The sequence below is a fragment of the Novosphingobium aquiterrae genome, assembly GCF_042434435.1.
Classification (GTDB): domain Bacteria; phylum Pseudomonadota; class Alphaproteobacteria; order Sphingomonadales; family Sphingomonadaceae; genus Novosphingobium; species Novosphingobium aquiterrae.
Window position 1 is genome coordinate 444,984 of sequence record NZ_JBHLTL010000001.1, and the last position, 115,343, is coordinate 560,326.

At 61.6% G+C, this 115,343-nt stretch carries 87 protein-coding genes, 1 tRNA gene and 4 pseudogenes (2 of these 92 cut by a window edge); 45 read left to right on the forward strand and 47 right to left on the reverse strand.

Translation table 11 applies throughout. From position 1 onward, the window contains the following. Positions 1–3,316: the 3' portion of a type VI secretion system tube protein Hcp gene (locus tag ACFFF7_RS02170; protein WP_379479719.1), read on the forward strand. 1,775 nt of this gene lie to the left of the window's left edge; the window shows 3,316 of its 5,091 coding nt (coding positions 1,776–5,091); its start codon lies beyond the left edge, outside the window; the stop codon is at positions 3,314–3,316. Positions 3,317–3,501: 185 nt separating this feature from the next. On the opposite strand, the gene ACFFF7_RS02175 is transcribed toward ACFFF7_RS02170, so the two are convergent. Next, positions 3,502–4,149: a LuxR C-terminal-related transcriptional regulator gene (locus ACFFF7_RS02175; RefSeq protein ID WP_379479720.1), complete on the reverse strand. Its 648-nt coding sequence runs from the start codon at positions 4,147–4,149 to the stop codon at positions 3,502–3,504. 231 nt (positions 4,150–4,380) lie between these two features. Beyond that, positions 4,381–4,977 (reverse strand): polysaccharide biosynthesis/export family protein, encoded by a 597-nt coding sequence (locus ACFFF7_RS02180; RefSeq protein ID WP_379479721.1) that lies wholly within the window; start codon positions 4,975–4,977, stop codon positions 4,381–4,383. A gap of 267 nt (positions 4,978–5,244) precedes the next feature. Here ACFFF7_RS02180 and ACFFF7_RS02185 point away from each other — a divergent pair, with 267 nt between their 5' ends. The 4 genes from ACFFF7_RS02185 (at position 5,245) to ACFFF7_RS02200 (ending at position 10,957) form a co-directional block, all read left to right on the forward strand. Next, positions 5,245–6,000, forward strand: a complete 756-nt coding sequence (locus ACFFF7_RS02185; protein ID WP_379479722.1) for a sugar transferase — start codon at positions 5,245–5,247, stop codon at positions 5,998–6,000. A 1-nt stretch (position 6,001) separates the two neighbouring features. Beyond that, the gene (locus ACFFF7_RS02190) at positions 6,002–7,633 is read left to right on the forward strand and encodes an outer membrane beta-barrel protein (RefSeq protein WP_379479723.1); all 1,632 of its coding nucleotides are present in this window, start codon (positions 6,002–6,004) and stop codon (positions 7,631–7,633) included. Between the two features lie 82 nt (positions 7,634–7,715). After that, positions 7,716–9,824: a GumC family protein gene (locus ACFFF7_RS02195; RefSeq protein WP_379479724.1), complete on the forward strand. Its 2,109-nt coding sequence runs from the start codon at positions 7,716–7,718 to the stop codon at positions 9,822–9,824. Next, positions 9,821–10,957: a glycosyltransferase gene (locus tag ACFFF7_RS02200; protein WP_379479725.1), complete on the forward strand. Its 1,137-nt coding sequence runs from the start codon at positions 9,821–9,823 to the stop codon at positions 10,955–10,957. The genes ACFFF7_RS02195 and ACFFF7_RS02200 overlap by 4 nt, the downstream gene beginning before the upstream one ends. Before the next feature lie 16 nt (positions 10,958–10,973). On the opposite strand, the gene ACFFF7_RS02205 is transcribed toward ACFFF7_RS02200, so the two are convergent. From ACFFF7_RS02205 to ACFFF7_RS02220, 4 genes are all read right to left on the reverse strand, one after another. Beyond that, the gene (locus ACFFF7_RS02205; protein ID WP_379479726.1) at positions 10,974–12,050 is read right to left on the reverse strand and encodes a glycosyltransferase family 4 protein; all 1,077 of its coding nucleotides are present in this window, start codon (positions 12,048–12,050) and stop codon (positions 10,974–10,976) included. 32 nt (positions 12,051–12,082) lie between these two features. Then, positions 12,083–12,967 (reverse strand): glycosyltransferase family 2 protein, encoded by an 885-nt coding sequence (locus ACFFF7_RS02210; RefSeq protein WP_379479727.1) that lies wholly within the window; start codon positions 12,965–12,967, stop codon positions 12,083–12,085. Between the two features lie 147 nt (positions 12,968–13,114). Continuing rightward, positions 13,115–13,399, reverse strand: a complete 285-nt coding sequence (locus tag ACFFF7_RS02215) for a hypothetical protein (RefSeq protein ID WP_379479728.1) — start codon at positions 13,397–13,399, stop codon at positions 13,115–13,117. Positions 13,400–13,640: 241 nt separating this feature from the next. Continuing rightward, positions 13,641–14,978: a cell wall hydrolase gene (locus ACFFF7_RS02220; protein ID WP_379479729.1), complete on the reverse strand. Its 1,338-nt coding sequence runs from the start codon at positions 14,976–14,978 to the stop codon at positions 13,641–13,643. A gap of 212 nt (positions 14,979–15,190) precedes the next feature. Between ACFFF7_RS02220 and ACFFF7_RS02225 the strand changes: the two genes are divergently transcribed. Both ACFFF7_RS02225 and ACFFF7_RS02230 read left to right on the forward strand, forming a co-directional pair. Continuing rightward, positions 15,191–16,636: a glycoside hydrolase gene (locus tag ACFFF7_RS02225; RefSeq protein WP_379479730.1), complete on the forward strand. Its 1,446-nt coding sequence runs from the start codon at positions 15,191–15,193 to the stop codon at positions 16,634–16,636. Between the two features lie 13 nt (positions 16,637–16,649). Next, positions 16,650–17,426, forward strand: a complete 777-nt coding sequence (locus ACFFF7_RS02230; protein WP_379479731.1) for a methyltransferase, TIGR04325 family — start codon at positions 16,650–16,652, stop codon at positions 17,424–17,426. Here the strand turns inward: ACFFF7_RS02230 and ACFFF7_RS02235 are convergent. From ACFFF7_RS02235 to ACFFF7_RS02245, 3 genes are read right to left on the reverse strand one after another with little or no spacing between them, the layout of a single operon-like run. Continuing rightward, the gene (locus ACFFF7_RS02235; RefSeq protein ID WP_379479732.1) at positions 17,323–18,336 is read right to left on the reverse strand and encodes a glycosyltransferase family protein; all 1,014 of its coding nucleotides are present in this window, start codon (positions 18,334–18,336) and stop codon (positions 17,323–17,325) included. The genes ACFFF7_RS02230 and ACFFF7_RS02235 overlap by 104 nt on opposite strands. Next, the gene (locus tag ACFFF7_RS02240) at positions 18,333–19,844 is read right to left on the reverse strand and encodes a lipopolysaccharide biosynthesis protein (protein ID WP_379479733.1); all 1,512 of its coding nucleotides are present in this window, start codon (positions 19,842–19,844) and stop codon (positions 18,333–18,335) included. The genes ACFFF7_RS02235 and ACFFF7_RS02240 overlap by 4 nt, the downstream gene beginning before the upstream one ends. 12 nt (positions 19,845–19,856) lie before the next feature. Then, positions 19,857–20,801, reverse strand: a complete 945-nt coding sequence (locus ACFFF7_RS02245; protein WP_379479734.1) for a 4'-phosphopantetheinyl transferase family protein — start codon at positions 20,799–20,801, stop codon at positions 19,857–19,859. Between the two features lie 170 nt (positions 20,802–20,971). Here ACFFF7_RS02245 and ACFFF7_RS02250 point away from each other — a divergent pair, with 170 nt between their 5' ends. Genes ACFFF7_RS02250 through ACFFF7_RS02265 form a run of 4 tightly spaced genes read left to right on the forward strand, consistent with a single transcriptional unit; the run spans position 20,972 to position 35,118 of the window. Beyond that, entirely contained in the window at positions 20,972–30,745 is a 9,774-nt protein-coding gene (locus ACFFF7_RS02250) for a non-ribosomal peptide synthetase (protein ID WP_379479735.1), read from the forward strand. Continuing rightward, positions 30,742–33,078, forward strand: coding sequence for a condensation domain-containing protein (locus tag ACFFF7_RS02255; protein WP_379479736.1), 2,337 nt, complete (start codon positions 30,742–30,744; stop codon positions 33,076–33,078). Before ACFFF7_RS02250 ends, ACFFF7_RS02255 begins: the two co-directional genes overlap by 4 nt. Next, positions 33,075–34,040 (forward strand): hypothetical protein, encoded by a 966-nt coding sequence (locus tag ACFFF7_RS02260; RefSeq protein WP_379479737.1) that lies wholly within the window; start codon positions 33,075–33,077, stop codon positions 34,038–34,040. The genes ACFFF7_RS02255 and ACFFF7_RS02260 overlap by 4 nt, the downstream gene beginning before the upstream one ends. Positions 34,041–34,071: 31 nt before the next feature. Beyond that, complete coding sequence (locus tag ACFFF7_RS02265; protein ID WP_379479738.1) at positions 34,072–35,118, forward strand: glycosyltransferase; 1,047 nt, start codon at positions 34,072–34,074, stop codon at positions 35,116–35,118. Positions 35,119–35,133: 15 nt separating this feature from the next. Here the strand turns inward: ACFFF7_RS02265 and ACFFF7_RS02270 are convergent, their stop codons facing one another. Beyond that, complete coding sequence (locus tag ACFFF7_RS02270; protein ID WP_379479739.1) at positions 35,134–35,967, reverse strand: glycoside hydrolase family 16 protein; 834 nt, start codon at positions 35,965–35,967, stop codon at positions 35,134–35,136. Positions 35,968–36,188: 221 nt separating this feature from the next. On the opposite strand from ACFFF7_RS02270, the gene ACFFF7_RS02275 reads away from it, so the two are divergent. Beyond that, positions 36,189–37,109: a hypothetical protein gene (locus ACFFF7_RS02275; protein ID WP_379479740.1), complete on the forward strand. Its 921-nt coding sequence runs from the start codon at positions 36,189–36,191 to the stop codon at positions 37,107–37,109. Positions 37,110–37,882: 773 nt separating this feature from the next. Here ACFFF7_RS02275 and ACFFF7_RS02280 read toward each other — a convergent pair. The 4 genes and pseudogenes from ACFFF7_RS02280 to ACFFF7_RS02295 form a co-directional block, all read right to left on the reverse strand. Continuing rightward, positions 37,883–38,242: pseudogene (locus ACFFF7_RS02280) on the reverse strand (DDE-type integrase/transposase/recombinase); the annotation flags it as partial. A gap of 105 nt (positions 38,243–38,347) precedes the next feature. After that, complete coding sequence (locus ACFFF7_RS02285) at positions 38,348–40,546, reverse strand: FAD-dependent oxidoreductase (protein WP_379479741.1); 2,199 nt, start codon at positions 40,544–40,546, stop codon at positions 38,348–38,350. A 4-nt stretch (positions 40,547–40,550) separates the two neighbouring features. Continuing rightward, positions 40,551–41,522 carry a hypothetical protein gene (locus ACFFF7_RS02290; protein ID WP_379479742.1) on the reverse strand — a complete coding sequence of 324 codons (972 nt, stop codon included), beginning with the start codon at positions 41,520–41,522 and terminating at the stop codon, positions 40,551–40,553. A gap of 16 nt (positions 41,523–41,538) precedes the next feature. After that, complete coding sequence (locus ACFFF7_RS02295) at positions 41,539–43,212, reverse strand: hydroxysqualene dehydroxylase (RefSeq protein ID WP_379479743.1); 1,674 nt, start codon at positions 43,210–43,212, stop codon at positions 41,539–41,541. 199 nt (positions 43,213–43,411) lie between these two features. On the opposite strand from ACFFF7_RS02295, the gene ACFFF7_RS02300 reads away from it, so the two are divergent. Further along, positions 43,412–46,813: an AAA family ATPase gene (locus tag ACFFF7_RS02300; protein WP_379479744.1), complete on the forward strand. Its 3,402-nt coding sequence runs from the start codon at positions 43,412–43,414 to the stop codon at positions 46,811–46,813. 411 nt (positions 46,814–47,224) lie between these two features. Here the strand turns inward: ACFFF7_RS02300 and ACFFF7_RS02305 are convergent, their stop codons facing one another. Beyond that, a complete protein-coding gene (locus tag ACFFF7_RS02305) occupies positions 47,225–47,941 on the reverse strand; it encodes an IS6 family transposase (protein WP_379479745.1) in 717 nt (238 codons plus the stop codon). 202 nt (positions 47,942–48,143) lie between these two features. On the opposite strand from ACFFF7_RS02305, the gene ACFFF7_RS02310 reads away from it, so the two are divergent. The 3 genes from ACFFF7_RS02310 (at position 48,144) to ACFFF7_RS02320 (ending at position 51,058) form a co-directional block, all read left to right on the forward strand. Beyond that, positions 48,144–49,259, forward strand: coding sequence for an NAD(P)-dependent alcohol dehydrogenase (locus ACFFF7_RS02310; protein WP_379479746.1), 1,116 nt, complete (start codon positions 48,144–48,146; stop codon positions 49,257–49,259). Positions 49,260–49,462: 203 nt separating this feature from the next. Continuing rightward, on the forward strand, positions 49,463–49,834 hold the full coding sequence (locus tag ACFFF7_RS02315; RefSeq protein ID WP_379479747.1) for an EthD domain-containing protein: 372 nt from the start codon (positions 49,463–49,465) through the stop codon (positions 49,832–49,834). 39 nt (positions 49,835–49,873) lie between these two features. Then, positions 49,874–51,058 (forward strand): acyl-CoA dehydrogenase family protein, encoded by a 1,185-nt coding sequence (locus ACFFF7_RS02320; RefSeq protein ID WP_379479748.1) that lies wholly within the window; start codon positions 49,874–49,876, stop codon positions 51,056–51,058. 9 nt (positions 51,059–51,067) lie between these two features. Here the strand turns inward: ACFFF7_RS02320 and ACFFF7_RS02325 are convergent, their stop codons facing one another. After that, positions 51,068–52,204 carry an acyl-CoA dehydrogenase family protein gene (locus ACFFF7_RS02325; RefSeq protein WP_379479749.1) on the reverse strand — a complete coding sequence of 379 codons (1,137 nt, stop codon included), beginning with the start codon at positions 52,202–52,204 and terminating at the stop codon, positions 51,068–51,070. Between the two features lie 60 nt (positions 52,205–52,264). Further along, a complete protein-coding gene (locus ACFFF7_RS02330; RefSeq protein WP_379479750.1) occupies positions 52,265–53,476 on the reverse strand; it encodes an acyl-CoA dehydrogenase family protein in 1,212 nt (403 codons plus the stop codon). Between the two features lie 165 nt (positions 53,477–53,641). Between ACFFF7_RS02330 and ACFFF7_RS02335 the strand changes: the two are divergent. Further along, positions 53,642–53,851, forward strand: a pseudogene (locus ACFFF7_RS02335) (integrase core domain-containing protein); the annotation flags it as partial. A gap of 97 nt (positions 53,852–53,948) precedes the next feature. Here the strand turns inward: ACFFF7_RS02335 and ACFFF7_RS02340 are convergent. From ACFFF7_RS02340 to ACFFF7_RS02365, 6 genes are all read right to left on the reverse strand, one after another. Next, complete coding sequence (locus ACFFF7_RS02340; RefSeq protein ID WP_379479751.1) at positions 53,949–55,283, reverse strand: MFS transporter; 1,335 nt, start codon at positions 55,281–55,283, stop codon at positions 53,949–53,951. 1 nt (position 55,284) lies between these two features. After that, the gene (locus tag ACFFF7_RS02345; protein WP_379479752.1) at positions 55,285–56,580 is read right to left on the reverse strand and encodes an MFS transporter; all 1,296 of its coding nucleotides are present in this window, start codon (positions 56,578–56,580) and stop codon (positions 55,285–55,287) included. Then, positions 56,580–57,203, reverse strand: a complete 624-nt coding sequence (locus ACFFF7_RS02350) for a dioxygenase family protein (protein WP_379479753.1) — start codon at positions 57,201–57,203, stop codon at positions 56,580–56,582. The genes ACFFF7_RS02345 and ACFFF7_RS02350 overlap by 1 nt, the downstream gene beginning before the upstream one ends. Continuing rightward, the gene (locus ACFFF7_RS02355; protein WP_379479754.1) at positions 57,196–57,564 is read right to left on the reverse strand and encodes a SnoaL-like domain-containing protein; all 369 of its coding nucleotides are present in this window, start codon (positions 57,562–57,564) and stop codon (positions 57,196–57,198) included. The genes ACFFF7_RS02350 and ACFFF7_RS02355 overlap by 8 nt, the downstream gene beginning before the upstream one ends. Before the next feature lie 87 nt (positions 57,565–57,651). Continuing rightward, complete coding sequence (locus ACFFF7_RS02360) at positions 57,652–58,098, reverse strand: hypothetical protein (RefSeq protein ID WP_379479755.1); 447 nt, start codon at positions 58,096–58,098, stop codon at positions 57,652–57,654. A gap of 168 nt (positions 58,099–58,266) precedes the next feature. Then, positions 58,267–60,396, reverse strand: a complete 2,130-nt coding sequence (locus ACFFF7_RS02365; RefSeq protein WP_379479756.1) for a tetratricopeptide repeat protein — start codon at positions 60,394–60,396, stop codon at positions 58,267–58,269. Between the two features lie 276 nt (positions 60,397–60,672). Between ACFFF7_RS02365 and ACFFF7_RS02370 the strand changes: the two are divergent. After that, positions 60,673–61,578, forward strand: a pseudogene (locus ACFFF7_RS02370) (aldehyde dehydrogenase family protein); the annotation flags it as partial. Between the two features lie 95 nt (positions 61,579–61,673). On the opposite strand, the pseudogene ACFFF7_RS16140 reads toward ACFFF7_RS02370, so the two are convergent. Both ACFFF7_RS16140 and ACFFF7_RS02385 read right to left on the reverse strand, forming a co-directional pair. Next, a pseudogene (locus ACFFF7_RS16140) lies at positions 61,674–62,203 on the reverse strand (IS6 family transposase); the annotation flags it as partial. A 74-nt stretch (positions 62,204–62,277) separates the two neighbouring features. Continuing rightward, positions 62,278–65,862, reverse strand: a complete 3,585-nt coding sequence (locus ACFFF7_RS02385) for a beta strand repeat-containing protein (RefSeq protein ID WP_379479759.1) — start codon at positions 65,860–65,862, stop codon at positions 62,278–62,280. Positions 65,863–66,576: 714 nt separating this feature from the next. On the opposite strand from ACFFF7_RS02385, the gene ACFFF7_RS02390 reads away from it, so the two are divergent. The 8 genes from ACFFF7_RS02390 (at position 66,577) to ACFFF7_RS02425 (ending at position 80,036) form a co-directional block, all read left to right on the forward strand. Beyond that, positions 66,577–66,867 carry a DUF3489 domain-containing protein gene (locus tag ACFFF7_RS02390; protein ID WP_379479760.1) on the forward strand — a complete coding sequence of 97 codons (291 nt, stop codon included), beginning with the start codon at positions 66,577–66,579 and terminating at the stop codon, positions 66,865–66,867. Then, positions 66,864–67,289: a DUF2924 domain-containing protein gene (locus ACFFF7_RS02395; protein ID WP_379479761.1), complete on the forward strand. Its 426-nt coding sequence runs from the start codon at positions 66,864–66,866 to the stop codon at positions 67,287–67,289. Before ACFFF7_RS02390 ends, ACFFF7_RS02395 begins: the two co-directional genes overlap by 4 nt. After that, on the forward strand, positions 67,286–68,950 hold the full coding sequence (locus ACFFF7_RS02400) for a recombinase family protein (RefSeq protein WP_379479762.1): 1,665 nt from the start codon (positions 67,286–67,288) through the stop codon (positions 68,948–68,950). The genes ACFFF7_RS02395 and ACFFF7_RS02400 overlap by 4 nt, the downstream gene beginning before the upstream one ends. A 463-nt stretch (positions 68,951–69,413) precedes the next feature. Next, the gene (locus tag ACFFF7_RS02405) at positions 69,414–75,767 is read left to right on the forward strand and encodes a VCBS domain-containing protein (RefSeq protein WP_379479763.1); all 6,354 of its coding nucleotides are present in this window, start codon (positions 69,414–69,416) and stop codon (positions 75,765–75,767) included. A gap of 644 nt (positions 75,768–76,411) precedes the next feature. Continuing rightward, a complete protein-coding gene (locus tag ACFFF7_RS02410) occupies positions 76,412–77,044 on the forward strand; it encodes a tyrosine-type recombinase/integrase (RefSeq protein WP_379479764.1) in 633 nt (210 codons plus the stop codon). Between the two features lie 252 nt (positions 77,045–77,296). Then, positions 77,297–77,704 (forward strand): response regulator, encoded by a 408-nt coding sequence (locus ACFFF7_RS02415; protein ID WP_379479765.1) that lies wholly within the window; start codon positions 77,297–77,299, stop codon positions 77,702–77,704. Positions 77,705–77,823: 119 nt separating this feature from the next. Then, positions 77,824–78,906: a sensor histidine kinase gene (locus ACFFF7_RS02420; RefSeq protein ID WP_379479766.1), complete on the forward strand. Its 1,083-nt coding sequence runs from the start codon at positions 77,824–77,826 to the stop codon at positions 78,904–78,906. Positions 78,907–79,031: 125 nt separating this feature from the next. Continuing rightward, entirely contained in the window at positions 79,032–80,036 is a 1,005-nt protein-coding gene (locus ACFFF7_RS02425; protein WP_379479767.1) for a hypothetical protein, read from the forward strand. 206 nt (positions 80,037–80,242) lie between these two features. Here ACFFF7_RS02425 and ACFFF7_RS02430 read toward each other — a convergent pair whose 3' ends face one another. Continuing rightward, entirely contained in the window at positions 80,243–82,162 is a 1,920-nt protein-coding gene (locus tag ACFFF7_RS02430) for a GMC family oxidoreductase (protein WP_379479768.1), read from the reverse strand. A 240-nt stretch (positions 82,163–82,402) separates the two neighbouring features. On the opposite strand from ACFFF7_RS02430, the gene ACFFF7_RS02435 reads away from it, so the two are divergent. Both ACFFF7_RS02435 and ACFFF7_RS02440 read left to right on the forward strand, forming a co-directional pair. Continuing rightward, positions 82,403–84,034, forward strand: coding sequence for a TIR domain-containing protein (locus tag ACFFF7_RS02435; protein ID WP_379479769.1), 1,632 nt, complete (start codon positions 82,403–82,405; stop codon positions 84,032–84,034). Beyond that, positions 84,031–85,689 carry a TIR domain-containing protein gene (locus tag ACFFF7_RS02440; protein ID WP_379479770.1) on the forward strand — a complete coding sequence of 553 codons (1,659 nt, stop codon included), beginning with the start codon at positions 84,031–84,033 and terminating at the stop codon, positions 85,687–85,689. The genes ACFFF7_RS02435 and ACFFF7_RS02440 overlap by 4 nt, the downstream gene beginning before the upstream one ends. Before the next feature lie 350 nt (positions 85,690–86,039). On the opposite strand, the gene ACFFF7_RS02445 is transcribed toward ACFFF7_RS02440, so the two are convergent. The 6 genes from ACFFF7_RS02445 to ACFFF7_RS02470 form a co-directional block, all read right to left on the reverse strand. Then, on the reverse strand, positions 86,040–86,522 hold the full coding sequence (locus ACFFF7_RS02445) for a DoxX family protein (RefSeq protein WP_379479771.1): 483 nt from the start codon (positions 86,520–86,522) through the stop codon (positions 86,040–86,042). An 11-nt stretch (positions 86,523–86,533) separates the two neighbouring features. Then, the gene (locus ACFFF7_RS02450) at positions 86,534–87,259 is read right to left on the reverse strand and encodes an HvfC/BufC family peptide modification chaperone (RefSeq protein WP_379479772.1); all 726 of its coding nucleotides are present in this window, start codon (positions 87,257–87,259) and stop codon (positions 86,534–86,536) included. Further along, positions 87,252–88,088, reverse strand: coding sequence for an MNIO family bufferin maturase (gene bufB, locus ACFFF7_RS02455; RefSeq protein ID WP_379479773.1), 837 nt, complete (start codon positions 88,086–88,088; stop codon positions 87,252–87,254). The genes ACFFF7_RS02450 and bufB (ACFFF7_RS02455) overlap by 8 nt, the downstream gene beginning before the upstream one ends. Positions 88,089–88,120: 32 nt before the next feature. Next, on the reverse strand, positions 88,121–88,399 hold the full coding sequence (locus tag ACFFF7_RS02460) for a BufA1 family periplasmic bufferin-type metallophore (protein ID WP_379479774.1): 279 nt from the start codon (positions 88,397–88,399) through the stop codon (positions 88,121–88,123). Positions 88,400–88,536: 137 nt separating this feature from the next. After that, the gene (locus tag ACFFF7_RS02465; RefSeq protein ID WP_379479775.1) at positions 88,537–88,986 is read right to left on the reverse strand and encodes a cupin domain-containing protein; all 450 of its coding nucleotides are present in this window, start codon (positions 88,984–88,986) and stop codon (positions 88,537–88,539) included. A gap of 2 nt (positions 88,987–88,988) precedes the next feature. After that, on the reverse strand, positions 88,989–89,156 hold the full coding sequence (locus ACFFF7_RS02470; protein ID WP_379479776.1) for a hypothetical protein: 168 nt from the start codon (positions 89,154–89,156) through the stop codon (positions 88,989–88,991). An 84-nt stretch (positions 89,157–89,240) separates the two neighbouring features. On the opposite strand from ACFFF7_RS02470, the gene ACFFF7_RS02475 reads away from it, so the two are divergent. The 5 genes from ACFFF7_RS02475 to ACFFF7_RS02495 all read left to right on the forward strand — a co-directional run bounded on the left by ACFFF7_RS02475 (position 89,241) and on the right by ACFFF7_RS02495 (position 94,138). Continuing rightward, positions 89,241–90,065 (forward strand): 3-hydroxybutyrate dehydrogenase, encoded by an 825-nt coding sequence (locus ACFFF7_RS02475; protein ID WP_379479777.1) that lies wholly within the window; start codon positions 89,241–89,243, stop codon positions 90,063–90,065. A gap of 169 nt (positions 90,066–90,234) precedes the next feature. Then, entirely contained in the window at positions 90,235–91,551 is a 1,317-nt protein-coding gene (locus tag ACFFF7_RS02480) for an NAD(P)/FAD-dependent oxidoreductase (protein WP_379479778.1), read from the forward strand. Next, positions 91,535–92,674 carry a patatin-like phospholipase family protein gene (locus ACFFF7_RS02485; RefSeq protein ID WP_379479779.1) on the forward strand — a complete coding sequence of 380 codons (1,140 nt, stop codon included), beginning with the start codon at positions 91,535–91,537 and terminating at the stop codon, positions 92,672–92,674. Before ACFFF7_RS02480 ends, ACFFF7_RS02485 begins: the two co-directional genes overlap by 17 nt. 56 nt (positions 92,675–92,730) lie before the next feature. Then, positions 92,731–93,447, forward strand: coding sequence for a peroxiredoxin-like family protein (locus ACFFF7_RS02490; protein ID WP_379479780.1), 717 nt, complete (start codon positions 92,731–92,733; stop codon positions 93,445–93,447). Beyond that, a complete protein-coding gene (locus ACFFF7_RS02495) occupies positions 93,437–94,138 on the forward strand; it encodes a peroxiredoxin-like family protein (RefSeq protein WP_379479781.1) in 702 nt (233 codons plus the stop codon). Before ACFFF7_RS02490 ends, ACFFF7_RS02495 begins: the two co-directional genes overlap by 11 nt. Here the strand turns inward: ACFFF7_RS02495 and ACFFF7_RS02500 are convergent. From ACFFF7_RS02500 to bufA2, 6 genes are all read right to left on the reverse strand, one after another. Next, entirely contained in the window at positions 94,127–95,023 is an 897-nt protein-coding gene (locus ACFFF7_RS02500; protein WP_379479782.1) for a LysR family transcriptional regulator, read from the reverse strand. The two genes, ACFFF7_RS02495 and ACFFF7_RS02500, sit on opposite strands and share 12 nt — an antisense overlap. A 31-nt stretch (positions 95,024–95,054) precedes the next feature. Next, a complete protein-coding gene (locus ACFFF7_RS02505; RefSeq protein ID WP_379479783.1) occupies positions 95,055–96,056 on the reverse strand; it encodes a YeeE/YedE thiosulfate transporter family protein in 1,002 nt (333 codons plus the stop codon). A gap of 15 nt (positions 96,057–96,071) precedes the next feature. Then, positions 96,072–96,485: a DUF302 domain-containing protein gene (locus tag ACFFF7_RS02510; RefSeq protein WP_379479784.1), complete on the reverse strand. Its 414-nt coding sequence runs from the start codon at positions 96,483–96,485 to the stop codon at positions 96,072–96,074. Positions 96,486–96,974: 489 nt separating this feature from the next. Next, positions 96,975–97,730 (reverse strand): HvfC/BufC family peptide modification chaperone, encoded by a 756-nt coding sequence (locus ACFFF7_RS02515; RefSeq protein WP_379479785.1) that lies wholly within the window; start codon positions 97,728–97,730, stop codon positions 96,975–96,977. Then, positions 97,727–98,560 carry an MNIO family bufferin maturase gene (bufB, locus tag ACFFF7_RS02520; protein WP_379479786.1) on the reverse strand — a complete coding sequence of 278 codons (834 nt, stop codon included), beginning with the start codon at positions 98,558–98,560 and terminating at the stop codon, positions 97,727–97,729. Before bufB (ACFFF7_RS02520) ends, ACFFF7_RS02515 begins: the two co-directional genes overlap by 4 nt. Before the next feature lie 76 nt (positions 98,561–98,636). Beyond that, positions 98,637–98,921 (reverse strand): BufA2 family periplasmic bufferin-type metallophore, encoded by a 285-nt coding sequence (gene bufA2, locus ACFFF7_RS02525; protein WP_379479787.1) that lies wholly within the window; start codon positions 98,919–98,921, stop codon positions 98,637–98,639. 179 nt (positions 98,922–99,100) lie between these two features. On the opposite strand from bufA2, the gene ACFFF7_RS02530 reads away from it, so the two are divergent. From ACFFF7_RS02530 to ACFFF7_RS02545, 4 genes are read left to right on the forward strand one after another with little or no spacing between them, the layout of a single operon-like run. After that, the gene (locus ACFFF7_RS02530) at positions 99,101–99,379 is read left to right on the forward strand and encodes a BufA1 family periplasmic bufferin-type metallophore (protein ID WP_379479788.1); all 279 of its coding nucleotides are present in this window, start codon (positions 99,101–99,103) and stop codon (positions 99,377–99,379) included. 3 nt (positions 99,380–99,382) lie between these two features. Then, positions 99,383–99,838 carry a DoxX family protein gene (locus tag ACFFF7_RS02535; RefSeq protein WP_379479789.1) on the forward strand — a complete coding sequence of 152 codons (456 nt, stop codon included), beginning with the start codon at positions 99,383–99,385 and terminating at the stop codon, positions 99,836–99,838. After that, positions 99,835–100,362, forward strand: a complete 528-nt coding sequence (locus tag ACFFF7_RS02540; protein ID WP_379479790.1) for a sigma-70 family RNA polymerase sigma factor — start codon at positions 99,835–99,837, stop codon at positions 100,360–100,362. Before ACFFF7_RS02535 ends, ACFFF7_RS02540 begins: the two co-directional genes overlap by 4 nt. Further along, on the forward strand, positions 100,359–101,009 hold the full coding sequence (locus ACFFF7_RS02545; RefSeq protein WP_379479791.1) for an NrsF family protein: 651 nt from the start codon (positions 100,359–100,361) through the stop codon (positions 101,007–101,009). Before ACFFF7_RS02540 ends, ACFFF7_RS02545 begins: the two co-directional genes overlap by 4 nt. A 106-nt stretch (positions 101,010–101,115) precedes the next feature. Here ACFFF7_RS02545 and ACFFF7_RS02550 read toward each other — a convergent pair whose 3' ends face one another. From ACFFF7_RS02550 to ACFFF7_RS02575, 6 genes are all read right to left on the reverse strand, one after another. Then, positions 101,116–103,056, reverse strand: a complete 1,941-nt coding sequence (locus tag ACFFF7_RS02550; protein ID WP_379479792.1) for a DUF2075 domain-containing protein — start codon at positions 103,054–103,056, stop codon at positions 101,116–101,118. 170 nt (positions 103,057–103,226) lie between these two features. Then, positions 103,227–103,424 (reverse strand): DUF6961 family protein, encoded by a 198-nt coding sequence (locus ACFFF7_RS02555; protein WP_379479793.1) that lies wholly within the window; start codon positions 103,422–103,424, stop codon positions 103,227–103,229. 220 nt (positions 103,425–103,644) lie between these two features. Continuing rightward, complete coding sequence (locus ACFFF7_RS02560; RefSeq protein ID WP_379479794.1) at positions 103,645–104,301, reverse strand: thermonuclease family protein; 657 nt, start codon at positions 104,299–104,301, stop codon at positions 103,645–103,647. A 191-nt stretch (positions 104,302–104,492) separates the two neighbouring features. After that, the gene (locus ACFFF7_RS02565) at positions 104,493–105,116 is read right to left on the reverse strand and encodes an outer membrane protein (RefSeq protein WP_379479795.1); all 624 of its coding nucleotides are present in this window, start codon (positions 105,114–105,116) and stop codon (positions 104,493–104,495) included. A 375-nt stretch (positions 105,117–105,491) separates the two neighbouring features. Then, on the reverse strand, positions 105,492–105,848 hold the full coding sequence (locus ACFFF7_RS02570) for a hypothetical protein (protein ID WP_379479796.1): 357 nt from the start codon (positions 105,846–105,848) through the stop codon (positions 105,492–105,494). Between the two features lies 1 nt (position 105,849). Continuing rightward, positions 105,850–106,440, reverse strand: a complete 591-nt coding sequence (locus tag ACFFF7_RS02575) for a hypothetical protein (RefSeq protein WP_379479797.1) — start codon at positions 106,438–106,440, stop codon at positions 105,850–105,852. Positions 106,441–106,953: 513 nt separating this feature from the next. Between ACFFF7_RS02575 and ACFFF7_RS02580 the strand changes: the two genes are divergently transcribed. Next, a complete protein-coding gene (locus ACFFF7_RS02580; protein ID WP_379479798.1) occupies positions 106,954–107,211 on the forward strand; it encodes a hypothetical protein in 258 nt (85 codons plus the stop codon). Positions 107,212–107,808: 597 nt separating this feature from the next. On the opposite strand, the gene ACFFF7_RS02585 is transcribed toward ACFFF7_RS02580, so the two are convergent. Together ACFFF7_RS02585 and ACFFF7_RS02590 are read right to left on the reverse strand one after the other, a co-directional pair. Further along, the gene (locus ACFFF7_RS02585; RefSeq protein ID WP_379479799.1) at positions 107,809–108,204 is read right to left on the reverse strand and encodes a ribonuclease HI; all 396 of its coding nucleotides are present in this window, start codon (positions 108,202–108,204) and stop codon (positions 107,809–107,811) included. 186 nt (positions 108,205–108,390) lie between these two features. After that, positions 108,391–108,633, reverse strand: a complete 243-nt coding sequence (locus ACFFF7_RS02590; RefSeq protein WP_379479800.1) for a helix-turn-helix domain-containing protein — start codon at positions 108,631–108,633, stop codon at positions 108,391–108,393. A 340-nt stretch (positions 108,634–108,973) separates the two neighbouring features. On the opposite strand from ACFFF7_RS02590, the gene ACFFF7_RS02595 reads away from it, so the two are divergent. The 6 genes from ACFFF7_RS02595 (at position 108,974) to terL (ending at position 114,454) form a co-directional block, all read left to right on the forward strand. Next, complete coding sequence (locus ACFFF7_RS02595; RefSeq protein ID WP_379479801.1) at positions 108,974–110,140, forward strand: hypothetical protein; 1,167 nt, start codon at positions 108,974–108,976, stop codon at positions 110,138–110,140. Continuing rightward, on the forward strand, positions 110,137–110,532 hold the full coding sequence (locus ACFFF7_RS02600) for a hypothetical protein (protein ID WP_379479802.1): 396 nt from the start codon (positions 110,137–110,139) through the stop codon (positions 110,530–110,532). The genes ACFFF7_RS02595 and ACFFF7_RS02600 overlap by 4 nt, the downstream gene beginning before the upstream one ends. Before the next feature lie 111 nt (positions 110,533–110,643). Next, entirely contained in the window at positions 110,644–110,883 is a 240-nt protein-coding gene (locus ACFFF7_RS02605) for a hypothetical protein (protein WP_379479803.1), read from the forward strand. Between the two features lie 233 nt (positions 110,884–111,116). After that, positions 111,117–112,595 carry a site-specific DNA-methyltransferase gene (locus ACFFF7_RS02610; protein ID WP_379479804.1) on the forward strand — a complete coding sequence of 493 codons (1,479 nt, stop codon included), beginning with the start codon at positions 111,117–111,119 and terminating at the stop codon, positions 112,593–112,595. 28 nt (positions 112,596–112,623) lie between these two features. After that, positions 112,624–113,043: a DUF5681 domain-containing protein gene (locus ACFFF7_RS02615; protein ID WP_379479805.1), complete on the forward strand. Its 420-nt coding sequence runs from the start codon at positions 112,624–112,626 to the stop codon at positions 113,041–113,043. After that, positions 113,036–114,454: a phage terminase large subunit gene (gene terL, locus ACFFF7_RS02620; RefSeq protein WP_379479806.1), complete on the forward strand. Its 1,419-nt coding sequence runs from the start codon at positions 113,036–113,038 to the stop codon at positions 114,452–114,454. The genes ACFFF7_RS02615 and terL overlap by 8 nt, the downstream gene beginning before the upstream one ends. Before the next feature lie 442 nt (positions 114,455–114,896). On the opposite strand, the gene ACFFF7_RS02625 is transcribed toward terL, so the two are convergent. Continuing rightward, a tRNA-Ser gene (locus tag ACFFF7_RS02625) sits at positions 114,897–114,986 on the reverse strand. Positions 114,987–115,142: 156 nt separating this feature from the next. Here ACFFF7_RS02625 and hspQ point away from each other — a divergent pair. Next, positions 115,143–115,343, forward strand: the 5' portion of a protein-coding gene (gene hspQ / locus ACFFF7_RS02630) for a heat shock protein HspQ (protein WP_379479807.1). Its footprint extends 180 nt past the window's final position; the window shows 201 of its 381 coding nt (coding positions 1–201); the start codon lies at positions 115,143–115,145; its stop codon lies beyond the right edge, outside the window.

A 115,343-nucleotide genomic window follows, 5' to 3' on the forward strand; every position in this document is an offset into this window, starting at 1 on the left:
GCTACTGCTCGACAGCGCGGCTGGAAAATACCTGCCAGCGATCGAGATCGAAGGCGTGACCAGCAGCGCATCGGGCCAGCAGCGGACGGTTTACGACCTGACGCTCAATGAAGTGCAGGTCAGTTCGATCAGTCACAGTGCCTTCGGCGGCGAACAGCCATCGACCGCGCTGAGTTTCCACTACGGCGAAATCAGCGTCGTGACCAATTCGCTCAATTCCGACGGCACCCTTGGGCCCAGCCAGTCATTCGCTTGGGACGTTGCAGACAACAAGGCGATCACCCCCGCTGACGTCGCGGCGCCGGTCGCTAGTGGCGCACCTTCCAGCCCCGCTCCGACGACTTATTTTCTCAGGATTTCAGGTATCGACGGCGATGCGACCAGCAAAGGACACGAAGGCTGGTTCGAATTGCCGGCGTTCAGCTTCAATCTGACCAACGTGCCGACTTCGGCCACCGGTTCAGGTGCCGGAGCGGGCATCGCCAGCTTCTCCGATCTCAATGTCCTGCTTACCGACAATACCGCGCTGGCTGCCTTGCTGTTCGAATCGGCCAGCGGCAAATTCCTGACTGCGCTGGAAATCGAAGGGGTCAACGCAGCCAACCAGGTCATCTACGACCTCACCCTCAACGGCGTTCACGTAAGCTCGGCACAGAGCAACGCGTCCGAAGGGGCGGACGGCATGGCAACGGCCTATTCGTTCGGTTACCAACAAATCAGCCTGGTGACCAACAGCGTGCTGTCGAACGGCACGCTTGGTCCGGCGCAGACCTTCGGCTGGGATTTGGCGAACAACCGGCAGCTCACCACTGCGCTGACAACGCCGATAGCGGGCAACAACGATGGCGCGGGTGATCCCGTGGCCTATTTCATCAAGATCGACGGTATTTCCGGCGATTCGACCAGCAAGGGTCACGAAGGCTGGCTGGACCTTTCGTCGTTCAGCCTTGCCGCGTTCAACCCCGTCAGCCTCACCGCAGGCAGCGGTGCCAGCGCTGGCAGGATCTCATTCTCGGACCTGTCGATGATCCTGTCCGGCAGCACCGCCCTGGCGGAGCTGCTCGCGCTCAATGTAGCGGGAAGCGAGATTCGGGGCATCGAGATCGAAGGCGTCGCCGCTGGCGGACAGGTCGTCTACGACCTGACCCTCAATCATGTTCTGGTCACTTCTGTCGCCATGAACGGATCGGAAGGCGCGGATCCGGTGACGGGCAGCGTTGCCTTTACTTTTGCCCAGATCGGACTGGTGACAACCGAGCTTCACCCGAACGGCTCGCTGGGCGACGATTTCTCATTCGGATGGGACGGTGCCGAAAATCGCCCGATCGACCCTGCCACGCTTTACACACCGGCCGATTCGCCACCGAGCGTGACCATTTCGGCGCAGGTGCTCGATCACGATACCGGAGCGTCGGGTTCCGACCTGGTGACCAGCGACGGTCACGTTACCTTGACCGGCACGGCATCCGACAACGGGTCGATCGTCAGCGTTCACGTGTTCGACGGACTGACCGACCTCGGCCAGGCGAGCTTGAACGGAACCGACTGGACGTTCAGCGCCGACCTGGCACCGGGAATCCACAACCTATACGCTGTCGCGACCGACAATAGCGGTTCAACCGCCGAGACTGCAGTGCAGCCGAGCATCACCGTCGATGGCACCGGGCCGCTCGTCAGCGTCACCAGCCAGGTCCTGACTGTCGACAGCGGCGCTTCCGGCGCAGACCTTGTCACCAACGACGGCCGCGTCACCCTGACCGGGACCGCTTCCGACGCCAACGGCGTGACTGGCGTGCATATCTTCGACGGTGCCACCGATCTGGGTGCGGCGACGCTCAATGCCGGAAGCTGGAGCTTTGCCACGACGTTGGCGGCGGGCGCGCACACGCTGCGCGCGGTCGCCACGGACACTGCGGGGAACACGACATCGTCCGCGGTGCAGCCGAGCATAACCGTCGATGGCACTGGGCCGCTCGTCAGCGTCACCAGCCAGGTCCTGACCGTGGACAGCGGCGCTTCCGGCGCAGACCTTGTCACCAACGACGGCCGCGTCACTCTGACCGGGACTGCTTCCGACGCCAACGGCGTGACCGGCGTGCACGTGTTCGACGGTGCCACCGACCTGGGTGCGGCGACGCTCAATGCCGGAAGCTGGAGCTTTGCCACGACGTTGGCGGCGGGGGCGCATACGCTGCGCGCGGTTGCCACCGACACCGCCGGAAACACCGCTTCGTCGGCGCTGCAATCGCAGATTGTTGTCGATACGACCCTTCCGACGGTTGCCGTGACCAGCCAGTTGCTGACCAACGACACCGGGCTCTCGGCCAGCGATCTGGTCACCAGCGACGGGCGCGTCACCCTGACCGGGACGGTGGGCGACAACACCGCGGTCGCCAGTGTTCGCGTGTTCGACGGCGCGACCGACCTCGGCGCGGCGACGCTGGTCGGCAGCACCTGGACCTTTGCCACGACGCTAGCGGTCGGAACGCACAGCCTGCGCGCGGTGGCCAGCGACAGCGCCGGCAACACGGTGCAGACGGCCACCCAGCCCCAGATCAGCGTGGTCGCCTATGACCCAATCGTGGGCCAGACCGGGCAGACGGTGGTCGGCGGAACGTCGCACGAGGACACCATCGTCTTTGCCGGCAGCAACACTGTCATCACCGCTGGCGGCGGCGATGACCTGATCGCGATCAGGGCCGGCGCCACCGCAGGGCTGCATTATATCGATGGCGGCACCGGGATCGACACGCTCGACCTGTCGGCGCTGACCACGGCGAATACGGTCAACCTCGCGTCGATGATCGCAACCGGGCCGCAACTTGGCGTTACCGCGCTGAGTTCGATCGAGAACGTGATCGGCGGCAGTGCGGTCGACACGATCACGGCCAGCGCAGCGCGCAATGTCTTTACCGGCGGCGGCGGCGCAGACAGGTTCGTCTTCGCCACGCTCAACGCGGCGGCCAACGGCGCAACCTTCGTTCCAGGCACCGGGGACATCATCAAGGATTTCCGTTCCACACTCGACGGAGCGGGTGCCTTGCACGACATCATCGATCTGCGCGGGATCGACGCAATCCAGGGCGGCAGGGATGATGCATTCGTCTTCAATGCCACCCCGTGGGACGGCACCGGCAACCAGTTCACCGGCGCAGGCCAGCTTCGCTACCAGTACGTATTCGATGGCCAAGGGCAGGAACACACGATCATCGCCGGCAATGTCAATTCCAGCGGGCAAGGCAACGGTCTGCTCGCCGACTTCCAGATCGATCTGCTTGGCCACCACCTGCTTGGCGCGAACGACTTTATCGCCTGACGTATCGCACGATAGGGAAGGACTTTGACTGCGCCATACTGGGGCGACTGAGCGCTTCGATTCGAGCGGGGTCAGATATGGTCGCGCGCGTCGACAGGTTATGTGTCGAACCGATTGCACGCCCTTGTCGAAACTGAGGTGGCAATAAATTGGAAGCCCACGCTGACGGACTGAACCGTGGTTCCCTAGGCCGCAGCCTCGATCAAGCCGTTCGAGCTCGCCCAAATAGCTGCCTGAGTCCGATTGCGGACCTTCAATTTGCGCAGGATGGCTTTGACATGAACCTTCACGGTCGCCTCACAGACTTCGAGCTGCCGAGCGATGATCTTGTTGGGATAGCCCGCCATCAGACAGCACAACACATCACGTTCGCGCGGCGACAGATTTGCCGCGTTGGTCTCGCTGGAACTGCGCACCTGGATAGCCTTGCTCGCAGGACGGAACGCCAGTGCATCGACCAGGTCCGACGGCACCACGCGCTCACCCTGAGCGGCCAGACGAAGCGCCGTGATGAGCGGCTGAGAGCGAATGGACTTGACGATATAGCCCTGGGCGCCGGCCATGAAACACTCGGACATGGCATTAAGATCGAAGCGTTCGGCCAGTACTACGGGCAAAGCCCAGGTGGACAGCGCCTTTATCTCGGCAACTGTTCCTGGCTGAAGACTGGAATCGGGTTCATCGACGACCACCAGGAAGTTCGTGTTCGACGCCACCACGTCTTCGACCACGCAGCCGGATTCAAGTACCTCAAATCCATCACTTCGCAGAAAATGTGCAAGCCCCTCGCGCGAGATGTCGCTGGAACTACGAATTTGCACCTGATTGCACATGGTCTTCCCCTGAAATCAATGGTCGCTCCCTCAATTATCTTGGCCTTGCAGAGCCTTATGGCTTTCAACAGGGCAAATGCGACTCACTGACCGGGTCAGTCATGAAAAGCTGCCTTAAGCTAACGGATTAATCAACACGTCTAACGATGGCGGATACCTGACTGCCCCATGACGGGACATTTACCGTGTTGCTTGGCTTGCTGGGCATTCGCAAACCGACTGGAGAGCGCACTAGAAGAAGGACTCGCGAACGGTAATTGTGTCACCCGGAGCGATCTTCAGCGCAGGCCCGTCCAGGCGGACCTTTTTAGCACTGGCCCAGTTCTGCCGCCGGAGCAGGATGGTCGACCGGTTCGCCCGGGGAGTAAATCCGCCAGCGCGTGCGACCGACTGTTCGAATGTCATATCGCCGCTGTAAGGATACTCTCCCGGCTGCTTGACTTCCCCAAGGATGTAGAATGGTCGATTGATGACGACCTCCGCGGCGACCCTGGGTACGAGGACATAACCTCCCGCTTTGAGCTTTGCCGCGATAGTTGCTGCGATTTCCTTTGGTGTGAGCCCATTCGTTGCAATCGGATCGATCAACGGCATCGCCAGTTCGCCCGCTCCGCCAATCTGGTACTCGCCGGTCAGCGACGGCTCATCAAAAACGGTAACCTTGATCTTGTCGCCAGCCCCGACACGGTATCCCACGGCAAAATCGTTGTTGAGCTGGGATGCCAGAAGCGCGGCTTCGCGCGCGGCGAGCGGCGCGCTGAACAAGGCGGCACCGGCCAGCATCGACAACGACAGTGCGCCGATCGCCAGGAACCTTGCTTGCAACATGACCGAACTCCTTTGCGTCCGCGCGGGGCGAATCGGACCTTGGCACGGAGAGACGAGCTTAAACGCGGGGAACGCTGCCTCCTACTATCCAGATGAGTGAAAGAGGCTGCGTGACAACGATAAATTAACTCATCCGAGTAGTCAGCCGGTACGCCCAATGCTCGGTTGTGACACGACGGGAAATCGTAAATCGTAAGTGCAGCGCGGCACAGGGAGTCTTCGATCGCGCTTGCAGACATTTCCCGGAAGGTTCGTGGCGAAAGCGCAATGCAAAAGCATGATGAAGGACTTGACCAGGCCCGCGTGGAAGGCACGAAGGTGCTATTCGCGCTGCCCATGGCGAGCGAGGTGGAAGCGACGCTGACCAAGCTGTTGCCACCCTCTGTGTTGGCGCCGGACATTCCGCGACGCCGCCCATTCGATACGCGGCGCATTGTCGACATTGCCTGCGCGCTTGTCCTTTTGGCGCTACTGGCCCCGCTGCTGCTCCTGATCAGCGTGCTTGTTGTCATGACGAGTCCGGGCCCGGCCATCTTTTCCCACCGCCGATTGGGTCTGGATGGAACAACCTTCCTGTGTCTGAAGTTTCGCAGCATGCGCAGCGATGCGGTTGCGGTCCTGCCAGCGATACTGGCCTGCAGTCAGGCACTGCGCGAACAGTGGGAGCGCGACCACAAGCTGGCCTCCGACCCGCGTGTCACGCCGCTTGGCCGTGTGCTTCGCGCGACCAGTCTCGACGAACTCCCCCAGCTGATCAACGTCTTGCGCGGCGACATGACCTTGGTCGGCCCGCGACCGATCGTACGCGAAGAGCTGCACCACTATGGCCGCTACGCTCGGCACTATTTCAGTGTGCGCCCGGGTCTGACGGGATTGTGGCAAGTGTCGGGCAGAAGCATGACAACCTATCGCCGCAGGGTCGCTGCGGACGTCTATTACGTGCGTTCGCGTTCGCTGCTGCTGGATACGCGCATATTGCTTGGCACCTTGCCCGCAGTCTTCAGCGCAGAAGGATCCTGCTGAAATGGCTCCGTCTTTTTACACCAGCCAGAGGATCACCAGCCAGATTGCCACGGACAGCGGCAGGCCAACGAGCAAGCCAAAAGCGAAGCTGCGCCTCGGCCGGACTGCGCTGGATCTGTTGGAATCGATCCGCTTCATTGTCGCTGCATTACTCACAATGGGTAATGATCTACCCTTTTCGGATAGAAAAGACCAGCGTTCGCGCAAAATACTCCAACCATCCGGTGCAGCTGGCAGGGGGTGGACGCGAGGCCGGAATGGAAAACACGTCAGGGTCGGTCTTCGCAGTCCAGCCGCGCTGCGATTGATACTGCTGGCACTTAGTCCCAACCCCGCGCGTCGGGCTGAGGCAATGGGCATAATCCAATTGGGTGACGGTCGTTTGAACGCGGTTCGAACGGCGACTCCGCGCTGGGCGATGCGCCTTGCACTAATTGCACTTTCCTTCACGGCTCGGGCCAGCTTTGCCCAGGAAGTCGATGTCGCCACTCCGATGACGTTGCTGGATCCAGTCCAAGGCGATGGCGTGCGCATCGGCAGCAGCCTGGTGCTGCATCCGGAAGTGTCCGCGGCTTTTCGCTATGACAGCAACATCTATAACCTTTCAGCACCCAAACGCGGCGATGCGGTGTTCGATCTGCAACCGCGCCTGACACTATCGACTGATCTACCACGACATCGGGTAGATTTGTTCGCCGCGGCCGATGTCCGGCGTTATGCCAAATATTCCGGCGAGAACAGTGAAGCGGGCGAACTGGGCATAAGGGCCTTGCTAGAACTTGCAGGACATATCGATGTGCGTCCCTCATTTGTCCTGGTCAGGGGAATCGAGCAACGCGGCACTTCGGGCGATCAGTTCCTCAGCGACAAGCCCGTTTCTCTCAACCGCAAGGAGTACGGGATCGAGATCGCCCGTGAACAGCGCCGTCTCGAACTTCTACTGTCCGCCAAGCTGAGCCAGACCGACTATGATGACGCCGCGATAAGCGGGGTGCCAATTGTGCTAAGTCAGCGCAATGTGATCGACCGATTGGCCTCGGCCCGCCTTGCCTACAACCTGGGCTCGCGCATCCAGGTCTACTCCCGATTTCAGCTGAGCAGCCTGTCATACCGAGATCCGGCGGCCAGACAGTTGAATTCGTCCGGATACGACATTCTGGCAGGTGGGCGCATCAGGGTTACCAACCAGATCGACCTGGATACCGGCGTGGGAATGATCCATCGATCTTTCGACAATTCCGCGTTCAAGAATCTCAATGCGGTGAACTTTGCCCTGACCGCATCGTGGACTCCGCGTCCGACCTGGCAACTAATCGCCGGCGCGGAGCGCCGCGTAGACCCCAGCCCGCTGTTCAATTCGCCGGCTATCTTCAGGACCAGCTTCAAACTTGAAGCCAAGCATCTGGTAACACCCAAACTGCTCATCGGGGTCAGGACGGGTCTAACCCGCGAAGAATATCGGGCCATCGCCAGGGTTGATCGCCGTTTCGCTATCGACGGCTCGGCATTGTACCGCCTGACGCCAAACATCGGCATTACCCTCGACGCCGGTTATCGCAAACAGGACGGCGGCTTGTCTGGTCGCACGTTCAGCGGCCTGGCAGCGGGCATCGGCGTGAAAGTCGTCGGATGACCCGCCGCGCCACAACCTTCCCGTCGGATCTACGGGCCATGCGAGTCAACATGCCATGACGCAGAACAACCCCATGCCAACAGTGACCAGCAGTCGCGATTTGGCGCATCTGGGCGGCAGCTCCGGTCCTGGCGAGGATCGACTGGACCTGAGCGAGTCTTTCTCGTTCTTTCGCCGTCACGCCGTCCTGATACTGGCGACCACCGTGGCAATCATGGCAATTGTACTGATCGCCTCCCTGATCCTGCCCAAGACTTATCGGGCCCGTTCGGCGGTGATGCTGACCAACAATGCCAGCGCCGCAGGTCAGACCGCGGCAACGCAAAACGGCCAGGCTGCGATCAGCAACCAGTTGGTGGAAACGCAATCCGAAGTGATCGAATCGCGTGACATGGCCGAGCGCGTCGTCACGGCCCTCGACCTCGGTGCAAAGTTGTCGCCCGCGGCAAAGGAAGACCTCCTTAGCGACATACAGCGGCGGGTCAGCGCGACCAGAAGCGGGGAGAGCTATGCGCTGTCCATCTCCTATGATGCTGCGTCACCAGGCGATGCCGTGCGCATGGCCAACGCATTTGCCACACAGTTCACCCAGTGGCAGCTTCGCTCCGATCAGGCGCGCAACGACGAAGCGCGCCGCGATACCGAGCTGCAACTGGAAGCACTGCGCGCCCAAGCGCAGAAGGATACCGAGGCCCTACAGCGGTACCGCGTTGCCAATAACCTGCTGTCGACATCGGGAAGTTCGCTGACTGAGCAGGAGATTTCGAACTTCAACCAGCAGGTGGCGGCGGCAAAGGCCCAGGCCGTCGAAGATCAGGCCAGGCTTGACACCGCCCTTGCCCAGCTGCGTTCCGGCTCGAACGGAGACGATGTTGGCGAGGCTCTCGGTTCAACCGTCATCTCGAACTTGCGCTCGCAGGAAAGCGAATTGGCCGGCCAGGTTGCCAACATGTCGTCGCGCTATGGCGCCAATCACCCTGAATTGATCCGAACCCGCAGCCAGCTCGATCAGGTTCGCCAGCAAATCCAGGCCGAAATCGGTCGGGTCGTGTCCAACCTCAAGGCAAAGGCCGACGTATCGAGCCAGCGCCTTGGTTCGCTAACCACCAGCCTTGGCGGAGCTCGGTCGAAACTGTCCCAGAACAATGTCGCGATGGTCGGGTTGAGCGAGCTCGAGAGGAACTCCGAGGCGTCACAAGCGATCTACGAAACGTACCTCAATAGCTACAAGCAGCTTCTTGCCGCCCGCGGCAGCGAACGTCCCAGTGCTGTGATCCTGACCCTGGCAAGCATGCCGAAGAATCCGGTCAGTCCGAACCTCAAGCTCAACTTGGCTCTCGCTGCGGTAATCGGCTTGGGGCTAGGCATCCTCGGTGCCTACATCGCCGAAGCGATGTTCCACGGCCTGACTACTCCGGATGAGATCGAAAGCCTGACCGGACAACAGTTCCTTTCCTCGATCCCGCTGCTGTCGTCGATCGGTTCAAGCAAGGTTGGGGCGATGGCAGCGGTGCGCGAAGAACCCTCTTCGATCTTCACCGAAGCGTTCCGCTCGCTTGGCACTTCGGTCGACATGGCGACAAACGGCACTGCTCAAGTTGTCGCGATTACCTCGGCCCTGCCCGGCGAGGGAAAAACAGTGATCTCGTGCTGCCTTTCACACATTTACGCGACCAGCGGATTGAAGACGATCCTGATCGATTGCGACCTGCGCCGCCACGGGATCAGCCGCCTGTTGAAGATTGATGACAAACAGAGCGGTCTGGTCGAAGTGCTTGAGGGCAAGGCCAAGCTCAATTTCACCAGCCTGCACAGCGATGATTACGTCTTCTGGACCTTGCCACTGCTACCGGGTTCGGAGGATGCCGAACACCTTCTGGCCGGTCCGGAGTTCACAGCCTTGCTCGACAAGTTGCGGACGCAGTTCGACCGGATTGTCCTCGACCTGCCTCCCGTGCTTCCGATTGCCTATACGCGCACTTTGGCCAGCCGTGCCGACGCAACCATCGTCGCCGCACACTGGCGCAAGACCTCGGCCTTCGCGCTACGCGCTGCGCTGCGGCGCCTGCCCGAAGACCACGTGCGGGTTGTTGGCGTGGCGCTTAACCAGGTCGATCTGCGCCGCCGCGCCTATTTCGGACGCTATGATCCTGCCTACTACTACAAGCAGTATCGCGAGTATTACGCATGATCGAAGCCGCAGGCGTCCAGCGCACGCCACCGGCAACACGGCTGAAATTTTCCGAACCGCGCGTTGCGATCGTCCATTACTGGCTGGTCGCGATGCGTGGCGGCGAAAGGGTTATCGAGCATCTGCTCAACCTCTATCCGGGCGCCGACCTGTTTACCCACGTGATCGACGCGGATCGCATGTCGCCAACCATCAGGGCGGCCAAGGTCACCACCAGTTTCATTTCCCGGCTGCCTTTCTCGCGCAGCCTATACCAATACTATCTGCCGTTGATGCCGCTGGCGCTCGAAGAGTTCGATCTGTCGGACTATGATCTGGTCATCAGCAGCGAATCCGGCCCGGCGAAAGGCGTCATCACCCGTCCGGGAAGCTTGCACGTCTGCTATTGCCATTCGCCAATGCGGTACTTGTGGGATCACTATCACCAGTACAAGAGCGATGCGAACTTGCTCGCCCGCATGGTGATGCCGGCTATGTATCACCGAATTCGGCAATGGGATGTCTCGTCAAGCACGCGGGTAGATCGCTTTGCGGCAAACTCGAACTTCGTGAAGCAACGGATAGAGAAGGTCTGGCGCAGAGAAGCCGAGGTTATTCATCCCCCGGTCGAAACAAGTTTGTACACGCCGTCGGTCGAAGCGGGCGATTTCTACCTGTGGGTGGGCCAGTTGGTTCCTTACAAGCGCCCGGACATCGCGGTCGAGGCATTTACCCTGAACGGTTTGCCGCTTGTTGTAGTGGGTGCCGGCAAGATGGCCGCAGCGCTCAAAAAAGAGGCTGGCCCGAACGTGACATTCGTCGATCGGATGGACTTCAACCAGCTTCGCCAAGCCTATGCCCGGTGCCGCGCGCTGGTCATGACCGCCGAAGAGGACTTCGGAATAACACCGGTCGAGGCGATGGCCTCGGGTCGCCCGGTCGTTGCATATGGACGCGGCGGCGCACTTGACAGCGTTATCGATGGTCGCACCGGACTGTACTTCGCTCAACAAGATAGTGCCGCTCTGATCGACGCGGTCGAGCGCCTGGACCGGTTTTTGCCTGACTTCGATTTTCGCGATTCGATAACGCAGGCACGCAAGTTCGCGCCGCATCACTTTGCGGACAAGATGAGGGTTCTGACCCAGTTCTGATGGGGCGCGCCAAGCGCTAATTATTGACTGCGTAGCTCTCGATCAGCCCGGCAAGCCTGGTCGCGGCGACGTGCCAGGTAAAGCGACGGGCGCGCAACCTGCCAGCATCGATCATCCTGCCTCGCTCGTCGTCTTCGATGTGCAGTCTGGCAATAACTCGGGCCCATTCCCGCCAGTCGCGCGGGTCGATCAACCGCGCCGCGTCTCCGACAACTTCTGGAATCGCGCCGGCGTCAGCGGCGATCACCGGACACCCGCAAGTCATGGCCTCCAGCGCGGGAAAACCGAATCCTTCGGTAAGCGAGGGAAACAGGAACATTTTCGCGTTCTGGTACAACGCCTTCAACTCGCCATCGGTAACACGGCCCAGGACCCGGATACGCCCGTCGTCGAGTGCAAAGCCAGTTGGCGGTGAACCGGCCAGAACCAGCGGCGGCAAATCCTTGTCATGCGTAGCGTAGGCCGCCAGCACGATCGCGATGTTCTTGTGCATGGCGGGATTGGCAAAGGCCAGCGCGTAGCCGCCCGCGGGAAGGCCGGTTCGTGTGAGCACCGAATGGTCTGCGACAACCCGTTCAAAATGATCGGCACCGTTCGGGACGACCTCAGCTTGTCGCTTGCCTGTGATGTTGGTTTGCCGCAGTCGTTCCCGCGAATAATTCGACACGGTCAGAACCATGCCACAGCGCCGAGCCAAGACCGGTTGCAGCAACCGATATGTCATTCGGAATGCTGCTCCATAGCTTTGTGGAGCGTCAAACGCCTGAGCGTCGTGAAGCATCACGATCTGCCGCCGGCGGACGACCGGCCCGATATTGCACAGACTCAGCAGTATCGCTTCGGGCATCATCTGCGGGAGTGCCAGCTGTTCGAACAGATAACCCCGCAATCGCGATCGCAGGATCACGGATTCAGCGGTCAAACAAAGCCGCGCGCGGATCTCCGCGTCGGCGGGCGCATCGGCCGGAACCGCACAATGGATGGTCATGCCGCGCACTTCAAGCTTGCCCAAGGCCCGGACAAGCTCTTGCGCTGTCCTGTCGACCCCTGTGGGCGATCTGGACAGAAAGCGGCCATTGATCAGCACGTGCATCGTTGAGTTTGGCCTGTCGATCGGCGCGGTTCTCAAAGCCTCTCGACGCGACCGGGATCGACGCGCCCGCGCAGCAAGTCGATGAACCCGATGGCGTTGCCGGCAAGCCGGCCGCGCCGGTCGATGTGCGGCTCCGGCCACACACTGCGCGCCAGATTGGAAGCGACATTGCGCGCCATGAGGCCGAAGCCGTGACGCAGACCGATGGTCTGCTTGCGGCGCAAGTAGACTATGTTTGCAATCTGCGAATAGCCGAAACGAACGCCCGAAATCCGACCAGATCGCGCGCCGAGATGAACACCGGTCAACTCGCGGGAGCGCAGCATCGTTCCGAATGATCCGAGCCGGTGGGAGAAGTCGACATCTTCTTGCCAGCCGTAAAGCGGCAGGCATTCGTCAAACCGAAGCGCTGGCGCTGCCGCGGTGCGGATCGCCATGTTACAGCCGTAAAGCCAGCTGGTTCTTTCCGTCTTGAGCCGCGGCGGGACATGGCTGTTTTCAAGAATGCGGACACCTTCAGTGAAAGAGATCTCGCTGGTGTGCGCCCCATCGGCAAGGAGCTGCCCGGTTAATCCGACCACGGCAGGATCAGCGGCCATCCGCCGCTCGACTTCAGCCAGATAGTCACTTTCGGGAAGAAAGTCGTCGTCAAAGAAAACGACAATGTCGGCGCGGCCCACCAGATGACGCAATGCCATGTTGCGCTGGCGGCAAAGACCTTTCTGCGAGATCAACACCTCGCTTCCAGGGAAGGCGCGGCTGACGCCATCGACGTCGCCGGCGCAGGTTCCCACTACCACGACGCCATCGGGTCGTCGGCTTTGTGACGCGAGCAGCCGCAGAACCTGACAAAGTATGGCCGCGCGTCCCACCGTGGCGATTGCGACATGGATTTTCAGAGGCGGCAGATCCGGCATCGAAGCGGGTTTCCTTAATCCTGCTCCCGTCGCTCGGAGGCGCCGAATGAAGCCGGAGCCCGTTTTAATGCCAATTGAAGCGGCTGCGTACGCGGCATTGGGGTCACCCCCCAAAAGGGGTATCGGCTCGCCGCAAGCAGCCTCCCATCAATTGGCAGCGCCGTCCTGCTCGATACGAGTTGCCAGCCCGCGCAACAAATCGGGGAGCTCCTCGTCAAGTTCGAACATGCGGTAGAGGTTTACTGTCGCGCCCAGCATGGCCAGGGCAACCGTGTGGCCAGGCATTCCTAGCCTGACGAACCGCGCGTATCCGTTCATCATTGTTTCGCTGATTTCGCTAAAATCGGCGAAATGGAGCGACGAGTTCTGGTCCAGCATCAAACTCTTCAGCCCTTCCGCAGCCGGGTTTGCCGATTTCTTGGGGCGCTTCATCTCAAGCCCCAATAATTCGGCAGGACTATGCCGGAAGATCGCCCGGCAATGCCACCCTGTCGTCCATGAACCTTACACTGATCGATCAAGCTGACCATGCCTGCTATCCTCCTTTCCACGGCCTAGTTCCTACGGCGCATGGGTCACCCCCACCACGAGTAGTCCATAGTGATAGTCCACCCCAGCGCGGCCACAGGACGGCAATTTGCGATCAGTCGAAATGAACCACCTTCGAGGGCGCTCAAGGTGACTGACGATCACGGATCAGGGAGCGGATCGCGTCGGGCCGGTCTGGCAGGCACTGATTGGGGTCAGGTCGCGGTGCCGTTGCGCAATCCCAGAATGCCAGGGTCATTCCCGATACGCGATCCCTTACTAGCAGAAACTGCGGTATCTCCTTAATTCGGTCCGGTAGCGCCTGATTGCGCAATGCGACCGCAGCATCGGAGTATCCGATAACGCGGCAGGCAATGCCGCTGCACTTTTGCAGAGCCGCCATGGCCCAGCGTCCTGATGGCTGCGCTGCGTCCAGTGCGAACACGATTGTCCCTGCAGGCGCGGAAGCCGGAAGCGGTCGCGATATGAAGGCTGGCGGGTCAACCTTCGTCAGTTCAGCCGCTTCGAATTTGATTTGAGGCTTGCGCGACGAAAGCGCAGCAGTGCCGCGTGCAAGCCCGACGAAATCCCCGCCCTCATCAACACCCAGACGCGGCAAGGCCATCGCATCTTCGCCTTGCGGGAGCATGGTCCTGCTCGGCCGCCCGGCTGCGCCGGGCCAGCGATAGAAAATGTGGCGACCAACGCGAGACAATGCCTCCAGCCGGGAACTCCACCATGGCGTGACGTAGTCCGCATGGTAGTGCGTCGCATTGGCGACATCACTGTCAACCGCGCCGTCGAGCGCACTTTCCGCCCGGGCGCGGGCCATTTGCCAAGCGATAGCCGTCGGCCTCCGGTGAACAAGCGATCCGTCGCAGGTGAAGCTGAACTGGCAACCCGTCCTGCGTTCGGAGCCTTGGAGAACGACGCCGCAGACGGTCTTGGGAAAAGCCGGATGCTTGACGCGATTCAGCACGACCTGAATGACCGAGCGCTGACTGTTTGCGTCATTTCCGGCTTCGTACCATGCCGCCGCAGCGAGGCAGGCGATCGCCTGATCGCGGGCGCCGGTGGTACCGGTAAACTGGAAGGGCTGCGCTGCAGCAAGCGCAGATAGCGGCGCAAATCGTGCAAAGCCGTTCAAGCCGGATCCGGCCAAGCCGAACCGATCCGACACGGGCCGGTCGAGCGCCGACGGGTACGGTGGAAGCGCGATTGGAAGCGGAAGGGCTTGCCCCGCAGCAAAGCCGGACGGACTCGGCGATGCGACCTGGGGCACGATGGCAGCCCGCGCGGACACGTCGCTATCCAGCCCCTTGACACTGACGCACAGCGGAATTGCGATAAGGATTGCCGCCAAGGACGCAAAATGGCGTGCCGAGGCATGATCGTGCGAAATCGCCGACAAGGTTGAACGCAGCGCAGTCGTCACGCGTGACTCCAGGTGGGCCAGAATATTACCATCGCCCAGCCCGGTCATTGTGCCACTTCATGGGTCGATCCCGCGATGTCGCATTCGGAGTACATGCTAATTAATCGGACTAGCCCTCGAGGTGCGCAGGTGTCTGCTTTCCTGCGTTTTGTCGCGGTGAGCCGTCCTCTGACCCGAAAGGGCTACTCCTTCTCCGACAGGGCAACGGACAGACCGAAATGCTAGCTTGGCAGCCTACTGAGGAAACAGGTTCCAAGCGCTTGCAGCCAACGTTTATCGCGGCAATTCAACTGGCAATCGGATTGGCAATCCTGCTGCGCGGGACCTTCACGTCCGCCTATGTCTTCATGCTCTACAGCGGCTTGCTGGCGGGTTCGGCGGCTTTGGTGCTTCCGGCACTTGGCGGATCGACTATCCCGCCGTTGCAGGTTGCTCTGCTCTTTGTCATTGTCGCCGCAGCGCTGTCGCCAAGCCGCAGCCTGCTCCTTCTGCCCGAGGCCGTTCGTGCCAACCGCTGGCTGCTCTGCTTTGCCGCTTACGGGATAGCCAGTGCCCTGCTCGCCCCACGCCTTTTTGCCGGCACAATGCAGGTCGCGCCACTGAAGCCGCTCGATTCACCGGATTTGTTCGAAACGGCACTTCTCGGTCCAAGCGCGCAAAATCTGACCTCGGCGGTGTATCTGTTCGGAATGGTCCTTGTCGCCCTGGCTGCCTATCTGGTGACGTGCACGCAAAGAGGCGGCATTGCCGCTCTAATTAGTACGGGGATCGGCATTGCTTGGGCCCATGTCGTGCTTGGCCTCGTCGTCATGGCGGCGCATGGAACGCCGCTCGACGCCATACTCAACCTGCTGCGCAACGGGAATTATGCGCAGCTGGATCAATCTTATCAGGGTTTCGTCCGCATCCGCGGCCTGTTTCCCGAACCATCGGCCTACGCCGACTTCGGCTTTGCCTTCATGGTTCTCAACGCGGAGCTATGGTATCGCTCAATAAGGCCTGGCGCGACCGGACCGGCGGCCTTTGCCCTGACCATGATCCTGACATTCAGCACCTCGTCAACCGCCTATGCCGCCCTGCTTGCCTATGGCCTGTTCTTCGTGCTGCGCGCGTTCCTGACGCCCCGACTGGCCCCGGCAAGCCGAATCCGGCAATTCGCCTTTGCGGTTCTGGTGATCGCCATCCTGGTTGCGGCAATGATGCTCATTGTGCCGGAATTGCCCGTGAAGTTCATGGACATGGTCAATGGCATGACGATCGGTAAGTCCGCTTCGGCGTCAGGACGACAGCGGCTATTCTGGGCGCTGCAGGGGTGGGATGCCTTTGTCGGCTCATATGGCATTGGTATCGGCCCCGGGAGTTTCCGCTCGTCCAGTCTTGTCACCGCAATCCTTGGATCGACCGGTGTGATCGGAATCGTTTCATTCGCCTTGTATCTGCGATCGGTGCTGCAACCGCGACGTCAATCGACCTATGGACGGGTAGCGCTGCTTGAACATTCCATCGGCGGCGCTTTTGCCGTGGCGGCCATCTTTTCGCTTATCCCGCTTGTCACATCATCGGCCAAACCCGACCCCGGCACCAACTTCGCCTTTCTGGCCGGAACAGCCCTGGCACTTAGGCCGAAGCAGCGACGCAAGGAGCGAGGGGAAGGCGCGCGCGCCATGACACTGCCACACGGCATGTCCCAGACGACGACGGCATGATGGGCTCGCCCCTGTGATAAACCTCGCACGGGATCTAGGGCTTGCCGGCATCAAGCGGCAGATCGGATTGCTGATCCGCGATGATGTGCAGCGCCGGTTTCGGGGACAGTATTCCAGCTACGGCTCTGCCTTGAGCAGCGTGCGCCCGGGACTTCTGGCCGGATATGACCACGGCGAAATCGCCGACGTGGCGTTCGAGCAGATGTGTTCGGTGACCTTGTGGGACTATCCGGTCATGTTCTGGCTGGAGCAATTGTTGCCGCGTTACAGCTTGCTGCTGGACGCGGCGGGTCACATGGGCACGAAGTACCGGGCATTCCGCGATCTGCTCGACTTGCCCGCAGAATTCGAATGGGCGGTTTACGACGTGCCCGCAATCGTCAGGGCGGGAAGATCGAGAGCATTGAAGGACGGCTTGTCTGACCTGCGCTTTTACGATGATCTTGCCGCTGTGCCCAAGTCCGAGGTGCTGCTCGGATCGGGCCTGCTCCAGTACCTTGACCAGCCTTTCACCACCTTCATGCGGCGCCTGCCGGCCCTTCCTGAACATCTCCTGCTCAACAAGGTCGCGGTTCGTGAGGGCGGCACAGTGGTTACGCTCGAACAGTTTCCGGGTGCAGAGGTGCCCTATTCGGTTCTCGGCAGGGCCGGGTTTGAAGCGAGCCTGGCAGAGCTTGGTTATGCAATCATCGATCAGTGGGAGATTGCTGAACTGAGTTACAAGCATCCTGCCTTTGGGCAATCATCGAGCCGCGGATACTATGCCCGGCGTGGGCAGAAGCCGGGCTGACAGGCTCGGGCGCCTGTTTCATGATAGGAGCCTCCGCGCACAGCAGGCGTAGGGCTTTGAGAAAACGCTTCTGCCACCAGGACAATGTGTAGAGTCGCCTGAATAGCTGCTCGCGCTCAACCGGTGTACGGCAAGATGCGAACAGGGCCAATTGGCGTTCGCGTTTGCGCCCCATTTCCTGCGCATCCAGACGGCTGAGGCGATCCGCGCATTTCGCAGCCCAGCGCGGAAAGCTGATCGCATCGTAGTGGGCCAGATGAAAGCCGTGCGCCGCAGTCGCATCAAGACGCGTCGTATCGGACGATCGAACCGCCGCATCGTGAATGTCGACGACCAGCGCGGGATTACCTGTTCGGACTGCCTGCTTGCCGCGCGAATGCCCGAGCAGACCACGCGTGAACAGGGCCCCCATCCGGCCATATACGATCCGGGCGAGCACCGGCGAAACGTGGCGCTCCATCGGCAGGCGGAATGTAGAAGCCCCGAAATCGCGGGTGAGATTTTCGGAAGCAAGATAGACTGCCTCGGCACTGGTAAAGCGCACGCAGTCGGGCTCACCGTCCAGTGCGCCGAAAAAGCGGTCCAATGGCTTGGGCCCGAAGACAAACTCGTCGATGTCGACGATCAATAGCCAGCGCGCCTGACACCGGGCGTAAACCTGCCGATAGATGAAGCGCTGTCGCTCCTCGACGCTGAACGGCCGTTCTTGACCCGTCGCGGCCCAGAAAGCGCTGTCACACACCGTCGCTTCGATCCGGCAATCGTTCGGACTAAACCCGGGGTCGCCGTCATGGAAGACCAGGATCCGGGACGCACCCTGATCCAGATAGTAATCGCAAAAGCGGCGAAAATGCTCTTCCGGGCAAAGCGCCATGACGACCACTTCAAAGTCCGCACCATCCCTGTTCATTTCACGGCCCGCGGGACTGAAGGTCGCGGAATTCGGGCCAGCGCTTGACGACCGATGCGCAAGCCCACTTCTTCGATCCCGTTCGGTCGCCCGCTGGCAACCCAGACCAGCAGGTGAGCTGCGACATAGGCCAGTCCGGCAAGCGGTACGACCATGACCAGCCCAGTGACGGCTGCCTCGGTCGAATCCGCCGCAGGCGTGACCAGCCGGGCTGCCATGATTGCGCCGACCATTACCGCTGCGCTGAACAGTCCCCGTCGCGCTGCCCATAGCTGAGCCACGACCGACAGGCCGACAAGCTTGCTGACCGAATGCATGCACAGGAACGCCAGCAGCACATCGGCCGCGACCAAGGCGGCGAGTGCGCCATAGAGTCCATACCACTTGATCAACAGGATCGCTGCCGGAACACGGAACGCGAAGTCTTGCAGATTGCGCTTGAAGACCAGTTCGGGCCGTCCGACAGCCAGGAACAGATTGGCGGTGAGACTGGCATAGACGCCTGGGATGAGAGTCAGCGAAACGATCTGGAATACCGGCACTGCGGCCGTCCAGCGCCCGCCAAGAAACAACCGGACCAGTTCAGGCGCGACAAGGGCCTGTCCCAGCGTTATCGGCAAGGCAATCGACAGGGTCGCCGCGATCGTCCTGCGATAGACTTCCCTGATCCGCAGCGGATCGTTGCTGGCCGTTGCCAGTGCAGAAAAGATCGGCCGTTGCAGCGTGTCGAACAGCATCTTGTAAGTGATGGCCGCGAACTCGCGCGCGGTGGAAAACAGGCCTAAAACCGCGTGGCTGGCCAACCGGCCAAGCACAAACCGATCGGTTTGCCAGTTGAGGGCACTGATGGTCTGCCCAGCCAGATTCCAGCCGACTATCCGATGGAACAAGCGCCAGTCCCGTAGAGTCAGACGCAACCGATATGGCACCAGAATGTAGGAAACCGCGGCGCTGGCCAGTGGGTTGGCAATCGTTCCTGCGGCGATCGCCCAATAACTTCCCGTGGCGATCGCAAGCGACGCGGATACGACCAGAGCCGCCAGCTTGCCTGCAAATTCACAGTACCCGTCCTGCTTGAAGCGAAATTGCCGATACAGCAGGATGAGCTTTGGACTCTTCAATCCGCGGCAGGCCGGCGCGACCGAAATCGCGCAGATGAGGGCAATCAGGCGAGAGTCGCCATAGAAGTGCGCAAACGGCGCCGACAGCAGCGCCAGGACGGCAGCAATGGCAATGCCACGGATCAGCCCGATCGTCAGTGCCGTGTCGAGATGGCTGCGGCGAATTGCCGGCAAGCGCATCAAAACCTGGCCCGTCGGCGTTTCGAGCACGGCTTCGGCAACCTGCATGATGGAAAGGGACAGCGCCACGATCCCGAAATCGGCTGGAAGCAGGTGGCGCGTGAGAACCATCAGCGCGACAAAATCAAGCGCGCGCGCGGACAAACGGGTCAGGGTCAGCAGGATCGCGCCCTTGGCTACCCGATCCCGCAAGGCGACGGCTGTCACCGGCTTAACCGGTCACGCCGCCGCGCGGACGGCTGCGCAAGCGCTACGGCCGGGATCGGTCAGCATTCCAAACGTCCAACGCTCTTCGGGCCCCCACCCCGGAGTGGATCTAATCAGGCGCGCGGATCCGTGCTGCGAGAATGCAAATGACGACAGGCCCTGGTCAATGCCTTCGCCCGTTGCCTTTATGTAGGCTTCGCTCAGAGTCCAGTTGCGGAAGAACAGCGCAGTCTGGGTGTCGGGACCCGACGCGGCGTCGAATGCGCCAAGCGCTTCGGGCGCCATCAAATCGGCGATCAGCTGCCGCATGTCAGGCAATGCCCGGACTGGCTCCACGTCAATCCCCACCGCTGCAGACGACAGGATCACCGCCACCATGCCGCGGGTATGCGCCAGGTTGAAGCAGAACTGTTGCGCTGCAACGCTGCCGTGATGCACAGGATCAATCAGCGGCTTGCCTTTGTCGCCGGTCACAAAGCGGACCTCTTTTGCCGTACAGCCCAGCAGCGGTGCAAGCAGCAGACGCAGTCCCGCGTGCGCCGCACCAAAGCTCCAGCGATCCTCGGCAAATCGGAAGCGCAGCAGTTTGTCGCGTTCATCTCGCGAAAGCCACGGCAGCAGGCAGGTGAAGTCGGAATCTCCGGCGCAATGCGGCGGGTGGCCGCACCATGTCCAGACCTCACCCGCAGCAAGCGCAGCGGGACCCGCGCCAATGGTCTGGTCGACTGTCCGAATCGATGCAGACGATGTGCGGGGAATGTCAGCCGCCCAGGCCACGGCGAAACCGGCAAGTCCCTCCTCGCCAGAGAGCGTGGTTACAGCTCGATCGAACAGAGCTGCGTCGGCCGCATTTCGTGGCACTTCCGCGACCCGAAGGGGGCGAAGCGGCTTGCGATCTCGAACCTTGCTCATTTGCCTGTCTTTTCCGCGCTTTCGATGCTTCGGACAATCGCGCATCGGTCTAGGCCAGCCTACCCCCTTTAGGCAGTCCAAGCGGCTGCAGATCCACGCAAATGCTCCGGAATGGTAGTTTGCCGCGGGTTCGGCGTTGAATAGACTTCGCCACTATCGGCGGGGGATTTTGAACGTTGCGCGAAGAAGGCTTCCACTCCTGGGACCCAATGCGAATGAAGCACGCGAAAGCGGCTAGCCCGCGCGATTCTTCGCGTAGCAATGTCGCAAGTGCCTTCATTTCAACGGCACAGTCCTTTTCGGACGCCATAGCGGCAATCCAACCGGGCTGCCCTCCCCTGTCTTACCGCGAGCTTGCCGCGAGGGCCATCGGACTGGCCAACCGCCTGCATGACGCGGGGGTTGGCAAGGGCGATATTGTCTCAATCGCATCGCCAAGATCGCTTGACGCGCTGATTGCAATGGTCGCGGTAACGCTGGCCGGTGCGGCATACATGCCGCTCGATTCGCAGATGCCGCAAGCCTTGCTCGAAAAGGCTATGGCTCAGGCCAGACCCGCTCTTGTCCTGGCAACGAGCGCCGCTATGTCCCAGCCGGCGGCATTCGGTCCGGACGTCTGGCTGATCGCGGAGAAATTCGAAGCAGGCCAGGCGTCGGTGCTCCTTGACCTGCCCTGCCCCAGCCCCGACGACCCGATCTACGTGATGTTCACATCGGGTTCGACCGGTGAGTCAAAGGGCGTACTGGTTCCCCACCGTGCGGTCTGCCGTCTTGTCATCGATCAGAATTATTGCCGACTGGCCGCAGACGAGACAATTCTGCATGCGGCCCCGTTGGCATTCGATGCCAGCACATTCGAAATCTGGGGCGCCTTGCTCAATGGCGGCACGCTGGCCATTGTCCCGGAAGACCAGCCTTCGCTCGACCAGATTGCCGGGGTCATTGCCGAATGCGGCGTTACGACCGCGTGGCTGACCGCCGGACTGTTCCACCTGCTGATCGACGAACGGATTGATGCCCTGGCAACACTTCGTCAGGTTCTTGCCGGCGGAGACGTGCTGTCGCCCAGTCATGTCCGCCGGCTTCAGGCTGCAGCCCCGCAGTGCGCGATCATCAATGGCTACGGCCCGACCGAGAACACCACGTTTACCTGTTGTGCCAAGCTGTCAGCTGAGCCTTGGCCGGACGAATCCGCACCGATCGGCCGGGCGATAAGCGGAACACGGGCCTGGGTTGTCGATCCCGCGATGCGTCCGGTCCCGCGGGGCGAGATCGGCCAGCTGGTCACCGGCGGTGACGGGTTGGCAATCGGCTATCTGGGCGATCAGCAGCTGACGCGGGAAAAGTTCGTCATGGCGCCCGAGCCGATCGGCGAACGTGTCTATCTGACCGGCGATCTTGCCAGCGAATTGCCAGACGGCCAGTTTGCGTTTCACGGGCGCGCTGACCGCCAGGTCAAGATCGACGGAAAAAGGGTTGAGCCGGTCGCGATCGAGCAGGCCTTGCGTACGTGCCCTGGTGTGGGAGATGCCGCTGTCGTCGTCGAGACGACCGCAAGCGGGATCAGGCGATTGGTCGCTTTCATCACGCCTCAGCAGGGCGCTGCGATCGGCAGCGCACTTGTCGATTCTGCAACGCGCACAGTGCGTAATGTGTTGCCCGACTACCAGTGGCCATCGCGCATCCGGCCCGTTGCCGCCTTTCCCTTGACCGCAAATGGCAAGCTCGATCGGACGAAGCTGCTTGATCAAGATCGAACCGTCGCTTCGGTCACGGCATCGAGCGACGTCGAGGCCGAAATCGCTCGGCTGTGGTGCGATGTGCTGGGGCTCGAAAGCATCGCGTCCGACGACAATTTCTTCGAACTGGGCGGCCGTTCGCTGCAAGTGATGCGCGTCCATGCCGCGCTGCGCCGGACGACCGGGCAGGATGTTCCGATTACCGATCTGTTCGCCCATCCGACGGCACGCGGCCTGGCGCAACACATCCGCAATCTCGATACGGCTTCTCCAGAGCCCCGCGTCCGGTCGAGCCCACCAGCAAGCACACTCGCACCCGACATTGCCATCGTCGGGATGAGCGGACGCTTTCCAGGGGCCCGATCGATCGAAGAGTTCTGGGCCAACCAGAAAGCGGGCAGGATCAGCATCTCGCAGTTCGCCGATGTCGATTTGAAGGACTGGTTCGATCCGGCCACCCGCGGCGACCCTGCCTTCGTGAGGGCACGCGGCGTACTGGAAGACCCAGCGGATTTTGACGCCGATCTGTTTGCGATGACCCCGCACGAAGCGCGGCTGACCGACCCTCAGCACCGCATTTTCCTTGAAATCGCATTGGAAGCGCTGGAACGCGGCGGCCTTGATCCGCAGCGTTTCGCGGGCGCCGTCGGCGTCTTCGCAGGGGCCAGCATGCCGACCTATCTGATCGGCAATGTGCTGGCCGACAGTGCCCGCGCAATGCAATTCGCCAGCACCTATCAGCTCAACGACATGGATACGCTGGTCGGCTCTCTGCCCGATGCCCTGGCGACCCGGGTATCCTACAAGCTGGGCCTTCACGGCCCCGCCATGACCGTCCTGAGCGCCTGTTCAACTTCGGCCGTCGCCATCGTCCAGGCGTGCCAAAGTCTGATCCTGCGGCAATGCGATGCCGCGCTGGCCGGCGGCGTATCGATCACTTTCCCGCAGGAGCGCGGCTATCTGTCGCAGGATGGCGGGATGGGATCACAGGACGGTCGCTGCCGACCGCTCGATGCCGCGGCTTCGGGTACGGTGTTCGGTTCGGGCGCCGGGGTTGTCCTGCTAAAACGGCTCGCTGACGCAATTGCCGAGGGCGATCACATTCATGCCGTGATCCGCGGCAGCGGGATTGGCAATGACGGCGGCGGCAAAGGCAGCTTCACCGCCCCCAGTGCGAGCGGGCAGGCACGGACCATCCGCGCGGCGCACATCGCGGCCGGGGTCGATCCGGCATCGATCGGATATGTCGAACTGCACGGCACGGCAACTCCCCTGGGCGATCCGATCGAGTTCTCCGGACTGGTCGAGGCATTCGGCGACGGTTGTCCGTCTGCGTCTTGCGCATTGGGCTCGGCCAAGGCCAACATCGGCCATCTCGATGTCGCAGCCGGCGTGACCGGCGTGATCAAGGCTGCGCTCTGCCTAGAAGATAGTGTCATTCCGCCACTCGCCGGATTCGAAAGCGCCAACCCGCACATCGCCCTTGATCAAAGTCCATTCAGGGTCGAAACCTCCCTTGTTCCCTGGCCGCATGGCGCGTTCCCGCGGCGCGCCGGCGTCAGCTCGTTCGGCGTCGGCGGGACGAACGTTCACCTCGTTCTGGAACAAGCGCCACCTGTCGCCCGGTCCGAACCGGTAGACAGCCTGCAGATTCTGCCCTTGTCGGCGAAGACGCCGGCCGCGCTCGATGCGGTGGCTGCGGCCCTGGCCGACCACCTGGAGACCCATCCCGACACGGCCTTGGCTGACGTCGCCTACACGCTGCGCCATGGGCGAAGCGCACGGCAAGAGCGCGCCTTCATCGTTGCCGCTTCGTGCGCCGAGGCAGTCAAGCTGCTGCGCAGCCCACTACGCCGTACGACCATCAGGCAAGCGGCGGAGGCACCTCCGGTCGTGTTCATGTTCCCGGGACAGGGCTCGCAGTATCCTGGCATGGGCGCAACGCTGTATCGCGACGAGCCGGTATACCGGCAATGGGTCGACGCTGGGTGCGACTTCCATGCAGCACGGACCGGGTTTGATCTGCGGGAGTTGCTCCTGAGCACCGCCGCAACCGAGACAGATGCCATCCGTCTGCGCCAGACGGCCAACGCACAGCCCGCGCTGTTCATTACCCAGCATGCCCTGGCGCAGTTGTGGCTGGCGCGCGGTATCCGCCCCAGCGCGATGATCGGACACAGCGTGGGCGAGTTCGTTGCCGCAACCCTGTCCGGCGTGATGCAGTTTGAAGACGCGCTGGCGCTGGTCATCCGGCGAGGTGAGCTGATGCAGGGCGTGCCCGCCGGTGGGATGCTGGCTGTGCGCGCTGCGGAGCAGGTCCTCACGCCCTTGCTGGGGCCCAGGCTCGACATCGCTGCTATCAATGCGCCCGCATTATGCGTGGCCGCGGGACCGACCGCTGCGGTCGCGGAGCTTAAGGCAAGACTGGAGCAGCAGGGCATCGAGTGCCGGCAACTGCATACCTCGCACGCCTTTCATTCCGCGATGATGGATCCAGTCGTCGCTGCGCTGGAGGAACTGGCTTCGAGCGTCGCATATTCGCGACCGACGACACCTTATGTTTCCGGGGTCACCGGGGATTGGGCCGGTATCGACGATACAGCAAGCGGCGTCTATTGGGCGCATCATTGCCGGGCCCCGGTGCGCTTTGCTGCAGCGCTTGAGACTGTCGTGGGCGATACCAAGCCGATCCTGCTGGAAGTCGGGCCGGGCCGGGCCTTGTCGACCTTCGCCACTCAGGGCCTCGAGCGCGGATCCTATTCCGCGGTTATCCAGTCAATGCCCGACAGTGACAACGCCGCGCTTGACCGTGAAACATTTTACAGCGCTGCAGCGCGGCTGTGGGCTTGCGGCGCCGATCCGGATTGGTCCGATCTGATCGGAGAAGACGCCCGCATGATGACTCTGCCGGCTTACCAATTTCAGCGCAAGACCTACTGGATCGACTATCCCCCGCGCCCCGCGAAATCCGCGGTTGCAGACGCTGTTCCAGCGTCCTCTCCGGACACAGAAGAAGTGACCCCCATGACCGAACAACCGACCGGTGCCGACGGCATCGCCAGCCGCCGCAGCGCATACGTCACGCGGCTGGCCGCAATCCTCGAGGACCTCTCCGGCGAAGCCGTGACCGAAACCGACAGCGATGTGCCATTCCTCGATCTGGGCTTTGACTCACTTCTGCTCGGCCGGGTCGCAACCAAGGTCCAGCGTGATTTTGGTGTCAAGATTGCTTTCCGCCAATTGATGGGCGACCTGCCGACGATGGCTGCGCTGGCAGATCATCTGGATCGTACGGTGCCGGCCGATCCTGCGCCCGTCGCTGCCGTTTCGCAAATGGTCGCCGCCGTCGTCGAGGCGGCGGTTCCTGTTGCAGATGCCGCAACGCCCACAGCACCAGCCGGAGATCTGGCCGCAACATTCAAGGCACAGCTCGATGCCATGCAGGCAGTGATCGGTCGACAGCTTGAATTGCTGAACGGCCTGCCCGCGGCAACGACAACCGTCATTGCCACTCCGCTTGTCGCTTCGCCCCAACTGCCATCGACACTGCTGCAGCAAGAGGTGCGGGAAACCGCGGCGACAACCGAGTCTGCCGAAGCGCCTTCTCGATTCCGGCCCTACAAACCTGCCGCCAGAGAAGCTGACGCACTCACGCCGGCACAGCGAGCCCTGATCGCCGACATGACCGCACGCACCGCCGCGCGCATGCCGCAGTCCAAGGCCCAGGCCCAGCAACATCGCGCCTATTTCGCCGATCCGCGCTCGGCCTCGGGCTTTCGGGCCGAATGGAAAGAGATGGTCTTCCCGGTCGTCGCGGCGCGATCCAAGGGGTCGAAGATATGGGACGTCGACGGGAACAAATATATCGACCTGGTCAACGGATACGGTCAGACTGCCTTCGGACACGCCCCCGACTTCGTCACCGAAGCAGTGGCCGCACAACTCGAACGCGGCTTCGCCATCGGACCGCAATCCCCACTGGCCGGCGAAGTGGCCGCGCAGTTCTCGCGTATCGTCGGGCTTGACCGGGTAACCTTCTGCAACACTGGGTCGGAAGCGGTCATGGCGGCCATGCGCGTTGCGCGTTGCGTAACCGGACGCGACAAGATCGTGGTCTTCAACAACGATTATCACGGCCAGTTCGACGAAGTGCTGGTCAAGGCGGGCGGAAAGGCGGCCTTCGCCCGTGCTGTCCCGATTGCCCCCGGCATTCCGCCAGACGCGGTCGCGCACATGGTCGTGCTTCCTTACGGCGCGCCCGAAGCACTCGAGTGGATCAGCGCGAACGCCGAAGATATTGCGGCGGTGATTGTCGAGCCGGTGCAAAGTCGCCACCCCGAACTGCGTCCATTCGATTTCCTTCATGCACTGCGCGAACTTGCGACGAACAAGGACTTTGCCCTGGTCTTCGACGAGGTCGTGACCGGATTCCGCACGCATCCCGGTGGGATGCAGGCAGTGCTCGGGATCAAGGCCGACATGGCGACCTACGGCAAGGTGATCGGCGGCGGCTTGCCGGTGGGCATCCTGGCCGGGTCCCGGCGGTTCCTCGATGCGCTCGATGGCGGCTCGTGGCAGTTTGGCGACGACAGCTTTCCCGAAGTCGCGCCGACCTTCTTTGCCGGAACCTTTGTGCGGCATCCCTTGGTCATGGCGGCGTGCAAGGCCGTCCTCGATCATATCGAGGCCGAGGGTCCGCAGATGCAGGAAGCGCTTGCCGCGCGCTGCGCGGGCCTGGTCGGTGAGTTGCGCCAGGTGTTTGCGGACCGCGGAATTGCCCCTCCGATCGAGGGTTACTCCAGCTGGTTCATGCTCGATGCATCGGGCGCCGACAGGCTTGGCGGTTTGTTCAGCCACGCGATGCGGCTGCGCGGGATCCACATTCTCGATGGCTATCCGTGCTTTCTGACGACTGCGCACAGTCAGGCGGATATTGCAGCAATCACAGCGGCCGCCGCCGCCTCGCTCGACGAATTGCAGGCAGCGGGCGTTCTCGCAGGCAGCGATCCTGTTGCGGCAGGCCAAACGAGGATGACCAATCAGGCGGAGGCCCAAAAGGTCGGACTGACCGAGCCGCAACTGGAAATTCTGCTGTCCGCCCAAATGAGCGACGAGGCCTCATGCGCCTTCAACGAATCGATTTCGTTGCACTTCGATGGAGCGGTCGACCCCGCGTTGTTGAACCAGGCGGTCAACGGGTTCATTGCGCGCCACGATGCGATGCGCGCAGTTCTGGCGCGCGGCGAAAGCGCACTGCTCGTCGCGCCCGCATTGACCATTGATCTGCCCACTGTTGATACCGACGAGCAAGGCTTTGCCGAACTCTTGGCAGAGGACGCGACGACTCCCTTTGACCTGTACGATGGCCCGCTGATCCGTGGCTGCATTGTCCAGCAAGGGGAAGAGCGCACCAGCCTGGTGATCACCGCGCATCACATCATCTTCGATGGCTGGACCGCAAACCTGTTCGCCAATGAGGTGGCTGCGCTATACCGTGCCCTGCAGTCGGGAGGCGAGGCTAAGCTTGATCCGGTGCTGCCGTTTTCGGCTTATGCCGCTGAGCGCGCGGGAGAGGCGCGGATTGGACCGGTTGAACTCGACTACTGGCAGTCGTTGCTCGCCGCGCCGCCCGAACGTCTTGCACTGCCCACCGACCGGCCACGCCAGAGCGTGAAGTCATTCAAGGGCACGACGTACTCAACAAGCTATGACGCGGTATTCACCCAGGCCGTGCGCAAGGCCGGGACGAAGCTGGGCTGTACACTGTTCGTCACGCTGTTCGGTGCGCTTCAGGCCACCCTGGGCCGCCTTTCGGAGCAAGGCGATGTCATCATCGGCTGTCCCACCGCCGGGCAGGCCTTGGTCGAGGACCAGGTTCTGGCCGGGCACTGCGTCAACTTCCTTCCGCTGCGCGCGCCCTTTACCATGGACACCGCACTGGGCGACCACCTCGTCGCGGTGAAGACCATGCTGATGGAGGCCTTTGAGCACCAGGACGTTACCTATAGTGCGCTGGTCCGCGCCCTCAAGATTGCGCGCAATCCCAATCGCACGCCCTTGACTGACGTCCAGTTCAATCTTGAGCGCCTGGGTGAAGCGATCGACTTCGGCAATGCAACCGCCACGCTCTGCTCCAATCCCAAGGGTGCGGTGAACTTCGACCTGTTCTTCAACGTGACGGAGGCGAGCAGCGGCCTCAAGATCGATGTCGACTACAATACCGACCTGTTCGATGAAGAAACCATCGCCCGCTGGGTCGGCAATCTGCGCCAGGTCCTGCGCGCCTTGACTGCGGCCCCGCAGAGCTCGATTGGATCCATCGACATCCTCGAAGACGCAGAGCGTGCGTGGCTCGATGCGCGCAATCCGCGATTTGCCCACCTGCCGGATGACGCGAGCATCCCTGCACGCTTCGCGCAGACTGTCGAACGGTACGGGACCAAAGGCGCGATTGCTTCAGCGGAAGGATGTTTGACCTATGCCGAATTAGATATTCAGGCAAACCGCTTCGCCCATTGCCTGGCGGCTCGCGGAATTGGCAAAGGTGACCGCGTAGCCCTGCTTTCCTCCCGTTCGGCCCGCACCGTTGTGGCAATCATTGGCATTCTAAAGGCGGGCGCCGCTTATGTTCCACTCGACCCGGCCTATCCGGCGGCACGATTGGCCTACATGATAGACGACGTGAACGCGTCGCTCATCCTGATAGGGCCAGGCGGAGACGATGCTGGGCAAGCGCTGAGTGGCGATCGCACAACCGATTTCAATGCTTTTTTTGCGGCCGCAGCCAATTGCCCGTCAGATCCACCGGCCCTCGAACTGACGGCCGACGACCCGGCCTATGTCATGTACACGTCGGGTTCGACCGGGCGTCCCAAGGGGGTGATCGTACCCCACCGTGCAGTGCTGCGGCTGATTACGGATCAGGATTTCATCCGGTTTGGGCCTGAAGAAGTGTTCCTGCATCTGTCTCCTCTGGCGTTCGATGCCAGCACTCTCGAATTATGGGGCTCCTTGCTGCACGGCGGCAGACTGGCCGTGGTCCCTGCGGTCAAGCCGTCGCTGGCCGAGATCGATTTTGCCATCCGGCAGTTTGGTGCAACGACGGCCTGGTTCACGGCCGCTTTGTTTCACAACATGGTAGACGAGGGGATCGAGGTACTTCGCCCCTTGCGTCAGATTCTGGCCGGCGGCGACGTGCTGTCGCCGCACCATGTGCGCAAGTTGCAGCAGGCCTTGCCCGATGTTCGTCTGGTAAACGGCTATGGGCCCACGGAAAACACGACTTTCTCGGCCTGTTACCCCTTCCCGACCGAAGGATGGGGGGACGGTCCGGCACCGATCGGGCGACCGTTGAGGCGGACGACCGCCTTTGTTGCTAATTCGCAGTTGCAATTGTGCCCACGCGGCGCGGCAGGAGAACTGCTGGTTGGTGGCGAGGGTCTCGCGCTGGGCTATCTCGGCGATGAGGAGCTGAGCGCCGGACGCTTTGTCGCCAGCCCCTTCACAAACGGCGAACGAGTCTATCGAACGGGTGACTTGGCTCGTTGGCGGGCGGACGGCATGCTCGAATTTGTCGGTCGCATAGACCGGCAGATCAAGATCAATGGGCAAAGAATCGAGCCGGGTGAAATTGAGACGGTTCTGCGGACTGCCCCGCAAGTCAGAGATGCCGCGGTCATTGCTGTGCAAGGCACTTCCGATGCCCGCCAATTGCACGCCTTCCTTGTTGGAGAGCCCGATGCGAACAATGATCGGCTGGTTGCTGCCGCGCGTGACATCGCTGCACGCGAATTACCGCTTCACATGCTTCCGCGCACTTACGCAGTCGTTGCGGCCCTACCCATGAACGACAACGGCAAACTTGACCGACAAGCTTTGCTTACCCAGTTCGAAACCGCGGCAGTAAGCCCTGCCATTGCACCGGCAGTTCCGCCCGCCGCCGCGGAGGTTCTGACCGAAACCGAATGCAGGGTTGCAGCTATTTGGGCCGACGTGCTTGGAGTGGCATCGGTTGCCCGCGACGACGCGATCTTCGATCTTGGTGCCGATTCGCTGCAGATCTTCCGGATCGCTGCCCGAATGGACGAACAGGGCCTTGCCCTTGAAAACCGCCGACTGCTTGCCAATCCAACGCTGGCCGAAGTGGCCACGATGCTTTCGGCCAACCAATCCCCTGCAATCCCGACCTACGTCAAGACCGCCCCGCTTTCGGCATATCGCAGAGTCGCTGGCGAGGGAATGCAGCAATGACCTGGGGCGATCGATCGGTCGCCGGCGAGCGTCTTGCCGCGACCAACGATGACGTTGTCGGCCGCTTTCCGGCCACCGCAAACCAGCATGCATGCTGGCACCTGGCGACCGGCCGCGCGCTTGGCAGTGCATTGCACGCCGCGTTCTGTCGCAGGATCGAAGGCCGCATTTCGGACACAGGCGCTGAAACCGCGCTGCAAGGTCTGGTCGATCGTCACGAGATCTTGCGCACGCGATTCCGTTTGATGGACGAGGGTCGCCTCGTCCAAGAAGTGCTGCGCCGGGTCCGGATCAAGCCGGTCCAGGTCGATCTTCGCCACTTGCCCGAAGCCATGCGTGCGGCCGAGCTTGATCGCTTGGGCAAGGCGGTTGCCACTGAACCGTTCCAGTTCACCGACAGCGAATCGCCCGTCCCGCTGGTTCGCGTGCTGCTGGTGCGGATGGCCCACGATCTGGCATTCATGCACATCGTCTTTCACCAGCTTGTCATCGATGGCTGGTCGGTCGAACTGCTCATCGACGAATTCGGTCGGCTGGCACAGGCTCACGACGCCGGCCAGAATGCCGGACTTGAGCCCCCCGAACTGCATTTCGGTGACTATGCGAATTGGCAGCAAGACCTTTTGGCCGATGCAGCAATCGAAGCGGAACGCGACTATTGGCGCGGCAAGCTCGCCGATCTGCCATATTTTACGGTGAAGCCTGACCGACCCAATGCAGTGCGCGACGGCAAGGGAGAGATCCGCTCGATCTTGCTGCCATCGCAGATCTCCGAAGGCTTTGAAGCCCTGGCGCGCTTGCGCAGCCACACGCCATTCAGTCTTTCTGCCGCGACGGCTGCAGCGGCGCTCTACCGCCTGTCCGGGCGACCAGAGGTTGTCTTTGGGACCCAGTTGGCCGGTCGTGAAGATTCGGGATCGGAAGCGATCGTCGGGCCTCTTCTCAACACCGTGCTTGTTCGCCACTCGGTTGCAATCGACGAAACCTTCTTCGGTTTTGCCGATCGTTTGCGAGAGACTTCGCTCGAAGCAATGCAACATGGGTTGCTGCCATTCTCCGAGGTGGTACGGACTGCGCGCGGGAAGCTCCACGCCGATGCTATCGACAATTACTGCGTCAATCTTGTCGTACAGCGCTGCAACATTTCAAGCGGATCGGTCGGCCGCAAGGACTTTGGTGCCTTCCGGATCGACTCAAGGCCAGGTCAGTCGACCGGCGCCCAACGTGATCTCAGCCTTTTCATGGTTTCGCGCGAAGAAGGTTGGCGCATTTCCTGCGAAGCGGCGAGTGCGCTCTACGACACGGCAACCATCGACCGCCTGCTTGCCGCGTGGCTCGGTGTGATAGAGGCAGTCGTTGCCGATCCGGAAGTCAATCTGAGCGATGTGGCAAACCCATTGGTGCCTGAAGAGCCGACCGTTGCAACCCAGCATGCGCCGCCGACTGCGCCCGCTCCGCAGCCCCGCAACAAGCGCATTGAAGACTTGCGGAGCCGCATCACCATGCTCCAGGCCAGAGGCACTGGAGTTCCCGTCATCGCACTCAACAGCAGTTCGGTGCTCTATCCCGTGGCGCAGGCAATCGGCACCAACAATCCGTTCATAGACATCCAGTTCTGCCCGTCCTCAGTCCGTACCACCCTTCCCCAACGGCACTTTTCCGACCATGCGCGCGATGCCGTCGAGATGATCCGTCTGGCCCGCCCACACGGGCCATATGCTCTCTTCGGGCTTTGCATCTTCGGTGCAGTTGCCCTGGAGGCCGCCCGGATCCTTCGGGAAGAAGGCGAGGAGGTTCCGCTCGTCATCCTCAACGATACCTACCGTCCCGGCTTCCGGGAAGGGCTAGGCTTACTCGATCGCACCCTCCGTCGCTGGCAAGTTAGTTGGCGCACGTTTCGCGATTTGCGGCAACGCTTCAACGCCGGCGAAATCACCGGCGCGGAATGGATCGACAATTACAGGATCACCCGCAAACTCAGGATATCGCGTGTGCTGCGCCGATTGGGTCTGATTGCAGACACGGCGGTTCGCGACGTCCTGCAGGATCACAATCGCTGGTTCCCCGAGGAGGTTCTGCGGCCCAGCCAGGCGAATTTCGAGATGAAGCCCTATCCGGGACGCGTAGTGCTGTTTCGCAACACCGCAATGCGCGAAGGGCGGCTGTTTCCCCGCGACTTCGGGTGGAAGGGATTTGTGTCGAACAAATTCTTGGTGGTCGACTGCCCCGGCACCCACGACACCATGTTCCGTAGCGCCGGTGCAGCCGTGATTGGCGACGTGGTGTGCCGTGCCCTGGCCGAGAAAGAAACCGAATTGGGATTTGGAACATGAGCGCGCTCACTACCTTCTCTTCGTTGTCCAGCTCGCAGACGGGGTTGATCGAACCGGCCGATCGGGCGTTGTTTTCAGACGTCAACGTGCGTCCGTTTTGCTATCGTCATCGTCTGGCGCTCGAACTGCCGCTAACCCTGCCCGACATTGCCGCGCTCAATGATCGGCTGCCGGATGGCGACGCGTTCAAAGGCTGGCAGAACGGGGTGACGCAAATCGAGGATGGCTGGCGGACCCGCCCTTCCGAACGTCTGACCTTGGCCGATACGATCGCCGGCATCGAGACCAACCATAGCCTGGTCGTGCTCAAGCATATCGAGCAGGACAGCGTGGTCGGCCCCGCCCTGCGCAACCTGTTGCAGGAGATCTTCGATTACTCGTCCAGCCGTTTTCGCAAGGATGTCGTTCTGGGCGAATGTCTGGTCTTCCTCAACTCGCCGGGCCGAAAGACTGCCTATCATTTCGACCTTGAGGCGAGCTTCCTGCTGCAGATTGCTGGGACCAAGACAGTTCATGCATGGCCTTGCGGCGATCCACAGGTCGTGGCCGAGAGCGAAGTCGAGGCTTATTGCGGAGCCGGTAACCTGAGTGCCGCAGTTTACAAGCCGGACCTGCAAAAACTGGCGCAGACCTATCTTCTTGAGCCCGGCGACGGCGTTCATTTTCCCAGCCTTGGCCCGCATTGGGTTCAGAACGGCGACACGGTTTCGATCTCGATCAACGTCAACTACGATCTGCGTTCGCTTCACGGCAGTTTGCGCCCAATCCTGGCCTTGAATCACCGGCTGGAGAAGCTGGGCCTGCGGCCGCGCAGGCCCGGCGCAAGCCTTCTTTCCGACAAAGCCAAGGCAACCGCCTGGACTGTTGCGCGCAATGCCAAGACTCTAGCAAGGCGGGTCATCGCACGCCGCCGCAATGGAGAAGGCTATCCGGTGTGGATGCCAGAGCATCGCATTGGATAAGCTGATGCAGCCTAGTTGTGAGTCGGCGCCGATGACGGAGGAAGACCTGACTTCCGATGGCACAGACGGTTTCCGGCAACAGACACTGCGCTTCAGCATCCTGATCGCCAACTACAACTATGGCCGATTCGTCGCTGATGCGATCGATAGCGCGCTGGCCCAGCGGTGGCCGTTTGTCGAAGTTATCGTGGTGGATGATGGCTCAACCGACAATTCGCGCGAGATCATCGCCACTTTCGGATCGCGGATCCGGACAATCCTTCAATCGAACGGCAGGCAACGCAGCGCGAACAATGCGGCATTCGCCGCTTCGAGCGGCGACGTCGTTGTGTTCCTTGACGCCGACGACATCCTCGACCCGGCCTTCGCGCCAACAGTCGCCAGGGCGTGGCGACCAGGGTTGAGCAAGATTCAGGTCCAGATGAAGCGGGTCACCGCAGACCGCCGGCCGATCGGCATTGTGGTTCCGGCGATCGCCTCGGCCCCAACACCGGAGCAGGTGCGCGATTGGATGACCTCGACCGGCGAATATCCGACCCCGCCCGGATCGGGCAACGCCTATTCCCGGGATTTTCTGCGTAAGTTCTTTCCGATCGGAGAGGATTGCGACAGCTCGACCGATTCGACCTGCTTGGCGCTGGCGCCGCTGCTCGGTGATGTCGTTACCGTGCTCGAACCGCTTGCCGAATACCGTATCCACGGCAGCAACGATAGTAGCCTGAAGGCTTCGCCGGACCGCTTTGGCCGCGAAGTTGCCCGCGCCTACTTGCGTCATGGTAACGCCGCGGCAGCCTGCGATCAGCTGGGCCTGCCCGGGCCGCGCGCCAACTGCCTAAGGCGCGGGCGCCATTTGCTGCAATTGCGGGCCGCATCGCTGCGGCTTGCGCCGCGGTTGCATCCTGCGATCGCTGGCGGACGGTGGCGGACCCTGGCCGATGCTCTGCGATCGCTTTTGCCTTATGGCAACGAATCGGTCGTCAAGCGCCTGCTGATTGCGGGCTGGACCGTCGCAACGCTGATCGCCCCGCGCCGACTGGCACGCGTGCTGATTGACCGTAGGTTTGCGCGCAGCGGCTGAGCCGATTTCGTCGCCCTAGTCACCGTCAGGAACGCATGGAGCCGCCGTGCCTCGGGGAACAGGAGAATAGAGCCGCACATAGTCCACCGACAGGACCGATGGGTCAGGCGTATTGCGGATTGAATAGCCCGAACCCAAGGCCAGATTGACCAGCGGAAACAGGGGTGTATCCAGCTCAGCAGGGCGAGCAGCAGACCAGACCACAGCCCTGTTGAACAGATAAGTGATCCGGGTTCGCGTAACCAGGATACCGACGGTATTGTATCGAGCACTCAACAAGCCCGGCACAATCGGAATACGCTGAAGCTCTCCTCGCTCACGCTGCTTGTTGCCGGGGACGTGGACTTTCCACGAGGCATAGTAGCCGCTTGAATCATGCCCGTAATATTCCAGCGCATCCAGTTCGATTTTTGGCCGCGGATCGCTGCGCGGGGTAAGACTGAACAGCCAGAAGGCGGGCCAGGTACCTGAACCCGGGCTCATTCTGATGCGCGTCTCGAAATAGCCTTCGGTCAAGCCGGTGCCTGCACCGGTTTCGTCGGCCGCCGCGATCAGCCCGGATGTCCATTTGCCATCCGGTCGCCGCCGCGCGGTGATTTGCAGATGACCATCACGGATCGTGAAGGCGCTTTCCGGCCCCGGATCGGTGAACAGTGCATCGCCGAAATCCCCCGCCCACGGCGTGTGCGCGGTCCATCGTTTGCCGTCGAGCCGCCAATTGCCGATGCTGGCCTCATTGAACTCATCGGACCACGCCAGCTGATACCCGCACAGTCTGACCTTGGGACTGGTACGCGGAGTCGGCAGCCCGCTTGTCGCTGTAGCGAGCGTCAAGGTGAGCATTGCCATCAAGTACCATTTCAAGCGCATCACCGTACGTCAGAGGACTGCACATAATCTGTACCGCGACGCAGAACCGATCAATGCGCCGAAGGTATTACATCGCGCGCATGTTCGATCGCGTGGCCAATCTTCATCCGAATTGGAGTACACCCTTAGGGTAAGTTGTATGGTTCCTATTGCCCTGTCACACTCCGTGTTTGCATCACGGCTGCTTGAAGGGGTTCCACGTGACCGAGGGAAGTGCAGCAACGGCCGCTTGGATGTCTGACGGCGGCGAAGCCGACCCGGTTCTCGAACTGACTGTGGACCAGATCGATCTGGCCAACGGTGACGCTTCAACCGAAGTGCTCAATCTCGAAGCGACTATGGAAGTCGCCGACGCCAAGAGCCGCATGGACGCAGAATCCGATCCGTTCGTGCGGATCCGCAAGGCCCGCGCTCGCCCTGTTCACGAATCCGATGGCGTCCCGTTTGGCCCCCCAGTCCTGCCACGTATGGTCACCGGCGATTGGGGCATGGTGCTCACCGGTTCGTTAGCCGCCTTGGAGGGAGCACTGCGGGCCGCGCGCCAGCACGCCAATTTTGCCAAGCGCAGCCAAGAGCGGACCAAGGCCGTTCTGTACCGGGCCATTTCCTCGGCCTACGACCTGGCCTTGACCATTCGCGACGCTCCAGAGGCGTATGCAGCCCTATTGGCCGAAAGCGGGATCGCATTGCAGCCTCGCGCTCCGATGACCCCGATCATCAAGTTGGTCTTCGGCACAGATTACGACCGGACACGAATTGCCGAGTACGCGGCTGTTCTCGCCCATGCGGCAAGGCACAACGTGCGACGTGGCGATCTGGAGGGTCTGCTGGCTGCGGCTCCGGGCGGGATCAAGTCAGTCGTCGCACTCGAACGGCGCGCGCGCGCGCCCCTGCTTGTCGGCAGCAGCATGGATCGTCCGATATTGAGCGCTCGCAAGATGCGGCGTCTGCGTTCGATACCGCTAGCCGACTTGTGCGATCTTTCGAAAGACGGTGAAGAGTTTTCGCTCGCCTTGATTCGCCGCACTGACAGCGGTCACATCGCCTTAATAGCCGAGGTTCCCGCCGACCCCAAGCTTATGCGACTGGCAGTGAAAGACATCCTCGATCAGGCTGGATAGTTCGCTCACCAGTCCAAGGCTTCGAATGAGCGGAACTGAATGAGCGCCACCAAGTGCACTCTTTACGATTATCTCTATAAATGTTCCAACTTTGATATAGTTACTAAATGAAATTATTTGTTACACATATTTCGTGAATTGAAATTGAAATTGCGAAACTACCATGGATGTTTTCATATACATTTTGGCATTTCTCACAATGATTGCGGCCTGCTTGGGCTTGTGTGCATGGTTGGTGCGTTGGCTGCTGGTTGCTCCCGGATCCGAAGACGACGTCCTGTCATTCGACCCTTTGCAGCGCATGCCACCCAGCCGCGGCCCCTGGGTGTGGAACTATTTGCGCGCACGCTTCATCGGAGCACCGCGGCTGACCTACCGGCGAGACAGGCGAGGGCGTTTTCGCAAGCGAGACCGCTGAAAAGTCATGAGGCCTGCCAAAAATCCCGCTGGGCATGAGCACCCGATCAGATGCTTGTACCGGGCCAAAAAGGACAGCCTGCGGAATCGATCGCGAGAGTGTGGATTGTCGCTGCACCTGGGATCAATCAATTGTGCTTCATGTGAGGCTAAGCCGAGTTTCAGAGAAGCTGGTGCCAAAGGTGACGGCGTTGGCACGGTGACTGTCCAATAAATGGCGGATTTCTGCGGAATATATGGCGGTGCTGTCAGTCTAATACGAACTGGTCTCCACTTCGCGCAGTTTTCCCTTCCCCACCGACAGCCTAGGCAAACAGGTTTTGCCACTCGGCCAAGGCGGCCGAGCGTCGCTCCTCTTAGGTCTGTCGATCGACGAGATGGCGTTCCTCGTTGAAGTGGTTGTTGAAGGATGCGTGGACTGCGGTGAACTTCCGCAGGATCTTCATTCTTCGGAATCGGAGCATGGCCCGCTCTCGTCGCATGACGGACAGGAGACTGCATTCGGCGCGATTGTTCGCCCACCTCCCCATCTCCTGCTTGTGCTCGCAACCCAGGTCGCGCATCGCTGCCTCGTACGAACGAAGCCCGTCGGTGGTGATCGCCTCGGGCGAACCATGCCGCTTCAGCGTCTTCTTCATGAAACGCAGAGCAGCGGCCTTGTCCCGGGTCCTCGTAATAGCACTCGCGAGAATCTCGCCGTTCTGGTCGACTGCCCGCTACAGGTAGACCATCTTCCCCGTGAGGTTGGCTTCGCCGCCCGGCCCGTTAATCGGTACGTTTACTCTAACTGCGCCCCAGTTTCAGATAAGCCGAAACAGTCACTACGGCAGCGGGAAGTTCTCGCCAAAGATGATCTTGGGGGCACCGCAGATCGCCCGCGATGCTTCCATCCCCGACATCACCGCCGCTTCGACGCAGCCATAGTTCAGCCCGGTCTTGGTCCAGTCCCCGGCGAAAACCAGGTTGGCATAGCCGGTGTCGCCCGAATGCAGTCGGTACTGCGTGGTGCCCCGGCATGACAGGACATAGAGTTCAGATGGGTCGATATTGGCCCGCCAGTATTGCTGGTCGAAGTGCGAACTGGCCGGGACCAGCTGATCGAACCCGCCGTCGGTATCGTAGAGAATATTGAAGTTGAGCGTATCGGGAAAGCTCTGCGGATAGCCCGAGAACATCGAGCCGGGCAGCAGGAACTGCAGGTTCGATCGCATCCATTCGGCGGCCCTGACATTGGCGGCAGCGTCCTGGAACAGCGGGGTCAGAACGCTGGTCGGGGGCGGGGTCTTGCGCGGCAGTGCCAGCGGGCCGCAGAAGTAATAGATCGCACCGGGGAGATAGGCGGCCGGCCAGTTTTCGCGGTCGATCAGGTGAGACATGTCCGAGACGGTGTTGTGCGGCTGAGCAAATCCGCCGTAGATCGGCTGGACCCCTGCTTTCTCCACCTCTTCGCCGTCGTGGGCATGGCGCAGCTGGTTGTCGTCCGGCACGGTCCAGATCTGGAACGCCTGGGTGCCGATTGCCTCGATGTTGCCGACCATCGCGGTCAGCGCTGGTTTCTGGGCCAGCAGCTTTTCGCCGAACACCCCGATTGGGGCCAGCGAGGTGCCCAGCACGACCAGATCGAAATCGGTTCCGCGGTTGAGCGGCAAGGTCTCGACGTCTTTCCATTGGCACCAGTAGGATTCCAGCCCGGGGTACTGTTGAGAGATCTGCTCGCCCTCGACCAGCTGGTCGAAGAACGGCTGGTTCGGCCAGCAAGGCAGACCCTTCACATCGTACAGCGGGTCGTAGTCGGCCCCCCCCTTGATCGTTGCCTGCTTGCCGATCACCAGCTGGTCGATCATGGTCCCGTCGGCTGACGGAACGATGTCGCGCAGGGCGCTGAAGAACGCGAACTTCACGCCGCGCTGCTTGAGCACCAGGTAGAATGGCGCGAAGATCGTGTCGCCCATCCCGGCCTGCATCTTGTAGGCAAAAGCTTCCTTGTAGGTGCCGCTTAATCGCAGCAACCCGCGCAGGCCGGTGCCGGCGGCAAGGTTCGGCAATTCGTACGAGCCTTGCGAAAAGGCGAAGATGCTTTCGTAGGCTACCCGCAGGCTATCGGAATCGAGCGCAACCGACTGGGCCCCGTGGCTGGCGAGCCATTCGCGCAGATCGAGGTGATCGAGCTGGTCGAAACCCTTGCGCGCGACATCGTCGACCACGATCCCCTTGAACATGTAATAGCCCAGCTCGAGCAGCGAGAGGACCCGGCGCAGGATCGGTATTGTCTCGATGTCGTGCTCGATCATCGTATCGATCCGGGCGTTCACCGCGGCTCCGACCCGCTCGACGAAGTGACCCAGCGCGGCGACGCCGTCGTGCAGCAGATCGTGCGCCGCATCGTTGTGCGGCGCCGCTGCCACCCGCTGCACAGCCTCGCGCGCAGCGCGAAAGTCGATCGCTTCGAATCCCCGGACGAGCTCTACGCCAAGCTTCTCCGCCGCCCATAACACCCAGCCCTTAAGGCCGTGATGGTCGTGCAGGTCGCCGTGCATGTCGCTGGGCAGCGATTGGACCGTGTGAATGTGCAACGCTTCCAGAATGCGGTCGACCGCGTCCCACAGCAGCGGAACCGTACCGTCTCCCGGTACCCCCGGCATGGGCGGCGGCGAGAGGTGCCATTCGGACCACTTGGCCTTGTAGAACTGCATCAGGATGAACAGGCTGTGCGGCTTGAACGCGTCACGCCAGCCCGCCAGCGGGGTCCCCGGCTTGCGGCCCAGCGCGGCATAGACCCGCTGGATCATGTTGAAGGCGTTTTCGTAGTAGCCGAACCAAAAGTGCAGCCCGTGCTCCTCTATCCGGTCGCCGCGCTTCTGGTTGCGGCCGCTGGCGCCTTTCCCGCCCAGGCGCCACCCCAGCTGGTAGACGGTGATGTCGTACTTGTCCTGCCAGCCGGGCTGCTCGGTCAGCTCGAACACTGTGGCCATGGCCCCGACCCCGCCGCCGATCACGGCGATCTTCTGCTTGCCGGTCATCGCGTCAAGCCTTCCATACTTCGGTGCCCTGGCCGATGGTGAAGTCCATGTTGACCTGGAACGGGAATTCCAGCGGATGCGGACCAGCAGCCAGGCCGAGGTCATTCGCCAGCGGATGGCTGTCGTAGTTGTACAGCGTCGCCTGATAGCTCCCATCGAGCAGGCCGCCGCCGTTGAATTTCTGGACGAACGAGCCTGCCTCGACAATCGCCTGGTAGCAGGCCTTGGTCCCGTCGGCAGTATCGCGGAACTGCTTGAGAAACACCCCCGGCACTTCCTCGTGCCGCGCCAGGCCGACCAGGTCGAGCAGGAAATTGAATCCCGGAACCACCAGCTTGCCGCCGCTTCCGCTGAGCATGTGCCCAACCGCGGATACCGCATCTTCAAGATCCTGCCAGAGTTCCCCGCCCTTGCTGGTCACCCCGGTCCGGGTCACTTCCATCAGCGGCAGCACCTGCCCGCCCGAACTGGGCGCATATTCGGGTATCACCATGGTGGAGACCGCAAACGAAGCCGGATCGCTGCCGGGTTCGGGGACCCCAACCGGCCCATAGCCCTTGGGAAAGCCATAGACCTCGCGGCCCGCAGTCAGCGACCATGAATTGTCGACGCAGATATATGCCGGGTAGAACACCAGGCGCTGGGCCACCTCGATCCCCAGTTCGCGCTTTACCAGAAGCAGCGGAACCCACAGAGTCCAGCTGTTTTCAAGCATCCAGCCCATCTGGTTGGCCGGCGGCAGGGTGCTCGTGCACTGGGCGGCCTTCGCATAGGACACCAGCACCAGATCTGACAGGCATCGGTAATCGAGCGCGCCGCCGGTCGGTGCATTGAGAATCGGGTCGACGAGCCGCTGCTGGATCACCGCTTTGTCCGCGCGCAGGTAGAAGCCATAAAGCTGGGTATTGCGGCAGATGTAAGGCTGCAGCTGCACGGTTTCGGCCGGGCGTCCGACATAATCGGGAAGCAGGGTCATGGGCTTAGCCTTTCGGTCACAGCAGGTGTCCGTCCCAGGGCAGGCCGCGGTCGAACCGCGCCTGGTCATGTCGGCGGAACGGCGCGAAGATGGCGGGTTCGTGGAGCGGCCACAGCTCGCACGGAGCGGCGCTCGACCCAAACAGGTCCAGGACGCCGTTGACTGCGCGCCGCGCCGCCTCGTTCGCGGCCTCCATGCAGGCAACATCGGTGAAGGTCTGGACATAGTCCGACGCCAGCATCAGGTTGCGCGTCTGCAGCACAGCCGCGGGGCGCTGGACCCAACTGTTGATGAAGTTGACGAACAGCGGTTCCGCGTCGCTCAGGTGGATCGTGCCATCGGGATGCTGGACCAGATCGGGGTCAAGGAAATGGCTGTGGACATTGTCGTCCTCAAGCAGGACCGTTCCACCGACATTGACCGATGCCTTGATCTGCGCCCAGACCTCCTGGGCAATCTCCTGCCGCGAACACTGCAGCGCCGTCTTGCCGAACAGGATCCCCGGCGCGTCCCATTCAGAAATGCAAGCCGAAAGGATACCGTTGACGGTGCCGTCGCCGCAGCCTGGCAGATGCTCGTCCGACCAGAACTGTGCTTCGGAAATTCCGGTCAGCGCCCAGGGCGTATCTGCAAACAGCAGGTGGCCGTGCGTAATCGGCACATCCTTGTAGAGGAAAAACTGGATCCCGTTCATCCACCGAACGTTCTGCGACACTGCCACCACACCAGGCAGCGCAGGATCGGCCGCGAGCGGATCGTCGGGCCGTCCCTTGCTGGCGCTGAGCACCTTGGTCATGCGCTCGACCGGCAGCGCAAAGACATAGGCGTCGGCACTGACCTGCGAGCGGGTCTGGCCGGTGATGACTTCAACCCCAGTGCAGGCGCCGTCGGCGATGCCGAACTGTAGGGCCGCGGTATCGTGATGAAACTGCACGCCCAGCGATTCCAGATGCGCGCGCCACGGTTCGATCCAGACTTTGCTGGTCGGTCCGTCGAGCAGCCGGTCAGTCGGATGAGTCGGCGAAACCATCCCCAGGATCAGCTGGATGTTGGTATCGCCCACGGTTCGGACGCTGGCGTGCGACGGATCGTTGGCCAGCAGCGAGCGGGACAGGCCATCGACCAGCAGGTTGCGATAAGCCGGCGAATGGTTGTCGGCATCGAGGAAATTCCACCAGGTAATACCCTCGTATTCCGCCAGACGGCGATCCTGGCAACTGGTCAGCACCTGCCACAGCCGCTCGGCAAAGAACCGCGCCTCGCCTGGCAACAGGCCGGTGTTGCTGAACATCGCCTCGATATCGGTAACCAGGTCCGAAAGGGTCTTGGGGAAACGGGCCGAAATGACGATCGGCGCGGCACCGAACCGGGCGACCTCGAGCCGGTCGGCGACCACAAGGTTGTCGAACACCGATCCGTGCGCTGTCGGAATCCGCTCCATCGTGTCTGGCAGATGCTTGTAGAAGCCGGGAAAGAAGCGGAAACCGTGCTCTCCTGGAAGCGGATCGCGCCCATCCCTCGCGGAATGCGGTACCCAGATCGAACGGGCCTTGCCGCCCAGTTGCTCGGCGCGCCTCTCGTAAACATGGATCTCGAAATCGACGCCAGCGCCGCTGCGCTCGGCCAGTTCGTGCGCCGCGCTGAGGCCGGCCACGCCGCCGCCGAAGATCGCAACTGTTCTGGTCGTCATGCTTCCCCCTTTCCGCAGCCGTCCCGATCCCCAAGGGTGCAGCGCGGAGTGAAAGTGCCGTGCGACCAAGCCAGCGCTCTTGCTTAACAAAGGTTTGCGCATAACGTCCGGCAATGCAAGTATTGCCGCTTAGCCAGGGCGCGGACCAGGCCGGCCGCGCGACACGGCGTGAGGTTGCGCAGGCGAAGGGGTAGCGCGCGTGCCGGAAGTGTTCATCTCGTACAACCGCCAGGACCAGGAGCACGCACGCCTGTTCGCGGACGGGCTGAAGGCCGAAGGCTTCGACGTCTGGTGGGACGTCACCTTGCGCGCCGGCCAGGCCTGGGATGCCGTCACCGAAAAGGCGCTCAACGATGCGGAGGCGGTGGTGGTGCTGTGGTCGCAGCGCTCGGTCAATTCGCGCTGGGTCCGCTCCGAAGCCGCTGTCGCGCAGCGCAACGGAACGCTGGTGCCGGTGATGATCGAAGCCTGCACCCGGCCAGTCATGTTCGAGCTGACTCAAAGTGCCGATCTGATCGAATGGACCGGCGATCGCAGCGCGGCGGCCTGGAATGCGCTGGTCGCAGACATCCGCTGTCATCTCGAAGGGCGCAGGTCCGGGGGACGCGCAAGCGGCGCGACAGCGCCCAGGCCTGCAGGACGCATTGGCAGCGAACGCCGCCAGGTGACCGTTCTCAATGCCGCCCTGGCGCTCGATGGTGACAGCGAACCGCCCGATCCGGAGGACTGGGAAGCCGCGGTCCGTCAGGTCCAGGCTGCGGCCCACGCCGCTGCAGCGCCGTTCGAGGCCACGGTGATCGGTTCGGGGACCGGGGCGACGGTGCTGTTCGGCTATGAGCGGATCACCGAACACGACGCTCTCAACGCGGTCAGGGCCGCACTGGATTTGGTTGCCAAGGTCGGCGCCGTGGCCTTGCCCGGCGACGCAACCGCGCGCGTCCGAGGCGGGATCGACACCGGCTCTCTCGTCGCCGGACCGTCGGGCTCGATCCCCGCCGGGCTAGCGCTTGACAGCGCGGCCCAGCTTCAGATGCTCGCCGCTCCCGGATCGATCCTGATCGGCAGCGCGGTCGCGACCATCGCTGGCGGGTTTCTCGAACTAGAGCGTGCCGGGCCGCGGGCCTTCCGGGTTATCGGCGAATCCGCCACGCACACCCGCTTCGAACTGTCGCGTGCCCGCGGCCTCAGCCGCTTTGTCGGCCGCGAGGAAGAGTTCGAGCTGCTGATGGAAGGGCTTGAACGTTCGAACCAGGGCGCCGGGCAAGTGATCGGGGTGATGGCCGAGGCCGGGACCGGCAAAAGCCGCCTGTTCTTCGAATTTTCCGAACTGTGCCGCCGCCATGATATCCCGGTCTATGCAGGTTCCGCCGCGCAGCAGAGCCAGAACACCCCGCTGCGCGCGATCATCGAGGTGCTGCGCAGCTTCTTCGCGATTGAGGGCCAGGACGATCCCGCAGCCGCGCGGGCTAGGATCGCCGCGCGGATCACGGCGCTCGATCCGCGGATGCGCGATACGGTCCCGCTGGTCTGCGACCTGGCCGGCTACCCCGATCTCGCGGCCCCTGCGGTCGCGCTCGATCCCGAAGCCCGGCTGCGCCAGCTGGTCGGTCTGTTGCGCCACCTGATCCGGCTCGACAGCGTCGCACGGCCAAGCGTGATGGTGGTCGAGGACCTGCACTGGATCGACGATGCCAGCGCCCGCGTGCTCGAACAGCTGGTCGAAGGCCGCGACGGACTGCGCAATCTGATGCTGCTCAATTACCGGCCGGAGTTTCGGGCGACCTGGATGCAGAACAGCAATTGCCGCCAGATCTCGCTCGCACCGCTGGACGAGGCAGATATCGGCGGCTTGCTGGGCGATCTGCTGGGCGAGGATCCCAGCCTTGCTGTGCTGGCTGCGCCGATTGCGACTCTGACCAAGGGCAATCCCTATTTCGTCGAGGAAATCGTCCAGACACTGGCTGAAACCGGAACCATTACCGGTGAGCGCGGGGCATATCGGCTGGCCGGCGCCTTCAAGCAGCTGGAAGTGCCTCCCACGATCAAGGCAGTGGTCGCCGCACGTATCGACCGCCTTCCGCCCGAAGCCCGCGCCGTTCTGCAGGCGGCGGCCGTCATCGGCATGACCTTTCCCGAACCGTTGCTGGCGCAATCAGCGCAGGTCGCGGTCGGTGATCTGGCGCAAATCCTGGCCCTGCTGCGCCGCAACGAGTTCATTGTCGAACAAGCGGCCTTCCCGGTGGTCGAATATGCCTTCAAGCACCCGCTGACCCTGGAAATGGCCCAGGCCAGCCTGGTTCGGGCAGACCGGCGCAAGCTGCACCGACGCGTCGCCGAAGCGCTGGAGCAGGCCGAGCCCGCCAGGCTCGACGAGCTGGCCGGAACCCTGGCCGCCCACTGGGAGGAAGCGGGTGAGCCGATCATTGCCGCACAGCATCATCGCCGGGCGGCAATGCGCGTGGTCCGCACCGATTTTCCGACCTGTGCCTGGCATTGGCACAAGGTCCGCGAACTGGCCCGCGGCAACCTGACCGCGCCTGAACATTACGAGCTGATCTTCAATGCATATATAAACCTGCTGAACTTCAACTACCGGGTCGGTTCGGGGATCGAGGATGCCCAGGCCGTGCTTGCAGAGGGCGAAGCGCTGGCGGCCCAGATCGGCGACGAGGCACTGCGGCTGACGCTGGCTTTGTGCTATTCGCGTGCGGTCTGCGCGGCCGGCGATGCAGAGGATTACTTCCGCCAGGCCCAGGCCAATTACACCGCGGCCTTTGCGCAGGACGTGCCGCACCTGCGCCCGCTCGCTGCGCTGCTCTATTGCGACAGCTTGGCGCATTCGGCGCGCAACGTGCTGGGGCTGGAAGAGGCCGACAAGGCGATGGCAGCCTGGCCGGCGGATCTGCAGCGCGGATACTGGATCAGCGGCAACAATCCGCACACGTTCTTTGCCTTTATCGGAGGCATGAATCTCACCTGGCTTGGCCGCCATGAAGAGGCCCGCGCCCGGCTCGAAGCGGCCCGGCTCAAGGCGATCGAGGACGATACCCCGGAAGTGGTGGGTTGGTGCGGCTATGGCCTGACGCAGGTCCACACCTGGCTGGGGGACGGCGAAGGCGCACTGGCCCATGCCCGGGCGGTTGCGGAAATCAGCGAGAAGCTCGGCTCACCCCTGCTCGAGATGTACCGTCACCTTTGCTTCGCCATGGCCTATGGCGCGCTTGGGCAGCCCGAGCAGGCCATCCCGGAGGCCGAGGCGGCGATCGTCTTTGCCCAGACTTCGGAAAAGCATTGGACCGGCGGCGCGCGCGCGCAGCTGGCGATGGCGCTGATCGCAGCCGACCAGGCCGAGCGTGCCGCCGTGATCGCGCGGCAGGCAGTCGACGATTGCGAGAAGGCGGGCACGGCCCATTTTGGCGCCCTAGCGATGTGCGCACTGGCACGGGCCTTGGCGCTGACCAATGGTTCGGCCGCCGGCGAAGAAATTGCCGCACTCTTCGCCGTCGTCGAGGAGCGGATCGAAAGCGGCGCAGCCCGCGCTCTCGCCCCATATCTCTCACGCTGGCGCGGCGAGACTGCAGAAACCACACAAACAACATGACCACCAAGCGGATCGCTTCGGGCGAGGAGCTGAATTTACGAATCAGACTGCCAGGTTCACAAAGGCGCTACCTGGCCCTGCCCGACCTTTCTGATTTCAACGTCGCCAGTTGGTGCATTCGCTCTGACAAAGCCGTCGCATGGGTGCTTTCGGTAGACGAACCGGCAGTACCGTCTGGCCTGATCGGGGAAAGCGGGGTCGCATTTGAATTGTCAGGCCCACATCAAAGACCCTCATTCAATTACACTACCCCCACAAACCATTCGACTTCCCCGTCGCGGCAAGCATTGGTGTGCCAAACAAATCGCGGCCTGGAGCACTGGCCGCCACCCTGATCGACGCGATCGGTGCTGCCAGTCCAAGTCGAACTGCTCTCCGCTTGACGGACTCTCCCCTTCCCAAATTTGAAGCCTAGGCAGAGAGGTTTTGCCACTCGGCCAAGGCAGCTGAGCATCGCTTTCTGTAGGTTTGGCGAGCAACGAGGTGTCGTTCCTGATTGAAGTGGTTGTGGACGTTGGCATGGACCGAGGCGAACTTCTGGAGGGTCTTCATTCGCCTGAATCTGAGCATGGCGCGCGCTCGTCGCCGGAATGCGAGATGATTATTCTCGACCCGGTTGTTGGCCCAGCGGCCAATCTCCTGCTTCTCCGCATTGCCCAGTTCGTTCATGGCCGCGCGGTATGACCGCAGCCCATCGGTGGTGAACTTTTCGGGTGAGTCGTGACGCTTAAGTGCCTTCCTCATGAAAGTGAGGGCTACTTCCTTGTCGCGGGTTTTGGTGATGTAACTCTCGAGGATTTCTCCTTCGTGGTCGACCGCGCGCCACAGGTAGACCATCTCTCCGTTGAGCTTCACGTACATCTCATCGAGGTGCCAGCGCCACTGTCGGAAGCCCCGCATCCGGCTCACTCGTTGCCGCCGGATGTCGGCGGCAAACAACTGGCCGAACCGGTTCCACCAGTGCCGTACGGTCTCGTGGCAGATGTCGATGCCTCGTTCGAACAACAGGCCTTCGACGTTCCGCAGCGACAAAGGAAATCGCACATACATCATCACCACCAGGCGGATCACCTCGGGCGATGAGTTGAAGTAGCGGAACGGACTGGCGGGTTTGCGCGGGCGAGGCATTACCGCGTCCTAAGGATCAGCGCCACGTTACGCTAGCGGTGCGCTTGCTTTGACAGAGCCCTCACGACCGATGCGATGGCTGGCTCACGCCAGAGCAGATGGCCGTTCCATCACGCCAACGCTGGACGGCGTTTAACTGTGCGATTAAGTCAGTTGTGTCGGCACTCCTTGACCGGCCAGACAGAACTGAGGGAGGAGCGGGATGACCATTGCCACTGCGGCCGTGGCGCGCGGCGCCAATGCGGATTTCACCATCGAGGAAATCGAGGTTGCCGCACCAGGGCGGGGCGAAGTTCGTGTGCGGATTGCCGGCGTGGGACTGTGCCATACCGATCTGGTCTTTCGCGATCAGGTGGCGGCTTTTGCCAAGCCGGCGATCCTTGGCCACGAAGGCGCCGGCGTGGTCGAGGCCGTGGGGGATGGGGTTGACGAAATTGGGGTCGGCGACCGCGTGATCCTTGGCTTTTCAAGCTGCGGCGGATGCCCGCGGTGCGACGAACGTCTTCCCAGCTACTGCAACATGTTCGTGCCGCTCAACTATGCGGGAATGCGGCTGGAAGACGGTTCGACCGCCTATGCCAAGGGTGAGGAGTGGATAAGCTCTCACTTCTTCGGCCAGTCCTCGTTTTCCTCGCTGGCGGTAACCCGCGCCAGCAACGTGGTGAAAGTTCCGGATGGCGTTCCCCTGCCGCTCGAATACCTCGGCACGCTGGGCTGCGGCTTTCAGACCGGGGCGGGAGCGGTCATGCGCTCGATGGATGTGAAGGAAGGGGCCTCGCTGATCGTGTTCGGTGGCGGGCCGGTCGGCCTGGCCGCGGTCATGGCCGGGGCAATCCGCCAATGTGGCACGATCATTCTGGTCGAGCCGATCGAGGCCCGCCGCAAGATCGCGCAAGAATTTGGTGCAACCCACGTAATCGATCCGCAGGCCGTCACCGACCTTGGTGCAGCCATCCGCGAGATCCTGCCGGCCGGGGTCGATGCCGCCCTTGATACGACCGGCATTGTCCCGGTGATCGAGGCGGGGCTGGCCAATCTTGCTCCGCACGGAGTGATTGGCCTGGTTGGCGTGCCGCACCAGACAGACGCGGCGATCAGCGTCAACATCGGTGCGCTGATGACGCCGGGTCACCGGATCCTTGGCATCATCGAAGGCGACAGCGAGCCACAGGATTTCATCCCCGAACTGCTGGCATATCATGCCGAGGGCAAGTTCCCGTTCGACCGGCTGATCCGGACTTTCCCGCTCTCGCAGATCAACGCGGCCATCGCGGCGCAGGCGCGCGGCGAGTGCATCAAGGCCGTGCTGATCCCCTGAACCCCGCCTTCCGAAAGGAGACATGCCATGGAATTCGATGACACCGCCCCGATGCTGATCGGCGGAGAGCTGGTTTCCGGAAGCGCCAGACTTGATGTCCTCAACCCGGTGACCGGGCAAGTGATTGCGGCCTTCACGCAATAGGCTGAGGCCAGCCGGCAGCCAGGACAAGGACAGGCCGGCCCTTTCGGGAGAGTACCGCAATGATCAAGTTGACGTTTTGCCTGAAACGCCTGCCAGGTTTGAGCCGCGAGGCATTCCAGACTTATTGGCGCGAAAATCACGCTCCGCTGGTCCAGCGCCACGCCAGGGTGCTGGGTATTGCGCGCTATGTGCAAAGCCATTCCCTGCCGGAAGGCACGGCCACGGCGCTGGCGCAGGCGCGCGGCTCGGTCGGTCAGGACTATGACGGCGTGGCCGAGCTGTGGTGGGATTCCATGGATAGCTTTGCCGCCTCTGGCCTGACGGCAGAAGGCCGCGCTGCCGGGCAGGAACTGCTGGAAGACGAGGCCCGGTTCATCGACCTGCCCAACTCCCCGATCTTTCTGGTCGAAGAGCGGCAATTTGTCGGCTGAGTTTCCGGGGGCTCCGCCGGGGAAGAGGACACCACAACCATGAGCACACTGGAACTGCCCGAATTGCGCGCTTTTCGCGATCAAGTGCGCGGGTTTTTTGCTACCGACTACCCCCGTCATGTGCTGGACAAGCTGCGCGCGGGCCAACGGCTGGAAAAGGCCGATCAGATCGCTTCGCAGCAGGCACTGAACCGGCGCGGATGGCTGGGCGTCAGCTGGCCGAAGAAACGGGGCGGGACCGGCTGGACGCCCCAGCAGCGCTACATTTTTGACTATGAGCTCGACCAGGCCGGTGCGGCGACAATCATCCCAATGGGGGTCATTTATATCGGCCCGATCGTGTGCGCCTTCGGCACGCCGCAGCAGCAGCGCGAATGGCTCCCCGCGATTCTGGAAAGCCGCAGCTTCTGGGCGCAGGGCTATTCCGAACCAGGCGCGGGGTCCGACCTTGCCGGGCTTGGCCTGCGGGCGGAGCGCGACGGCGACCACTACATCCTGAACGGCACGAAGATCTGGACTTCCGGCGCGCATTGGGCGGACTGGATCTTCTGTCTGGCCCGCACTTCAAAGGAAGCGCGCAAGCAGGACGGCATCTCGATGATCTGTGCCGATTTGCGATCACCGGGCGTGACGGTCTATCCGATCCCGCTGATCGACGGATCGGCTGAGCTGAACCGGGTGGAGTTCATCGACGTGCGGGTGCCGGTGGAAAGCCGCATCGGCGACGAAGGTCGCGGCTGGTTTTATGCCAATGTCTTGCTGAAGAACGAGCGTCTGTCCTATGCCCACATCGGGGCCAAGCGGCGCGACCTTGCCGCCATCCGTCGCCGCGCGGCCCAAACGCCGTGGCGCGGCGGGCAGACCATGGCGCAGGACCCTGCCTTTCAGCGGCGCCTGTCGGTTTGCGAAATCCGTCTCGACATGATCGAGCAGACAATCCTGTCCTGGCTGGACCGGGACATTCCGATGGCAACCGCGGCGATGCTGAAAATCGCCTCCACCGAATGCGCGCAGGAAGTCACCGAACTGGCGATCGAACTGGCCGGACCGCATCGCGCCGCCATGCTCGACCGGACCGTTACCGGCTGGCAGGCGGCCGCACCGCATCTTGCACCGCACGCCCCGGTGGCGATCCAGTCGTACTTCTTCGAGCGGGCCCAGACGATCTACGGCGGATCGACCGAAATCCAGAAGAACATCATCTGGAGATCGCTGGGCGGCTGAGTCGCCCGGTCAGACGGCCGACAGCGCGGCGTGACGCGCCAGGTGCCAGTCTGCCGTCCCGTGTTCGCTTTCGATCAGGGTGGCGCGCTTGAAGTAGTGACCGATCGGCAATTCGTCAGTCATGCCCATGCCGCCGTGCAGCTGCACCGCGTTCTGGCCAATGAACCGGCAGGCATTGGCCACGGTGACCTTGGCTGCCGAGGCCGCCTTGGCCCGCTCGGCCGGATCGCCATCAAGCTTGAGCGCAGCCAAGACGGCGGCCGAACGTACCATCTCGACCTGCATGTACATGTCAACCATGCGGTGCTGGAGGACCTGGAACGAGGAAATCGGCTGGCCGAACTGCTGGCGCTGCTTGGTATATTCAACCGTATCGGCTAGTAGCTTGTCCAGCAAACCGGCCGCCTCTGCCGCCTGCGCCGCGATGGCCCGATCCCGCACCTCTTCCAGCAGCGCTAGCGCCCCGCCCACCGGTCCGACCTGCGCCTCGACCGGAAGGGTCACGCCAGCAAGTTCGATGTCTGCCGCGCGGCGTCCGTCGATGGTCGGATAGGGATGCAGCTTTACACCAGCTGCGGCCGGATCGACCACGAAAAGCGATAGTCCATCGGCATCGCCAGCTTGCCCGGACGTGCGCGCTGGGACGATCAGGCGGTCTGCCCAGGGCGCGGCCATGACCATCGCCTTGACGCCGTCCAGTCGCCAGCCGGTGCCAGCGCGCACGGCGCGGGTGGAAATGTCGGCCAGATCATAGCGCATGTCCGGCTCACCCAGCGCCACCGCCAGCTTCAGTGCGCCTCCTGCGATCTGCGGCAACAATTGCTCCGCCAGCGCGCCGCCGGCCTGCTCCAGCAGCCAGCCGGCCTGGAACAGCGTTTCGGAGACCGGTTCGAGCAGCAGCGCGCGGCCTGCTTCTTCCATCAGGATCATCTGTTCAACCGCGCCGCCGCCAAGGCCGCCGTTAGCTTCGGGAATGGTCATGCCAAGCACGCCAAGCTCATTGGCCAGCGCGGACCAGATCTCCGCCCGGTATCCTGTTTCCCCGCGCGAGGCGGCAGTGCGTTCGGCAAAGCCATAACGGTGCTGCAGGAACTGCCCCAGCGAGGCCCGTAGAAGGTTCTGTTCATCGGTCAGGGTAAAATTCATCTGGCCTCATCCCGGTTGCTTGTTCGTTTCGTTGCAGTCCCGCGCCTGGAGAACAGGCGCCTATAGTCCCAGTTGGGCTTTCGCGATGATATTGCGCTGGATCTCGTTCGACCCAGCATAGATTGAACCTGCCCGGTCGTTGAAGTACTTGAGCGGAGCAATCGCCGCTTCGCGTGGGCCGCGCCAGCCGGGCGCGTGCGGGATCACGTTCGGACCGCCTGCCGCCCCCGCCGCAGGCTGGAAACCCTGCCCATAGGGACCTGCCGCCTCGAGCGCGAGTTCGGTCAGGTGTTGGCTGAGCTCGGTACCAAGGATCTTCATCACCGACCCGCTCAGACCGGGGCGGCCACCCTGCGCCGCCGCCGACATGGCCTGGAATTCATAGGTTTCCAGCACGTCTATGCGGATTTGTGCAGCGGCCAGCCGAGCCGCGAACGAGCCCTCGTGGACGATCGGGCGCGGCCCCTGGCTGGCCAGTTCGCGGATCCGTTTCAGCCGCACCTGCAGCCCCGGAGCATAAGCGCTGCCGCCGCGTTCAAATTCCAGCAGGTACTTCGCCACGGTCCAGCCCTGGTCAATCTGGCCCACGACATTGGCGATCGGCACCCGCACATTGTCGAAAAAGATCTGGTTCTGGATATGCTCACCCGATGACATGATGATCGGGCGCACCGTGATCCCCGGACTGTCCATCGGGATCAGCAGAAAGGTAATTCCCAGCTGTGGCCGGTCGAACTGGCCGGTCCTGACCAGGCAGAAGATCCAGTTGGCGACATTGGCGTGGGTGGTCCAGATCTTGGTCCCGTTGCAGACAAGATGATCGCCGTCACGCTCGGCCCGCATTTTCAGCGGCGCCAGATCCGATCCGGCCTGGGGCTCGCTATAGCCCTGGCACCAGAAATGTTCGCCCGACAGGATCCGCGCCAGGAAATGGGTCCTCTGCTCCGCACTGCCATGACCGATCAGGGCGGGACCGCACATGGCGATTCCCATCGGCGAAAGCGGCGGAGCCCCGGCCAGAGCGCATTCGCGGGCAAAGATATAGCGCTGGGTGATGCTGAAATCTGCCCCGCCGTGCTCGCGCGGCCACGATGGCGCAGCCCAACCCTGACGGTGGAGGCGGCGCTGCCATTCCATCGAGGCTTCGTGATCGCCATAGACGCTGGTCATCCAGCGCCCGGCTTCCCGCAGATCATCGCTCAGTTCGGCATCGAGGAATGCGCGCACCTCATCGGCAAAGGCCTTGTCGGCATCGCTCCAGTCCAGGTCCACTCCCGGCCTCCCTGCTCAGCTTCTTGTTTGGGCAGGACTAGGTGGGCAAAACCCGTTTTCTGCCGGATCGATTGTGCCACAAGGCATCGCCCGGCAACAAGTTTAATCGCACGCTTAATTTTCCCGGCGCGTAGGCCAGGTGAAGCGGGATGCTGCATGTGGGCATTGGCCAAGGCCCAGATCCTGATCGAGGCCTGGCGGCAGCATTACAATACCGTTAGGCCACATAGTTCGCTGAGCTATCGGCCGCCGGTTCCAGAAACGGCAACGCCGCCATGGCTGTCCTTCGGTTCCGCTACGCTCCACTTACAGGCAGCCATGGCGGCGGAGGGGATTCTGCACCAACAATCAACACGGACCACTCAATGGGGCTGATCAGGCCCGCGAACCTGGCGTGGTTACGGCGAAGTGGCGGCATCGGGCGCAACCGCCAGGGCAGGATCGCGGGCGGTCATCGGCTTATCCCCCGGGCTCATGCTGCGGCCGCAGTCATTGCGCGAAGCCGGCTGTGGCGCATCGCCAGGATCAGCGCGAGCGGGACCAGCAGGATCAGCGGAATGGCGTTCAGCCCCGCTTGAAAGCTGCCGGTCCGGCTGGCGGCGATGCCCCATAGCGTCGGGCCAAGGAAGTTGCCGACCTGCGCGATGGTGTTGATCGCAGCGAAAGCGACTGCGCGGTTCCCGGGGTGGAGCATTGCACTCGCGGTCGGAATGGTCAGCGTTCCAACCACGCTGCTGGCTGAATTGAAAAGGCAGTAGGCAGCGACAACCATCACCACCGCCTGGCCGGTGCCGGAGATAAAGGCCCAGGCCATGCCGAACGCGCCGATCGCCGCGAGCGCGATCATGGCAGCGATGTGGGCATGAGGGGCACGGCGATGATCCGAATGCCAGCAGACCAGCAGCATCGCCAGGGCCACCGGGATCTGGGTCAGGGCAGCAGTCAGGCCCACCGTGCCAAGCGACCAGCCGGTTGCCTGCATCAGCAGCTTGGGCGCCGAATAGGACACCGCATTGCCGCACAGGAAGACCAGGCCACAGGTCAGGCCGAAGCTCAGCACGACCGGGTTGGCCAGGCTCCGCCAGAAGTTGTGCTCGCTCGCCCCGACGGCGGCGTTATCGGCAGCGTGATGATGCACCAGCCAGTCCCTCTCACGGGCCGAAAGCCATTTGGCCGTCTCGATGCGCTCGGGCAGAAACAGCAGCAGCAGTGCGGCGACGATCAGCGCCGGAACCGCTTCAAGCATCAGCATCCACTGCCAGCCGGCAATCCCCAGCGTGCCATCGAAGCTCATCAGGAAGCCGGCCAGGCTACCCATCATCATGAAGCTGATCGGATTGGCGATGTAGAAGCGGCTAACCGAGCGAGCCAGCATGGTCGCCGGGAACCACTGCGACAGGTACAGCAGGACGCCGGGATAGAATCCGGCCTCTGCTACCCCCAGCAGGAAGCGCATGACGTAGAACTGCGCCGGGGTCTGGACCAGAGCCATCGCCCCCGAAACCACCCCCCAGGTCAACATGATCCGGGCGATCCAGCGCCGCGCCCCGAAGCGCGCCAGCATCATGTTCGACGGCACCTCGAACAGCGAATAGCCGACGAAGAACACACCGGCGCCAAACCCGTAAACCGCCGCGCTGAAGCCCAGGCTGGCGTTCATCTGGACCGAGGCATAGCTGATGTTGGCCCGGTCCATCACAGCGACCAGATAGCTCAGGAAGATCAGCGGCAGGATCCGCCAGCTGAGCTTGGCGATCAGGCGGCGTTCCATGCCGGGTGCCAGCGGAGCGGACGAAACCTGTTCCATGTCAGCGCCCCACTTTCGCGGCAAAGGCAAAGATCGCGGCGGTCACACCGCAGACCACGATAGCGATGAACATCGCGGGCAGTCCACCAAGACTATCCAGCCAGCCAAGCGAGGCCGATGCCAGCGATCGTCCCAGATTGAGGATCGCCATGAACACCGCGAACTGGGTCGCGGCGATTGCCGGCGCGCAAAGCCGCATCGCCAGTGCACCCGCCGCAACGCTGCGCAGCACGACCAGGATGTTGAACGTCAGGATTGCGGCGATGAAGAATGCCGGATTGGTCCAGTGTCCCTGGGCCAGATACATCGTACCGCCCGCCGTCGCAGTCAGCAGTGCGCTGGCGATGAAGGTCCGGCGGGGCCCCCAGCGTCCAGCCAGACCGCCGAAGACCAGCGCGCCGGCGATGCCGGCGACGATGTTGGCCTGGCCGCTCCAGCTGCTGTAGATCGCCTTGCCCCAGCCCAGCTCTTTGGCTGCGAACAGGGGAGCCGCGCCCAGGAAAATCCCCCATGCGGCAACTACCGCGATCAGAGCCGGGACCAGGATAAGCGTCTGGCGGGTGAACATCGCCTTGCCGAGACTGCGAAGGATCGGTCCGAACGCGCCGAGGTGCAGGTCGAGATTGCGCTGCGACGGCGCGCCGCGCGTCCACGGCAACAACTTCTCTCCGGGCCGTTCGCGGATTGCCACCACCATGAGCAGGATTGCCGTCACCGCGGCCGCCAGCGTCAGCACCGCGACGGGCAGGCTGAACCAGGCGATCAAATAGCCGCTGACCGCCGAACTGGCGGCGATTCCCAGCGCCTGCGCGCCGAACATATAGCCGTTGACCCGCTCGATCTCGTCACCTGGCAGAATGTCGACCGCAAGGCCGTCGACCGCAACGTCCTGCACCGCCGAGGACAGGCCCAGGACAAAGCCGAAGGCGGCGATCAGGCCGATCTGCTGCACCCCCGGATTGGCCAGGGCCAGCGCGAGGAAGGCCAAAGCCAGCCCGGCCTGGCCGATGATGATCCACGGACGCCGCCGCCCCATCGCCAGGAAGGCGTAGCGGTCCATCAGCAGGCCATAGGCCAGCTTGAAGGTCCACGGCAGGATGATCAGCGCCTGGACGCTGCCGATCGCCGCTGCCGACGCACCGTGCTGCGCTAGCCACGCCGGCAGGGCAAAGTCGAACAGGCCGAAAGGCAGCCCCTGCGCGAAGTACAGCAGGCCAAGCATGGCAAAGCGCAGCTTGCGGTGCTCGCTCAGCGCGAGGACCGGCGCGCTCCGTTCTGCAAGGACAGCTGCCGGCATCAGACCTTGTCCATCAGGACGATATCCCAGCGATATGTTGCCGGTGCCTCCAGCCGCGCCAGCGACGTTGCCGCGTCGCTACCGAGGTCCCGGTAGAGGGCATCGGTGGCATTCCGGTCGGCATCTTCGGGGAAGTACATCTGCGCCATCAGCCGGTGCGCGCGCCCAGAAACGTCGAAGTGGATGTGCCGGGTGCGCGGACCGTAGAAATTGGGACGGATCGTCCTGATCCGCCATTCACCCGACGCACCCGTAACCAGCCGCGCCACGCCCTGGAAATTGGGATCGAGCGGGCCGGCGCTGCGGTCGTTCCTGTGGGCATAACGCCCTGCGGCGTTGGCCTGCCACAGCTCGATCTTCGCCCCGCGAACGGGGTTGCCCAGCCGGTCGAGAACGCGGCCGCTGACTTCGATGACATCGCCCAGGGCGCGGGCGCGGTGCCCCTTCAGCAGCGTCAGATCGAAATCGTCCTCGCCGGCGTAGCCCGTTGGATAGAACGGCCCCATCGGCGATTCCGCGGTCAGCGTGGGCGCACCGAGCGCGCGGGTCGCGGCAAGGGCCCCGACCAGCAGGGCATAGCCGGCAAAGGCGCGGCGTGAAATGGTCTGGGGCTGGTCAGTCATGGAAGTGACGCTCCTCTGCGATGTGGTCGCCGCGCACGGTGTAAAGCGCGATTTCGGTGAAGGGCCGGCGCTTGCCGCTGGCCGGGTCGACCGTGACCAGGTCGACAAACAGCGCGAACTGGTCGCCGGTTATGAAGGGTCCGTCGATGTCGATTTCCTCGAGCATGGCGGTGCCGAATTTCGCGGCACACTCGCGCCGCGCCGCGGCAAGGCCCGATACCGAAGCCCGCTCTCCGCCGCTGAAATCGGCCGGCTCCATGCTCACCACATCGTCGGCCCAGTAGCGCTCGCCCGCAGCGACGAACTGGCCGGCCCGCAGCATCGCGGTGAACTGGCTGGCGATTTCATGCACGCTGGTCATGGCTGGCTCCGGGGTCCGGAATGTGCCGTGGGTGCGGCAGGCGGCGCGGGACTCCACGCCGCCTGCCATGATCCTGAAGTGGGTCGCTTACTTCAGGATCAGTTCCTGGTACGCCTGCGAACCCATCGGTTCGCGCATCTTGGTGCGTCCGGCGCTGGCTGTGGCGGCCATGCGGTTATCCTGGGCCAGCAGCGCGTTGACCTTCTTCTGCATCGCTTCCTGCTGGGCCGTGGTCATGTAATCCTTGTATTCGACGACCAGCACCAGATCGGCCTCATCCTTGCGCGCGTTGTCGAGCGAGAGGACATGGTATTCGACCACCATGCCATCGGCCTTGCCGGCTTCCTGGATCTTCTTCCAGGTGGTGGCGAGGTAATCCATGTAGTTCTCGAACTGGCCGGGCAGCACCTTGATGTCGCTGACTTGCCACACGGTGCCGGGCTTGTAGCTCGATTCCTGCGCGGCGGCGGGCGCGGACAGGGCGACGGCGATGGCCAGGGCGGTTCCGGTCACAATGGTCTTGATCGAGTTCATGGCAGCTCTCCTGTTGCTCGAAGCAGGCACGGCTTTGCCGCCGTCAAAAGCCGGGTTTCCGGCCTTGCCATTTGCTTCAAGAATGTCTGCGATCCCCGGCGCCGATAGTGCGATGCCGTAGCGTCAGGCGTCAATCCGCCCGACCGTCAATAAAGCGTCAAATGTGCGTCAATCGGCGGCGGTGTTGCCCGGTGGCGGCAGCCGGTCAGGCCAGCCGTACTTGTCCCACGCTGCCGCCATGCCGATGCGCCGGGCAAAGGGGATGAACTCGCCATGCTGCCAGATCTGGCAGATGGGTTCGATCCCGGCCCACAACGGCACCATGCCAATCAGATTGGACGGGCTGATGCAGTGCCCGAAAGTTCTGAACACCAGATCGGGATTTCCGGTCAGCACGGAAGGACCGCTGATCGCCAGATCGGCCTTGTCGTGGAGCACGGCAAACAGCATTTCCAGGACCTGCCAATAGGTCTGCCGTTCTTCCAGGCTGCCGCCACAGATCGCCTTGGCGGCAAGTTGCCAATAGGCATCCATCGCCTCCGGAGTCTGGATGCCGATCCCGACCGGCGGCAGGATGATGCTGTTCACCATCTGCTGGGTCTGCAGGTACTGCGCGATCGCCAGGTCGCGGTTGCCCAGCGCCGCGGTCGTGACCGCAAGCAGGGTCGAAGGCATGCCCAGCGCGACCATCCGCAAGCCGGACTGGTTCGCCGCCTCAAGCTCGCCGAGGCAAAACTGTGCGCCGCACAGCAGCGCGTATTTGCGGCCGTCCGCCGGATCCTGCTCCAGCGCGGCGCGGATCAGCGGCATCGCGTCGCGGGTGCGGCCGATGAAGATCAGGAACGAGGCAAGGCGCATGGTCACGGCCGGATTGTTCGGCTCGAGCCGGTTGGCCTGGTAGGCGTAATCGAGCGCGCCGACAAAGTTGAACCGGGTGATCTCGTATAGCCCGAGCAATGCGTAAGGATAGGCCAGCCGCGGCGACAGATCGATCGCGCGCTGCGCACAATCGGCCATTTTCTGGCATTCCCCCAGCCGGTCGAGACACTGGGTATAGACCGAAACCAGCTGGTGAGCCTCGGCCAGGGCGACCCAGCATTCGGCAAAGTCGGGATCGAGCGCCAGGGCCTGTTCGAACAGCACCACCGCCGCGTCGAGCACGCCTTCGCCGAACAGCCGGGCACAGAGCGACTGGCCCTGCAGGTAGAGGTCATAGGCCTCCCGGCTGTGAGTCATACCGCGCACCTGCGGGGCCTGCATGGTCATGTCGAGGGCTTGCCCGATCGCCGCGGTGATCGCCTGGGCGACGCGTTCCTGAAAGGCGAAGACATCGCCCATCGTCCCGTCGAAGCGGTCGGCCCACAGTTCGAAGCCGCTGTCGCCCGCGATCAGGTGGGCACGGATCCGCACCCGCTCACCCTGGCGTTGGACCGCGCCTTCGATCAGGTGCGATACGCCCAGCTCCGCGGCGATCTGCGATGGCGATTGCGCGCTGCCGCGGAAGTGAAATGACGAGGTCCGCCCCGAGACGAGCAGCTGCGGAACCTGGCCCAGCGCGGTGATCAATTCGTCGACCATGCCTTCGGCGAAATAGCCTGGTTCGTCTTGCTCGCCCTGCTCGCCGATCGTCTCGAACGGCAGGACGGCGATCCGCACCTTGCCCGCATGGCCGGCCGGCGCCTGTGCCACGGAAGCAGCCGGAGAGCGCAGCGACCAGGCCGCGACAAGCTGCGCGTGCTCAGCCGCCTTGCCGTCGCGCAGCAGGTTGGCGATGGCCGCTTCCACCGCTGCACGCAGTCGCGCCTCGGCTTCGGCGCGATGCTGTTCGAGCCAATGGTCGAAGGCGTCGCCCAGTTCCATCTGGTCAAGGATTCGCTTGTTCCCGATCGCTGCAAGCTGCGCTGCCCCGGCGGCGTAGTCGCCGCGGGCAAAGGACTCTTCCAGTGCCCCGAGATCGCTTGTGATCGAACCGGAACGAAGCACCACGCTGGACCGCGTCACCTCGAGCATATCGTTGCCGCACGGGGCAAGCAGTTTGCCCAGGTCAAGCAGGCATTGCCGCAGGCTGGCCTTGGCATGCGCCTCGAACCGCCCGGGCCACAGCAGCCTGCTCAGGAAATCGCGATCGAAGACTTCATCCCGCGCCAGGCACAGCATCGCCAGCAGCATCCGCGCGCGGCGGTTGGAGATGACGATGTCGCTGCCATCCGCGCCGCGAAGCTGAAATCGGCCAAACAGCGTGGCGAAGCAGGGGCCCTGCGCTGTTCTCAATGCATCGACCGGTTCGGCTAGCTTCATAGTCGATCTTAACTACCCCGTGGCTGCCTGCTTAACCCAAATGACAGGCAGCACAAACGCTCAATCGCGGAGGTAGCGCCAGCGCGGTACTGTCAAACTAACCAGCATTTGGTTCGTGGCTGAACTTTTTGCCTCGCAACCTTGAAGCAGCGCTAGCAATCTTGGGACACAATCAGAGAACAAAGCAAGCCTGAAAGTAGATCACGAGCCCACCTCAGACCTGGCCAACCAATCTGGGAAATGGCGGTGCATTTGCTTTGACAGCGCCCTCTTGAGGCCTTCCTCCTAGCTGAGGCGGCGGAAGAGGCGGATCTGCCACCTGGAGTCGTCAACCTTCTTCCCGCCGACCGAGAGGTTTCGGACCTGTTGGTGCGCCACCCCGGTGTGGACAAAGTCGCCTTTACCGGTTCGAGCAGCGTAGGCATGTATATCGCGCAGATCTGCGCATCACGCATGGCGCGCTACACGATGGAACTTGGCGGAAAGTCTGCGGCTATTGTGCTGGACGATTACGAGCCGTCGGATCTTGGTCCGGCCCTTGCACCGCTCGTCACCCTGCTGTGCGGGCAAGCCTGTATCAATTTCAGCCGCGTTCTGGTGCCCCGCGCACGCCACGATGCGTACGTCGAGAGTCTGGCCGCGGCCATGGCCGCGACTCGCGTTGGCAATCCGCTTTCTGCGGAAACTCAGATGGGTCCCTTAGCGATGGAACGCCACCATGCCAGGGTCATGGCCTACGTCGCACGCGGTAAAGCTGAAGGTGCAAGGATCGTGACGGGCGGAGAGCGTCCCAGTGGGCTTGACCGGGGCTTCTTCATCCAGCCCACCGTGTTCGACTGCGTCGACAATGCAATGACCATAGCCCAGGAGGAGATCTTCGGCCCCGTAACGGCTGTTATTCCGTACGACAGCGAGGAGGAGGCAATCTCAATTGCCAACGCCAGCGACTTTGGATTGTCGGGCGGCGTTTACACGCACGATACCGATCGCGCTTATGCGGTCGCTCGCCGGATCCGCACCGGCACCTTTACCCAGAACGGACGTGAGTACGATCTCACAAATCCGTTCGGTGGCTTCAAGAAGTCAGGAGTTGGACGAGAGGGATCTCGCGAAGGCTTGGAGGCCTTCACCGAAGTAAAGACCATCTTTCTGCCCCGCGCACCAGGTCAGCTGGCCCAATGAGTCGGGCAGAGCAAGCCGATTCAAACCAGGTGCTACAAATGCTGGTAGGCGTTCGCGTCCATGATCTTACGAAGGTCATCGTCAATCCTCTTGGCCCAGCGGCAATTCTCCTGCTTCCCGGCGCTCCCGAGCTCGCTCATCGCCGCACGAAAGGGTCAACGCCCGTCGGTGGCGATCGCCTCGGGCGAACCATGCCGCTTCAGCTTCTTCTTCATGAACCGCAGAACCGCGGCCTTGTCCCGGATCCTGGTGATATAGCTCTCGAGAACCTCGCCCTCGTGATCAACCGCCCGCCACAGGTAGACCATCTCGACGTTCACGTTGGCTGCGCCGCCCTTCGGGTCGCGTACATTTCGTCGAGATGCCATTGCCAGTGCCGGTAGCCGCGCATCCGGCTCGCCCGCTGGCGCCGGATGTCCGCAGCGAACAGCGGCCCGAACCTGTTCCACCAGAACCGCACCGTCTCATGGCAGACGTCGATACCGCGTTCGAACAGCAGATCCTCGACGTTGCGAAGCGACAGTGGAAACCGAACGTACATCAGCACCACCAGGCGGATGACCTCTGGTGAGGAGTTGAATCGACGAAATGGGCTAGGAGGCAACGCTCGGGATTTGCGGGGCATCAGACGTCGCTAGCAGGTGCCTGGTTAGTCTGACAGAGCCCGTGAGGTGCATTTGCTCTGACAGAGCCCTGCTTTCAGACGATGATAAAGTCAGTCGCATCGAGCGCTGGTGCGCCGCCGATCAGCCCGCCCAGATCGATATGGGCGAACAGTATCTTCGCCGCGGCACCGCTGCCGTCAGCATCGTAGAAGAGATCTCCGGTTGCAGTATCGAATAATATGAAATCGTTTGCGTCCACAGCATTGCCACCGGAATTGGCGACGAAATTGGCGCTGTTCAGCGAGCCGGCGATTAGTGCGGTGAAGGTAGCGTCGTCTAGTTCGATCTTATCGGTCGCATTGGCGCTAAAATCGGTTATAGTATCGAAACCGTTGAGCGCCGAGCTGAACACGAAGGTGTCGTTACCAAGACCACCCGTGAGTATGTCGGCCCCATCACCGCCAATAATCCGGTCGTTGCCACCAAGTCCACTTATAGTGTCGTTGCCGCTGCCACCGCGCAGCTCGTCATGGCTATTGCTGCCCGTCAAGGTGTCAGCAAAGGCCGTGCCGATCACGCCTTCGAAATTGCTGTAAGTGTCGGTTCCCAACCCTGCCGAAGCAAGATTGACAACTGTCGTGCCAGCACTCTGGACAATTGTGAAATTGATCCCACTCGTTCCATCGGTGAAATCGATCAAATCGGTTCCACCAGCGCCGTTTAGCGTATCGTTGCCTCCGCCACCGCGAAGGATGTCGTTGCCCGAACTGCCCGTAATGCTGTCATTCAGACTGGTGCCGATGACGCCTTCGATATTCTGATAGGTGTCGTTGTTGCCGAGACCGCCGGTTCCGTTTGTGATCGATGTGGACGCGGCGCTCTGGACCAAGGTGAAGGTAACGCCAAGGGTGGCATCTGAGAAATCCAAAAGGTCTTCGCTTCCAGCCCCACCATCCATCGTGTCGTTGTTGCCGAGACCGCCCCGCAAGATGTCGTTGCCCGCTCCACCCGACAATGTGTCATTCTGGTCACCACCGACCAGCAAGTCGTCGCCGGAATTACCTGTCAGTGTATCTGCACCGGCGCCGCCGTTGAGCACCGAGATCGCCGAACCGTCGGTGATAATGTCAACACCTGCTCCGCCATTGATGTAGGATGCCTGATAGGTTCCAACCCCGGTCAGGTTGATAGTATCTGCGCCGCCGGTGGTGTTGACGATATTGACTGTGGCAGTCCCCGTCGAGGTTCCACCCGCGCCATCGCTGGTTGTGTAGGTCAGGGTCACCACTGATGGAGCCCCAACAGTTCCGCCAGTCGCACCGGTCGTGAAAGTGAACGAGCCGTCGGCGTTGATCGTCACAGGACTGGCCAGCGTTCCAGACGCCACCACAATGTTCGTCAGGCTAAGTGAGATGCCATCGACATCGACATCGTTGGCCAGCAGGGCTGCCGGCGGCAGGGTTACGGTGGTGCTGTTTGAAACCCAAATCGTATCATTTGCCACAATCGGCGGATTGTTGTCGCTGGCGCCATTGATCGTAACACTTACCGTCTGCTGCGTGCCATCGACTGTCGTCACGGTGAAGCTGTCGTTCAGCGTCTGCCCGGTGATTAGTGCATTTACTGCCGCATTGCCGTTGTTGAGCGTATAGGTCCACACCCCGCCAGCACTCATCGTAAAGCTGCCGTAGGTCGCCGAGCCTGACGAGGCGGTGAAGGTGTTCGCCGGATTGTCGACATCGGTATCGGTCAGCGTTCCAGTGGCAGTCGGTGTGCCGCCGCCATTGCTCGTGCCTGCTTCGATCACTGAGCCCGAACTGGTCCCCGAAATCACCGCCGCATCGTTTGTCCCGTTGATATTGACAGTAATGTTCTGAGTGTCGGTGCCGCCATGTCCATCGCTACTAGTGACGGTATAGGTCAGCGTCAGCGACTGGCCCGTGCCGAGGTAGTTGAACGCTTGACTGCCCGAATTGAACGTCCAGCTCAGATTATGCGTGTCGCCGCTGTTGGCGGCTAAGCCCGCGGGTGGTGCGACCAAGAGCATTCCTAGCACCGCAGCACTGGTGAGTGATCCCGTCGTCCCGCCAAGTGTTACGCTCGTCACCGACGAGGCGATTGTGTCGGTCGTGTCTGAGTCAGTGACTGTAAGCGTTCCCGAAGCAGTCAGAGCGGCATTAGTTTCTGTTTGTAGTGAGGTGATGGTGTCGGTCGTCACGGCACGGAGATCCGGCGCGTCGTTGGTCCCGGTGACCGTGATGGTGACGATCTGGGTCGCGGTGGCGCCCTTGTCGTCGGTGACGGTGACGGTGAACACCTCGTCGTGGCTTTCGCCTTGCGCCAGGTTCTGGTGCGCGGCGTTGTCGAGAGTGTAGGTCCACGCCCCGGCGGCGGTGACCGCGAAGCTGCCGTAGGTCCCGGTGGTGGTGCCCGAGTAGGTCGCGGTCGCGCCGTTGTCGACGTCGCTCGAGGTCACCTGGCCGGTGGCGGTGAGCTGGCCGTCTTCCTGGACGCTGCCCGACTGCACGCCGCTGGTGATCACCGGCGCGTCGTTGGTCCCGGTGACCGTGATGGTGACGATCTGGGTCGCGGTGGCGCCCTTGTCGTCGGTGACGGTGACGGTGAACACCTCGTCGTGGCTTTCGCCTTGCGCCAGGTTCTGGTGCGCGGCGTTGTCGAGAGTGTAGGTCCACGCCCCGGTCGAAGGATCAACCACGAAGCTGCCGTAGGCGCTGGCCCCGCTGGCGCTGTAGCTGGCGGTGGCGCCGTGATCGACGTCGCTCGAGGTCACCGTGCCGGTGACGCTGAGCGTGGTGTCTTCCTTGACCGTGCCTTCCTGCGCAGCGCTGGTGATCACCGGCGCGTCGTTGGTCCCGGTGATGTGGACGGTAATCGTCCGGCTCGCTGAGCCATCAAGCGAGGTTACGGTGAGGCTGTCGGTGCGCACCTCGCCTGCGGCAAGGGCCTGGGTAGCAAATCTCGCGTTGTCGAGGGTGTACCCCCACACCCCCGTCGCGGTGTTGAAAGTGAAGTTGCCGTAAGTTCCATTGAGGCTGCCTGATGGCGCGGCGAACGTCGCCTGCCCCGCGTCAACATCGTTGACCGCGAGCGTTCCCCCAGTAGTCGGAGTGCCGACGATTGCGTTGCCAACGCCGCCTGCTTCGATGACAGCACCGCTCGATGTCCCCGATATCGTCGCGAGGTCGTTCGAGCCGGTCAGTGAGATGTTGACCCGTGCCCAGCTGAGCGTGCCGTTGCCGAGCTTGATAGCATAGGAGAAACTGTCGGTGAGCAGCTGGCCAGCGTTCAATGTATTGACGTCGCCGACCTGACCGGTGAGCCGGTCGATCAGCCGGTATTCTACGATACCGTTCACGATCCGAATCTGATTGCCCTGCGCGGTCGTTTGCCAGTTGCTGTAAGTCTGATTGGTCAGCAGGTCGGTCTGCGAAAGATCGGTAATCTGGTTGCCAAGACCGTCGTCGATCGAGAACAGGCTCTTGGCCTTTCCGCCAAGATCATTGGCCATGACATCGAGGGAGATGACGCGGGTCGAGGTATTGTAGAGCAGCGCGTTCTGGACCAGAATGTCCTCGATGAAGACATAACTGTCGTCCTTGGCCTGCGGCGTGTTTGCGAACGACGTCGTCGTCCCGCCTGCGCCTGGAATGTCACCCATCGAACTGCTCCCAGAAAATCGCTTCGACGCAAAGCCGAACCTATCACTGGGAAGGCATCCCGAAATTGCGGTATGATTGCAATTCGGTTAACTAAACTTTCAAACTATCTTTATCTTTCGTATATTTGAAATCCGGATGTTGCCTGTAGTGGACAGCAAATCGTCCCAAATTGGTACTGTTTGATGTTGGATATCTTGCAGCCGAAATTCCGCCGGATCATGACCGCAATGCGGCAACGCCGCAAGAGGACCAAAACGTACGACAGTAAGCAGCCTCAGCAGGGCTAGTTCCCAAAATTACTAAGCTATGAGAGATCGGGTCGTCTCAAAGACCTATCGTCCATTCCGGCACCGAGAGAGCGCCACGCTGAGATTGACGCACTTGAAGACTGCTGAGGAGTTCTCATCACTTCACGCAAGCGTCCGCCAGCCAAATTACGTCAAACACCTCAAGTGACCTGTAGATAGCCGAACCGATAATACAATATACGTGACTACGGGGTCAGAGATTCTGACCCGTTCCTACGCGCTGTGTTCGCACTTTCGATCCACGCCCCCACAATCCATTGGACTTCCCCGCCGCGGCAAGCATTGGTGTGCCAAGCAAATCGCGGCCCGCATAACACTGGCCGCCACCCTGACCGACGCGATCGGCAGGGCCTTGGGCAGTGGAAGCAGCGATGGTCGCTGCTCCTGATCCAAGGAGACCCACACATGCCCCGCAAGATGGCCCGCGAGCCCAGGACCGCCACTACTCAGACTGACCCTGCCGCCGATACGACTGCCGCTTCGGTGCACCCGGAGAAGAACACCAAGATCGCGCTGGTCCGCACCCTGCTTGGGCGCGAAGAGGGCGCCACCCTGGCCGAGCTGACGAGCGCCACCGGCTGGCTCGCCCACACCGCCCGCGCCGCGTTGACCGGTCTCAGGAAGAAGGGCGCGGTGCTCGAGAAGAGCAAGCGCGGCGATTTGACCTGCTACCGCATCGTGGATGGCGGTCAGTGAGCCCCGCCACCCTCGACACTAAACTTGCCGCGCTGGCCGGTGCCTCGCCGGCGCAGCTGCGCGAGCAGTGGCTGGAGGTGACCCGTCGCCCCCTGCCCCGCGTCAGCCCGGGCCTGCTGCGCCTGGCCCTCGCCTGGGAGCTCCAGGCGAGGGTATCGGGCGGTCTGCCCCGGCGGGTCAGCCAGAAGCTCGAACAGATGGCTGCGGCGAAGACCAGCACCCGGGACATACAGCCCGGCATGCGGCTGGTGCGCGAATGGAACGGCAAGGTCCATGTCGTCACGATCGCTGAGGACGGGGCGATCCACTGGAACGATAGGGCATGGAAGAGTTTGAGCGAGGTCGCCCGCACCATCACCGGTACCCGCTGGTCAGGACCGGCGTTCTTCGGGCTCAAGACAAAAGCGGGACGCGCGGCATGATCAAGGTGCGCTGTGCGATCTACACCCGCAAGTCGAGCGAAGAGGGTCTCGAGCAGGATTTCAACTCGCTCCACGCCCAGCGCGAGGCCTGCGCCGCCTATATCCGCAGCCAGGCCAGCGAAGGCTGGACGCTGCTGGCGCGGGAGTATGACGATGGCGGCATATCCGGCGGCACGCTGGAGCGCCCTGCCCTCCAGTGCCTGCTTGGCGATATTGCCGCAGGACTCATCGACATCGTCGTGGTCTACAAGGTCGACCGCCTGACCCGCTCGCTCCTCGACTTCTCAAAGCTGGTCGAGACCTTCGACCGTCACGGCGTAAGCTTTGTCTCGGTCACCCAATCGTTCAACACCACCACCAGCATGGGGCGGCTGACGCTCAACATGCTGCTCTCGTTCGCCCAGTTCGAGCGCGAGGTCACCGCCGAGCGGATCCGCGACAAGATCGCTGCCTCCAAGGCAAGGGGCATGTGGATGGGCGGTGTGCCGCCGCTCGGCTACCGCCCCGATGGGCGCAGCCTGGCCATCGTCGAGGATCACGCCGCGCTAATTCGCAACATCTATGCACGTTACCTCGAACTCGGCTGTGTGCGCCGGCTGGCTGACGCACTTGAACGCCGCGGCGTGCGTGCGCCGCAGCGCGTGACCACCAAGGGCAAGGCCTACGGCGGCGGCGTGCTCTCGCGCGGCCAGCTCTACTTCATGCTCAGGAACCCCATCTATGCTGGCGACATTGCGCACAGGGACACGGTCTATCCCGGGCTGCACGAGGCGATCGTCAGCCGCGAAAGCTGGGCCGAGGTGCAGGACCTGCTTGCGCGCAACCGGCAAGGTCGCCGATCGGGCGGCCGGGCACAGAGCGAAGCGCTGCTTGCCGGGTGCATTGTAGATGCAGGCGGGCAGCCCATGGCATCTACCCACACCACCAAGGGGACCGTGCGTTACCGCTACTATGTCAGCAAGGACCTGCACCACCGCCGCGCCGCCGATGGCGTCCGTGTGCCGGGACGCGAGATCGAAGCGCTGGTCAAGGAAACCGCCGCCCAGCTGTTCGCCGAACCCTGGACACTGGTGGCAGAGCTGGGGATCCCGCCCTCCCCTGCGCTGATGCGGCAGCTGGGCGAGACCTGCGCCGAAGCCGCTGGCCAGCTCCGTTCGCGCCGCGGCGGACCGCTGCGGGAACTGCTGCGCGAGGTCAGGGTTCACGGCGACCGGCTGGAGATCGCGCTCAGCCGCCGGGCCCTTGCGCAGCAGCTTGGTGCAAGCGCGCTGGTTGCCGAGGAGACCGAGGACACTGCGCTCGTCCTCACCGCGCCGTACCGGCTGACGCGGTCCGGCAACACCCTGCGGCTGATCCAGGGCGACGGCGCCCGGATCAGCGCCGTACCCGACACCGCGCTGGTGCGGCTGATCATCCTCGCCCGGCAATGGTGGGACCAGCTTGCCCAGGGCGAGATCGACGTCACCACGCTGGCGGGTCAGGCCGGGTACACGCCGTCCTACGTCACACGGGTTGTGCGGCTGGCGTTCTTGTCGCCCAAGGTCGTCGAGGCGGTGCTGGCCGGCAGGCAGCACAGCAGGCTCAGTCCGGCGACGGTGCGGTCGAGTATCGAGCTGCCAGCGGCTTGGGCAGAGCAGGAGGCGATGTTTTTGGTTGGGTGATGTCAGCTACGTTGGACGGTCCTGACTGTCCGCTTCTGGCGGTGAAATGCCAAGAACGGACGTTTGTTGGTGTTTGAAACTCTCCTGCATTTCGAGACCAGCATTCCGAAAATCGGAGGGCCTCACTCTGAGCTACGCTCGTTGCTGCGGCGCGGGCGGGGTGGAGCCAATCCATTCTGCTCGCATTGTCATGGAACAGCTAAGTGCGAGTTGCACAATACGGTGAGAAGTTAGCGCAAAATTCCGTGCAGCAAGGACATAACTTCATCAGATGCCACGACAATTGGCAACGTGAGATAGCACTCGGCCGTAGAGAAATATTGCCGCGCAAATTTACCTTTCAGGGGAAAGATTGCAGACCTGAAAGGTGTGCGAAAGTGGGAATCCCTGACCTATAGGTGAACGTTAACTGACGTGTTAGTCGTTTCAGACTTGGGAGAATGCAAACAGGGGGCGAATCGCCATGCCGATCGATGGAACCACGGGTAACGACACGCTGACGGGTACTCTGGGCGACGATATCATCAACGGGCTCGGCGGGCGGGACACCATCAACGCGACCCAGGGCAGCGACGTTATTGACGGGGGAGCAGGCGGCTCAGACCAGATCAACGTCACGATGGGTAATGTCAGCTGGTTCGCGGCTGCTGCGACCGGTTCGCGTGCCTATTATCTCGACAATAGCCATCTGGGCAGTTCGGCAGGCGGGCTCGACACGACCTTCGTCAATGTCGAGCGCATTCGGTTCGATCTGCTCGGGACCGGAGATTTTGGCGACACGGTCGATGCCAGCGGGCACTCCGGGGTCTATTCGCTCGACCTGCGGCTCGGTAACGGCAACGATACGGTCTTTGGCGGCGCCGGTAATGAAACGATCTATGGGAGGGGTGGGATCAACTGGGTCGATGCCGGCGCGGGATCGGACACCGTATCTGCACAGTTCGATCTGGCCAGAGGCACGGTCATGGTGGTCACCGGATCGGGAAATCTTGTCCAGACTGCCCAGGGCGGGACAATCACCAACACCATCTACAATGCCGAGAGTATCTTTCTTGGCAACACCGTCGATGATCCGTTTGCGATCGACGGGCTGACCCGCACCATCGACGGTTCAGCCTATACCGGCACGGCCCAACTGCTGTTCTACGATCACAACGGCAACGATGTCTTCATCGGCTCAGGCGGAGCGGACGTCTTCAGCAACCTGTTCAACGCGACCGTGGGTGACGACACCTACACCGGCAACGGCGGCGCTGACATTTACGACTACACCGTTGCGATCAATGCGCTGAATCATGATGTCATCACCGATTTCGACAGCGACGACATCATCGATTTCCAGGCTAACGATGGATCGGTTGCTGGAGCGTTGCTGTGCAACGAGTGGCTCGGCGCGGCGGCGTTCAGCGGTGTTGCGGGTCAGTACCGCTATGCCAATGTTGGCAACCAGACGCTGATCCAGGTCGATGCCGACGGCGACGGCGCGGCCGACCATACGTTGACTCTGGCCAATGGCCGGTTCGTCATTGCCGAAACCGCGCCGGGCTCCAACCAGCTGCGCCTAGCCGGACTTGTAATTGACGGCACGTCGGGGCCCGACACCCTGACCGGCTCCATCGGCGACGATGTGATTACCGCACTTGGCGGGCGCGACATCATCAACGCAACGCAGGGCACCGACACTGTCGATGGTGGCAACGGCTTTGACCGGTTGATCATTGCGATGGGTGATGTCACGCGCTTTAACACGCCTGCTTCCGGTCCGCGTACCTACACACTTGACGACAGCCATGTTCTCAATGCCGAAGCCGGGCTCAACACCAGCTTCGTCAGTGTCGAGCAGGTCCGTCTCGACCTGCTCGGGACCGGCAGTTTCGGCGCTACGGTCGACGCGACGGCGCACTCGGGCAGTGTTTTGCTCGATATCCGTCTTGGTGGGGGCAGCAACTCGGTGCTGGGGGGAAGCGGAGGCGAGATCGTCTATGCGCGTAATGGGATAAACGCGATCGATACTGGCGGGGGCAGCGACACCGTCAACGCACAGATGGACCTGTCGCGGGGCACAACCATGCTGGTCACCGGATCGGGCAATATGGTGCAGATCTGGCAGAATGGCGTGGCGACCAGCACCATCTACAATGCCGAATTCATCGGTTTGAGCTACAATGTTGACGACGTTTTTGCGGTCGACGGGCAGACACTCACGGTCGATGGGTCAGCCTACACCGGATCAGCCCAACTGGGGTTTACCGATCACAACGGCAACGACGTTTTCATCGGTTCGCACGGCGCGGATTTCTTTGGCAACTTCTTCAACGCGACCGTCGGGGACGACACCTACACCGGCAACGGCGGCGCTGACATTTACGACTACACCGTGGCGATCAACGCGCTGAACCACGATGTCATCACCGATTTCGACTTCGACGATACGATCGATTTCCAGTTCAACGACGGCAGCACGCCGGGCAGCTTGCTGTGCAACCAATGGATTGGCGCCGCCGCGTTCAGCGGCGTGGCGGGGCAGTACCGCTATGCCTTTTCTGGCAACCAGACGCTGATCCAGGTGGACACCGATGGCGATGCGGCGGCCGATCATACCCTGACCCTGTCCAACGGTCGGTTGATCATGGCCGAAACCGCTCCGGGTTCCAACCAGCTGCGCCTGGCCGGGCTGGTGCTCGACGGGACTTCGGGCCCCGATACGCTGACTGGTTCTGCCGGAAACGATGTGATCAATGGCCATGGCGGCCAAGACACAATAAATGCCGGGGACGGCGACGACACGATCATTCTGGACACCCAGCCCAGCAACAACTCGAGCCTAAATGGCGGAACGGGATACGATACCCTGGTCATGGTCCCCAGCGGTAATATCGGCAGCGCGAACGGTGGGCGGCTGACGCAATACCAGGTCTATACGTCCTCGCTCTCCAGCATTGAAGCGCTCTCGTTTGTCGGCAATTCGGGCGATATCAATTCGTTCGTCATGCTCGAGCAGCAGCGTGCCGCATCTGGGCTGACGACACTTGTCGGCAGCAGCGGGCGCGACCTGTTCTACGACATCGTTTTCAGCGCCGGCACCTACACGATGCCGGTGATGAACCTGCTCAACTGGAACACCAACGTCAGCGACCCGAATGCCGATTTCATCGCCCTTTATGCCAGCAGCGCCGGCGACTATGTGTTGAATGCACGGGATAATTTTGGTGCTCCGCAGGTGCTACAAGGCAATTCCGGGAACGACCTTCTCAACGGATCGAACGGGACCGACCTGCTCTACGGCAAGGGTGGAACCAACACGCTGCACGGCAATGCTGGTAGCGACTTGCTCTATGCGGAAAACACCACGTCATACGCCGGCGTCTCAACCACGCTGACCTTTGCTGGCAACCTGTTCGACGGCGGTAGCGACGACGATTCGCTGCTGGTTGGCGGGCGCGTCGATTTTCAGGGCACCCTGGTGTCGATCGAGCGGATCTACCTGCAGGCCGCCTATGCTGCAGCGCCAGGCGGAGACGGATTGGCGGCAGCCTACCTGCTGTTGTCCGGCAGTGCGGCGCTGAGCCTGGCTGCCAACACTCAGGTCAATGGTATCGGCACGGTAGTCATCAATCTCGATGCCGGCTCGACCAATCTCGACATCTCGGGCTGGGTTTCCAACCTGCCGGGAACGATCAACATCTTCGGCAATGGTGACGACGCCGTCATTCAGGTTCGCGGTACGGCAAGCGACGACACGATCCGGGCCACCAATGCGGGCGATTCGCTGTTCGGGAATGACGGCAACGATACGATTTACGCCAATGGCGGCAACGATATGATCCGTGGCGGAGCGGGCTCCGACACAATTTACGGTGGCGACGGCGACGATTTCCTGATGGGCGGGTTCACGCGCGATATCGTCCAGCCACAGTCCGGCGACCTTGGCGATTTCCTGTCTGGCGAAGCAGGCAATGACCGAATCCGTGGCGGCGATGGCGACGACACGTTGCTGGGTGGCAGCGGTGACGACAACCTGCGCGGCGATGCTGGAAACGATACGATCGACGGCGGTGAGGGTTTCGATCAGGTGGGCTACAATTTCAGTAACCAGTCCACGGGCGTTTCTCTTGACGCAAGGGCGATCCATGCCGGATCCGATATCCAAGCCATGGCCGATGGTTTCGGCGGTACGGACTTGTTGAGCAACGTTGAGTGGATCAGCCTTTCAGGATCCCTGACGGACGACATCCTTTACGGGTCGACCACGCTCGTCAACGAGCTGATCGGAAACGGCGGGAACGATCAGATAACCGGCGGCAATGCGAGCGATTTTATCGACGGCGGCGCTGGCTTTGACAACGTGTCGGGCGGTGACGGCAACGACCAGATTTTCGGCGGGGCAGACGGCGATTTCCTCGCGGGCGGTAGCGGCGACGATTACATCGATGGCGGGGACGGGTACGATTTGCTGTTCGTCGACGCAAACAGCCAGACCGGACCGACTATACTCGATTACAGCGCACTTGATGGGAGTACAGGACCGCACAGTTTCAGCGACGGCCTCGGCGGAACAGACACAGTTCTGAGCGTCGAACAGACGATTATCATCGGCGGAAGCGGCGGCGGCAACATTGTTGGCGGCAGCGGTGTTCAGAACCTCCTCAGCGGGAACGCCGGCAATTATGTGTTTACTGGCGGCAACCTGCATGACGAGATCTACACCCATTTGGGTGACGATATCGCCTATGCAGGCAATGGCGACGATCTGGTCGAAAACGACGGCGGCACCGATCACCTCTATGGCGGCGCCGGCTTCGACACCCTGCAGGTTCAGGGCGAGCAGAGCGAATATATCCTGACTTACCTTGGCCAAGGGCGCTGGCTTGTCACGCCGACCGGATCGGCAGCGTTGAAAGACGGCATAAGTTACCTCGAAGGCGTTGAGCAAGTGCGCTTCGCTGCCTGGGAAACCGGCAACAGCAGCACAGTGCAGCTTTATTCCAACGCAGCTCCGATCGCCCAAGGCCTGAGCATTAGCGGCGCCGAGGATACGGTAGTCGGCGGTCAGGTCAGCGCGACCGACATTGACCTCGATGGGCTCACCTATGCCGTGGTCAGTGGTCCCGCACACGGCACCCTGTCTTTCAACACCGTAACCGGTGTCTTCAGCTACACCCCCGATGCCAACTATTTCGGGCCAGACAGTTTCACGTTTACCGCTAACGACGGCGCGCTCGATAGCGCGGTGCAGGCCGTCAACCTGACTGTGACACCGGTCAACGATGCCGCGGTGATTGGCGGACAGACAGCGGCGACGGTGGCTGAACTGGCCGGAACGAGCGGTTCGACGCAGGCCAGCGGAGCCCTGACCGTCAGCGATATCGACAGTCCTGCCACTTTCGCCGCGCAGGCCGTCAACGGAACTTATGGCACATTGACGATCAATGCGGCCGGGGCCTGGACCTACGTCGTCAACAACGCCAATCCTACTGTAAACGCTCTCAACGTCGGGCAAAGCCTGACTGACACGGTAACAGTGCAAAGCGCCGACGGCACGACCCAGACGATCACGTTGACCATTGCCGGGGCCAACGATCCGGCCGCGTTCGGCGGGCAGATTAGCGGTTCGGTGACCGAACTGTCGGGCCTGACTGGCACGTCGCAGACCAGCGGCACGGTGACGGTCAGCGACGTCGACAGCGCAAGCGGTTTCATCGCTGGTTCGCGGTCTGGGACCTACGGCACGCTGACGATCAATGCTGCAGGGGCGTGGAGCTACGTCCTGAACAACGCCAATGCGACGGTCGACGGGCTCAGTGCCGGCCAGACACTGACAGATACGATAAACATCCAGAGCGCCGACGGCACATTGCAGGCCATTTCGATCTCAATCGCCGGAGCCAACGACCTGCGCACCGGAACCGGCGGGGCGGACACATTGACAGGTACTGCGGGCAACGACACCCTGCAGGGCCTTGGCGGGAACGATACGTTGAGCGGCGGGCTCGGCAACGACACGCTCGACGGCGGCAATGGGGTCGATACCGCGTCCTATGCTGGTCTGTTGCAAGGGGTAACGGTTAGCCTGGCCCTTGCCGGCGCCCAGAATACCAGTGGCGGCGGAAGTGATACGCTGATCTCGATCGAGAACCTGATCGGCACGGCCCAGGCCGACACGCTGACCGGTGACAACAGCGCCAATGTGCTGACCGGCGGCGACGGCGGCGATCTGCTCGATGGCGGCAACGGCAATGATACGCTCGACGGCGGCAATGGCATCGACACGGCCAGTTTCGCCTCGTCGACGTCGAAGGTTACTGTCAATCTCGGCACGGGTAGTGCCAGCGGGGCCGGAAACGACACGCTGATCGGTGTCGAGAACGTCATCGGCTCGGCCTTTGCCGACACCCTGACCGGCGGCACCGGCGTCAATGCGATCAACGGCGGGCAAGGCAATGACCGGATCAGCGGCGGCATCGGGGCCGACTTGCTGACCGGCGGCCTGGGGGCCGACACCTTCGTCTACGCAGCAGGCGAATCGACGGTGACCGCGGCCGACACGATCACCGACTTCAGTCCCACCGCTGGCGACCGGATCGACCTGTCGGCGATCGACGCGATCATTGGCGGCAAGGACAATGCCTTTAGCTTCATCGGCAGCCAGGCGTTTCACAACGTCGCCGGCGAACTGCGCTTCGATGCGTCGAACAGTGGCTATACAATCGTGCAAGGCGACACCAACGGCGACGGTCTAGCCGATCTGCAGCTCGTCCTTCAATGGGCCAGCGTGGCATCGCCGCTGACGCCAATTGCTGCAGACTTCATCTTGTAGAAACGGCTGGACGGCAGGCCGCTAAATCTTGAGCAGCGGTAAATGGGCGCAAATGGCGTTGACGAGGCATTAAGCGCAATTTCTGAGGATATGGACGTTGCTTCAATGCTCCCTCAAAATTCGAGACCTGCGCGGTATCAAAAGGCGATAATTCGGTTTTGTAAGATCGCCTTACAGACGAGCTGAGGAAATCAAAGATCGCAATTTTGAATTTGCAACGTGTCTGAACGAACGACAGCTGTTAAGCGCTTTTCGAATGCAGTTGCATGTCAGCTAAGTCAGCGATCCCGGCGCTTCCCGCTGGCCTGTTCAAGGTTGACTTTGGGCAAAAAGATGGCGGCCTCCGAGAGGAAACCGCCATTTTGAAGTCGGGGACTCTTGCCTTACTTGAGTCCATCGGGTCGCAAAAATCGCGATAGCAGGATGGCGACAGAAAACAATTGTATAGACTCGACAGGACTACACCAGACCGAGTTTGGGACACCAAAGAGGACGATCGTAAATCTCTATTGCGTCTGCACCGATGGCAGATTGCATGTGGCGTTGCAGGATTGCCCAGCGGCGGCAATGTTCGCGGATTCGGCAATCTGGCAATCACTACGGCGCATTCTCTTGATGGCCATTCCGGCCATCGGAGAAATGTCATGGGACATTCAGACCTTGACCCCGCCGTGCACGAGCGGCGCCCCTGGAACGATGGGCTAAATGTTGGGCCCAAACGCCCCCTCAAGCCTAGGGATATTTGGGCCATTCGGTTCTTTCTCGATGAACACAAGCGCATGCGAGATCGAGCGCTTTTCGATCTGGCGATCGATAGCAAGTTGCGTGGTTGCGATCTCGTGAAGCTCAAGATCGGCGACGTAACCAGCGGCGGGCAGATCCGAAATCGGGCAACGATTATCCAGCAAAAGACTGGCAGACCAGTTCAGTTCGAGATCATGACCGAGGCTCGAAGGAGCCTGGAAGCCTGGTTGCAGCGCCGAGGTGGCATGATTCTCGATTTCGTGTTCCCGAGCCGCATCGACTACATGGGCCACCTCAGCACCAGGCAATATGCACGGCTAGTTGATGAATGGGTCGAGACGATCGGTCTCGACAGGCGCGAATATGGCACGCATTCGATGCGGCGAACAAAGGCGTCATTGATTTACAAAGCGACGGGGAACCTGCGAGCTGTGCAGATCCTGCTTGGCCACACTAACATCGAGAATACCGTTAGATACCTTGGCGTGGATGTTGATGATGCGCTCACTCTGTCAGAGCGGACCGACATCTAAGAAGCTTGTCGGCCTCTGGCCTCGCTGGAGGCCGGCAATTAGCAAACGGCGTTGGAACCTGCCCGTCCGGACACGACAACATTGCGGACGCTCAGATGTCTTGCTGCTACGGAGCATTTGGCCCGGAAAAGGCAAGGGCACCCTCGCCAGCTCGTTCGCGAAGGCTGGGCAAATTCATCTAGCCTTTTAATCGATCGATGAAACAAATGCGCCGGTCGTGTGTTTGATCGCCGAGCGGAGAACCATGAAGTTATGTCGGCGTTGCTGCCAATCCTTGTCGTTGAAGACGAGGCACTGATTCGCATGGAGCTGGTGGCGATGTTGCTTGAAGGCGGCTTCACTGTCGAGGAGTGCAGTGACGGTGCCGATGCAATCGCCCAGATCGACAAGGCGTCCGACCTCCAGGGCCTGATCACCGACATCAAGCTGGGCAACGGACCCGACGGCTGGGCTGTCGCACATAACGCCCGGCGAAAGTTTCCCAACCTGCCGGTGGTTTATGTAACGGGTGACAGCGCCGGCGATTGGAGCGCAGAAGGCGTTCCTAATAGCCTGATCCTGAAGAAGCCCTACGCCGAAGCGCAATTGATGACTGCGATCGCAACCCTGTTGATCGAGGCTGTGCCGCAGCGCTCGCAAGAAAACCCAAGTACCGATTGAATGCGAGGTTCTCAGCGATCGATGCTATGATCGCCGCGTTCTGCGAGCCTTAGGCGGCGCGAAAGGCAACCGGGTATGACTTTCGCTGTGCGAGTCTCCGGTCTCCGAAGGCTTCGGCCATGGAATTTTTTACGCGTTTTGATCCTGAAAGCTCCAGCAGCCTGGGAATGGCACTGGTCGTTTCGTCAGCCACCCCGCTGCTGCTGCTCGACGAGCAGCTGGTTGTCCGGGCCGCCAGCGAGACGTTTTGCCGCACTTTCGATCTGCATATCGATGCGGTGGTCGGAACGTCGCTGTTTGCGCTAGGCAAAGGTGAATGGAACAAGCCCCAGCTGCGCACCTTGCTTGAAGCAACCGCTAACGGGCGCGCTGCGATCGATGCTTATGAGTTCGAACTGAAGCAGGCAGACAAGCCGGATCGGGCCTTGATCCTGACCGCCCATGCGCTCGACCACGTCGATAACGATGCAATGCGGCTGGTTCTCGCCATTTTGGACAACACGGCGATGCGCGATGCCCAGAATGCGGTTCGCGTCCAGGCTCAAAAGAACGATGCGTTGGTTCAAGAGAAGCAGGTCCTGCTGCAGGAACTGAATCACCGCGTCGCCAACAGCCTGCAGATCATCGCCAGCATCCTGATGCAACGCGTCAGAAGGGTTCAGTCGGAAGAAGCCCGAGCGCATCTGCGCGAAGCCCATAATCGGGTAATGTCGATTGCCACCCTGCAACGCTTGCTGGCCTCGAACGCGGCAGGGGCAGTCGCCTTGAAAGACTACCTGAACGATCTATGCGCAAGCATTGGCGCATCGATGATTGCCGACCCAGGCAGACTTACCCTGAACGTTACCTCAGACGACAGCGTCATGAGCCCGGACCAGTCGGTAAGCGTGGGGCTGATCGTGACCGAGCTGGCGATCAATGCACTCAAGCATGCATTCCCTGATGCAGCGCGACAACATTGCCGGATCGACGTGGCATTCGCCGCCAATTCTTCCGGCTGGGTCCTTACCGTGTCTGATAACGGCTGCGGGTTGCCGCATGATCATGGCGATTCCAAGCCCGGTCTGGGGACCGGGATCGTCAACGCGCTGGCTGCGCAATTGTCGGCTACCATAGTTGTCACCGACAACGGACCAGGGACCAGAGTGACGGTCTCACATGTTGCGACTATCGTTCGGCCAGCTCCTACCGAAGTGGTCTGAGAGTCCACTAACCCCCGACATTGGTGCCGTTGCAGACCGTCCGCACAGGACAACGAAGCGGACATTGCGAATTGGACTTGGCAGCCTTAGAGGCGCGCCATTCCTAAGTTCGTCATGGGGCTATAATGAAATTTCCAATCGTAGTGCTGGTGGGCGTAGCTTTGCTCGGCCCGTCACCAGCCCTTGCCCATCACACTGGCCCGACCGGCATTGGAGGAAATGGGGGAGGCCTTACTGTCCAGGGTCCCGAAACGATCGAGGCCGGCAAGGGTGCGGTGGGTTTCCAGCTTACGTATCTGCGCACCAAGCAGCGCTCTGCAACCGAGCTTGAGGACTTGGCCGCACTGGACATTCATGCCCACGATACCGACTACATCGCGACCGCGGTGATTGGCGCAGCCTACGGCGTTTCGGATCGCCTGACCCTTATTGCCGAACTGCCCTACCTTCGCCGTGCAGGTCTGCGAGAGGGTGAAGCCCTGCCAGTGTCAGGCGTCAACGACCTTGGAAATATCTCTAGCCTTGGCGACGCCAGCATACTCGCTAAATACCGCCTCGTAGGCTCTGACATTAGCGGGGCCGCGTTGATCGGCGGGATAAAGCTACCGACCGGATCAACCGATCGGATGAGCCGCGTCGGTGAACTGCTTGAGACCGAGCATCAACCGGGCAGCGGTAGTTGGGATTACTACCTCGGCGGTGCTGCCGGAACAGAAGTCGGCTGGGTAAGCATCGACGCGAGCCTACTCTATCAATTCTCTACCTCGGGTGCGCAAGCTACCCGCTTGGGAGACCGTCTGCAGGGAGGCGTGGCACTTTCGCATCGCTTCGGACCAGCCGAGCACCACCACGACCATGCTGGCGGAGCGGACAACGAAGAGCATGCGCACCAATCCTGGGATGCTTTCGCCGAAGCTACGGTTGAATGGGAGGGCCGCCAGAAGGTCGCCGGTGTCGTTGAAGAAGCAACGGGCGGCACCGCCATCTGGATGACTGCGGGTTCACGCCTCAATGCAGCCTCGGGATATTCAGTGACCGTCGCAGCAGGTGTTCCGATTTGGCAGGACATCCGGCCTTCGCATGCTGACAACAGGTATCGGTTCACGCTCTCGCTGGCCAAGGCATTCTAGCGTCCGGCTTCCCCGACCAAGCGGTCGAACTGGCTGACCTTGGGCGGACTTGAGACCAGTCATTCAGGGTTCTGAGATTTTCTGAATGAACGTCCAGTTTTGGCGGCTAGGTCCGAGCCATCGAATGGCTGCAATGTTAGCGGAACCTGAAACCACATCTCCTCATATTCCGGCGACCAACGCCGGAGAATCAGGGGCCATTTGTCTCAGCAAACCATTCGTACGTTTTGGTCCGCGGCAATCAGATCAGCCGCCCGTTCACCAATCATGATCGACGGAGCATTGGTATTACCGCTCGGAATCTCGGGCATGATGCTGGCATCGGCGACCCGCAGGTTCTTCACTCCGAACACCCGCAGTTTGGGATCGACGACACTGCCGATCCTGCAAGTGCAAGACAGATGGTAGATTGTCTGGGCAAAATGCAGGGCAAAATTCTCCAGTAGCGCGTCGCTGGGTTCCTCGCCTTCAACATAGCCGTGAATCTCGGCAAGCATCGGCGGGACGAGCCAATTTCCCAGCTTCTTTTCACCCGGCCATGCAGCGGCAATTTCTAGAGCGCGCCGCATTATCGCAACAATCACTTTCAGATCATAGGGATCACTTAAGTAGTTGAAATTGATGGCCGGCGGCACGGCTGGATCGGCGCTGGTAATAACTAGTTCGCCTTCACTGTGCGGCACGCAGTTGCTTGCCAGGAGGATGACATGTTCGGAATCGGGCGCGAGGGTTTTGGATGCGTCAGCCATCAACATGTCGAGATTAATGTTGATCCGCGTGCCAATAACATCCTCGTTGAAAGCGTGGGGTATGAAGCCAATCTGGGCGTCGTGGGTAAAGTCGTCACCCAGCCCGGTCGAAAAGAAACAGACCCCGTCGTATAACGAGGACGCCACAAGGCTGCTGCCGGTTTCATGCCATTCCGCAAGTCTGCGTTCCGCTTCGACCTTCAATTCGGCAAGCTCACCAGTGAGATGAACATCGTCCGCAGGATCGGCCGGAAGCGGACCGGCCGGCGCGCGCAGCGCATCAGGACCCATCGACATTCCAACTTCCATTCCGGTGAGCGCGATACCGGAAGCAGGGAAATGCATAGGCGCCAGCAAATGGTCCTTGAGGTGCTTCCCCACGTCGGGAAGATCGAGGTGACATTTAATACCCGCGGCTTCCAGTTCGCGGCGGGGGCCAATGCCTGAGAGCAGCAGGATATGCGGCGAGCCTACCGCGCCAGCACTGAGAATGACCTCTCGGTTTGCGCGGATCGACTGGATCGCTCCGCTGTTCTCGCGATATTCGACGCCTGACGCGGTCAAGCTGTCGCCTTCGCCTTCTAGGATGAGCCTTTGCACCTGGGCCTGGGTGATGATCGTAAGGTTCGGCCGAAGTTCGGCCTTTTCCTCCAGGTACGCATGGAAGGTACTCGAGCGCTTGCCGCGCCGTGTATTTGTCTGCACCAGTGAGGCGACCCCGCCGTGGTTATGACGGCCGGCACCATTGTAGTCCCCTTCGGGAATGCCGACCGCGCCGGCTGCCTTGACGAAGTCGCGCGAAGCCGGAATGACCGGCGAGCGAATGCCCACACCGACCGGCCCGGCATTCCCTCGCTCCTCGCGGCTAATGACTGCCTCATTGGTTTCTGAAACTTCTTCCATCCGCTTGAAGCAGGGCAGGACTTCATCATAGCTCCAGCCGTCGGCCCCGAGCCTTGCCCAATTATCGAAATCGCCGGGATGGCCGCGCACGAAGACCATGTAGTTGATGCCGGAAGACCCGCCGAGCATCTTGCCGCGTGGCACCGGCATGCGCTGGTCCTTAAAACCAAGCCCACCCTTGCCAGGATCGCCGGTGAACATCCAATCTGTCTCTGGATCCAGTTGCAGGCTCGCGCAGGCGACAGGCATTTGCTCTCGTTCGGGCGGACGATCCCCGGCTTCGACCAACGCGACACTGATGTTAGGATCTTCGGACAACCTCGCTGCAAGGGCTGCACCGGCTGACCCTCCGCCGACGATCACAAAATCGAATTCGCTTTGCATGACGTTGCCCCCCAAAGCACCGCCACAGTTTGTTTCATGTCCTCGCCAAAGAGTCACGGAGAACAGCATCAATTGCCAGCTTACCGTCATTAGCGATGGGCATCGCTAAAATGACGGACAGGTTTCGATGAGTGGGGCCCACGACTTGGAGGCCAGCTTTGTTAGCGAGAGTATCCAGTGCCCAGGCGGCAACGCAATGGCAGCTAACCCCGACTTTCACGCCGTTGCAGGCTTTCCGGATACGACAACAAAGCGGACATTGGCTAGACTGGCGGCCGAGCCATTGGATCGTTCACTCTCTTGTTGTCAGGGCATAGACTCTGCTGGATAGTGGCGCGTGGACATCGATCCGCTAAGTCATGCCGGGGGAAACCCTTTTTGTCCGCACCAGACATCTTCCTGTCCTACAACCGCGAAGATGCGGCAACGGCGAAGCGCTTTGCCGATGCGTTTGCGGCTGAGGGGCTCGCGGTGTGGTGGGATGCCACGTTGCGATCGGGCGAGGCTTATGACGAGGTCACCGAAGCGGCTTTGCGGGCAGCCAAGGCGGTGGTCGTGCTGTGGTCGCCGCGCTCGGTGGTCAGCCGCTGGGTCCGCGCGGAGGCGACGATTGCGGATCGGTGCAAGACTTTGGTCCCGGTGACGATCGAGCCCTGCGAGCGGCCGATCATGTTCGAGCTGACGCAGACGGCGGAGTTGTCGCACTGGACGGGGGATGCGGGGGACCCCGCATGGCGCGGGTTTCTTTCCGACCTGCAACGGTTCGTTGGACAAGAGCCACGCCCCCCGCAGATTGATGCACCACATACCGCCGCGCCAGCCAATGCGCAGCGAGGCCGCCCCGGGCTTGCGATTGCGCCTTTGCACTTCGCCGCCGCCGATGAGACGTTCGCGCAAGGCCTGATTGATGAAACGGCAACGATATTTTCGCGCTTCAATTATGCCCTTACCCTCCAGTGGGAACCCGCCGGTGCAAGGTACATTCTTGAAGCAACGCTTCGCCGCGCCGACCAAAGGGTTCGGCTTTCAGCAAAGCTGATCGAAACAGAGTCTGGAACACAAATCTGGGCCGAGCGGATCGATGCGGACGGTGACGATCCGTTTGCTGTGCAGGAAGAAGTGGCCAGCAAGCTGGCAAGCAAGGCGGTGCTGGCGATCGAAGCAGCCGAACGGCGCTGGGCGCTGGCGCGGCCCAACGAGGCATCTGGTGCTTACTACGGCATGATCGCGGGGCTTCAGGCGTTCAGCACTTTCTCTGCAAAATCGCATCAGCATGCACTTGATGTCATCGAGGTGGCGCTGGCTGACAATCGCGAAGACCCCTATTTGCTGACATTCGCTAGCGCCTGTTGCAGCGCGCTGCTGTTACTGCGGGTGCCGGGAGACCGGGACAAGCTGCGACTAGCATCGCAGGACTATTCAAGGCGCGCGCTGTTAACAGGTGACGACGATCCGTTGGTCCTGGGCTACCTCGCCTGGGCTGGCATCCAGTCCGGCGGCGATCTTGCAATGCTCGATGCGATGGCCGAGCGCGCCCTGTCACGCAATCCGGGTTGGTCGATGGGCTGGTCGATCAACGGCCATCTCAAGGCGGCGATGGGGCATGTCGAATCGGCCATTGCGTCATATGAAAAGGCGCTTGAGCTTGAACCGCGCGGGCCCGACAGATGGGGTTCGCTCAACATGCTCGGCTGCTGCAGAGTGCTGGCCGGCCAATACGAAGCGGCGCTGGCGCCACTGCTCGAATCCCAGCAACTCGTGCCCGGTGCCCCATACAACGCGCTGGGGTTGGTTGGCGCCTATATCCATCTTGGCCTGATGGACGAAGCCCGCGAGATGCGAAAACAGCTCGCGGCGGACGATGCTGACATCGACCTCAATCTGTTTCGAATGCCCGCCCACCAGAAATTCTTCCGCGATACGCTGGCGCAGCTGTCGGGCGAAGCCGGAGATGCCACTTGACCGCCCCCGACATCTTCCTGTCCTACAACCGCGAGGATCAGGCGGTAGCCAAGCGCTACGCCGATGCTTTCGCGGCAGAGGGGCTGAACGTCTGGTGGGATGCTGCACTGCGTTCGGGGGAGGCTTATGACGAGGTGACCGAGGCCGCCCTCCGGGCGGCTAAGGCGGTGGTGGTGCTGTGGTCGCCGCGCTCGGTGGTCAGCCGCTGGGTCCGCGCGGAGGCGACGATTGCGGATCGGTGCAAGACTTTGGTCCCGGTGACGATCGAGCCCTGCGAGCGGCCGATCATGTTCGAGCTGACGCAGACGGCGGAGTTGTCGCACTGGACGGGGGATGCGGGGGATCGGGCTTGGCTGGCGTTTCTCAATGACGTGCGCGCATTTGTCGGACGGGAAGCTGCGCCTGTGCCGATCGTCGAAGCACCCGAACCAACCCCAACAAAACCTGGCGAACGCGGCGGGGCGCCGTCGCTGGCGGTTCTGCCCTTCACCAACCGCTCCGGCCTGCCGGAAGACGAGGTGTTTGCCTTTGGCATGGTCGAGGATCTGGTCGATGCGCTGTCGAAGGGCGTGAATGTCCGGATCATTTCTAATTCCTCCACAGCGCGGTTTTGCCGCGGGGCCCTCCCTGACGTCGAGGCGATGGGACGACAGTTGGGGGTGCGCTATCTTCTCGAAGGCAATGTTCGTCGCAGCGGCAGCGATCTGAGGGTGACCGCGCAGCTGGTCGAGGCGGCGAGCGGCGAAGTGCTCTGGTCGCAGAAGTTTGATCGGCCGCTTGCCAATCTGGCAGCCTTGCAGGAGGACCTGATCGAAGAGTTGGCAGCGCATCTGGGCGCCCAGTGCTATCGCGCCGAGATGGAGCAAGCGCTCAAGAAGCCTCGCGATCTCACTGCCTGGGAATGCACCACGCGCGCGATGGCTGCGATCAGGCAATTTACCCCCGAATCGATATTCCGCGCGATCGAAGAAGCGGCCCATGCGGTTGCCATCGCACCGGACTATGGTCTGGCCCATGCCTTGCTCGCGGACACATCGTCGATGGCCTATATGTATCTCAGCCCCGACGATCCCGCAGAGGTCGCGCGGATCAGGCATCACATCGATCACGCCCTGGCCTGCGACGCTGAAAACGCCGCCGTGCTCGGCCACGTCGCTGACGCGCTCAACTATACTGGTCAGGCGGCGGAAGGGCTGCGTCGCGCTCGACGGGCGATCGCGATTAGCCCAGGGCACGGATACGCTCATTTTGTTGCTGGCATGGCTTGCGCCATGCTCGGAAAGTCCGGGGAAGCGCTGGCCCACCTAGCCAATTTTCGCCAGATCGAGCCCCACTCGCCGTATCACCAATACGCCTTTCACTGGCAAGCTACATGCTTTCAAAATTTGGGCGACTGGGCCGCGGCAGAAGAAGCCAACGATTGCTGCCTGACGCTCAATCCCGATGCCAATTATGCGACTTTCCAGAAGGCGATTATCGTCCACAAACTGGGCCGGATCGAGGAAGCGCGCCAGCTGATGATTGAAACTCGACGCCGCGAACCTGCCGGAACTCTGGCCATGTGGGAGCTACGCACGGCCCGGTTGAATGCGGCGAACGAAGCGCTGCTCGCTCACTTGCGCGCACTCTGGACCGAAACGGATGGGATGGTATGACTACCCCCGGCATTTCCCTCTCCCACAATCCCGACGGCTAGCTGGTAGCGAAGCGCCTCAAAGAGGATCTAAATCCGAAAGCCCACCCACTCTTCAATCGTGTGGCGATAGGCGTCGTTGAATGCGTAAGTGGCTAGCATTTGTAAGAGACAGAAAGCTCCTGAATGTCCCCTTACCCCAACTTTCCGGCCTTTGCGGACCGTCCGCACACGACAACATTGTGGACATTGACCATCCGACCTTTTGAAGAGTTTGAAGAACCAACTCGCGATCGCCTCTTTCCCAACAGAGGCATCGTTTCAGCGCAGTCGCAAAGATGGATCTGCGGTTCACTGCCAGCCAGTTTCCGTTTACCTGAAAATCAGTCGGTCGAGCGAAAGCGTTCCACCTCCCATTGCGATAAGCGGAAGCAGCAGACCGACCCAGCTGAGGTGCGTAGGCCAAGCATCGGGATAGACGAAAATTTCGATTACAAGGGTCATGCCAAGTAGCGCGGCGGCGGAAAGCCTAGTGAAAAATCCCAACACTAGCAGCACCGAGAACAGATGTTCAGAAACGGTCGCGGCCACCGCAGCAAACTCGGAAGGTAACGGGACGCCGGCATATTCGGTGCGAAACAGTTCGTAGGTGCTGTCGGCGATCGTGAACCAACCTTCGACCTTGGTCCGGGCCGATTGGAAGAATACCGCGGCGATCCCGCAGCGCGCCACCAGTAGGAGCAGCGCGGGCGGCAGTGAGCGGGACAACAGTACGGTGGCGTGCCGCCGCAGCGCTGTGAAGCGGCTTGTGGCAGGAACATGGAGGACGTTTGCGGTCATCGTATTGGTGTTCATGATCGGTCCTTTCAGCAATGGATTGCCGCGAATGCGCCCTGCCGGACCAGATGTCCGAAGCAGTCGCCGATCGGGCTTTCGGGAAACAGAAGGCTGGCGGCCTGCGCCGCGCCGCCGAGCCTTTCACCAAGCCGGATCCCGCCAAGCAGGCGGTGGCTGGGCGAATCCAGCGTGTGGCCGAGCGGAGTGGTCCCGGGCCGCGTGAAGAGCGCGCCGCCTGGTTTCCATTCGGGCGCAAGCTCTCCTTCGAAACCGTCGAGATGCGCTTGCAGGATCGCCATGGCCGGACTTTGCAGCCAGGCAAAGCGGGCGGCAGGATGCAGCCGCAGCTTGAGTGTGAGCAAGCGGTCGGGCTCCACCGATTCAAGCATCACAGGGGTCAGCACCGGTGCATCGGCGGCGTGCAGCGCTTCGCCGCGCAATTGCTCGCAGCGTGCGACATCGGCCAGATAGGGCAGCTCCCGCGCTATCGGCTGGACGGCCAGCCAGTCGGGAAAGCGGTCGCCATAGAGCGTCAGGATCGGCTGTTCGGGCGGATGGCTCCGGGCATAGGCCAGCGCGAGCGCCTCGAAGGCACGCTCGCCAAGGATCGCCTGGGTGACCGGGAAGTTCGCCGCCAGCGCGTCGAAGGCGCCGAGCATGACGGTATTGAGATAGATCCGCATCGGTGCGGCGGGCGCCAGCGGTTGGGCCAATCCATCGGCGAACTGGCGCTGAAAATGGGCAAGTTCAGACATGTTCTCTCTCCTTGACTTCGATCGCCGCCATTCTCCGGGCAGCTTGGTCGTGTTCGCGCAGCAATGTCGCGAAGGGCGGGACATCGCGATCCCATTCAATCAGCACCGGGCGCGGCCCGTGTGCGGAAAGGAAAGCATCGAGCAGCGCCCAGACCGGGTCGGCCACAGGGGCGCCGTGATCGTCGATCAGCAGATCGAGCTCGCAGTCGGTCGATGCGCCAGCCAGATGGATTTCGCCGACCGCGCCAGCAGGAAAATCGGCCAGGTATGCGTGGGCGTCGAAACCAAGATTTTGGGCGCTGACGTGAACGTTGTTCAGGTCGAGCAGCAGGCCGCAACCGGTGCGGTACGCGATCTCGGCAAGAAAGTCGGTCTCGCTCCAGGCGTGGCCTTCGATACCCAGGTAGTGGGACGGATTCTCGATCAGCAGACGGCGACCGAGCAGCGACTGAGCGAAGTCGATATTGCGGCACACGATGTGCAATGCTTCCCGACTGCGCGGGAAAGGCAACAGATCGGGATAGGCGCGCCCGTCCAGTGCCGACCATGCAAGATGTTCGGATAGCAAGAACGGTTCGAACCGGTCCGCCAGGCGTTTTAACTTTCTGAGGTGCGCGGTGTCGGGCAGCAGGTGTCCGGCAAGCGAGAGACCGACCCCGTGGAGCGACAGCGGCCGCACTTCGCGGGCAGCCTCAAGCATGGCCAGCCGCGCGCCGCCGTCGACCATGTAGTTTTCGGCATGGACTTCGAACCACAACCCCACCGCTGGCGAAGCTAGCGCCTCTTCGATGTGGCAGGCCTTGAGGCCCAGGCCGGCGGTGGGGTTCATGGCCGATCTCCCTGGCGGGGTGCGTCGCGCGCTTAGCGGGCCTTGGGGGTCAGCGACCCCGTGCCGGTGGGCGTGCGAATCTGAGTGCAGGTGCCCTTGGCGACATATTTCCAGGCGTTGCCCTGGTAGTCGCGGCGCGATGTCCCGGCGCAGCTGGTGCCGGCGCCGGCGGCGCAGTCGTTGTGACCGGCCTTGGCGATCCCATAGCACTTGTCCATGTTGGGCTGCGGCTTGACCGGGCCGGCATTGGCGATCCCGGCGGTGAGCACGGCGGCGAGCGCCGCGGCGGACAGGGTAGTAGCGGTCTTCATCGTTCGTTTCCTTTCGGTAGGTGCAAGGTTTGCCCCGAAGTTGGCGCCCTGCCTTGGGCGGGGGGTGCGAAAAGGCAGGGCGCCGAATGGTCCGGACGCGGGGCATTCGACCGGACCGGGATCGGGCAACCGTTCGATCAGGGCTGCTTGAACACGTCGGACGAGAGCAGGACGGCAGGCTCGGTGCCTTCATTCTGCCACCAGTGCGAAATGCCGTCGGCCTCGCGGGCGATATCGCCGGCCTTGTGGACGATCGGCACGGCGCAGCTGCTGCGGTGCTCCACGATCGTTCCGCTGACCGTGTAGATCAGCGCCGGACGCCCCTTGTGGCTGTGGATCGGGACAATCCCGCCGGGCTGGACGACCAGACGTCGGGTCCTGAGCAGCCGCCCGGCAACGCCGATCTCGCTGTTGAGATCGATCGAGCCGATCACGGTGTCGGTGACGTCCTTCGGCGTGGTCGGCGCGCCGGAAAGCGCATTGGGCATTTCCTGACCCGACATGCAGTCGCCGGCAAACGCGGGTGCGGCGAAGGGAAGTGGCGCCGCCATCGCAAGCACGGCGGCGGTGATGGTCTTGTTACGCATAGTTAGGGCTCCTTGAGCGGGCTGATTTGCAGTCTGTTGAAATCCGCGCCGACCAGGGTGCTGACCGGCCCCTTCTTTTCGCCGGGGCGCTGCACGTCCGCCAATTGCATTGCCGCATGGAAACAATGCGCCGGCGGCATGATCGCCGGGGCGCGATAACCGCCGTGCATCGAAGGGTGAACCAGAAGGCATTTCAATGCCGAGCCCCAGCACGGCATCCTTGATCCATCGCAGCAAATCCAAGGACTTCCCCAATGCTTGACACCCAGACCGATTGCCGGATGCCCCCGTGCCGCCCGCTTGGCGGGCAGGTTGCAGTCATCACCGGTTCGACCAGCGGCATCGGCCTGGGTATCGCCCGAGCGCTGGCCGAAGGCGGTGCTGCAATCGTGCTTAATGGCCTGGGCCGCGCGGACGAGATCTCGGCGACGGCTGCCGAGCTGGCGCAGCAATATGATGTTGCGGTCGATTACGACCCGGCCAATCTTCTGCTCGGCGAAAGCGCGGCCGAGATGATTGCGGCGGCGATCGAACGGCACGGCCGGATCGATATCCTGGTCAACAATGCCGGGATCCAGCACGTCAGCCCGGTCGAGGATTTTCCGATCGACCGGTGGGACGCGATCCAGGCGCTCAACCTGTCGGCCGCGTTCCATACGATTCGCGCTGCCGTGCCAGCAATGAAGGCCGCCGGGATGGGCCGGATCATGAATGTCGCATCGGCCCACGGGCTGGTCGCTTCGCCCTTCAAGAGCGCTTACGTAGCCGCCAAGCACGGCGTGCTCGGTCTGACCAAGACCGTTGCGCTCGAGGTGGCGCGCCAGGGCATCACCTGCAACGCGATCTGCCCGGGCTATGTCTGGACCCCGCTGGTCGAAGCCCAGATCGAAGACACCGCTAGGGCACGCGGTCTCGACCGCACTCGTGTGATCGAGGATGTCCTGCTCGCGGCCCAGCCCAGCAAACGCTTCGCGACGGTCGAAGAGATCGGCGCCTTGGCCGCATTTCTGGCCAGTCCGATGGCCGCGTCGATCAATGGCGCCGCCATTCCGGTCGACGGCGGCTGGACCGCCCAGTGAGAAGAGAGAGCACCATGCAAAGCACGCGCATTCCGCCGGCCGCTCCGAACCTGCCTTCGCATCTCGCAGCTGCCTGCATTTTCGCCCGGACATCGCACCGCACCGCGTCAACGACGCCGCCGCCATGCGGTGTGCTGGCCGAGCTCGCCCTGCTGCGCCAGACCCGATGATGGCTAGCGTTCCGCGCGTGGTGGTGATCGGCGCCGGGTTTGGCGGCCTCGCGGCGGTCAAGGCACTGGCCCGAGCCCCGGTCGCCATTACCCTGGTCGATCAGCGCAACCACCATCTGTTCCAGCCGCTGCTTTACCAAGTCGCAACTGCGGCGCTTTCGCCCGCCGATGTCGCGGGTCCGATCCGCTCGATCCTGCGCGACCAGGACAATGTCCATGTGGTGCTTGACCGGGTCGTGGGCATTGATCGAAGTGCCCGCGACGTGTGTCTCGCAAGCGGCAAGCGATTGACCTACGACTGGCTCATCGTCGCTACCGGCGCGCGACATTCCTATTTCGGCCGTGACGAATGGGCGCAACATGCGCCGGGCATAAAGTCGATCGAAGATGCCACTGCGGTCCGCAGCAAGGTTCTGCTCGCGCTTGAACGTGCCGAGACTGAGACGGACAAGGCGCGGCGCGATGCGCTACTGACCTTCGTGGTAATCGGCGGCGGCCCGACCGGGGTCGAAATGGCCGGTGCCATTGTCGAACTGGCGCACCGCTCGGTTAGCCGCGATTTCCGCACGATCACGCCGCATTGCTCGCGGGTCATCCTGATCAATCTGGCTTCGCGTCTGCTCCAGACCTTCCCGGAGGACCTCTCCGCGATCGCGCTTGCAAATCTGGAGAAACTCGGTGTCGAGGTTCGCCTGTCAACGCCGATCACCGCGATTGAGGCCGACCATGTCGTAGCCGGCGACGAACGTATCCCGACGCATACTGCGATCTGGGCCGCCGGCGTTCAGGCCTCACCGGCTGCGCAGTGGCTTGACGCCGCTGCCGACCCGGCCGGCCGCGTCGTCGTCGACGATGCATTGCACCCGCATGGGGATGAGCGGATCTTCGTGGTCGGCGATACCGCCTGCTGCGCCGGCCCCCAAGGCGTAGCGCTGCCGGGCACAGCCCCCGTTGCCAAGCAACAGGGGCAACACGCCGCCCGCGCTATCAGGGCCGCGGTTGCCAATCGGCCGGCGCCGCCTTTCCACTATCGCAATTTTGGCAACCTGGCGACGATCGGACGCAGCCATGCCGTGATCGATTTCGGCTGGTCGCGGGTCAGCGGGCTGCTTGCCTGGCTGATTTGGTCGACCGCCCATGTCTATTTTCTGGTCGGCTTTCGTAACCGGTTGCAGGTCGGAGCGAACCTAATCTGGAACTACCTAACCTATGCCCGGCACGCCCGGCTGATCACCGGTGCGCACGCTGCGCCCGCCGTTTCGATTTCCCAAACTCATGATCTATTCAAAGGAGAGAAACATGACCGAGCTGCATGACGAGCTTGCCGCGCGCGGACAGATCGTTCTGGTATTCCAGGGCGGCGGAGCACTGGGCGCCTACCAGGCCGGGGTTTATGAAGCGCTGCACGAAGCCGGGATCGAGCCCGACTGGGTGGTCGGCACTTCGATCGGCGCGATCAACGCGGCGCTGATCGCCGGATCGCCGCGTGGCGAGCGGGTCGCACGGCTAAGCGAATTCTGGGACCGTGTCTCCACCGGCAAGTTCATGGGCCTGCGGGTGCCCGACTGGCTTGGCCTGCCGGCCCGCAACATGGCGACGATCATGAATGGTCTGCCGGCGTTTTTCAGACCGCGGCCGATGGCCTTCGTTAATCCGTTCCTGCCGCTGGGCGGCGATGCGGCCGCCTATTACTCGGTCGATCCGCTGCGCGAGCTGCTTGGCGAATTGATCGACTTCGACCAGATCAATCGCGGCGCAATGCGGCTTTCGGTAGGTGCGGCCAAGGTGCAGAGCGCCGAAATGATTTATTTCGATAGCGAGAAAGAGGCCCTCAGCGTCGAGCATGTGTTGGCTTCCGGCGCGCTGCCTCCGGCCTTCCCCGCGGTGCGAATTGACGGCGAACTTTACTGGGATGGCGGCATCCTATCCAACACCCCGGTCGAAATCGTGTTCGACGATGAACCGCGGCAGAGCGCGACAGTCTTTGCCGTTCACCTGTGGAACCCGCACGGACCCGAACCGGATTCGATCTGGCAGGTGATGAATCGGCAGAAGGACTTGCAGTATTGCAGTCGCGCCGCGCAGAATATTAAGCGCCAGCGCCAGCTCCACCGCTTGCGCCACGTCGTGACGGAAATCGCCAAGCTGGTGCCCGATGGCGCGGCATCGGCCAATCACCTTGCCGAACTGCGCGGTTACGGCTGCGATACCCGGATGAACGTCGTGCGCCTGCTCGCCCCCTCGCTCGACAATGAGGACCATTCGAAGGACATCGACTTCAGCCCCAACGGGATCCGCCTGCGCCGCGAGGCAGGGTACCGTCACACGATCGAGGCGCTGGCGCTGGCGCCCTGGCGCAACGAGATCAACCCGCTCGACGGTCTTGTCCTGCACGAGGTCTGCGGCGGCGAAATAATCCGAACCACAGCTGCCGCGTGAACTACTGGGATGATTGACCGCACCTGTGCTAGCCATGCGGCGAAAGGGGATTTGCCATGACCCATCCCTTGGTCGCCGCGCTTGAGGACGTTTTTCAAGCCGTGCGCAACGAAAACTGGCCCCTTGGCCGACGCTTGAGGGCGATTGCCGACGAAGTCCGGATCAAGGGGCCGGATTTCGCTGCAGCCGTCGATGCGTTCGTTGCCCGACTTGAAGCGGCACAGGCCGGCGAAGGTGCGCCCAAAGTGGGCGACCGCATGCCCGAATTCACCATGCCCGATCAGGACGGGAAGTTGATCGGACTGGCCGACATCCTTGCCCGAGGGCCTGCCATCTTGGCCTTTCACCGCGGCCACTGGTGCCCCTATTGCCGGCTCAACATGGTCGGTCTTGCCGAGATCGAGAAGGACGTTGCTCCGGCGCAGATTTATGCGATTTCCGCGGAACTGGCGCGCTACACTCGCCAGCTCAGGGCCGAGGCCGGAGCCGGGTTTCCGTTCCTGACCGATCTTGACGGTGGTTTTGCGCTGTCGATCAACCTGGCGATCCTGGTCGATGAGGCGATGGCCGCCATGATTGCCGGGGCGGGATGGAACATACCCGCCTATCAAGGTGGTCAGGCCTGGATTCATCCGGTGCCGGCCATTTTCATCGTCGATACCGACGGCATCGTCCGGGTCCGCCATATCGATCCCGATTACCGGCGCAGGATGGAACTGGACGAAATCGTCGCGGGGGCAAACTCGATTGGTCCCGCGCGGCATGAGCGATGAGATCCGTCCAGATCCCAGCGACATCGTCGCGCGCCTGAGCAGACGACCGCTGGCGTTGGGTGAAAGGCTGTCGGAAATCGCCCGCGACGCGCGGACCCGCGATCCCCAGGGTAGTGCGCTGGTTGACCGTTTCGTTGCCAGGCTGGAGGCGGCACGGGCTGGCAGCGACGCACCGCAAATCGGCGAGATGTTGCCATCCTTCATTTTGCCGGACCATGACGGCAAGCTGCGTTCGTCGCAGGATCTGCTTGCGGCAGGTCCGCTGGTAGTGGTTTTCCACCGCGGTCACTGGTGTCCCTATTGCCGGATGACGATCGCGACGCTGGCCGAGGCGCAGCATCGCATCGGCCGATCGAGAGTTGTCGCGATCTCTGCCGAAACGCAACGCTTTACCCGCCGCATCCGGGCCGAGACCGGCGCGCAATTCCTGTTCCTCAGCGATATGAATGCCGACTATGCTAGCGCGATCGGGCTGGCAATCACAGTCGATCCAGCCCTGATCGAGCGGTACGAACGCGCCGGCAAGCGGATCCCCGATTTTCAAGGCAGCAAGGGTTGGATACTGCCGATTCCGGCGGTCTTCGTCATCGACCGCGACGGGGTGATACACGCCAGCCATATCGATCCGGACTATCGCCGGCGGATGGAAGTGGAGGAACTGATGCGCGCCGCGGCGGCGCTAGGCAACTAACCGCGCTTCCCAATCGGCCGAGCGCACCAAATTGAGGAGGGCCGACGCTTCACGTGACCGCGAACGACCAGCGATCGTGTAGACTGCAACCGTTCGCCGCAGGTCCAAACCGGGCCAGGGAAGGTGGCGCAGCTCGCCCGATTGAAAGGTACTGTGCGGCAGGACGGCAACCCCGAACTTAGCTTCGACCAGCGCTTCGAGATCGCGGTTGCAGCTGACCTCGTGCGCGTCATCGGTACGGATGCCGGCCTGTTCGAGCGAAGCGAGGGTCAGCTCCGATCCATCCTGCAACGAATGGACCAGCAGACGTTCCTTGCGCAGCACTTCGACCCGCAGCTCGATATCGTTGATCCGCGCCAGCTCGTGGTCTCCGGCAACCACCAGATCGAAACTTTCGCTGAACATCGGCCAGCAATCGAGCCGGTCCCAGCTTTCGCCAAGGGCGCCGCCGAAGGCCAGTTCGATTTCCCCGTTCTTGAGCCATTCGGCAATCTGCATACCGTTGCCGCGCCGGATCTGCAGTTGCAGCCCAGGGAAGGCGCGCTGCAGTTCGGCCAGGGCGCTGAGCAGCAGGGCGACGTCTAGCGTGATCGACACGCCGACCGCCAATGTCGCAAGATCACCGCTCTTGACCTTGGCGGCAAGGACTTTTGCCGTCTGCGCGCTTTCATAGCATTGGGTCAGCAGCGGCAGCATGCGGTCGCCCAGGTCGGTGAGGTGGCTGAGCCGCCCCTCGCGGCGGATAAGTTCACCGCCGAGTTCGTCCTCTAGCTGCTTGATCGCCCGGGTCAGTGCCGGCTGGGTAACATTGCATTGTTCTGCCGCACGCGTGAAATTGAGTGTCTTGGCCACGGCCAGAAAATAGCGGACTTGCTGCATTTCCATGTAATGTCGCTCCCCACCTTGCATGCGGGCCTCAAACCCGGCTTGCGCGACTCTCAAATCCGGCCTGAAACAATTTGCGCCAAACTCTGCCGACGAGCAAGCCGGCCGCAATCGTCAGCGCCATTGCCCCGATCGCCAGCCAGGCATGGGGCTGCAACCATGGCAACCCGGCGAGAATCAAATTGTCGTTGCCGCCCGGCACAAGCGCGGCGCCTAGACCCATCAGTGCCCCGCCGATCAGGCAAAACAGGGCCCGCCGTGCCGACAATTTCACGGTCCTGGCAATCTTCCGGCCGCCGATCACGGCACCGGCCAGCAAGGCGGCGAAAAGTACGATGTCGCCAAGGCTCGGCATGCTGCGCCTGTGCGCGGCTCGCCACAGCGCCTCTGTGTAGGTCCAAGGTCCAGCCAGAACGGCAAGCGCCACAAAGGCAATCCCTATTGTGATGGTGGCGTGGCGATAGTCCCAAAGCTGTCGGCGCTTCAACCCGCTCCGCTGAAGTGCCCGCAACTGGCGCAGCGAGACGATTACGCTGCCAGCAAACAGCAAAAGGAGAAGGACGGTCGCTTTTCCCGGGAGCGGGGACATCGGCATGCTCGGCAACCCATCACCGGCAAAGCGGGCATGGGTCAGGCTGCCGAGGAAATAGCCGGGCGGCGTAAAGAGATAATTGAAGTCGCGGTTTCCGATCCTGGCGATCGATCCGAACACGCAGGCATCGTTCAGCCAGGCGCCGAATCCAAGCAGCAGTCCGCCCGTCGCCACCATGAAATCGACCGGAAAGGCGGGACTGGCCTGAAAGTGCAATCCCGCGACGAGGCCGGCCATACCCAGCGCAACTACCCACAGGCAACACTCGGCCAGAGCCATCGCCCGCCCGGTGCGGCACTCGGTGACGATCTGGCTGACTGCGCCGACCATGCAGGTGCCGCCCTGCTGGATCGCGAAACCCATCAAGGCAGCAGCCAGCATGGCGACAAGAAAAGCCACAAGCTGATGGTCGGCCGGAAATCCCATGGGTATCGCCGCCATGGCTGGTCGCCGGATCTATCGCGCGGTAGAAGCCGCGGCGATAGACGCGGCAACCTCGCTGGCCATTTTCAACTGTGCGTCCTTGTCGGCGATTGTGTAGCGCTTGGCGATGAAAGCGAAGTCGGTCCAGGCGACCCACACACTGCCGTCGCTCTCTTCGACCACCAGCATCCGCACCGGCCAATCGAGCCCGGCATAGCGGTTCGCCTGGAGGAACTGGACGCCCAGGGGCGGATTACCGAACAACACCAGGGTCGACCGTCCGATCTTCAGGTCGGCCGCAGCGCCGAGCCCGGTCTGATCGATGTTGTCGAAAAAGCGGATTCCCTTGGCCTGGACATCGGCTTTCAGCCTGGCAAGAGTTTCGTCAAAGCTGTTGGCGCTCTTCACGCGGATCACACCATCGGCGTGAGCGGCGGCAATGGGCACGGGACCTTGCGTCGGAACGTCGGCCGATGCGGGTGAAACTCCACACAAGACGGCGGCTAGCACGGCAAATGACAATCGGGCGAATGAGGACATTTGAGGAGCCTTTCGAGCTGAAATTGACGTCGCTCTCTCTCCCATCACGGCAGCGTGGGCTCAAATACATATGCCGTATGATTTCGATGCCCGATGCTCATCGCCGAATGCCGAAGGGGCGCAATTCAATCGCGGAATTGCAAGGAAATTGTCCCACCTGGGATGCTGCCCGCCTACCTCATCCCCGTTTGCCGCGTGCGAATGTCTGCTTTCCGCCCCATTCGATACAATACCCCAGCCAAGCTCGAATCCTGAAAGCAGCCGAACGCTAAGCAAAGCAGCGAACTGAACCGACGGCCGCTTTCGGGTTGACATGTTAGTGACGTGAACGTCGTCTATGTTCGCGGAGTCAGCTGGTTGATCTTTGAGATTTCTAGTGAACCTATGGCTGCCGCTTTAGGAAATTCCAATCACCAGTCCTTCGACTATCCAGCGACCCAGCATCTCACCAATCTCAGGAACGGTATCAGGGCTGCCACTCGCAGCGCAAATTGCCGCAAATGTTGCGTTTCCCAATGCCAAGGCCAAGGCATCGGCTTCAAGGGGTGGCATAACGCGAAATTGGGGCTGCAAGTCTTGCCGCCAGATCAGGATGGTCGCGGGCTTCTCAAGAGCGATTTCACCGGTCCATGGCTCTGTTCGGGCGATCGCTTGCCAGATCTCCGCGCAATTTGTGGCAATTGGCTGAAGGACGGCGCTTGCGGAGATGCGCAACCGCATGTTTTCCCACTCAGCTTCGCCGAACTCGTTCGTCAGGTCCGTGAAGCGTTCAGGCGTGATCGGTTGCTCATCGTGAGACTTGAACGCCAATTGCATTTGCCATTCGAGGTTCGCGAGTTCCGCAACCTCTGGCTCGTCCGGGAACAGTTCTGCCAGCGTATCGGCAAAACCAACCCCGGCATCGTCGAGCGTCCAGCTGCGCGGCGGATGGCTGATCAGGTGGTGGATCGCGGCCCGATCGAACGCATCGTCGCCGATCCAGCTCCATACCCGCTCGTAACTCTCGCGCAGGCAGGCAACCAGTCGGGCGCGATAGGCATTGCGGTATATTCCAAACCCGCGCTCGAACGGCGAGGTGGCCGGTTTAGCAGTCTCCGCCGCGGTTTCGAGCAACCCGGCATGAAATTGCCTCTGGATCGCGAGCAGGATCATGCCGCGATCCTTATCGCCAACTGGGCTATGTTGCGCGCTTGCTGAAGTTCGGCGAGCAGTTCACCCAGCGGCGGAATGGCATCGTCACGCTCGATCATCGCGGCGAGCGGTCCGAAGCGTTGGCAGGCCTCGGCATAAAGCGCCCAGACGTCGGCACAGACAGGACGGTCGTGGGTGTCGATCAGGATTTCGCCCGGCGTGTGTCCGGCGAGGTGAACCTGGCGGACGCGGTCTGCGGGAATGCAGGCGAGGAAGGCCAGCGGATCGAACCCGTGGTTGATCGCACTGACGTAGATATTGTTGACGTCGAGCAGCAGGTAGCAGCCGGTGCGGCGGGTCATTTCTGTCAGGAATTCCCATTCGCGCAGTTCGTCTTGCGCGAAGGTCAGGTAGCTTGAGGGGTTTTCGAACAGCAGCGCCCGCCCCAGTATGTCCTGCGCCTTCGCAATATTGTCACAGACCACGTCGAGCGCTTCGGTGGTGTAGGGGAGCGGCAGGAGATCGTGGCTATTCAGTCCATCGACCCCGGTCCAGCACAGGTGATCGGACACCCACAGCGGTTCGATCCGGTCGGCCAGTGCCTTGAGACGGATCAGATATTCGCGGTTCAGCCCCTGCGCCGCGCCGATCGACAGCGAAACGCCGTGCATCGCAACCGGGTAGTGCGACCGAACCCGGTCGAGCACGGCCAGCGGCTTGCCGCCATCGACCATGAAGTTTTCCGAGATGATCTCGACGAAATCGACCGGCACGTCGCCGGTCTGAAATTCGGCATAGTGATCGCGGCGGAGGCCCAGCCCGAAGCCGGCAAAGGGAGAAATATCGGTCATGGGCTGGATCCATCGCGCGAGGAATTTGTCTGCGACCCGGCCCGGGAGGGGGAAGTCAGGCCGGGTCGCAAGCCGGTTAGCGCAGGTCGCCGATCACGCCTTTCTTGGCGAGGCAGGCGCTGGCCGCCATCGCCTTGAAGCCGTGGCCCTTGCACTCGTTCATGCCGCGGCACGAATGATCGGTAGTCGAGCAGTCGCCGGTGCCCTTGCAGCTGTTGACGCCGTAACAGTGGACGGTGTCGGCGGCCCCAAGCGCAATCCCGCTGCTGCCCTGCGGCGCGGTGGCGGCGCTGGCCAGCGAGGACAGCGCGAACATGGCGGCGGCGGAGGCGATGCTGACGCCGGTACGGATGGTGGACATGGGGTTCTCTCCGGATGGATTGGCCGAAAGTGGCGTCCGGTCATTCGGTGAGCGTGCGCTGCCGGTTACAACGCCAAGCAGGATTTTTTCGTCCATTCCGACTGTAACCGTTCACGGCACGGCGGCGAATGGGGTGCTGTCCGGCTTTGCTGCGGGACGCCGCTTTCAGGAGATTACCCATGAACCGAACTGCCCTGCCGCTTGCTTCTGCTGTCCTTGCCGCCGCGATCGCCGCCGGAATGGCCAGCGCCGCCACTGCCGCCAAACCCGCAATGGAAAAGTGCTACGGCGTTGCCAAGGCTGGCAAGAATGATTGCGCCGCCGGACCCGGCACCAGCTGCGCCGGAACCGCTACCGCCGACTATCAGGGCAATGCCTGGAAACTGGTTCCCGCCGGTACGTGCGTGAAGACCCAGACCCCGCGCGGCCCCGGCTCGCTCACCCCCAAGGTCCGCTAAGCCGTGCGTGGGGTTGTCGCCTATGATCGCGCCGTCTCTTTCGTGTCCGATCGGACCTTCGAGAGCGCCGCGCTGCTGCTGACCAGGCTCGCGCTGGCCGGGGTGTTCTGGCGCTCGGGCCGCTCCAAGGTCGTCGAAGGCACCTGGCTGACGATCAGCGACAGCACCCATTTCCTGTTCAGCACTGAATATGCCAGTGTGCCACTGCCGCCCGAGCTTGCGGTGGTACTCGCCACCGGGGCGGAGCATCTTTTTCCGGTGCTGCTGGTATTGGGCTTGGCCACGCGGCTCTCAGCCCTGGCACTGTTGGGGATGACCATCACGATCCAGGTCTTCGTCTATCCCGATGCGTGGTGGCCGGTCCATTCGCTGTGGAGCGCGCTTTGCCTGGTGCTGATCGCGCGCGGCGCGGGGCTGTTCGGGCTGGATCAACTGCTGGTCAAGGCGCACCGCCGATGATCGCCGACGACGCGACAATGGCGCGGCTGATGGTCCGCGCGCAGGCGGGTGACCGGCAGGCCTATGGCGTGCTGCTCACCGAGGCTTCGCGCTGGCTCAAGAGCTATTTCGCGCGGCGCAGTGCCCCGGCGGCAATCGACGACCTGATCCAGGAGACGCTGCTTTCGGTTCACCGCAAGCTCGCGAGTTTCGATCCGGCGCGCCCGTTCCTGCCGTGGGTCGCCGCTATCGCGCGCTACCGCTGGGTCGATCATCTGCGCCGCGTCTATCGCGCCGCCGAGGTCGAACTCGCCGACGAAATCGCGATTGACAGCGAAGAGGACGAGATTGGCGCGCGGATCAGCCTCGAGCGACTGTTCGGCCTTCTCCCGCCAGGCCAGGCCCGCGCCATCGAACTGGTCAAGATCAAGGGACACAGCGTTGCTGAAGCCGCGCGCCACTGCGGGCAGAGCGAACCACTCATCAAGACCAACATCCATCGCGGGCTCAAGAAGCTCGCTGCATTGATCGAGAAAGCCGAATGACAAAGCCCAATCCCACCGATCGCCTGATTGCGGACCTCACCGCCGAACTCGCGCCGGTCCGCGCCCTGCGCCGCCGCGACGGGCTCGCTCTGACTTTCGCCGCGATCGTGCTGACCATCGCGGTGGTGCTCACGTGGCTCGGGCTGCGCCCGGAACTGCTCGGGGGCGAGGCCTCGGGGATGTTCGTGATCGCCAACGGATTGATCCTGCTACTCGGCCTCGCGGCGGCGGCGACCGTGGTGCGGATGGGTAGCCCGCAGGTCGGCAACCGTCATGAGGGGTGGAAATGGGCACTGGCGATGGCCGCGCTGCTGCCGCTCGCCGCTTCGGTTCGCCTCGCACTGCATCCCGGCGAGCTGGGGCAGATCACGAATGGCACACAAGGACCTGACTGCATGGTCCACGCGCTGATGCTGAGCAGCTTCACCGCAATCGCGCTGATGCTGTGGCTGCGCAAGGGTGCCCCGGCCTCGCCTCGTATCGCCGGTTTGCTGGCCGGCCTCGCCGCAGGCGCACTCGGCACATTCGCTTATGGTCTCGCCTGCCCAGTGGAGACAATCTACCACCTCGGCGTGTGGCATAGCGTGCCGATCGCGATTGGTGCCTTGGTCGGGAGGTTCGGAATTGCCCGCGCGATTACCTGGTAGGCAGACCCGTTGATGAACTAACGGCGGCTTTGCGGGCGCTGTCGAGACAGGTTGAACGTCGGCTTAGTTCGCGATACCAGACACAGCACTGCGCACTTATCATGGCTCAGCCAAATGCATCAAAACCGCAGTCCAACAAGAAAGCGTGGATCGCATCATACATTTCGGGCGAGCGCGTTGAATCCTCACTCGACCCCTCCGGTACAAAAATCACCAAACCTTGCCTGCTCCTGGTCAAGAGGACTCTGTAGGAGTTCGCGACGAAGGTTTGGCGGGCAACATCATTCACCGCCTGCCACTTCGTGCCCTTGAACTGTAGCGCCTGCCATGCCCCATCCTCGCGACGAAAATTCGCGTCCCAGCATAAGCAAGTCCAGTCGAGCTCGAGCCCCTGAACATCGAACTCGGTTGCTGCGTCCTCGAGCGCATCTGATGATCTGACATCCTCGGTTGGCGCCAAGAACCACTTCGCCGGCTCGATCTTTGCTTTCACAAAGATCCCATGAGGCTTGAGCCGAACCGCGTTCGATGACGCTAGAAGGCCGCTACGTTCGTTACCGCGCCGCTGAGTGCGAAGCCATTGGCGCGCGAGGTCGAGATCGCGGGTGATAAGCAGAGGGAAGTTGTCGAGCTCGCGGCGTACGTGCTTTGCCGCATCGCTGTTGCCTGCGACGACGTGACCAACAAAATCTGACAGTCGCTCCGCGCGAAACGAGCGGATCGACGTCGCCAAGTGCAAGGCTGGTGCACCGACTTCATCTTGGATGGCACAGCTATGCTCCAGGGTTTCTGGAACGTGGACTTGCCAATGCGGGAACGATCTCTCGAGCGCGCGTAGCCACTCGTCAATGCCGGCTTCGCCTGTGTTGATCTCTTGGCCGCCACCGACCAGGCAAATGATCGCACACCAGTCATCGTGGCGGTCCATTACGCTGAGCAGGAACTCAGGCTCTGACATCGAGAAGCCTAGCTGGCCCTTCTTTTGCTGCATGAACTTCGAGGTCTGCTCGACATCCCAGGCGCGCTGGGCCTCGTCGAAGACCGCAACCTTCTCGATCGGCGCCGCAGCGGAGGAAAGTGCATCGTCACGAAAGTGATGGATGTTCTGGATGAAGGCAGCTGCGCGGCGTTCCTCTTTGGTCTTGGAAGTGGTCTGGCCAACTTCACGTGCTTTCGCGACCGCATCTAAGGCCAAGGCCTCGCGCAGGACTTCGACCAGGGGCCCATTGCCTGAGAGAAAGACTGCATGCTCATCACTGTGCGCGCGTTGCCGCGCAGTTGCGAGGTTTAAACCCGCCAGGGTCTTGCCCGACCCTGGTACGCCGGTGATGAAGCAGATAATCTTTCGCCGCTCACGCTTCGCCGTTTCGATTGCGCTCGCGACATAGTCCGCAGTGTGGGTGAGGTTCTCGGCGCCAGCTTCTGAACGAGAAATCTCCTCCACATCGTGACCGCGGTAAAGTGCCTGTGCCGCTTCAACGATCGTTGGGGTCGGGCGGTAGCGACCTGCTTCCCAGTCGAGCGGATCGAGCGCTTGGCCACCCCAGACGCGGCATACAAAGTTGATCGCGGGTGCTAATCCGGCCGTGTTGACCCGCATCGGTTTTGCCAGGCCATCCTCATCCCACTGCAGTGGCTGCTCGGTATCGTCTTGTGCATGTGTTGCCACCAAGATTGGCACGATTGGCGGCCCATGTGAGGTTTCATGAAAGTGCTTGAGGTCCAGCCCGTAGCCGTAGACTTGCTCCATACTTGAGCGATCATACTGCCGCGCACCAAGTTTGTACTCGACGACGAAAATGATCCCTGAAGCGATGACCACCAGATCAGCACGGCGGCCCATCCGTGGGATCAGGAATTCCATAAAAAAGTGAGCGCCGGGAAGGTCTGTAGCGAGTTCGCGTAAGTGCGTAATCTGGTACTCCCATGCCAACCGCTGCGCGGGCTCTAGCGCAAACGGCAGGCGTGCCGCGAGCTGACCGAGAAGCTCGTTGTCATTTGCCTGTATGACCTTGCCGGCAGAGATCGAAATGTAAGCGCGGTTCATTCCTGGTGGGTGCCTAAAGAAGAGGGACGCTTCAACTTTTTCGCTTCTCTGAGGGATCAAGACCCACCGCAAGGATGAAACCGCCTGCGTAAGGCATTACGCTGTTCTGGCCATTAGAACTCGAAATGAAAAGCCGACTTTCAGGTTCAATCCTGCTTACAAATAGCACGTCAGTGCGCTGCGCCATGAACTTGCTCGATGGATATCAGCCTTGCCAGGACCTCACGCCAAATCTTTGCAGCGGCGGCATTGCCGTCAGTGTCAAATCTATCGATCTGCATTGCGGCGTGGAGAACTGCCGAGTCCCCATGCTCCTTTTCGACCGCCAGGGCGCATGCCCAGAGTTCCTGATCGCGATCGAGTGTCACGACAATGCCCGAAAGAACGCCGTCAGAAGGGTTGTTGCCAGCGGCACCGCTCCACGGAAGAGGAGCATCACAAACTCCAGGGTATCGCGGTCAAGCTTTGTGCGCACGCTTGGCTCTTCGCATCTCTTGGGCGAGTAGGAAAGCAATGCGGTGCCAGTGGGCAGGTTTTGCGAGCCAACGAGCGGAGTGCGTGAATAAGAATTCGCGCTAGCGTGCTCGGTCACTGAACGATGGCACGGCGATATCCGGCGGCTTGGGCCTGCGCCTCCGTGCAAAACATCTCTTCTGCCCGCGTTCGATCGTAGTAGGGCATTCCGGGCAGGTGGTAGATCCATTGCCCGCGGCGGTTGCGATTGCCCTTGATGGCACACCCACCGGTCCAAGTTGGCGGCTGCGCCTTGACCATCGGCCGCGCCAGCGATTCGGGTACCGGCGCCGGGGCAGGCTCAAGTTTGGAGAGGCGGTACGCACTGGGAAGAGCGAATGTGGAGGACCAGATTCCCAACCGCGAAGCCTTGGCGCGGGTCTCGGCAGGGATGTAGGCGTCGCTGAAATCGCGGTAGGCGACAGCCCAGCCTTGTGTGACCACCGCCTCGTTGAGCTCATCTCGTCCGGCCCAGCATACTGCCAAAACCCGGCCATACTGGTCGACGCCCTGCCCCTGACATTCGATCTCCTGGCCGGCGACCAGCGCAGCGAGCTGGTCCTTGGCGCTTTTTCCGCAAGACCAAGTCTCCCCATTCCTCTTGCAGGTCTGATCGAACTCGGGCGCGTCAATCCCAAACAGACGAATCCGAGTGCCCCCGACCTCAAGAGAGTCGCCATCGACGGCGACTGCGGTGCCGCGCAGCGCCTGGGCCTGAGCGGGCTGGGTCAAGCTCAGCAGAGCAATGGCGCCTGCTGCCAGAACGACACGTGCTTCTGCGAACCAACGCAAATCTGTCGGGTACCTAATGTGCCGTGTCATTGTCCTCACCGCGCTACCCAAGATTTTGTGTGCAGCTTCGGTTAGTACTAGCCAAATCCGGGGGCGGCTGGGACCACCCCCGGAACACTATGGCGCAACTCTTAGAAGCGTCCAACTGCGCCGAACACAACCTGGTGACGGTTGGCGTCAAGCCCGGTTGCGACGCCCTGGTACTTGTACTCGCTGTACTGCGAGTAGCGGTACTCGGCACGGAACGAGATCCGGTCAGTGGCGGCAATCTCAACGCCGCCGCCAATGCGAAAACCGCTCAGATCATCGCTCTCGTCGTAGGCAAAGCCGTCATTGTCATCATAGGCGAGGTTGACCTTGGTGTTGGCATAGCCGCCCTTGACGTAGACAAGGGCCTTGTCGGATACCTTCACCCCGGCGCGGGCGCCAATGAACAGATCGAGATTGGCAGAGAGCGTGGCCTGATCGCCCAGTACAAACACATCGGTCTCGCTGGCGCGGGTCGACGCATCGCCGATTTCGCCTTCGATGCCCAGGACCACATTGCCCATGTCGATGTTGTAGCCGGCAATCGCGCCGAACGCGACGCCGTCCTTGCTGCCCGAAGTACCGGTAGTGTCTTCGTTGATGGTCACATGGTCATAACCAACATATCCGCCAAAATAGGGTCCCGCAAAATTGGACTCATCCTGTGCTAGAGCCGGCGTGGCAGCAAAGGCTGCGGCTGCAACGGCAAGAGCTGTAAGCGTCTTCATGTAATACTCCTATGTACCTCCAGTAGGTATGCGGGATGTACGTCCATCCGAAGTTCAGAAGGTGTGATGTCGATCACAGGTCGTTGCGATTGAATGCCAATTGTTTGGCATGTGTTGCGTCGCTGCCACATTACAGGCCCGTGAATCGCGATTGGACTGGCCCTGGATCATGTTCTTTGGTGCCAAAAACTGCGCCGAACCCGAAGAAGCAGCGAGGCACTGAGTACAGTCCTTGCGGTCACCGGGTCGCGATTTTCCAATCTTACAAAATCACAGTCGTTTTGAGGCTGACAGAACGGCTGGTTCTAAACAGGACAGTAGCACCCGTATACGCAAACACCAGGATCAGCAGACGAGAGAGACGCGACGAAGATCCTATCTTTGTGACGCCGCTTCCGCTTCGTCGGCCGCGTCCGCCGCGTCACGAGCAGCGTCGGCCGCATCTTCGGCTGCAGTTCGAGCGTCAGGCACTACCGAACGCCAATTTTCATCGGAAAACCGGCCAGCCGTATCGGCAGCGTCTTCTGCGGCTGATTTCGCTCTGCTAGCGGCGGACTGGGCCTCTTCAGCTTGATCGTGCGCCTCGTCCAATTGATTTCGAAGGGAAGCATTTTCGCTCTCCAGCTCTGCGATCCTGTCCTCTAGATCTTCACGAGAAGGTTGATCGCTGCTGCACCCGGTCAGGAGGAGCAGGCCCGCGACGGTCGCGGCCCACACATGACGCTTGGACACTTCAGAACTGCCGCTTCGCCTGTTGAGGATCGGCCTTCTCGCATCGGCCAGCGTAATCTCCAGCCTTCCCCGATATGCTGATTGCTCCCGTATAGCGATCAACGCGGAGCTTTGGATTGTTCATGACATTCACGGCCACAGATGCACTGATCTCGTTGTCCTTGAACTTGACGTTCTTCAGCTTGAACCAGCCGTCGTCTCCCCCATGGATCGGAGGGAGCATTGTTCGCGGCATTCTCACCCGCCCCTGGTCGCCTTCAATGAATAAGCTTACTTGGTCTTCGAAACCTTGGCTTCTTTGTCCATAGACAGTTGCACTGGCGGAGCCCGAGCCGCTGTACGTTCCAAAACTCCCGTTTGACCCCTGAAAGGTTCCTGAGGAGGTGCCATACCCATATCCGTTTGTCACAGTGACCTTGTTTGCGCTGCCTCCACCAAAGCAAATCAAGTCGAGGCGCGACGGCTGGGTCTCGACATGTGCGCTGGCGACAGGTGCCGGATCGGCAGCTGCGGCTTGGGCCTGCGCCTGAGACGTGATCCAAAAATTCGCCAGAAGTACGCATCCAGCCAAATTGACAGCTATCCGACGCATCTTTCTTCTCCCTGGATGGGCCATGACCTTGGTAGTCCTCGTCGCAAAGGCCTGCCCGCGTTTGACCAACCCAATCTGAACTAGTCTTAATCGCGCACTGATGCGAGCATGTTAAGCATAGCACCAAATTTATTGATTGCTTGAAACACGGTTTAGGAGGACGCCTTCTAATAGCTGGCACTCGGAGTGCGATTCGAAAGTGTCTCAAGGGGGAATTATTATGCGTAAGTTTCTTTTGCTCGGATTTGCCCTGGCCTCAGCGCCTGTGTCGGCAAAGCCTGTTTATGTGGCTCCGCACGTGAAGAGTGATGGGACGATTGTGCAAGGCCACTATCGGACTTCGCCAAACAACACGAAGGCAGATAATTGGTCGAGCGAGCCGAATGTCAATCCATATACCGGCCAACAGGGCACTCGCGACCCATATGCGCCGCCGACGTATTCACCTCCTACATACACGCGGCCGTCGAGCACGAGCACGTACAAGGCCCCGTGCTATTTCAATTGCCCCAAATGAAGAAGGCAATCGCAATTATGGTGCTGATCGTTGCGTTGGCACCAGCGCAAGCGAAGGCAACCGAATGCAAGGATGCCGTCGAGAGCTACAACTCTGCACTCAGTGAAGTATCATACACCCTCAAGCGGTACGCGAACTGTGTTAGCGCGAGTGCTGGCCAGGACGATTGTTCGACTGAATTTCGTCGGTTGAAATATGCGCAGGCCAACTTGGAGTCGGCGGTCATGGAGATCAGTTCATATTGCCGATCTTGACCGCGGAATGCGTCACAAGCGAGGGTGTCGGCCAGTTGCCGACGAGGCCAAAAACCCCTGTCATCTGCGCTCCGATTCGTTGACTAGGTAACTAGGATCAAAGAGTTCCTAGCGAACACGAGCGCATTTGGACGGGCGATACCTAGCAGCCAATGATCAAAATCTTGCTGCAGCTGATGAACGAATGGTCGGCATTGGCGACCAGATTTGGGCCAGCAATTGGTAGCTATGTCAGCGATCGTGGCGCTTGCCGCTGGTCTGCTCAAGGCTGCCTTAGAGCAAAAAAAATGGCGGCCTCCGAGAGGAAGCCGCCATTTGAAGTCGGGGACTCCTGCCTTGCCTGAGTCCATCGGGTCGCAAATATCGCGATAGCAGGATGGCGCCTCACGACAATTGTATAGACTCGACAAGACCGCACTAGACCGAGTTTGGGACATCAATGGGGACGATCGTAAACCTGCATTGCGTCCAAGCCGATAACGGCTTGCGGGTGTCGGGCATGATTGCCCAGCGGCGGCAATGTCGGCGATTAATCACAAAGCCCCCGAGTGCGGGGCAATCTGCACGAAGTGCGGTAGCCCGACCAGAGTCGAGGTCCTAGCGCGGATGCCGGGCAGCGAGCGCAATGCCCGCGAGGTTCTGCTGACGCTTGATCCAACGAACACGCAAAGTTGATATTTGGGCTGCTGACGTCAGGAACGCCGCGGCTTTGGGGTGGTCGGCGTTCCCGTCACGCAGAGCTTTCCTTGCTTGCTCGACCACTTCGATCGCATCGCCCACCAGGTCGATATCCGTGAAGTCCTGCGATCTCGCGACCTGCACCGCGCATAGCAGTGCCTGCCACTCCGCATCGCTGTTTGTGCCATGCCCCAGGTCGTTGAAATAGGACGTAACGCCCCGAACCACCACGGCGGCCTCGATCCTCCCGGGATTGGGCCGGCACCCTCCATCAAAGAATACCTTGAGCCTGCGGCTTGTGCGAGGAATTACCATTCAGACCATCGCTGCAGCAATACCGTGGCTTGGAAATTTCGCCATACCAACCACCACCAGTACTTTGCTGAACGATGCAGCGAGGCTCAGTGACGTTGATTGCACGAGCATTGCCTCCTTATCGACGGGAGATCAGCCCCTGTACAAGGTCAGAGCTCCAGTGATCCGATCTTTTTTGCGCAGACGCTAGCGCTGTCGCCTTGCTGAAAACGCCTTGGCTTTGGCTTCATCGAACAACACCGACACGTCGACACCCAGGGCGTTCGCGATCCGCTCGAGAACCAGAACCGAAGGGTTGCGAACCCCACGTTCAACACCGCTGATATAGCCTCGATCGATCCCGCTGTCGGTTGCAAAATCCTCCTGCGTAACTTCGCGCTCTGCACGAAGCCGCCTGACATTCCACCCGATGCGCTCGCGAATTTCCATCGCGGCGCACCCTCAAGCGATGCGACCGATAGGCCCACGACTCATAAGTCTCATTTGGCCTGCCGTCGCTGATCGATCGCGGCGGATCGGATGAATGTGAAGACTGCGGCAGCCAACTCGATGCTTGCTGACGACTGGCTTCAACACACCAACATGCCGGGACGATGGGACTGGACTTCGCTGCATAACCAAGCATGTGTCGCGCGCGCAGAGTCCGGCGAGAAGCAATTCGCGGACGGGTCATTCCGAAGCGCGCACGCAATCCCACCGTAGGAATATTGTGAGACTTATTAGTCTCATTTTACTGGACTACCCCGAGACCTTCGAGCACAGCCAACGCATGGCACGAGCACTCGGAAAACCGGTCCTGATTGACAGCGCAGGCGACCAAAGCCGGCTGGAGCGCATTTTTCTAGGCAGCGGCAATCACAGCGAGAAATGGCTGCAGGCACTGATCCAGGCGCACCCGGACATTCTGCCGATAACGGAGATCGAACCCGGGTTCGGGACGCTGGTCCCCGCGGCCCGCGAAGTGCCCTGCGGCCACGGTTTCATTGATAACCTCTACCTCACGCCTTCAGGCGACATCGTGTTCGTCGAGACCAAGCTGTGGCGCAACAGCGAGATCCGCCGGGAAGTGGTGGCACAGACGCTCGATTACATCTCGGCCTTGACCTCGATGTCGTTCGAGGACTTTCAACTCGCGGTCTCCCAAGGGGAGAACGCACCCAAGCGCCTGTATGACCTCGTCTCGGACCTGCCAGATGCCCTTGCTGAAGCCGAGTTCATCGATGCCGTGGCATCGAACCTGCGCCGCGGGCGAATGCTGGCCATGGTACTGGGCGACGGGATCCGCTCAGAGACCGAGACGCTTGCGAGGCTCCTGCAAAGCCATGCCGGCGCGCACTTCACCTTTGCTCTGGTCGAAGTCGCCACCTGGCGGACTGAGACCGGTGCCATTCTTGCCATCCCGAGTACCCTGGCAAAGACCGTAATGATCGAACGCGGGATCGTGCGCCTCGAAGGTGCGGGCGTCCGGGTCGATCCGGTACCAGCCCGCGCCAAACCACGCGCCCAGTCACTATCCATGGGCGACTTCATGGCCGGCATGGCCAAACTTGATGCTGCGCTACCCCAGGCGATTTACGCGCTGATCGACGCGCTTGAACCGATCGGGGTCTATGCCGAACTGAAAGCTAGTCTCAGCTTCAAATTTGATCACCCTGATCTCAACCGGACGGCAAGTTTCGGTTACATCGACAAGCAGGGCAGGTTCTGGACCAACCCCACGTCTCTTAACCTGCCGGAGCGCGTCTGGCGGCCCTACCTCGAAACTCTCGCCGTCTTGGTTGGCGGATATGTCGTGGATCAACCCACCGGGCCCTTCGTGGCGATCAGTAGCCGGTCGGCGCCCCGTATCAACGACCTCCTTCCCCAGCACCGAGAAGCACTGGTTGAGGCCATCGAGAAAGCGGTGCGCGACATCAATGAGGGGAGCGAAGCTTGAGCGATTCCGAAATCATGGAGCTCGACTTCTGGCTGGAGCGCTCGCGCTGGTTCGGCATGACCATGTATCCTGGATATGACGGAGGTCCCTATCATTCGCCGATCCAGCGGACGGGCTTCCAGCTGCTTGATGACCGGATCTTCTGCCTCGATTTCATCAATCTAGCCTATGCGCATGGGGTGCAGGAATTCAGCGTGGATTTCGAGGTGCTGCGCGGCACGATGGAATATCAGATTTGCATCGCTGCCAAGCAGCTGGACCGGGCCTATGTCTTTGTTCCCCTGACAGCGAGCTGGATCGCGACCTACTTCTCCGAGCATGCCCACCAACGCCTGTTCGACGAGCAAGGCGTGCCCATTTGCGAGGCCCTGCTCAGGCTTCGAGGCTACTGACTCGCGTTTGTCATCAGAACCCCATCCCAACTCAAGGAATAGTTCGCACCTGGGCTGGAAACACGAAAGCTGCGTCTCGACTTCGCTTCGCCTTCGAGCATGTCTGCAGATATGAAGAGCGATAGCCTTGGCACTGACGAGCAAGCTGATCTGGTACAACAGCTTATCCTGGAAGCAGGGCGGATCATGGAAAATGTCTCTCCCGATCTTGCCATGCGCCTCCCTGCAAACAGCCTGGACCGCGAGAAGGCGCTCGTTGGATTTTGCCAGATAGCAGATGCCATCCACAAACTAGCGACTGCGGGTCTGGCTTTGAGCAAGTTGGAGGACCTGCAGACATTGCCGGGTTGAACGGCTTCCGGCCTCAGTCCAACCGAGGCGCTCTCGCGCCTCGACCTCCCGCGGTGCGAAATACACTTGCATGTCCGACCTGCCTATGATCCATTCATCAGACATTGACCTGGAATTGCGCGTCGTCCCAATAGACCTCTAGTTCATGAGGCTAGGTCTTGCATCCCACCGCGGAGGCAGGACTGAGTGTGACGCCCATCCTCCTCTGCCTCGGTACGGCATGGAGGAAGGTTATGAATTCCAAAATCGCAAAAAGGTCTGCGCTTCCAGGCAAGCTCAAGCCGCAGTTGCAGGCGAAGTCGCAATCGCGCCGAAAGGATGCGGCTGACAAAACTCAGGTCGCTGCGGCAGTGTCCCGTCCGGGTCGAAATGACCTGCAGCCGCATCTCGAAGCAGTCTGGAGACCCATCGAGTCGCTAAAGCCGGCGCCAGGCCGCGCGCGCAAAACGACACCCGAACAACTAGAACGCGTGGTCACGTCGATTCAGCAGTTCGGCATGGTGGTCGAAATCCTGATCGACAAGGAGGACCGGATCGTCGCCGGACACATTCTGTGGGAAGCGTGCCGATTGCTGGGCGCCGAGAAAATCGCGTGCAAAATTGTCGATCACCTGGATGAGAATGAATTGAAGGCGCTGTCTCTCGCACTCAACCGAATTGCGGAGACGGGCACCTGGGATTTTGACCTCCTTCGCGACAGCATGATCGAGATCGAAGCTGCGGGCATCGAGATCACCTCGACTGGCTTCACTCTCAACGAGGTCGATCAGATAACCCTTGCGCCTGCCATTCCTGACCAGGAGGGCGAGGAGGTTGAAGACGACGATCGGAGTGACGAACCGATCACTTCGCGGCTTGGCGATCTTTATGAACTGGGTGATCACCGCTTGCTTTGCGGCGACGCTCTGGATGAGGCGTCCTATAGACTGGTCCTGGCTATGGGGCGCGCTCAATGCGCGGTTAGCGACCCGCCCTACAATTGCAGGATTGCCGGCTTCGTAAGCGGTCTTGGCCAGAACAAGCACGACGAATTTGTTATGGCCAGCGGCGAAATGGACGGCGGCCAGTTTACCGGCTTTCTCAAGACCTACCTGCAGCATTGCGCCACATTCACGTCTCTAGGCGCAATCATATTCGCGTGCATGGATTGGCGCCAGATCGAGAAATTGCTCGTCGCCGGATCCGAGGTTGGTCTGACCCGCAACAACATCGTGGTTTGGAACAAAGGATCAGGGGGCATGGGAAGCCTCTATCGCTCGGCCCACGAGTTTATTGCGGTTTTCTGCAACGGAAGCACGCCGGCAACCAACGCGGTCGAGCTGGGTCGCCATGGCCGTGATCGCACCAACGTCTTTAGCTATCCAGGTGCCAACAGGCGGGGCTCGTCAGCCAGCGCAGCGCTCGCAGACCATCCAACGCCCAAACCTGTCGAGATGGTCGTCGACATGCTGCTCGACGTGACCAAACGCGGCGATGTCGTGTTGGATCCGTTCTCCGGCTCGGGGACCACGCTGATCGCCGCAGAACATTGCCGCCGGAACGCGTGCGCGATCGAGCTCGATCCCAAATACGTCGATCGCTCTATTCGCCGGTGGGAAGCCCTCACCGGCCGGGAGGCGATCCACACGGAGAGCGGCATGACCTTTTCAGAGCTGATGGCCGCCCGCAGCGGGCAGAATGACGCCGATCATGCAAATCCCGGCGATCTATGATTTTGGGCGGTGCAAACGGGGCTGAGCAATGAGCACGAAACCGGATGACGAGAAGTCCTCCAAGTGGGGCAAGGGCAAGACCGATCCCGAAAGTTGGTGGAAGAAGGGCGGGAAATCGCCCAATCCAAATGGACGGCCCAAGGGGTCAAAGAACCAGAAGACGCTGTGGCGTGAGGCCAGCGAGGTCAAAATCTCCGTGACCATGGATGGCCAGAAGAAGGAAATGGCGAAGAAAGAGCTCGGATACCACCAGATTGCCTCAAAGGCCGCCGCCGGCGATCTCAAGGCTATTTCAATGCAGCTGCATCTCGACGAGAAATTCGATTCCGGCGAGTCCACTCCCCCCACTCAAGAAGAGTCGGCAGCCGACTTCCAGACACTCGATGAGTGGGTAAAGCTGCGCGAATTGTTTAAGGTCTTCAAGATGGGGGACGATGTCGATGGCTGACGCTCTTGAGCTGCGCCGCATTGTTGATCACCTCTGCCGAACGGACTTCTTCGCCTTCGCGTTGCGAGCATTTCCGGTAATTGAACCCGGCAAGCTCGACATGGCGCCGCATATTGCAATCATCTCGCGGCTGCTGATGAAAATGTTCGAGGGGGATGTGCATCGAGCGCTGATTTGTATCCCCCCTCGCTATCTGAAGACGTACCTGATTTCCATTTGCTACCCCGCCTGGCTGTTGGGCCGCAATCCAAAGGCAAGGATCATGTGCGCATCCTACGGGATGGACCTTGCCGAGAAGTTCAGCGCCGACACGCTCAGGCTCATGCGGTCCAGTTTCTACCGCAGGGTCTTTCCCAACACCCACCTCGATCCCAAGAAGCAGAACAAGGTCGAATTCGGAACAACGGCTGGAGGCTATCGCCTCGCAACGTCGACATCAGGAATCATGACCGGGCGAGGCGCCGATGTCATCATAATCGACGATCCACTCAAGGCAGCCGAAGCCCATTCGCCGACCGCGCGAAACAGCTGCCTTGAATGGTTCCAGTCGACCGTCCACACCCGCTTCGATCAACCCAAAAAGGGCAAGGTCATTGTTGTCGCGCAGCGCCTTCACGCGGAGGATCTGCCCGGACACATAATCGAGACCGGGGGATGGGAGCAGCTCATCCTTCCAGCGATCAATCCCAGGAAACAAAGTTACGAGGTGCTGAAAGGCGTTCAGCGAGGCGATTTTCATGCTGGCCGCATTCTTCAACCAACCCGGCACGACCGCGATGATCTCGCAAGATTGAAGATCGCGATGGGCGAGTTCGATTTTGAAGCGCAGTTCAACCAATGCCCGCTTCCCCCTGGCGGCGCGATAATCCGGGAAGCCTGGGTCAAGCGATACAACAGCGTGCCCAAACCATCACAAACCCAGGCCATTATCCAGAGCTGGGATACTGCCTACGAAGGTGATGAGAACAATTCGTGGAGCGTTTGCACAACATGGGCAAAATGCCCCGATGGCTTCTTCCTGCTCGACGTCTGGCGCGATCGGCCGGCGTTTCCCGATCTTTGTAAGGCAGTTTATGCTTTGAAAGCAAAATGGAATGCGAAGATGGTGATCGTCGAAAAGAAGGCAAGCGGCATAAGCCTGATTGAAACGATCCGGAACGTCGAAAGCCAGCGATGGCTGATGTTCCTTTCGCCCGAAAAAGGCAAAGTCGAGCGCACACAGCAGCAAAGCCTGAAGTTCGAGCAAGGCAAGGTCTGGCTACCGAAGTCAGCGGACTGGTTGGCGAGTTTCGAGGCCGAGCTGTTCGCATTTCCACATGGCAAATTTGATGATCAGGTGGACTCGGCCGTTCAACTCCTGGCAGCCTCAGATTACGCGAAATTCAAGGAAATGTTGCGCTTCCTCAGCTGATTTCACACCCTTGGTTTGCTGAGTTGAAACGCGCGACCTGGCCGTCATCTCTCGACGTCCAACACCATGCTCGGTCGATTGGCCGCACGCATCTGCGTGCGCCTGGCAGCCTCTTCAGATGCCCCGATCAGGACCAGTCTATCCTAATTTTCCCTGTTTTGAGGTCCATCGCCGATAAAGAATATTGTGTGATTAGAGCTATTTGACATGGACCGTTGCGTCGCTTTCCGTGTATTTTTTGGGCTTTTCCGTGTTATTTGGGCCTGAACAGGGAAAGCAAGCGAACCGTACCGAGTCCAATCGAGGCAGAGAATGAGGGCACAGATTGCCGCAATCTGGCTCGGAAATTTGCTCTCTGAGGTACGGTTCGACTGCATCTGCGCGCGGAACCGCGCCGTTTCGGACGCTCAGATTGCCTTGTCAGGGAATACGCGAGACTAAATGGCGGAGAGGGTGGGATTCGAACCCACGGTACGGTTACCCGTACACCGCATTTCGAGTGCGGCGCATTCGACCTCTCTGCCACCTCTCCGCGAGATTGCCGCTGCGCGGGCCAAGGCCCGTGGGGTCGAAGAAGCGGGCGGTTAGCCGATGCGGCTGCACTTGCCAAGCCCTTCCCGGGCCTTTTTCGGGGATCGCGCGACACGCAGCGTTGTTTCGCGGGGAAGCTAGCCCTATATTGTCCGATATGGACCGCGCTACCTTCTTCTCGCCCCAGGCCGGACGGAACATCGACGCGCCGCTCAAGATGCGCGCGCGGTTCGGCATTGGCGATGTCGTGCGACACCGGATGTTCGATTTCCGCGGCGTCGTCTTCGATATCGACCCGGTCTTCGCCAACAGCGAAGAATGGTACGAATCGATCCCAGCCGAAGTGCGCCCCCATCGT

Bases quoted from the DNA above. Each gene is read 5' to 3' on its own strand.
- ACFFF7_RS02365 (WP_379479756.1), bottom strand. From the start codon at position 60,396: ATGAAGCTAGCCGAACCGGTCGATGCATTGAGAACAGCGCAGGGCCCC.
- ACFFF7_RS02515 (WP_379479785.1), bottom strand. From the start codon at position 97,730: ATGATCCTGCTCGCGATCCAGAGGCAATTTCATGCCGGGTTGCTCGAA.
- ACFFF7_RS02295 (WP_379479743.1), bottom strand. From the start codon at position 43,212: ATGACGACCAGAACAGTTGCGATCTTCGGCGGCGGCGTGGCCGGCCTC.
- ACFFF7_RS02565 (WP_379479795.1), bottom strand. From the start codon at position 105,116: ATGAAGACGCTTACAGCTCTTGCCGTTGCAGCCGCAGCCTTTGCTGCC.
- bufA2 (WP_379479787.1), bottom strand. From the start codon at position 98,921: ATGTCCACCATCCGTACCGGCGTCAGCATCGCCTCCGCCGCCGCCATG.
- ACFFF7_RS02245 (WP_379479734.1), bottom strand. From the start codon at position 20,801: ATGCGCGATTGTCCGAAGCATCGAAAGCGCGGAAAAGACAGGCAAATG.
- ACFFF7_RS02210 (WP_379479727.1), bottom strand. From the start codon at position 12,967: ATGCCGGATCTGCCGCCTCTGAAAATCCATGTCGCAATCGCCACGGTG.
- ACFFF7_RS02495 (WP_379479781.1), top strand. From the start codon at position 93,437: ATGAGCGATGAGATCCGTCCAGATCCCAGCGACATCGTCGCGCGCCTG.
- ACFFF7_RS02610 (WP_379479804.1), top strand. From the start codon at position 111,117: ATGAATTCCAAAATCGCAAAAAGGTCTGCGCTTCCAGGCAAGCTCAAG.
- ACFFF7_RS02190 (WP_379479723.1), top strand. From the start codon at position 6,002: ATGGCTCCGTCTTTTTACACCAGCCAGAGGATCACCAGCCAGATTGCC.
- ACFFF7_RS02265 (WP_379479738.1), top strand. From the start codon at position 34,072: ATGACGGAGGAAGACCTGACTTCCGATGGCACAGACGGTTTCCGGCAA.
- ACFFF7_RS02545 (WP_379479791.1), top strand. From the start codon at position 100,359: ATGACAAAGCCCAATCCCACCGATCGCCTGATTGCGGACCTCACCGCC.
- ACFFF7_RS02605 (WP_379479803.1), top strand. From the start codon at position 110,644: ATGAAGAGCGATAGCCTTGGCACTGACGAGCAAGCTGATCTGGTACAA.
- bufB (WP_379479786.1), bottom strand. From the start codon at position 98,560: ATGACCGATATTTCTCCCTTTGCCGGCTTCGGGCTGGGCCTCCGCCGC.
- ACFFF7_RS02400 (WP_379479762.1), top strand. From the start codon at position 67,286: ATGATCAAGGTGCGCTGTGCGATCTACACCCGCAAGTCGAGCGAAGAG.
- ACFFF7_RS02185 (WP_379479722.1), top strand. From the start codon at position 5,245: ATGCAAAAGCATGATGAAGGACTTGACCAGGCCCGCGTGGAAGGCACG.
- ACFFF7_RS02285 (WP_379479741.1), bottom strand. From the start codon at position 40,546: ATGACCGGCAAGCAGAAGATCGCCGTGATCGGCGGCGGGGTCGGGGCC.
- ACFFF7_RS02355 (WP_379479754.1), bottom strand. From the start codon at position 57,564: ATGACCAGCGTGCATGAAATCGCCAGCCAGTTCACCGCGATGCTGCGG.
- ACFFF7_RS02415 (WP_379479765.1), top strand. From the start codon at position 77,297: ATGTCGGCGTTGCTGCCAATCCTTGTCGTTGAAGACGAGGCACTGATT.
- ACFFF7_RS02550 (WP_379479792.1), bottom strand. From the start codon at position 103,056: ATGAACCGCGCTTACATTTCGATCTCTGCCGGCAAGGTCATACAGGCA.
- ACFFF7_RS02615 (WP_379479805.1), top strand. From the start codon at position 112,624: ATGAGCACGAAACCGGATGACGAGAAGTCCTCCAAGTGGGGCAAGGGC.
- ACFFF7_RS02485 (WP_379479779.1), top strand. From the start codon at position 91,535: ATGACCGAGCTGCATGACGAGCTTGCCGCGCGCGGACAGATCGTTCTG.
- ACFFF7_RS02580 (WP_379479798.1), top strand. From the start codon at position 106,954: ATGAAGAAGGCAATCGCAATTATGGTGCTGATCGTTGCGTTGGCACCA.
- ACFFF7_RS02430 (WP_379479768.1), bottom strand. From the start codon at position 82,162: ATGACGGTAAGCTGGCAATTGATGCTGTTCTCCGTGACTCTTTGGCGA.
- ACFFF7_RS02475 (WP_379479777.1), top strand. From the start codon at position 89,241: ATGCTTGACACCCAGACCGATTGCCGGATGCCCCCGTGCCGCCCGCTT.
- ACFFF7_RS02205 (WP_379479726.1), bottom strand. From the start codon at position 12,050: ATGCACGTGCTGATCAATGGCCGCTTTCTGTCCAGATCGCCCACAGGG.
- ACFFF7_RS02255 (WP_379479736.1), top strand. From the start codon at position 30,742: ATGACCTGGGGCGATCGATCGGTCGCCGGCGAGCGTCTTGCCGCGACC.
- ACFFF7_RS02175 (WP_379479720.1), bottom strand. From the start codon at position 4,149: ATGTGCAATCAGGTGCAAATTCGTAGTTCCAGCGACATCTCGCGCGAG.
- ACFFF7_RS02340 (WP_379479751.1), bottom strand. From the start codon at position 55,283: ATGGAACAGGTTTCGTCCGCTCCGCTGGCACCCGGCATGGAACGCCGC.
- ACFFF7_RS02215 (WP_379479728.1), bottom strand. From the start codon at position 13,399: ATGAAGCGCCCCAAGAAATCGGCAAACCCGGCTGCGGAAGGGCTGAAG.
- ACFFF7_RS02390 (WP_379479760.1), top strand. From the start codon at position 66,577: ATGCCCCGCAAGATGGCCCGCGAGCCCAGGACCGCCACTACTCAGACT.
- ACFFF7_RS02460 (WP_379479774.1), bottom strand. From the start codon at position 88,399: ATGAAGACCGCTACTACCCTGTCCGCCGCGGCGCTCGCCGCCGTGCTC.
- ACFFF7_RS02575 (WP_379479797.1), bottom strand. From the start codon at position 106,440: ATGCGTCGGATAGCTGTCAATTTGGCTGGATGCGTACTTCTGGCGAAT.
- ACFFF7_RS02260 (WP_379479737.1), top strand. From the start codon at position 33,075: ATGAGCGCGCTCACTACCTTCTCTTCGTTGTCCAGCTCGCAGACGGGG.
- ACFFF7_RS02270 (WP_379479739.1), bottom strand. From the start codon at position 35,967: ATGGCAATGCTCACCTTGACGCTCGCTACAGCGACAAGCGGGCTGCCG.
- ACFFF7_RS02490 (WP_379479780.1), top strand. From the start codon at position 92,731: ATGACCCATCCCTTGGTCGCCGCGCTTGAGGACGTTTTTCAAGCCGTG.
- ACFFF7_RS02420 (WP_379479766.1), top strand. From the start codon at position 77,824: ATGGAATTTTTTACGCGTTTTGATCCTGAAAGCTCCAGCAGCCTGGGA.
- ACFFF7_RS02595 (WP_379479801.1), top strand. From the start codon at position 108,974: ATGGCACGAGCACTCGGAAAACCGGTCCTGATTGACAGCGCAGGCGAC.
- ACFFF7_RS02200 (WP_379479725.1), top strand. From the start codon at position 9,821: ATGATCGAAGCCGCAGGCGTCCAGCGCACGCCACCGGCAACACGGCTG.
- ACFFF7_RS02250 (WP_379479735.1), top strand. From the start codon at position 20,972: ATGAAGCACGCGAAAGCGGCTAGCCCGCGCGATTCTTCGCGTAGCAAT.
- ACFFF7_RS02480 (WP_379479778.1), top strand. From the start codon at position 90,235: ATGGCTAGCGTTCCGCGCGTGGTGGTGATCGGCGCCGGGTTTGGCGGC.
- ACFFF7_RS02445 (WP_379479771.1), bottom strand. From the start codon at position 86,522: ATGAACACCAATACGATGACCGCAAACGTCCTCCATGTTCCTGCCACA.
- ACFFF7_RS02410 (WP_379479764.1), top strand. From the start codon at position 76,412: ATGGGACATTCAGACCTTGACCCCGCCGTGCACGAGCGGCGCCCCTGG.
- ACFFF7_RS02310 (WP_379479746.1), top strand. From the start codon at position 48,144: ATGACCATTGCCACTGCGGCCGTGGCGCGCGGCGCCAATGCGGATTTC.
- ACFFF7_RS02530 (WP_379479788.1), top strand. From the start codon at position 99,101: ATGAACCGAACTGCCCTGCCGCTTGCTTCTGCTGTCCTTGCCGCCGCG.
- ACFFF7_RS02465 (WP_379479775.1), bottom strand. From the start codon at position 88,986: ATGCGTAACAAGACCATCACCGCCGCCGTGCTTGCGATGGCGGCGCCA.
- ACFFF7_RS02470 (WP_379479776.1), bottom strand. From the start codon at position 89,156: ATGCACGGCGGTTATCGCGCCCCGGCGATCATGCCGCCGGCGCATTGT.
- ACFFF7_RS02220 (WP_379479729.1), bottom strand. From the start codon at position 14,978: ATGACCGGGCTGGGCGATGGTAATATTCTGGCCCACCTGGAGTCACGC.
- ACFFF7_RS02590 (WP_379479800.1), bottom strand. From the start codon at position 108,633: ATGGAAATTCGCGAGCGCATCGGGTGGAATGTCAGGCGGCTTCGTGCA.
- ACFFF7_RS02345 (WP_379479752.1), bottom strand. From the start codon at position 56,580: ATGCCGGCAGCTGTCCTTGCAGAACGGAGCGCGCCGGTCCTCGCGCTG.
- ACFFF7_RS02405 (WP_379479763.1), top strand. From the start codon at position 69,414: ATGCCGATCGATGGAACCACGGGTAACGACACGCTGACGGGTACTCTG.
- ACFFF7_RS02320 (WP_379479748.1), top strand. From the start codon at position 49,874: ATGAGCACACTGGAACTGCCCGAATTGCGCGCTTTTCGCGATCAAGTG.
- ACFFF7_RS02425 (WP_379479767.1), top strand. From the start codon at position 79,032: ATGAAATTTCCAATCGTAGTGCTGGTGGGCGTAGCTTTGCTCGGCCCG.
- ACFFF7_RS02180 (WP_379479721.1), bottom strand. From the start codon at position 4,977: ATGTTGCAAGCAAGGTTCCTGGCGATCGGCGCACTGTCGTTGTCGATG.
- bufB (WP_379479773.1), bottom strand. From the start codon at position 88,088: ATGAACCCCACCGCCGGCCTGGGCCTCAAGGCCTGCCACATCGAAGAG.
- ACFFF7_RS02585 (WP_379479799.1), bottom strand. From the start codon at position 108,204: ATGGTAATTCCTCGCACAAGCCGCAGGCTCAAGGTATTCTTTGATGGA.
- ACFFF7_RS02500 (WP_379479782.1), bottom strand. From the start codon at position 95,023: ATGGAAATGCAGCAAGTCCGCTATTTTCTGGCCGTGGCCAAGACACTC.
- ACFFF7_RS02540 (WP_379479790.1), top strand. From the start codon at position 99,835: ATGATCGCCGACGACGCGACAATGGCGCGGCTGATGGTCCGCGCGCAG.
- ACFFF7_RS02505 (WP_379479783.1), bottom strand. From the start codon at position 96,056: ATGGCGGCGATACCCATGGGATTTCCGGCCGACCATCAGCTTGTGGCT.
- ACFFF7_RS02325 (WP_379479749.1), bottom strand. From the start codon at position 52,204: ATGAATTTTACCCTGACCGATGAACAGAACCTTCTACGGGCCTCGCTG.
- ACFFF7_RS02450 (WP_379479772.1), bottom strand. From the start codon at position 87,259: ATGTCTGAACTTGCCCATTTTCAGCGCCAGTTCGCCGATGGATTGGCC.
- ACFFF7_RS02305 (WP_379479745.1), bottom strand. From the start codon at position 47,941: ATGCCTCGCCCGCGCAAACCCGCCAGTCCGTTCCGCTACTTCAACTCA.
- ACFFF7_RS02315 (WP_379479747.1), top strand. From the start codon at position 49,463: ATGATCAAGTTGACGTTTTGCCTGAAACGCCTGCCAGGTTTGAGCCGC.
- ACFFF7_RS02385 (WP_379479759.1), bottom strand. From the start codon at position 65,862: ATGGGTGACATTCCAGGCGCAGGCGGGACGACGACGTCGTTCGCAAAC.
- ACFFF7_RS02235 (WP_379479732.1), bottom strand. From the start codon at position 18,336: ATGAACAGGGATGGTGCGGACTTTGAAGTGGTCGTCATGGCGCTTTGC.
- ACFFF7_RS02350 (WP_379479753.1), bottom strand. From the start codon at position 57,203: ATGACTGACCAGCCCCAGACCATTTCACGCCGCGCCTTTGCCGGCTAT.
- ACFFF7_RS02290 (WP_379479742.1), bottom strand. From the start codon at position 41,522: ATGACCCTGCTTCCCGATTATGTCGGACGCCCGGCCGAAACCGTGCAG.
- ACFFF7_RS02360 (WP_379479755.1), bottom strand. From the start codon at position 58,098: ATGAACTCGATCAAGACCATTGTGACCGGAACCGCCCTGGCCATCGCC.
- terL (WP_379479806.1), top strand. From the start codon at position 113,036: ATGGCTGACGCTCTTGAGCTGCGCCGCATTGTTGATCACCTCTGCCGA.